The organism is Paenibacillus nicotianae (assembly GCF_042681745.1).
Classification (GTDB): Bacteria; Bacillota; Bacilli; order Paenibacillales; family Paenibacillaceae; genus Saccharibacillus; species Saccharibacillus nicotianae.
This window is the reverse complement of sequence record NZ_JBHUGF010000010.1, coordinates 3,066,565-3,181,907: the sequence shown is the minus strand read 5'-3', so window position 1 is coordinate 3,181,907 and position 115,343 is coordinate 3,066,565. Positions and strand designations below refer to the sequence as shown.

At 38.9% G+C, this 115,343-nt stretch carries 103 protein-coding genes and 1 pseudogene (2 of these 104 only partly in view); 82 read left to right on the top strand and 22 right to left on the bottom strand.

The genetic code is table 11. The features are described from left to right. A protein-coding gene (locus ACFSGI_RS18110; protein ID WP_204825572.1) for a leucine-rich repeat domain-containing protein crosses the window boundary here: on the bottom strand, positions 1 to 1,121 show its 5' portion. The gene continues 40 nt to the left of window position 1, outside the view; the window shows 1,121 of its 1,161 coding nt (coding positions 1-1,121); it begins with the start codon at positions 1,119 to 1,121; its stop codon lies beyond the left edge, outside the window. 338 nt (positions 1,122 to 1,459) lie between these two features. On the opposite strand from ACFSGI_RS18110, the gene ACFSGI_RS18105 reads away from it, so the two are divergent. From ACFSGI_RS18105 to ACFSGI_RS18050, 12 genes and pseudogenes are all read left to right on the top strand, one after another. After that, on the top strand, positions 1,460 to 3,040 hold the full coding sequence (locus ACFSGI_RS18105) for a glycosyltransferase family 39 protein (protein ID WP_204825571.1): 1,581 nt from the start codon (positions 1,460 to 1,462) through the stop codon (positions 3,038 to 3,040). A 52-nt stretch (positions 3,041 to 3,092) separates the two neighbouring features. Next, on the top strand, positions 3,093 to 3,644 hold the full coding sequence (locus ACFSGI_RS18100; RefSeq protein WP_379283865.1) for a hypothetical protein: 552 nt from the start codon (positions 3,093 to 3,095) through the stop codon (positions 3,642 to 3,644). Positions 3,645 to 3,824: 180 nt separating this feature from the next. Next, a complete protein-coding gene (locus ACFSGI_RS18095) occupies positions 3,825 to 4,388 on the top strand; it encodes a hypothetical protein (protein ID WP_204825569.1) in 564 nt (187 codons plus the stop codon). A 201-nt stretch (positions 4,389 to 4,589) separates the two neighbouring features. Further along, positions 4,590 to 5,456: a phosphotransferase gene (locus ACFSGI_RS18090; RefSeq protein WP_204825568.1), complete on the top strand. Its 867-nt coding sequence runs from the start codon at positions 4,590 to 4,592 to the stop codon at positions 5,454 to 5,456. Positions 5,457 to 5,972: 516 nt separating this feature from the next. Further along, positions 5,973 to 6,719, top strand: coding sequence for a tRNA pseudouridine(38-40) synthase TruA (gene truA / locus ACFSGI_RS18085; protein WP_204825567.1), 747 nt, complete (start codon positions 5,973 to 5,975; stop codon positions 6,717 to 6,719). A 316-nt stretch (positions 6,720 to 7,035) separates the two neighbouring features. After that, complete coding sequence (locus ACFSGI_RS18080; RefSeq protein ID WP_204825566.1) at positions 7,036 to 8,406, top strand: amino acid permease; 1,371 nt, start codon at positions 7,036 to 7,038, stop codon at positions 8,404 to 8,406. A gap of 193 nt (positions 8,407 to 8,599) precedes the next feature. Further along, positions 8,600 to 9,496 carry an SDR family oxidoreductase gene (locus ACFSGI_RS18075; RefSeq protein ID WP_204825565.1) on the top strand — a complete coding sequence of 299 codons (897 nt, stop codon included), beginning with the start codon at positions 8,600 to 8,602 and terminating at the stop codon, positions 9,494 to 9,496. 176 nt (positions 9,497 to 9,672) lie between these two features. Beyond that, positions 9,673 to 10,332, top strand: a complete 660-nt coding sequence (locus ACFSGI_RS18070; protein WP_204825564.1) for a M48 family metallopeptidase — start codon at positions 9,673 to 9,675, stop codon at positions 10,330 to 10,332. 57 nt (positions 10,333 to 10,389) lie between these two features. Continuing rightward, positions 10,390 to 10,560: a hypothetical protein gene (locus ACFSGI_RS18065; protein ID WP_379283860.1), complete on the top strand. Its 171-nt coding sequence runs from the start codon at positions 10,390 to 10,392 to the stop codon at positions 10,558 to 10,560. 17 nt (positions 10,561 to 10,577) lie between these two features. Beyond that, positions 10,578 to 10,946: pseudogene (locus tag ACFSGI_RS18060) on the top strand (GNAT family N-acetyltransferase); the annotation flags it as partial. A 55-nt stretch (positions 10,947 to 11,001) separates the two neighbouring features. Then, a complete protein-coding gene (locus tag ACFSGI_RS18055) occupies positions 11,002 to 11,562 on the top strand; it encodes an SMI1/KNR4 family protein (protein WP_204825563.1) in 561 nt (186 codons plus the stop codon). 154 nt (positions 11,563 to 11,716) lie between these two features. Further along, a complete protein-coding gene (locus tag ACFSGI_RS18050; protein WP_204825562.1) occupies positions 11,717 to 12,082 on the top strand; it encodes a hypothetical protein in 366 nt (121 codons plus the stop codon). 86 nt (positions 12,083 to 12,168) lie between these two features. On the opposite strand, the gene ACFSGI_RS18045 is transcribed toward ACFSGI_RS18050, so the two are convergent. After that, positions 12,169 to 13,893, bottom strand: coding sequence for a cellulase family glycosylhydrolase (locus tag ACFSGI_RS18045; protein WP_204825561.1), 1,725 nt, complete (start codon positions 13,891 to 13,893; stop codon positions 12,169 to 12,171). A gap of 459 nt (positions 13,894 to 14,352) precedes the next feature. Between ACFSGI_RS18045 and ACFSGI_RS18040 the strand changes: the two genes are divergently transcribed. The 6 genes from ACFSGI_RS18040 to ACFSGI_RS18015 all read left to right on the top strand — a co-directional run bounded on the left by ACFSGI_RS18040 (position 14,353) and on the right by ACFSGI_RS18015 (position 20,153). Beyond that, on the top strand, positions 14,353 to 14,970 hold the full coding sequence (locus ACFSGI_RS18040) for a TetR/AcrR family transcriptional regulator (protein ID WP_204825560.1): 618 nt from the start codon (positions 14,353 to 14,355) through the stop codon (positions 14,968 to 14,970). Between the two features lie 159 nt (positions 14,971 to 15,129). After that, positions 15,130 to 15,783 carry an HlyD family secretion protein gene (locus ACFSGI_RS18035; RefSeq protein ID WP_204825559.1) on the top strand — a complete coding sequence of 218 codons (654 nt, stop codon included), beginning with the start codon at positions 15,130 to 15,132 and terminating at the stop codon, positions 15,781 to 15,783. 12 nt (positions 15,784 to 15,795) lie between these two features. Continuing rightward, a complete protein-coding gene (locus ACFSGI_RS18030; RefSeq protein ID WP_204825558.1) occupies positions 15,796 to 17,313 on the top strand; it encodes a DHA2 family efflux MFS transporter permease subunit in 1,518 nt (505 codons plus the stop codon). A gap of 69 nt (positions 17,314 to 17,382) precedes the next feature. After that, complete coding sequence (locus ACFSGI_RS18025) at positions 17,383 to 18,897, top strand: efflux RND transporter periplasmic adaptor subunit (protein ID WP_204825557.1); 1,515 nt, start codon at positions 17,383 to 17,385, stop codon at positions 18,895 to 18,897. A 172-nt stretch (positions 18,898 to 19,069) separates the two neighbouring features. Then, positions 19,070 to 19,594, top strand: coding sequence for a GrpB family protein (locus tag ACFSGI_RS18020; protein WP_204825556.1), 525 nt, complete (start codon positions 19,070 to 19,072; stop codon positions 19,592 to 19,594). A gap of 25 nt (positions 19,595 to 19,619) precedes the next feature. Further along, complete coding sequence (locus ACFSGI_RS18015) at positions 19,620 to 20,153, top strand: hypothetical protein (protein ID WP_204825555.1); 534 nt, start codon at positions 19,620 to 19,622, stop codon at positions 20,151 to 20,153. Positions 20,154 to 20,224: 71 nt separating this feature from the next. Here ACFSGI_RS18015 and ACFSGI_RS18010 read toward each other — a convergent pair whose 3' ends face one another. Then, entirely contained in the window at positions 20,225 to 21,415 is a 1,191-nt protein-coding gene (locus ACFSGI_RS18010; RefSeq protein WP_204825554.1) for an MFS transporter, read from the bottom strand. 157 nt (positions 21,416 to 21,572) lie between these two features. After that, on the bottom strand, positions 21,573 to 22,175 hold the full coding sequence (locus tag ACFSGI_RS18005; RefSeq protein WP_204825553.1) for a TetR/AcrR family transcriptional regulator: 603 nt from the start codon (positions 22,173 to 22,175) through the stop codon (positions 21,573 to 21,575). Between the two features lie 288 nt (positions 22,176 to 22,463). On the opposite strand from ACFSGI_RS18005, the gene ACFSGI_RS18000 reads away from it, so the two are divergent. Next, positions 22,464 to 25,451 carry an S-layer homology domain-containing protein gene (locus tag ACFSGI_RS18000; RefSeq protein ID WP_379283854.1) on the top strand — a complete coding sequence of 996 codons (2,988 nt, stop codon included), beginning with the start codon at positions 22,464 to 22,466 and terminating at the stop codon, positions 25,449 to 25,451. A gap of 82 nt (positions 25,452 to 25,533) precedes the next feature. Here ACFSGI_RS18000 and ACFSGI_RS17995 read toward each other — a convergent pair whose 3' ends face one another. After that, on the bottom strand, positions 25,534 to 25,989 hold the full coding sequence (locus ACFSGI_RS17995) for a MerR family transcriptional regulator (protein WP_204825551.1): 456 nt from the start codon (positions 25,987 to 25,989) through the stop codon (positions 25,534 to 25,536). 217 nt (positions 25,990 to 26,206) lie between these two features. Between ACFSGI_RS17995 and ACFSGI_RS17990 the strand changes: the two genes are divergently transcribed. Together ACFSGI_RS17990 and ACFSGI_RS17985 are read left to right on the top strand one after the other, a co-directional pair. Beyond that, positions 26,207 to 27,061: an SDR family NAD(P)-dependent oxidoreductase gene (locus ACFSGI_RS17990; RefSeq protein ID WP_204825550.1), complete on the top strand. Its 855-nt coding sequence runs from the start codon at positions 26,207 to 26,209 to the stop codon at positions 27,059 to 27,061. 104 nt (positions 27,062 to 27,165) lie between these two features. After that, entirely contained in the window at positions 27,166 to 28,053 is an 888-nt protein-coding gene (locus ACFSGI_RS17985; protein WP_204825549.1) for an aminoglycoside 6-adenylyltransferase, read from the top strand. A 160-nt stretch (positions 28,054 to 28,213) separates the two neighbouring features. Here ACFSGI_RS17985 and ACFSGI_RS17980 read toward each other — a convergent pair whose 3' ends face one another. From ACFSGI_RS17980 to ACFSGI_RS17965, 4 genes are all read right to left on the bottom strand, one after another. Then, the gene (locus ACFSGI_RS17980; protein WP_204825548.1) at positions 28,214 to 28,930 is read right to left on the bottom strand and encodes an HAD family hydrolase; all 717 of its coding nucleotides are present in this window, start codon (positions 28,928 to 28,930) and stop codon (positions 28,214 to 28,216) included. A 29-nt stretch (positions 28,931 to 28,959) separates the two neighbouring features. Beyond that, positions 28,960 to 29,997 (bottom strand): zinc-dependent alcohol dehydrogenase, encoded by a 1,038-nt coding sequence (locus ACFSGI_RS17975; protein ID WP_204825547.1) that lies wholly within the window; start codon positions 29,995 to 29,997, stop codon positions 28,960 to 28,962. 92 nt (positions 29,998 to 30,089) lie between these two features. After that, on the bottom strand, positions 30,090 to 31,328 hold the full coding sequence (locus tag ACFSGI_RS17970; RefSeq protein ID WP_204825546.1) for an aspartate aminotransferase family protein: 1,239 nt from the start codon (positions 31,326 to 31,328) through the stop codon (positions 30,090 to 30,092). Positions 31,329 to 31,446: 118 nt separating this feature from the next. Next, complete coding sequence (locus ACFSGI_RS17965) at positions 31,447 to 32,646, bottom strand: MFS transporter (protein WP_204825725.1); 1,200 nt, start codon at positions 32,644 to 32,646, stop codon at positions 31,447 to 31,449. Positions 32,647 to 32,773: 127 nt separating this feature from the next. Here ACFSGI_RS17965 and ACFSGI_RS17960 point away from each other — a divergent pair, with 127 nt between their 5' ends. The 3 genes from ACFSGI_RS17960 (at position 32,774) to ACFSGI_RS17950 (ending at position 35,490) form a co-directional block, all read left to right on the top strand. Beyond that, complete coding sequence (locus tag ACFSGI_RS17960; RefSeq protein ID WP_204825545.1) at positions 32,774 to 33,415, top strand: DUF1349 domain-containing protein; 642 nt, start codon at positions 32,774 to 32,776, stop codon at positions 33,413 to 33,415. A 593-nt stretch (positions 33,416 to 34,008) separates the two neighbouring features. Then, complete coding sequence (desA, locus tag ACFSGI_RS17955) at positions 34,009 to 35,052, top strand: Delta(5) desaturase DesA (RefSeq protein ID WP_204825544.1); 1,044 nt, start codon at positions 34,009 to 34,011, stop codon at positions 35,050 to 35,052. A gap of 57 nt (positions 35,053 to 35,109) precedes the next feature. Continuing rightward, positions 35,110 to 35,490 carry a response regulator gene (locus tag ACFSGI_RS17950; RefSeq protein ID WP_204825543.1) on the top strand — a complete coding sequence of 127 codons (381 nt, stop codon included), beginning with the start codon at positions 35,110 to 35,112 and terminating at the stop codon, positions 35,488 to 35,490. Between the two features lie 71 nt (positions 35,491 to 35,561). On the opposite strand, the gene ACFSGI_RS17945 is transcribed toward ACFSGI_RS17950, so the two are convergent. Continuing rightward, a complete protein-coding gene (locus ACFSGI_RS17945; RefSeq protein WP_204825542.1) occupies positions 35,562 to 36,602 on the bottom strand; it encodes a BtrH N-terminal domain-containing protein in 1,041 nt (346 codons plus the stop codon). 203 nt (positions 36,603 to 36,805) lie between these two features. Between ACFSGI_RS17945 and htpG the strand changes: the two genes are divergently transcribed. The 7 genes from htpG to ACFSGI_RS17910 all read left to right on the top strand — a co-directional run bounded on the left by htpG (position 36,806) and on the right by ACFSGI_RS17910 (position 43,677). Then, entirely contained in the window at positions 36,806 to 38,704 is a 1,899-nt protein-coding gene (htpG, locus tag ACFSGI_RS17940) for a molecular chaperone HtpG (RefSeq protein ID WP_204825541.1), read from the top strand. A 359-nt stretch (positions 38,705 to 39,063) separates the two neighbouring features. Then, positions 39,064 to 40,764: a methyl-accepting chemotaxis protein gene (locus ACFSGI_RS17935; RefSeq protein WP_204825540.1), complete on the top strand. Its 1,701-nt coding sequence runs from the start codon at positions 39,064 to 39,066 to the stop codon at positions 40,762 to 40,764. Positions 40,765 to 40,944: 180 nt separating this feature from the next. Beyond that, positions 40,945 to 41,565, top strand: coding sequence for a DUF6707 family protein (locus ACFSGI_RS17930; protein ID WP_204825539.1), 621 nt, complete (start codon positions 40,945 to 40,947; stop codon positions 41,563 to 41,565). Beyond that, positions 41,562 to 42,263 carry a hypothetical protein gene (locus tag ACFSGI_RS17925; RefSeq protein ID WP_204825538.1) on the top strand — a complete coding sequence of 234 codons (702 nt, stop codon included), beginning with the start codon at positions 41,562 to 41,564 and terminating at the stop codon, positions 42,261 to 42,263. The genes ACFSGI_RS17930 and ACFSGI_RS17925 overlap by 4 nt, the downstream gene beginning before the upstream one ends. Before the next feature lie 81 nt (positions 42,264 to 42,344). Further along, positions 42,345 to 42,863: a hypothetical protein gene (locus tag ACFSGI_RS17920; protein ID WP_204825537.1), complete on the top strand. Its 519-nt coding sequence runs from the start codon at positions 42,345 to 42,347 to the stop codon at positions 42,861 to 42,863. Positions 42,864 to 42,978: 115 nt separating this feature from the next. Then, entirely contained in the window at positions 42,979 to 43,269 is a 291-nt protein-coding gene (locus ACFSGI_RS17915; protein WP_204825536.1) for a hypothetical protein, read from the top strand. A gap of 120 nt (positions 43,270 to 43,389) precedes the next feature. Continuing rightward, positions 43,390 to 43,677, top strand: a complete 288-nt coding sequence (locus tag ACFSGI_RS17910; protein ID WP_204825535.1) for a hypothetical protein — start codon at positions 43,390 to 43,392, stop codon at positions 43,675 to 43,677. Positions 43,678 to 43,768: 91 nt separating this feature from the next. On the opposite strand, the gene ACFSGI_RS17905 is transcribed toward ACFSGI_RS17910, so the two are convergent. Beyond that, positions 43,769 to 46,015 carry a hypothetical protein gene (locus tag ACFSGI_RS17905; protein WP_204825534.1) on the bottom strand — a complete coding sequence of 749 codons (2,247 nt, stop codon included), beginning with the start codon at positions 46,013 to 46,015 and terminating at the stop codon, positions 43,769 to 43,771. 186 nt (positions 46,016 to 46,201) lie between these two features. Between ACFSGI_RS17905 and ACFSGI_RS17900 the strand changes: the two genes are divergently transcribed. From ACFSGI_RS17900 to ACFSGI_RS17885, 4 genes are all read left to right on the top strand, one after another. Beyond that, entirely contained in the window at positions 46,202 to 46,378 is a 177-nt protein-coding gene (locus ACFSGI_RS17900; protein WP_204825533.1) for a DUF3934 family protein, read from the top strand. A gap of 93 nt (positions 46,379 to 46,471) precedes the next feature. Further along, positions 46,472 to 46,927, top strand: coding sequence for a HEAT repeat domain-containing protein (locus ACFSGI_RS17895; protein WP_204825532.1), 456 nt, complete (start codon positions 46,472 to 46,474; stop codon positions 46,925 to 46,927). 59 nt (positions 46,928 to 46,986) lie between these two features. Next, positions 46,987 to 47,253: a NifU N-terminal domain-containing protein gene (locus ACFSGI_RS17890; RefSeq protein ID WP_069326812.1), complete on the top strand. Its 267-nt coding sequence runs from the start codon at positions 46,987 to 46,989 to the stop codon at positions 47,251 to 47,253. A 208-nt stretch (positions 47,254 to 47,461) separates the two neighbouring features. Further along, a complete protein-coding gene (locus ACFSGI_RS17885) occupies positions 47,462 to 48,298 on the top strand; it encodes a DUF4261 domain-containing protein (RefSeq protein ID WP_204825531.1) in 837 nt (278 codons plus the stop codon). A 218-nt stretch (positions 48,299 to 48,516) separates the two neighbouring features. Here ACFSGI_RS17885 and ACFSGI_RS17880 read toward each other — a convergent pair whose 3' ends face one another. After that, positions 48,517 to 49,434, bottom strand: a complete 918-nt coding sequence (locus ACFSGI_RS17880) for a helix-turn-helix domain-containing protein (protein ID WP_379283843.1) — start codon at positions 49,432 to 49,434, stop codon at positions 48,517 to 48,519. Between the two features lie 127 nt (positions 49,435 to 49,561). Here ACFSGI_RS17880 and ACFSGI_RS17875 point away from each other — a divergent pair, with 127 nt between their 5' ends. The 3 genes from ACFSGI_RS17875 to ACFSGI_RS17865 all read left to right on the top strand — a co-directional run bounded on the left by ACFSGI_RS17875 (position 49,562) and on the right by ACFSGI_RS17865 (position 52,816). Next, entirely contained in the window at positions 49,562 to 50,398 is an 837-nt protein-coding gene (locus tag ACFSGI_RS17875) for a sugar phosphate isomerase/epimerase family protein (RefSeq protein WP_204825530.1), read from the top strand. 15 nt (positions 50,399 to 50,413) lie between these two features. Further along, complete coding sequence (locus ACFSGI_RS17870; RefSeq protein ID WP_204825529.1) at positions 50,414 to 51,445, top strand: Gfo/Idh/MocA family protein; 1,032 nt, start codon at positions 50,414 to 50,416, stop codon at positions 51,443 to 51,445. 186 nt (positions 51,446 to 51,631) lie between these two features. Further along, positions 51,632 to 52,816, top strand: a complete 1,185-nt coding sequence (locus ACFSGI_RS17865; protein ID WP_379283840.1) for an MFS transporter — start codon at positions 51,632 to 51,634, stop codon at positions 52,814 to 52,816. Between the two features lie 84 nt (positions 52,817 to 52,900). Here the strand turns inward: ACFSGI_RS17865 and ACFSGI_RS17860 are convergent, their stop codons facing one another. Beyond that, positions 52,901 to 53,482, bottom strand: a complete 582-nt coding sequence (locus ACFSGI_RS17860; protein ID WP_204825527.1) for an LOG family protein — start codon at positions 53,480 to 53,482, stop codon at positions 52,901 to 52,903. A gap of 228 nt (positions 53,483 to 53,710) precedes the next feature. Then, on the bottom strand, positions 53,711 to 54,979 hold the full coding sequence (locus ACFSGI_RS17855) for a stalk domain-containing protein (RefSeq protein WP_379283838.1): 1,269 nt from the start codon (positions 54,977 to 54,979) through the stop codon (positions 53,711 to 53,713). Between the two features lie 303 nt (positions 54,980 to 55,282). On the opposite strand from ACFSGI_RS17855, the gene ACFSGI_RS17850 reads away from it, so the two are divergent. From ACFSGI_RS17850 to ACFSGI_RS17825, 6 genes are all read left to right on the top strand, one after another. Beyond that, positions 55,283 to 56,053 (top strand): SDR family NAD(P)-dependent oxidoreductase, encoded by a 771-nt coding sequence (locus ACFSGI_RS17850; RefSeq protein WP_204825526.1) that lies wholly within the window; start codon positions 55,283 to 55,285, stop codon positions 56,051 to 56,053. 514 nt (positions 56,054 to 56,567) lie between these two features. After that, on the top strand, positions 56,568 to 57,248 hold the full coding sequence (locus tag ACFSGI_RS17845) for a Na-translocating system protein MpsC family protein (RefSeq protein WP_204825525.1): 681 nt from the start codon (positions 56,568 to 56,570) through the stop codon (positions 57,246 to 57,248). 210 nt (positions 57,249 to 57,458) lie between these two features. Next, entirely contained in the window at positions 57,459 to 58,136 is a 678-nt protein-coding gene (locus ACFSGI_RS17840) for a Na-translocating system protein MpsC family protein (RefSeq protein ID WP_204825524.1), read from the top strand. Positions 58,137 to 58,260: 124 nt separating this feature from the next. Further along, complete coding sequence (locus ACFSGI_RS17835) at positions 58,261 to 58,653, top strand: response regulator (protein WP_204825523.1); 393 nt, start codon at positions 58,261 to 58,263, stop codon at positions 58,651 to 58,653. Between the two features lie 85 nt (positions 58,654 to 58,738). Beyond that, positions 58,739 to 59,380, top strand: coding sequence for a deoxynucleoside kinase (locus tag ACFSGI_RS17830; protein WP_204825522.1), 642 nt, complete (start codon positions 58,739 to 58,741; stop codon positions 59,378 to 59,380). Further along, on the top strand, positions 59,358 to 60,032 hold the full coding sequence (locus ACFSGI_RS17825; protein WP_204825521.1) for a deoxynucleoside kinase: 675 nt from the start codon (positions 59,358 to 59,360) through the stop codon (positions 60,030 to 60,032). Before ACFSGI_RS17830 ends, ACFSGI_RS17825 begins: the two co-directional genes overlap by 23 nt. A gap of 112 nt (positions 60,033 to 60,144) precedes the next feature. Here ACFSGI_RS17825 and ACFSGI_RS17820 read toward each other — a convergent pair whose 3' ends face one another. Next, positions 60,145 to 60,567 (bottom strand): VOC family protein, encoded by a 423-nt coding sequence (locus tag ACFSGI_RS17820; protein ID WP_204825520.1) that lies wholly within the window; start codon positions 60,565 to 60,567, stop codon positions 60,145 to 60,147. Positions 60,568 to 60,623: 56 nt separating this feature from the next. Continuing rightward, positions 60,624 to 61,166, bottom strand: a complete 543-nt coding sequence (locus tag ACFSGI_RS17815) for a recombinase family protein (RefSeq protein WP_204825519.1) — start codon at positions 61,164 to 61,166, stop codon at positions 60,624 to 60,626. Positions 61,167 to 61,338: 172 nt separating this feature from the next. On the opposite strand from ACFSGI_RS17815, the gene ACFSGI_RS17810 reads away from it, so the two are divergent. After that, a complete protein-coding gene (locus ACFSGI_RS17810; protein ID WP_204825518.1) occupies positions 61,339 to 62,799 on the top strand; it encodes a SulP family inorganic anion transporter in 1,461 nt (486 codons plus the stop codon). A 30-nt stretch (positions 62,800 to 62,829) separates the two neighbouring features. Beyond that, a complete protein-coding gene (locus tag ACFSGI_RS17805; protein WP_204825517.1) occupies positions 62,830 to 63,351 on the top strand; it encodes an NUDIX hydrolase in 522 nt (173 codons plus the stop codon). Between the two features lie 135 nt (positions 63,352 to 63,486). Here ACFSGI_RS17805 and ACFSGI_RS17800 read toward each other — a convergent pair whose 3' ends face one another. Next, positions 63,487 to 64,167, bottom strand: a complete 681-nt coding sequence (locus ACFSGI_RS17800) for a hypothetical protein (protein ID WP_204825516.1) — start codon at positions 64,165 to 64,167, stop codon at positions 63,487 to 63,489. Positions 64,168 to 64,445: 278 nt separating this feature from the next. Between ACFSGI_RS17800 and ACFSGI_RS17795 the strand changes: the two genes are divergently transcribed. From ACFSGI_RS17795 to ACFSGI_RS17780, 4 genes are all read left to right on the top strand, one after another. Then, the gene (locus ACFSGI_RS17795; protein ID WP_204825515.1) at positions 64,446 to 65,570 is read left to right on the top strand and encodes an FAD-dependent monooxygenase; all 1,125 of its coding nucleotides are present in this window, start codon (positions 64,446 to 64,448) and stop codon (positions 65,568 to 65,570) included. A gap of 309 nt (positions 65,571 to 65,879) precedes the next feature. Beyond that, positions 65,880 to 66,410, top strand: coding sequence for a type IV pilus modification PilV family protein (locus ACFSGI_RS17790; protein WP_204825514.1), 531 nt, complete (start codon positions 65,880 to 65,882; stop codon positions 66,408 to 66,410). Then, on the top strand, positions 66,394 to 66,975 hold the full coding sequence (locus tag ACFSGI_RS17785) for a PulJ/GspJ family protein (RefSeq protein ID WP_204825513.1): 582 nt from the start codon (positions 66,394 to 66,396) through the stop codon (positions 66,973 to 66,975). The genes ACFSGI_RS17790 and ACFSGI_RS17785 overlap by 17 nt, the downstream gene beginning before the upstream one ends. Before the next feature lie 49 nt (positions 66,976 to 67,024). Beyond that, positions 67,025 to 68,845 carry a hypothetical protein gene (locus tag ACFSGI_RS17780; RefSeq protein ID WP_204825512.1) on the top strand — a complete coding sequence of 607 codons (1,821 nt, stop codon included), beginning with the start codon at positions 67,025 to 67,027 and terminating at the stop codon, positions 68,843 to 68,845. Between the two features lie 91 nt (positions 68,846 to 68,936). On the opposite strand, the gene ACFSGI_RS17775 is transcribed toward ACFSGI_RS17780, so the two are convergent. Further along, positions 68,937 to 73,553 (bottom strand): DUF5057 domain-containing protein, encoded by a 4,617-nt coding sequence (locus ACFSGI_RS17775; protein WP_204825511.1) that lies wholly within the window; start codon positions 73,551 to 73,553, stop codon positions 68,937 to 68,939. Between the two features lie 212 nt (positions 73,554 to 73,765). Between ACFSGI_RS17775 and ACFSGI_RS17770 the strand changes: the two genes are divergently transcribed. The 8 genes from ACFSGI_RS17770 to ACFSGI_RS17735 all read left to right on the top strand — a co-directional run bounded on the left by ACFSGI_RS17770 (position 73,766) and on the right by ACFSGI_RS17735 (position 83,450). Then, positions 73,766 to 75,430 (top strand): GspE/PulE family protein, encoded by a 1,665-nt coding sequence (locus ACFSGI_RS17770; protein WP_204825510.1) that lies wholly within the window; start codon positions 73,766 to 73,768, stop codon positions 75,428 to 75,430. A 57-nt stretch (positions 75,431 to 75,487) separates the two neighbouring features. Next, the gene (locus ACFSGI_RS17765) at positions 75,488 to 76,537 is read left to right on the top strand and encodes a type IV pilus twitching motility protein PilT (RefSeq protein WP_204825509.1); all 1,050 of its coding nucleotides are present in this window, start codon (positions 75,488 to 75,490) and stop codon (positions 76,535 to 76,537) included. Then, positions 76,537 to 77,742 carry a type II secretion system F family protein gene (locus ACFSGI_RS17760; protein ID WP_204825508.1) on the top strand — a complete coding sequence of 402 codons (1,206 nt, stop codon included), beginning with the start codon at positions 76,537 to 76,539 and terminating at the stop codon, positions 77,740 to 77,742. The genes ACFSGI_RS17765 and ACFSGI_RS17760 overlap by 1 nt, the downstream gene beginning before the upstream one ends. Before the next feature lie 54 nt (positions 77,743 to 77,796). After that, complete coding sequence (locus ACFSGI_RS17755; RefSeq protein ID WP_204825722.1) at positions 77,797 to 78,252, top strand: prepilin-type N-terminal cleavage/methylation domain-containing protein; 456 nt, start codon at positions 77,797 to 77,799, stop codon at positions 78,250 to 78,252. A 95-nt stretch (positions 78,253 to 78,347) separates the two neighbouring features. Further along, positions 78,348 to 79,139 (top strand): prepilin peptidase, encoded by a 792-nt coding sequence (locus ACFSGI_RS17750; protein ID WP_379283829.1) that lies wholly within the window; start codon positions 78,348 to 78,350, stop codon positions 79,137 to 79,139. A 16-nt stretch (positions 79,140 to 79,155) separates the two neighbouring features. Then, a complete protein-coding gene (gene pilM / locus ACFSGI_RS17745) occupies positions 79,156 to 80,748 on the top strand; it encodes a pilus assembly protein PilM (protein ID WP_204825507.1) in 1,593 nt (530 codons plus the stop codon). Then, positions 80,732 to 81,301, top strand: a complete 570-nt coding sequence (locus ACFSGI_RS17740; RefSeq protein ID WP_204825506.1) for a type II secretion system protein GspM — start codon at positions 80,732 to 80,734, stop codon at positions 81,299 to 81,301. Before pilM ends, ACFSGI_RS17740 begins: the two co-directional genes overlap by 17 nt. Positions 81,302 to 81,836: 535 nt before the next feature. Further along, complete coding sequence (locus ACFSGI_RS17735; RefSeq protein WP_204825505.1) at positions 81,837 to 83,450, top strand: gamma-glutamyltransferase family protein; 1,614 nt, start codon at positions 81,837 to 81,839, stop codon at positions 83,448 to 83,450. Between the two features lie 148 nt (positions 83,451 to 83,598). Here ACFSGI_RS17735 and ACFSGI_RS17730 read toward each other — a convergent pair whose 3' ends face one another. Both ACFSGI_RS17730 and ACFSGI_RS17725 read right to left on the bottom strand, forming a co-directional pair. Next, the gene (locus tag ACFSGI_RS17730; protein WP_204825504.1) at positions 83,599 to 84,240 is read right to left on the bottom strand and encodes a TVP38/TMEM64 family protein; all 642 of its coding nucleotides are present in this window, start codon (positions 84,238 to 84,240) and stop codon (positions 83,599 to 83,601) included. A gap of 106 nt (positions 84,241 to 84,346) precedes the next feature. After that, a complete protein-coding gene (locus ACFSGI_RS17725; RefSeq protein ID WP_204825503.1) occupies positions 84,347 to 84,961 on the bottom strand; it encodes a TVP38/TMEM64 family protein in 615 nt (204 codons plus the stop codon). A 219-nt stretch (positions 84,962 to 85,180) separates the two neighbouring features. Between ACFSGI_RS17725 and ACFSGI_RS17720 the strand changes: the two genes are divergently transcribed. The 13 genes from ACFSGI_RS17720 (at position 85,181) to ACFSGI_RS17660 (ending at position 98,892) form a co-directional block, all read left to right on the top strand. After that, positions 85,181 to 86,200: a potassium channel family protein gene (locus ACFSGI_RS17720; protein ID WP_204825502.1), complete on the top strand. Its 1,020-nt coding sequence runs from the start codon at positions 85,181 to 85,183 to the stop codon at positions 86,198 to 86,200. A gap of 128 nt (positions 86,201 to 86,328) precedes the next feature. Continuing rightward, a complete protein-coding gene (gene aroD / locus ACFSGI_RS17715) occupies positions 86,329 to 87,108 on the top strand; it encodes a type I 3-dehydroquinate dehydratase (RefSeq protein ID WP_204825501.1) in 780 nt (259 codons plus the stop codon). Positions 87,109 to 87,331: 223 nt separating this feature from the next. Continuing rightward, positions 87,332 to 88,087: an SMI1/KNR4 family protein gene (locus ACFSGI_RS17710; protein WP_204825500.1), complete on the top strand. Its 756-nt coding sequence runs from the start codon at positions 87,332 to 87,334 to the stop codon at positions 88,085 to 88,087. 141 nt (positions 88,088 to 88,228) lie between these two features. Continuing rightward, positions 88,229 to 89,683, top strand: coding sequence for an SWIM zinc finger family protein (locus tag ACFSGI_RS17705; RefSeq protein WP_204825499.1), 1,455 nt, complete (start codon positions 88,229 to 88,231; stop codon positions 89,681 to 89,683). Positions 89,684 to 89,714: 31 nt separating this feature from the next. Next, complete coding sequence (locus ACFSGI_RS17700) at positions 89,715 to 89,891, top strand: hypothetical protein (RefSeq protein ID WP_204825498.1); 177 nt, start codon at positions 89,715 to 89,717, stop codon at positions 89,889 to 89,891. A 33-nt stretch (positions 89,892 to 89,924) separates the two neighbouring features. Further along, positions 89,925 to 91,829: a hypothetical protein gene (locus tag ACFSGI_RS17695; RefSeq protein ID WP_204825497.1), complete on the top strand. Its 1,905-nt coding sequence runs from the start codon at positions 89,925 to 89,927 to the stop codon at positions 91,827 to 91,829. Further along, entirely contained in the window at positions 91,829 to 92,929 is a 1,101-nt protein-coding gene (locus tag ACFSGI_RS17690; protein WP_204825496.1) for an AAA family ATPase, read from the top strand. The genes ACFSGI_RS17695 and ACFSGI_RS17690 overlap by 1 nt, the downstream gene beginning before the upstream one ends. After that, the gene (locus ACFSGI_RS17685; RefSeq protein WP_379283823.1) at positions 92,926 to 95,289 is read left to right on the top strand and encodes a DUF5682 family protein; all 2,364 of its coding nucleotides are present in this window, start codon (positions 92,926 to 92,928) and stop codon (positions 95,287 to 95,289) included. The genes ACFSGI_RS17690 and ACFSGI_RS17685 overlap by 4 nt, the downstream gene beginning before the upstream one ends. Positions 95,290 to 95,291: 2 nt before the next feature. Beyond that, positions 95,292 to 96,515: a VWA domain-containing protein gene (locus ACFSGI_RS17680; RefSeq protein WP_204825495.1), complete on the top strand. Its 1,224-nt coding sequence runs from the start codon at positions 95,292 to 95,294 to the stop codon at positions 96,513 to 96,515. A gap of 133 nt (positions 96,516 to 96,648) precedes the next feature. Then, entirely contained in the window at positions 96,649 to 97,137 is a 489-nt protein-coding gene (locus tag ACFSGI_RS17675) for a histidine phosphatase family protein (RefSeq protein ID WP_379283821.1), read from the top strand. Between the two features lie 85 nt (positions 97,138 to 97,222). Then, on the top strand, positions 97,223 to 97,438 hold the full coding sequence (locus ACFSGI_RS17670; protein WP_204825494.1) for a hypothetical protein: 216 nt from the start codon (positions 97,223 to 97,225) through the stop codon (positions 97,436 to 97,438). 320 nt (positions 97,439 to 97,758) lie between these two features. Next, entirely contained in the window at positions 97,759 to 98,391 is a 633-nt protein-coding gene (locus ACFSGI_RS17665) for an SLOG family protein (RefSeq protein WP_204825493.1), read from the top strand. A gap of 39 nt (positions 98,392 to 98,430) precedes the next feature. Beyond that, complete coding sequence (locus tag ACFSGI_RS17660; protein ID WP_204825492.1) at positions 98,431 to 98,892, top strand: 2-thiouracil desulfurase family protein; 462 nt, start codon at positions 98,431 to 98,433, stop codon at positions 98,890 to 98,892. Positions 98,893 to 99,233: 341 nt separating this feature from the next. On the opposite strand, the gene ACFSGI_RS17655 is transcribed toward ACFSGI_RS17660, so the two are convergent. Next, positions 99,234 to 100,268 (bottom strand): cupin domain-containing protein, encoded by a 1,035-nt coding sequence (locus ACFSGI_RS17655; RefSeq protein ID WP_204825491.1) that lies wholly within the window; start codon positions 100,266 to 100,268, stop codon positions 99,234 to 99,236. Between the two features lie 338 nt (positions 100,269 to 100,606). Between ACFSGI_RS17655 and nirB the strand changes: the two genes are divergently transcribed. From nirB to ACFSGI_RS17625, 6 genes are all read left to right on the top strand, one after another. After that, positions 100,607 to 103,027 (top strand): nitrite reductase large subunit NirB, encoded by a 2,421-nt coding sequence (nirB, locus tag ACFSGI_RS17650; RefSeq protein ID WP_204825490.1) that lies wholly within the window; start codon positions 100,607 to 100,609, stop codon positions 103,025 to 103,027. A 15-nt stretch (positions 103,028 to 103,042) separates the two neighbouring features. Further along, the gene (gene nirD / locus ACFSGI_RS17645) at positions 103,043 to 103,363 is read left to right on the top strand and encodes a nitrite reductase small subunit NirD (RefSeq protein WP_204825489.1); all 321 of its coding nucleotides are present in this window, start codon (positions 103,043 to 103,045) and stop codon (positions 103,361 to 103,363) included. Positions 103,364 to 103,589: 226 nt separating this feature from the next. Continuing rightward, a complete protein-coding gene (locus tag ACFSGI_RS17640) occupies positions 103,590 to 105,272 on the top strand; it encodes an alpha-keto acid decarboxylase family protein (protein ID WP_204825488.1) in 1,683 nt (560 codons plus the stop codon). 279 nt (positions 105,273 to 105,551) lie between these two features. After that, positions 105,552 to 106,307, top strand: a complete 756-nt coding sequence (locus tag ACFSGI_RS17635; protein WP_204825487.1) for a methionine ABC transporter ATP-binding protein — start codon at positions 105,552 to 105,554, stop codon at positions 106,305 to 106,307. Continuing rightward, complete coding sequence (locus tag ACFSGI_RS17630; RefSeq protein WP_379283816.1) at positions 106,307 to 106,987, top strand: methionine ABC transporter permease; 681 nt, start codon at positions 106,307 to 106,309, stop codon at positions 106,985 to 106,987. The genes ACFSGI_RS17635 and ACFSGI_RS17630 overlap by 1 nt, the downstream gene beginning before the upstream one ends. Positions 106,988 to 107,036: 49 nt before the next feature. Beyond that, positions 107,037 to 107,894 carry a MetQ/NlpA family ABC transporter substrate-binding protein gene (locus ACFSGI_RS17625; RefSeq protein WP_379283814.1) on the top strand — a complete coding sequence of 286 codons (858 nt, stop codon included), beginning with the start codon at positions 107,037 to 107,039 and terminating at the stop codon, positions 107,892 to 107,894. A 48-nt stretch (positions 107,895 to 107,942) separates the two neighbouring features. On the opposite strand, the gene ACFSGI_RS17620 is transcribed toward ACFSGI_RS17625, so the two are convergent. Then, positions 107,943 to 108,875 carry a DMT family transporter gene (locus tag ACFSGI_RS17620; RefSeq protein ID WP_204825486.1) on the bottom strand — a complete coding sequence of 311 codons (933 nt, stop codon included), beginning with the start codon at positions 108,873 to 108,875 and terminating at the stop codon, positions 107,943 to 107,945. A gap of 163 nt (positions 108,876 to 109,038) precedes the next feature. Here ACFSGI_RS17620 and ACFSGI_RS17615 point away from each other — a divergent pair, with 163 nt between their 5' ends. From ACFSGI_RS17615 to ACFSGI_RS17595, 5 genes are all read left to right on the top strand, one after another. Next, on the top strand, positions 109,039 to 109,917 hold the full coding sequence (locus ACFSGI_RS17615; protein WP_204825485.1) for a LysR family transcriptional regulator: 879 nt from the start codon (positions 109,039 to 109,041) through the stop codon (positions 109,915 to 109,917). A gap of 182 nt (positions 109,918 to 110,099) precedes the next feature. Next, positions 110,100 to 111,506 (top strand): NAD-dependent malic enzyme, encoded by a 1,407-nt coding sequence (locus ACFSGI_RS17610; protein WP_379283811.1) that lies wholly within the window; start codon positions 110,100 to 110,102, stop codon positions 111,504 to 111,506. A gap of 153 nt (positions 111,507 to 111,659) precedes the next feature. Continuing rightward, positions 111,660 to 112,556 carry an AraC family transcriptional regulator gene (locus ACFSGI_RS17605; protein ID WP_379284002.1) on the top strand — a complete coding sequence of 299 codons (897 nt, stop codon included), beginning with the start codon at positions 111,660 to 111,662 and terminating at the stop codon, positions 112,554 to 112,556. 246 nt (positions 112,557 to 112,802) lie between these two features. Further along, a complete protein-coding gene (gene melA, locus ACFSGI_RS17600; RefSeq protein ID WP_204825484.1) occupies positions 112,803 to 114,308 on the top strand; it encodes an alpha-glucosidase/alpha-galactosidase in 1,506 nt (501 codons plus the stop codon). 332 nt (positions 114,309 to 114,640) lie between these two features. Further along, on the top strand, positions 114,641 to 115,343 hold the 5' portion of the coding sequence (locus ACFSGI_RS17595; protein ID WP_204825483.1) for a Gfo/Idh/MocA family protein. Its footprint extends 296 nt past the window's final position; the window shows 703 of its 999 coding nt (coding positions 1-703); the start codon lies at positions 114,641 to 114,643; the stop codon falls past the right edge of the window.

Sequence of the window (115,343 nt, the reverse complement as noted above, 5' to 3'; positions counted from 1 at the left end):
AATGCGTGATATTCATCTGACTCTACATCCACATTACTATGAGCTAACCGCACTTTTTTTAAATTCGGAAGTTCCAGTAACAACTGAAGATCAGCAAAAGATGTTTTGTATACATCCAACACTTCTAAGCCGGTCAATGTCGCTAAAAAGTCCCACGATTTGGGCTTGAGCATGGTTACATCTAGATTTTGTAGAGTACTCATATCTGTTAAAGGAGTTAAATCTTTCACTTTGGTACCCCATATCCATAATTGTTGTAATTGCGGGAATTGGGTACGTATATTTGCGATAGATTGCAACTTCGATTTTTCTAAATATAATATTTTAAGCGCAGGACAACTCTTAATTGAATCTAGTTGCTCAACCAATGATCCTCGTAGTCGTAGTTCTTCTATCGCTGGATGTTGATCTAAAGCAGTCAGATCACTTACAGGGGCAAAGTTAATATCCAATACTTTAAGTCGTTGAAGCTTAGATACATAAGAAAGGTCTGTTAAGATTTTGGGAGCATTGATTTTGATTTCTTCCGCATTTGGAAAAATAGCAAAAGAATGAAGGGTATCCATCTGGCAACGATTCCCGTGTAATGATACCTTTTTTACACCAATTGCAGGAGGAATAGATGGTAACGTAGCTAGACCGTCTACAGTGATACTGATTTCTTCCAGAGTAGCAGGAAGAGAAGCCGAACTATTATAATTGTGCTTACATAAGCTAACCGATTGCAGAGCAGTCAGCGCAGATAGCAAATCTTCTGGCAACGCCTGTTGTACATTATATAATCCTAATGATTGCAAGTTGGAGAGCCGGGCGATGACTTCGATATTATGTTTGATTTTGGTTTTGCTGACAAAAGCCAGTCGTTCCAAATGACTCGCTTGATCTAAGCCGACCAGATCAGGGATCGTTAGCGTGCTATCGGTTGTGCCAAATTCTAGACTTTTAAGATGAGGAAACTCTTGCAAAGGGGCAAACGTCGTTATCCCTTTGATATCTAATAACTTCAGTGTTGCCAATTCATAGACAGAACCTGGATGTTGGAACCATGTATAGTGGCTGTGATTGGCGATATATAGATTAGCTTGTTTTACAATATGGTACTTAGATTGCTCGTAATCCATCCTAAAACCTCCTTAAAATAATGCAATACATACAGTAGTTATGAAGAATGACTGAAAAATTATCTGCAACTGCCTTTCATTTTCATCAATAATTCAGGTTGAGCCTTTATAATAAGATTTCAGAAGGAACTAAAGAGAGAATAAGTACGCTACAGATAGTATCTATCAACCGAAAAATAGTAGATCGACATTGCGGATATCACTATTTTTCAGTGGGAATCAGACTTGCTTGCGATGGGTGAACACGAATGGAACGGGAACAGTTTACATTCAATTTTTGAAATATCGCTGGCATTTTTAGTATGCCTACTACTATGTTACCGCAAAGGAGTTTTTCGATGTTAAAAGGTATCCAAAAAACGTTGTATGTGATTCTAATTTTCTTTGTCAGTTTGTTTATCGCATCTTCGTTTTTTATTCGAGCAGAGTACAATTATGTGGTATATGGAGACACACCGATGCTACAGCAACAGCATATAGGAACATTCTTATTGCTTATTATCGGACTACTGGTATTCAGTGTGATATTGTATCGTTTGTGCTTGAAGCTGAATGTCTATCGTCCTCAGATTGTGATTCCAATTATTCTGCTGTGTTCGTTAGCGATTCAGGTGGTCATTATTTTTCTGTTTACCCGTTTGCCGACAGATGATTCACAGACTGTAGTTTCACTGGCGATGAATATGTTGTATAAAGACGATTATTCTACATTTAATCAGACCGGATATCTGCATATGTTCCCGTTTAACTATTCGACAGTGTTGTATATTGAAGCGTTATTGGCGGTATTCCCTGATAATTATATAACGATTAAGTTAGCTAATATTGTTTTTGCTCTGATCACAACACTGATGATCTATCTAATCTACAAACAGCTTAATGCCAAGTCCAAAGACCATGATTACGGTGTACTGGTATTTGCCGCAACGTATATTCCATCTTTATTTATGAGTAACTTTATCTATAATGATGTTATTGCGACGACCTTGCTTACATCTGCGCTGTATTTTGGGATTCGTTTTATGAAAGAAAAATCGGTTAAATATCTAATTTTTGCAGCTATTTTAGTGACACTTGGTAACTATTTTAGAAGTATAGGTATTATCTTTTTGCTGGCGATCGTGATTTCGCTTCTTTTCTATATCAAGCAGATCGGTTGGAAAAAAGTTGTACTGTCTTTATGTCTGTTTGCTGTTTTGTTCAATATTCCAAGTTGGACACAAAATGCACTGTTACAGACAACAGGTAAAGTAAAGACTTCAACCACGACCAATGCAGCACCGATCTATATGTGGCTGAATATGGGAATTAACCTCAAAACATTTGGATTCTGGGATAACCGTGAAAGTTATAACATTTACCAGCGAGACGCGGACTACAACAAAGCAGTAAGTACCGAGTTATATAAAGACTCGATTGCTCAGAAATTATCATCAGCAAGCTTGGGCGATCTGGTAACGATGTATTATAAAAAAATCATCTGGACATGGACAGAAGGCACGTACCAGATCGAAAGATACGGTATAGGTAATGATGGTTCTTCTGGTGGTCAGCGTACCGGCTTTATTATGGGTGGGTATAGTTATCCGACCTTTGCTACTGATCTATTTGCAGGCAATTCACCTTATCGTAGTGGAATACTCTGGATCTTATATACGATGAATTTCTTAATGTACTGCTTTATTCTAATTCGTCTGATTGGCAGTCTACGTGCGAAGCGATTTGATGAAGTGTCGTTAGTACTGGTGATTTTAGGATTTGTCGGGTTCTACATTTTGTGGGAAATCAAGTCTAGATACATCTATCCTGTCTATCCGTTGCTGATTATTTTATCGTATATGGGCTTTAAAGATACGTATGAATGGTTGATCCGGAAGGACTTTTTACGATTACGATCTTCTGTTAGAAAGGAGTCTTAATATGCGTAAAAACAGATACTCAGTATCTCTCCTGATGCTACTACTATGTGGAATGATTCTATTGACATCTTGTAGTGCGATTACTGCGCAACAGATTACTGTGAACAATAGCGGTGGAATGGGTGGCGGAGGCAATCGCAATGCGATGCGCGGCATGATGAATGCTGATCTGATCGGTAAAGTAGTCTCTGTAAATGGGAGCAAAGTGACAATCGATGTGATGGAGCAAGCACAACGTCGTTCTCCGGCTCTGAATGATCATAGCGCTACAATGTCTAGTCCCACCGATGCAACTGCACCTCGCTCAAGCAGTATGCCTAATAACAGCACACCTAACACGAATACACCAAATACCAATTCTACTTCAACAGCAGATCGACGAGATGGTAATACATCCAATATCAGCAGTACAGGAGTAGAAAAAACAATCTCGGTGAGTGAAGGGGTAACTATCTCTCAAATTACAGCTATCATGCCACAAAGTAATAAAAATAGCACAGCAACTACACTCAAACTATCTGATCTCAAAGCAGGACAGATTCTAATGATCTGGTATAAAGATAATACGAATACTGTGGAAAAAATCAGTGTAATGGATTCCTAATCGATGACTGATATAGCTAGAAAAGGGGAGCAATAAGCTCCTCTTTTTTGTGTCTACATACAGACTTTAGTGATACAAGATCTTATCCAAAATAGAATAGTATCTCTAGAAATTCATAATTTTTCTAAATTATCCGATAATAATAAAGGTGTGTAAAATGAAAAAAGGGAGCAACAGACGATGCCTATTTGGAGCAAAAAAACAGTAATGATTGGACTAGCATGTTTATCTTTAAGTGTATTTGCAGGATGTGGAAATGAAAAAACAGATGAGGAAAAAATTGCTGATGCTATTCGTGAAGCAGCAGGTAACCAGATTGCGAGTAATAGTGATGCGACGACTCAAGCAGAACAACCTACTGTAGAATCAAAGCTGAGCGAAATTAGAAATTTTGTAACTTCAGACATTTGGAATGATGGATTTGTAAACATCAATTCGTATACTTACAATGGAACCAGTGCTACAGGGGATAAATTAGATATAGACTTTTTAATAGATCGTTTAGGTGCAGCAATGGATAAGAAAGCGGAATATAATACTTATATACAAGGATTGGACGATAGTAAATATGCTAATGTGAAAAAAGTATGGAGTAAGCTTTCTAGTGAAACCGATGTACTTTACAAACAATTACAAACTGATCCTCCTAAAGCGAACGATTCGGACTATAAGTTTGATACAGGATTGTTCCAACAGTATCAAGATGCTTTCGAAAAAGATGTAGACGATTTGAATGCGAACTAATGGATATACACTATAGTCTGAAAAATATAAAATGACTAAATTAAAACGAACATATGGAAGTGGAATAAGCATCATAGTGTGCGATTCCGCTTCTTTTTTAATAATTATTTGCTAGCTATTTTGAGATGTATCGTATCTGTAGAAATGATAAGATACATGTAAACTACAGGTATTACATATTGCCAGAAAAGAGGAACCTTGTTGCCTACTATCCTTCACAATATACAGTGGAATGAGCAAGATGATCTTTTACATACGTTATTACATCCTAAATACGATATAGTTCAGCATCCGTTAGAACAAGGATTTGAAGCAGAAGTCATCAAGTTGTCGTGTGCTCAAGGTGATTTTGTACTGAAAATATGGAATCAACAGGCGAAGCCAGATATAGGATCGCAATATCTGTTATTGCAGTTTCTTTTGGCTAAAGGGATTGCTGTATCTAAGCCGATAGGGTGGGGTATGCTTGATAATGAAGATCAGGTATTACTCACAACATTTGACGGAACAGCACTTACCAACATGAACAAAAAGAAAATTGTTCAGACTGCTACCTTATTGTCTGCTATTCATCATGTTAAGATCACAGAAAGTGAATATGCTTTACTGCCGAAATACGATTTTGTAGATTACTTTTTTCCTGATATCACAATGTACACAGATATTAGTGACATACTGTATCAGATTATGCCTATGATTACGCTAGAGCAGAATCGTGTGATTCATGGTGATTTTCATCTGGGAAATATTCTGACTGCTGAAAACCGTTATACCGTAATCGATTGGACGAATGGACAATTAGGCGACTCAAGGTATGATGCGGTCTGGTCGATGACATTGCAGAAAATTTATATTTCAGAGCGATATGCTGAAGTATTCCGTGATGCTTATCTAGCAGAGCACCCGATAGCTGAAGAAGAATTACACATATTTGAAGCACTTGCCTGTCTCCGGTGGATATTACTTGCTCGTCAGGGCGGGATTACAGTACAGCCACAAGCACAACAGAATATAAAGCAAGTCATAGCTAACAATCCACTTTTGGTAGAAAGGAATTGTGAAGTGTAAAATATTCAGCCACATATGTCGTAATACATAAATATAAGATATTTTGCTTTGCAAAAATCATTTTTTTATTACTTTAGATCGCATTACAGTACTAAGAGCTTATGGAGAGCTATTATAAAATGTTAGGGGAATGAAGTATGGCTTATGAAGGGGAACGTTGTCCAAGGTGCGATTCGGAAAAAGTTACTACAGGATCAGGATGGGGAATTGCTTGCGGATTTGTTTGGACTGGTGCAATGATTTGTTTTACTATATCTGTTTGTGTGTAGTATCAGTTAATGGAACATTCTATAGCGTTCGGAAGCATTATTTTAATCGGGCTATTAGCGTTACTCGGATGTATTAAAGTAATAAAGGGTGGTATTATTTCTAGTTGTGATACTTGTAAATGTGCATGGGAGCCTACAAAAATAGAAGACTAAAAATCAATTATTTAAAACCCAAACGAAATACACATAATATGATACAGTAGATATCTTCAAAGTAATTATTTTATCCAATACAAAGGGAGTACACATGAACAATTACAAATTAATCATCCAATACGATGGTGGGCGTTATAAAGGCTGGCAACGGCTTGGAGATAGTGATAATACGGTACAAGGTAAGATTGAAAAAGCGATCTCTGTACTGGTCGATCAACCGATTGAAATTATAGGTTCTAGCCGGACAGATGCAGGGGTACATGCGCTACATCAAGTCGCTAATTTTAAAATCAAAGAAGATTTGCCAGAGTCCAAAATTTTTAACTTTCTAAATCATTATTTACCAGCAGATATCAGTATTACAGAAGTATCGAAAGTCGACGATCGGTTCCATGCACGTTATCATGCGACCAACAAAACGTATATTTATAAAATATGGAATGAAGCATATAGCCATCCATTTATGCGGAAGTACAGTATGCATGTTCCCAAAAACCTAGATATCGCCAAGATGAAAGAAGCTTGTGCTCACTTTTTGGGAGAACATGACTTTGCTGTTTATTCCAATGCCAAGTCGAAGAAAAAAGATACATTACGTACTATTTACACATTAGATGTCGAGGTAGTGGACGGATTTGTACAATTCCGTGTATCTGGAAATGGATTCTTGTACAATATGGTACGCAAAATGGTTGGTACATTGATCGAAGTGGGATTAGGGGAAAAGCAAGCAGCAGATATTCCTACGATTTTGCTATCCAAAGAAAAGCTACAAACAGGCGGTATGGCAGATGCAGAAGGGCTTTATCTAGAGCAGATTCAATTTAAATCAGAATAACGATAGCGTTCTACTGAAAGTTCTTTGTTTATAAAAGGATATAGAAATTAGATCATATAACAATAAGGAAGCGGACTTGCAAAAGTTCGCTTTTTTTTGTGATTTAATAAATATTTTGCAGTGATAATAATAGTTGTATTTCTTGAAATATTCCCTTACAATTTGTTGAAGTAATTCTGTAATGCGTTAATGTATGTCACAGCGAACACATTAATAAGCATATTATAATCGTTGTACATAATGGGTTAGATTGTAGAAAATCATGTGCAGTATTGAAAAATGTAAAGATGAACACAGTTGAAAGGGAGCGTTTTTTTTGGAAACGAAACAATTAACTAGAGGTCTCAAAACACGTCATATTGAGCTGATTGCTCTTGGAGGGACAATCGGTGTCGGGCTATTTATGGGATCAGCAAGTACGATTCAATGGGCAGGGCCTTCTGTGCTATTGGCGTATTTGATCGCAGGTGTGATTATGTTATTTGTGATGCGAATGATGGGCGAAATGTTAATCGTTGAACCGGTCACAGGGTCGTTTGCTACATTTGCTCATAAATATATTAGCCCGTTAGCTGGATTTTTAACGGCATGGAGTTACTGGTTTTTGTGGGTAACGGTTGGGATGGCCGAGGTCACAGCGATAGGAATCTATGTAGGATACTGGTTCCCTGAGATTCCGCAGTGGATTCCAGCGTTAGCCGGTGTCGGTATTATTGCAGCAGCCAATCTAGCGGCTGTTAAGTTTTATGGAGAATTTGAATTCTGGTTTGCGATGATTAAAGTGATTGCGATTAGTGCGATGTTAGTGATTGGCACAGGAATGATCTTTTTTGGATTAGGTAATGGTGGCGTGCCGATTGGATTATCTAATCTGTACGTCCATGGCGGATTTTTTGCTGGCGGGTTAAAAGGATTCTTATTCGCTTTATGTATTGTCACAGCGGCTTATCAGGGAATTGAGATGATCGGGATTACCGCAGGTGAAGCAGAAAATCCTAAAGTGACGCTGAAAAAGTCGATCAAAAATATCGTCTGGCGGATATTAATTTTCTATGTAGGTGCAATCTTCGTTATTGTCACAATCTATCCTTGGAATGAAGTCGGTACAAGTGGAAGCCCGTTTGTTTTAACATTTGCCAAAGTAGGTATTGTAGCGGCAGCCGGTATTATTAACTTTGTGGTGCTTACCGCAGCGATGTCTGGTTGTAATAGTGGGATTTATAGTGCAGGTCGTATGCTGTATACACTGGCGCAAAACAAACAAGCGCCACCGTTTTTTGCTAAAATTTCGAAAAGCGGTGTACCGCGCAACAGTATTATGACGACAATCGCTTTACTATTGGTCGGCGTGCTGTTCAATTACTTATTTCCAGATTCTAAATTATTTTTGTATATTTACAGTGCAAGTATTTTGCCCGGTATGGTTCCGTGGTTAGCGATGGCATTTAGCCAATTTAAGTTTCGCAAAAAATGGAAAAATGATATTCATGAACATCCATTTAAATCGTTGTTTTTTCCAGTGAGTAATTATATCGTGATTATCTTTTTATTTCTGGTACTGATTGGTATGTGGTTTAACCCGGATACGCATAATTCCTTGATTATTGGCATCGTATTTATTGCGATTGTAGTTGCCAGTTATTATGTGTTTCGAATTGGAAAAAAATCCAGTCAACGCATAGATTAATCCAATATTACTTTTCATATAATAACGCCTATGAAGATACCATAATACGAAGCATATTCTTTTTTCTGACATGTTTAGAAAAAAAGGATATGCTTTTTGTTTGAAGATAAGCCATGACGGTTACATAGAAAAAGAGCTCATTAATTTCCAGAACGACGACTATAAACATCATCTACGAGGAGGAAATTCAATCATGGCTGACCAATATCAAAAGCAAGATCCAACAACTCAATATCCTAAGGCAAACGAAGACTGGCAACAAAAACAACCAGAACCAGGTTTGCAAAAAGAGATGACTCCACGTCCCGATTCAGGAGAAACCAGTTACCGTGGTACAGGTCGCTTAACAGGACGCAAAGCAGTAGTCACAGGAGCAGATAGTGGTATCGGACGCGCAGCAGCAATCGCTTTTGCTCGTGAAGGTGCAGATGTTGTGATTTCTTATCTACCTGATGAAGAAGCAGATGCTCAAGAAGTTGTGAAATTGATTGAAGAAGCAGGTCAAAAAGCATATGCTATGCCAGGTGATCTCAAAGATGAAAAGTACTGTGAACAATTGATCGAAGATTCTGTAGCTAAATTAGGTGGAATCGATATTCTAGCTAACGTAGCAGGTAAACAGCAGTTTGTAGAATCGATTGCTGATTTAACTACAGAACAATTTGATGCTACATTCAAAACAAACGTATACTCTCTATTCTGGTTATGCAAAGCAGCGATCAAGCATATGCAACCAGGTAGTTCGATTATTAATACATCATCGATCCAGGCTTACTCTCCTTCACCAGGGTTGCTCGATTATGCAACAACTAAAGGTTCTATCAACGTGTTCAGTAAAGCACTGGCACAACAAGTTGGCGAAAAAGGTATCCGTGTTAATGTAGTAGCACCAGGGCCAGTATGGACACCACTACAAGTAGCAGGTGGACAACCAACAGAAGCATTGAAAGAATTCGGTTCTAACACACCACTTGGACGTGCAGGACAGCCGGTAGAAATGGCTCCAGCTTATGTATTCTTAGCAAGCCAAGAGTCTAGCTATGTAAGTGGCGAGACGATCAATGCTAACGGTGGTATGGTTAGTCCATAACTTTATCGATAAATATAATCATAAGATCAATAAAAAGAGGGGCATATCGCCTCTCTTTTTTGTTTGTACATATAAAATGATATTATTAGTAAATAAAAGATAATAGAAGTGAACGTGTTAAAAAAATGATGCAATAGCATAAGCAAGTATCCTGTATAAAAGAAAAGAGAATGTCTATGAAAATACAATTGGATGAGCGCACCATTGAATGTAATGTGCAATATAGCAAGCGCACCAAAATCGCTATTCAGTTAGAGACGAATGGCTTAATTATCGTTAAAGCACCAAATGGAACACCTGAAGCCGATATTATACGTGTGATGGAACAGAATAAAAAATGGTTATTGGATAACACCAATAAGTTAGAACAAGCCAGAGCAAGTATGCTTCCAATGGCAAAAGAATATCAGGAACAAGGGCAGTTTTTGTATTTAGGCAAAAAGTATTTTTTGCATGAACTTATCGAAGTTGGAGATTCCAGTGAGGAAGAATTACGTCACCGCCTCAAAAAGTTTTACTTTACAAGCTGTAAAAAAATCGTTTTAGAACGGATCGAAGAGTACCAGAAGCAATTACGAGTAAAGCCAAAAAGTATCGAAATCGAAGAATCTACAACCAAGTGGGGCAGTTGCCATTCCAGCAAGAAAATTACGTTTAATTACCGTCTAGCTATGGCTCCTGTAGAAGTGATCGATTATGTAATCGTACATGAATTATGCCATCTTCTGCATATGAATCATGATCGTTCATTTTGGAGACGATTAGGTAGTATTATGCCTGATTACAAAGACAAAGAAGAGTATCTTGCACGACATGGACGTAATATGACATTATAATAATTAATCTTCAAATGATAGTGCAACAAGTACATTTCATATCAAAGGAGCTTATACATGACTATACAATCAGAACGATTAACGATAACACCACTCGCTAAAGAACATATTGAATCGTTACTTGCTTTAGAAGTCAAAAATAGAGATTTTTTTAAAGCTTTTGCGGGTACACGTAGGAGTCGTTCTATACATATGCAGGTCAAGCAGAACGAGTACAACGTTTTTTAGAATCTACCGAACAAGATACCAGTTATTGTTTTCTTATTTTGCTAAAAGATACAGATACGGTAATTGGGGAAGTGATTTTGTCTGAAGTGGTACGTGGCAATTTGCAAAGTGGTTGGATAGGATACTTTTTGGATCAGGACTATAATGGTCAAGGATATATGAGTGAAGCTGTTCAAGCAGTGGTGAAATATGCCTTTGGTACATTAGGATTACATCGTATTGAAGCAGGAGTCATGCCTCATAATATGGGTTCGATCAAAGTATTGTTAAAATCAGGATTCACTCAAGAAGGTACTGCTCGCAAAAACGTAAAAATCGATGGAGTATGGCAAGATCATATCACGCTGGCTATTATCGAAGAAGATTTGCAACATCATTCTAATTGATAAGTGATATTTTAAGCCTAATATCAGCATAAAAGAATGATAAAGGAGAACGCTAATGAATATGAATACACTTATTCAAAAGCTTCGAAATCAGGGTGTTACATTTACAAATGGTTTATCAGACTTGGAAGTAGTAGAGATTCAATCAAGATATGAGATTACTTTCCCACCTGATTTGAAAACTTTTTTACAAACAGCGTTACCAATCTCTTCTAGTTTTGTCGATTGGAGAAACTCAAATCCCAATCATGTAAAGAAGATTCAAAGTGTCTTAACAGCACCGTTAGAAGGTATAATATTTGATATAAAGCACAATGATTTTTGGCATGATGATTGGGGAACAAAGCCATTAGATCAACAACTTGCTATTGAAATATGTTCTCGTTATGTTCATCAAGCGCCAACACTAATCCCTATTTATTCGCATCGTTATATTCCATCGTCTCCAGATCAGCAAGGTAATCCTGTGTTCTCAGTATATCAGACAGACATTATTTATTATGGAGCGAATATCATTCAGTATTTATTAATAGAATTTGGATTGAAAAAGTATATAGAAGTCAACGATGAGCCTATAGAATATATTCCTTTTTGGAGCGATTTGGTTGGATATTAGTCAAATAAAAATGGTCAGTAACTTAAATTACACAGACCATATAACTAATATATTGTAAAAATAACTTTATCAATTTCAATTTAACATCTCAATTGGATAAAATTAGTATATAATGAACCATGGCTACTAATATGATGTTTAGGAGATGTTTAATTTGGATAAGCTGATGGAAACTTACTTTGATCAGGTTTCTAATCAATTTCAAGAGTGCATTTACAAAGTATTGAAACAACTACATCAATTGGTAGGGGTAGATATCGATATTTTGCAAGAACATAACTCTGAGGAATTATTAGCAGGTATGTATCACAGAGGATATCATATCGAAACAGTAACCGATCATTGGAAAGATGAACATCAGACCGTATATTATCATTTGAAATGGAAAGATGAGATTGTATTATCTGGTCGGATTATCTGGCAAACAGAAGGATATCACACTCATTTTTTTGCTGATTTTGGTAAAAAGATAGAAGGTATCTGGAAAGATATAACCGAATTACATCTCCGAACATTGTGATAAACAAAAAGACAAGCCAACGGATATATGCTCCGTAGCTTGTCTTTTTGATTTTGTATCTATCTTATCCTAAAACGGTAGGTAGATTAAGACGTTTTACCGACTACACTTGATCCGCTCTTCGTGATTTTGTAATTCAAAATATCGCCATTCCAGAAGTGAAATTTGAGCAATACTTCACCATCGTTGGTTTCTTTGAAAAAGTCTGGTGTTAATTTGATAACATTCGCACTATAATCCGGGCTAAATGCTGTAGCAAATTCTTTGTAAGGAGTCCAGTTTTGTGGCCCTGCATTGCCTCCATTGGTGTACGTAGCTTCCATTGTTGCTAATTGGTTGCCATTAAACGTAGTAGGAATCGCGAATGAACTGGTTGTACCTGTTACTGCACTTAATGTAGGCGTACTATACGAGATTACATTAAAATTCCAGTTCGCACCTTTGCTGAATTTAGCTGTTAGAGTAGCATTCACACCTAATTTACCAGAAGATAATAATTTCGTTAACAGACTGGATTTGATCACAAGGGTATCTCCACTGATTGTATAATCTGTTCCTTTGACCAGTGTTGTACTACCGTTAGAAAGAGAACTAAATGTGTTACCATTAAGGTTCAATTTCACTGTTTTGTCTTGGATCGTTGCTCCTTTTTTGAAGTACAATAGGTCAGTCTCTGCATTAGAAGAACGTCCTGTCCAGCCTGCTTTCATTACATTATATAATTCGGGATCAGACCACTTGTAGGTCGTGCGGCTAAAGTGCTGACCGTTATCCCATAACATAGTAGTCATATTTTTTTGACGTACATAATTAGAAAAGAATTCAAAAAATTTCAGTTTTTCACCTTGCTCAATCACACCTGTATTTTTATCAAAGCCCAGTAATCCAAATTCACCGATTACGACTGGAATCCCTTTAGCTACAAATGAATTATAGACGCGATCAAATGTATCTGTGATATCTTTTTGTGTATCTGCTTCAAATTTGGTGTATCCAGCAATATTTACACTGAACGGCCAGAAGCCATAATAGTGAACAGTAGCAATAATATTAGGATCATTTAATTTGGCAATCGTCTGGGATAGTGCATCCAGATCAGCCTGAGTAGAAGAAGTCGCTAGAGTAGGAAGCACGATTGCGCGTGTAGCATTGTTACCACCGGACGCTCTTACAATTTTGTGAAAAGAAGTATTCAATTCATCTAGCAATTTGTAAGCTGTTGCCGGATCAGTTGTGCCACCTTCTGTAAAGCGAGGTTCATTGATACTTTCAAACATCAGCTTGCTAGAAGCTCCTTTGAAGCGATCTGCAATCTGTGTCCATACTGCATTATAACGAGCCAGTACAGGATCATGATTTTGACCCATATAACTTGTCCATAACCATGAATCATGATGAATATTGATCATTACATATAGATTCGCATCCAGCGCCCAATTAACGACTTCTTGTACACGATTCATATAAGCGGCATCGATCGTATAGTTAGGCGCACTGCCTGTATGTTGATCCCAGGTCACAGGAATACGAATACTTTTGTATCCTTGATTAGCAATTTGTTGAATCAATTCTTTGGTCACGCGAGGATTACCCCATGAAGTCTCGTCTGCACCTGTAGCATCCAGTGAATTGCCTAAGTTCCAACCGGGTTGCATCGCACTAACATACGATTGAATCCCTGTTGTTGTTGCTGCGGTAGAAAGAGAACGTTCTTCATCTGAAGCCGCTGAAGCCAGCGAAGAGGAAAATAACGAGAGTAGCAAAGCCGCAATCACAGTCAACGAAAGATACGATTTGGATTTACGTTTCATTAATAAAGTCTCCTTTGTAAAAGTTATGGACAATCTGTAAACGTAATGAGCTGTACATCTTGAAAACAGCCTGTGTTTTCTTTGACAAACAGTCGTTGCAGTAACAGGTGACATATATATGAATATACTGTAAGCGTAACCACCTCCTGATAAATAAGTAATGAAAGCGTTTTCTAAAATGTAATATAGCATTGATTATCCAAAGTAAATACCATAAAAATTGGTAATAAATTCATACAAAAATTAGTGATTTTACCTATTTTAGAGATAAAAATTAAAGCGAAAAATACAAATATCAACCTCTAAATAATGTAAATATAAAGATAAGGAAAGAAATATGAAGATATGGAGCAGAACGCTATTGACATGTGACACAGTGTCACATTATAATTGTTTATGTAATTTTTTACACTTGAAATAACAGTATATGAAACAAAATGTTTAATTTGGAGTGAATCCATGCCTACTCAGACTTTTTTTAATTTGCCTAAAGAAAAACGCAAAGTATTAATCGATGCGGCTTTCAAAGAATTTTCGAGAGCAGCTTTGGCAGATGCTTCGATTTCGAACATCATCAAAGAAGCTTGTATCCCCAGAGGAAGTTTTTATCAGTATTTTGATGATAAAGCGGATATTTTCTTTTACATTTTGGAAGAGTATAACAAGCATAATCGGGATAAAGTGCTGTTACTTCTCAAAGAAAATGATGGTGATATTTTTATTGCGTTTAATACATTTTTCAAAATGATGTTAGAGCGATTTCAGCATCATGAATATCGCTATTTTGCTCAAAATATCTTTTTGAATATGAGTTACAAGGTAGAGCATCGCTTAGCACTAAATGTGAACAATCCAGAAGCAAAAGAACGTACGGATGAATTTATTCGCTCGATCAATCGTAATCGTCTTAATGTAGCGGATGAAAAAGAAGTGCTTCATTTGACTAAAATTATTGTAGCGATCACGATTCAGAATTTTATTCGTTTTTTTGCTAGAGAAGTTCCGATCGAGGATATTATTGAGCATTACGAGTTGGAATTGGATTTATTGAAGCGAGGATTAGGTAGAAATCTATAAGGAATTCAGATGAATTTTCTGGATAGAACTCATCGAATTCCTTATCTTTGTGTGTTTGAATACTGGGCACATGATTATAGCTAGATTGACGTTCATAACAGGTATGTTAAACAGTGCTTGTTGTAACAATAAAAAAGTTGAACTACAGGGGTGGAGTAAGTGAGAAGGAAGATCGTATTGTCAATTCTCATCGTGTTACTTGTTATTAGCGGTGGCACGTTAGGTTATTATTACTGGTATCAAGGTAGCCATTTTGTCAAAACAGAAGATGCCCGCATTTCGGCAACACAATATAAAGTGATGCCACAGATCACCGCAGAGCTTAATCATATTGATGTCGAAGAAGGCGATGTACTTAAACGCAATGAACCGATTGCAGAACAAGATGTATCCGGTCTAGATTCAAGTATGATTAGCAAATCTGTGCTACGTGCACCGATAGATGGAACAGTATTAAAAGTGTATTCCAAAGAACATGAGATTGGTACACCAAGTTCTCCTGTAGCGATTATGGCTGATATGAACGATCTATATGTATCTACCAATATTGAAGAAACAGATATCAATCGCGTCAAAGCAGGTCAAGTGGTCGATGTATCGTTAGATGCAGATGGAGATTACACGATTCAAGGTAAAATTCGCAAAATTGGTGAAGCATCTAACTCGGTGTTTGCTAACATTGCAGCTACCAACACAAGTGGTAACTTTAACAAAGTTACACAGCGTATTCCTGTTGAAATTGCTCTAAATGTACCTAAAGACCTCAAATTGATTCCTGGAACAAATGTGGTTGTGAAAATTCATACATCGTAAGGAGAGGTTTATGTGGCTGACACAGTCGTTGCCGCCGCTCCTCCCGCAGATTCGCCCAGAGAACGCTGGCTTGCTTTTATAGCGATTATATTAGGAGCATTTGTTGCTATTTTGAATAACAGTCTGATCAATGTAGCGATTCCGCAGTTGACTACCGATTTGGGATCGACAACATCGCGAATTCAATGGGTGATTACCGGCTATACTCTCGCATCAGGAATAATCGTTCCGATTACGGGATTTATGGAGCAGCGTATTGGTTATAAGAAATTTTTGATCGCTGCACTGAGTGTATTTACACTGGGAACAGCATTTTGTATTTTTGCATGGAGTGACTCGTCTTTGATCGCTGCTCGTATTTTGGCAGGATTAGGTGGCGGTGTAATTATGCCGCTTAGTATGACGATTGTATATAAAATTATGCCACGCGAACAGATCGGGATGGCTCTTGGCATCTGGGGTGTAGCAGCAATGGCTGCACCTGCGATCGGGCCAACACTGAGTGGATATTTGATCGAATGGTTTAACTGGCGTTTCCTATTTATCGTCTGTATTCCTGTCGCACTGTTCGCTATCTTGATGGTTATTGTTTTGATCAAAGAACCGCCTAAAGGCGCTATCGTCAAATTCGATTTAGCTGGCTTTTTATTAGCAGCTACCTGTGCAGGAACATTACTGTATGCACTATCAAGTGGTTCAAGCGATGGTTGGAGTTCTTTCAAAATTGTCGGATTATTTTTTGTTGCTTTCTGGTCACTGGTCTTTTTGATTTTTGTCGAAAGTGGCAAAGACAATCCGGTTATCGATATTTCTTTATTTAAAAATTATAAATTTACGATCAGTGTTATTACTTCAAGCTTTGTTATGATGGGGCTGTACGGAGGAACGTTCTTATCTCCATTATTTTTGCAAAATATTCAGTCGGTTTCTCCTGTACACACCGGTATTATCTTATTACCACAGGCGATTGCGATGGCGGTAATGATGCCGATTGCTGGTAAATTATTTGATAAAATCGGGATTGTACCGATCGCTTTATTCGGCTTAACATTAACGAGCTTTATGACGTATCATCTACACACACTGACTCCAGATACTTCACATCTATGGCTACAAGTTGTGTTAATGTTCCGCGGTATGGGAATCGGAATCTGTATGATGCCATTGTCTACAGTAGGGATGAACGCTGTAGCACCGGAAAAAGTCGGTAAAGCTTCTACAGCATCGAATCTAGTCCGTACGATAGCAGGGTCTATGGCGATTGCTATTCTAACGTTCTTAATGCAAAATCGCACAGCACTACATTCACAACAAATATCTGAATCGATCACACTGGATGGAGCACAATCGCTTCAAGCAACACTTGGAAGTTCATGGGCAAGTATTACTTCAGGGTTGATTACGCTTGATGCGTATTCCAGAGGAATCGCCGATACATTCTTAGTATCTTCTATTCCGCTATTCTGTTCGATTCCATTTATTTTCTTATTTATTAGTCGACGTAAAGGTATCAAAGTGATCAAAGAATAATCGTATATCGATATGCTTTCAGATACGAAAGCTTTTTATCCAATATAGAGAGAAAGAAAGGGAACACGAATGAAAAGAACAAAGTGGGAATTACCATTAGCGGCATTGTTGGTTGGAACGGTTGTATTGTCCGGCTGTTCTTCCAATAGTGCAGCGGCAACAACGCAGGCAATGAATGTAACTGTCAAAGTCAGTCAGGCTCAAAAAGGATTGATCGGCAAAGGTGAAATCTATACAGGTACAGTGACTCCTTCCGAAACGGTTAATATTATGCCGAAAATGGGCGGTAAAGTTGTATCGTTACCTGTAGATATCGGAACTGAAGTGAAAAAAGGGCAAGTCCTTCTCAAACTCGAAGATAACGATCTGCGCAACAATCTGGCAAAAGCACAAGCAGATGTAGCCGCGGCAGGAGCAGCAGTCAAAACGGCTCAAGATTCACAACAATCCGGTATGGTCTCTGCCAACTCTGGAGTGGTGAGTTCCAAAAATGGTATTATTTCATCCAAAAGCGCAATCGATCAAGCAACAGGTTCGATCAATCAGGCGAACGGATCGATTAACCAAGCGACTACAGCAGTAGAACAAGCCAAAACAGCAGTTTCCAGTGCAGCTAACAATATCAAGCAAACGACAGAAACGTTGTCTGCGGCGCAAAAAACATTAACACGTACACAATCCTTATTTCAAAATGGATTAGCGACACAAGCTCAATTGGAACAAGCGCAGACTGCTCAAGCAACAGCGCAAACAGCAAACGATAATGCCAAAAATGCACAGATTAATGCTCAAGAACAATTGAGTGCCGCGCAAAAAGCATTAACGATTGCAAATAAAAATTTGAGTACAGCGCAAAGTGCTTATCAAAATGCAACCAGCAGTTACGAGAATGCTAACAGTGGTTACAGCAATGCGCAAAAACAATTGGAAGTATCTCAAAGTACATCAGGAATTGAAGCCAGTCAGCAAAAGCAAAAACAAGCTGAACTGAATGTAAATATCGCTCAAGATGCTTTAGACGATGCAGTCGTGACTTCTCCAATTAACGGTATTATCGGTACTAAAAATGCAGAAGTAGGCGAGATGGCATCTCCCTCTTCACCTGCACTTGTTATTGCAAATCTAAGTACAGTGAATACACTGATCTATGTTCCCGCAGATCAAATCAACAATGTTAAAATCGGTGATCCTGTACAGGTACGTGTCACTTCATCCAATATTCTCAAAACAGGTAAAGTAAAAAATATTAGCCCGATGGATGAGAGTGGTAAAGGTTATCCGGTGAAAGTGGCTGTCTCGAATGCAGACAATAAGCTCAAATCAGGAATGTTAGCAGATATTAGCTTTGTTGATGCTAGTGCCAAAGAAGGGATTATTGTTCCTTCCAAAGCGATCCAAACGATCGACGGTAAATCTTACATCTATGTTGTACAAAAAAATGTAGCAATTCGCAAACAAGTTACGTTAGGCAAAGCAACAGGATCGCAAGTATTTATCAACAGTGGTATCAATGATGGAGATACGATCGTAACCAATAATCTTGCTTTATTAGAAGATAAGAGTCCAATTACAGTGTCTCAATAATGGTTGTTTAATAATCAAGTTCAGCTCATTATAGTGATAAAGTAAAGATCTAAAAGTAGTCCAATAGCGCTTTGAACAGGTATGATACTGTTTGAAGCGTTATTTTTTATAAGCAGTAAGGGTAATAAATAAAATCTGAATCATCACGTTATGATAAAGGAGGTACTACGCTATGATAGATATACAAACGTATAATCCACAGTGGGCAGAACAATTTGCACAGATTAAACGCATTTTGGCAAAGCAACTAACCGGACAATATATAAGTATTGAACATGTAGGAAGTACTTCGATTGTAGGGCAAATGGCTAAGCCAATTCTAGACATTGACATCATCATCCCTAGTAGACAGCAATTACCCAGTGTGATTACAGCATTGCATACACTTGGTTACCACCATCGAGGAGACTTGGATGTGGAAGGAAGAGAAGCTTTTGGACGAATCGATAATTATGTACCCTGGCATCCAGATCAACAAGTATGGATGAATCAGCATGTATATGTATGTGCTCAAGATAATCAAGAACTACATAGACACCTTACTTTCCGTAATTATCTTCGTCAACATCCTGAGGAAGTGATCGCTTACGGGCAATTGAAGCAACAGCTTATTAAGCAGACAGAAGATCGGGAAAAATACACACTACTCAAGACTGATTTTGTAGAAGGCATTTTATCCAAAGCGAATCGATTATGATTGTATATAGAAGGAGAGGAAGCTAATGTGGAAATGGAGAAAGAACAAACAACCCCTTCATAAACCTCTATCCGAGCAACAATTATGGGAACGTTACTTTTTTGAACGGCATTCCTTAGATACGTTGTTAGAATGGTCTAAGCGATTGAAGTATTTTCGATATTGTCGTGCGTATGGAGGACATGTAGGAGATGGAGATTGTCTTTTAATAGCGATTGGGATTCAGTCAGAACAAGAATTATACGAAGTATTTGAACAGTTAGAGCTACCGATCGTATTGATCTCAGCAGATTCATCTCCATCTGCTACAGCAAAGTGGAACTATCCACCAATAGAGCATCCCAAACATGTGATTATCGCAGGAGTAAAAGCTTTTATTTGGATGTATCCTGATCGTATGAAGCTTAGTATTACAAATCTGGAACATCCGGTAGAAGTAACAGCAACCAGTGTAGTTGCCGCAGAACAATTAGAACCTTATTTAGCACCATTGACTCATCTGATGATCGATCCTCCGCAAGATGATCGGTATTGTTTTATGCCGGAAGATTGGCAGTAAAAAAAGCCAAAAAGAGTATCTACAGCTAGATGCTGAATAGATACTCTTTTTGTGATAGTTAAATATATTATTTATACATCAAGTTTCTTGGTATTGCGCGATAAAATAAAGCATAAGAACAATACAATCGCTGCCGCTATATAAGGAAAACCGATATTGATATCGAATAATAATCCAGCGACAATCGGGCCTGCAATATTACCGAGACTGCTATAAGCAGAATTCAGACCAGCGACATAACCTTGCTGATTGTGAGCAATTTTGGATAATTGTGTACTGATTGCAGGGCGTAGAATATCGATCGATAAGAATACGATAAAAGTAACGACTAATATCATCCAGTACTGATTCACAAATAGAGTTAACAATACGAATACTGCCGCGAACACAAGACACCATGAGATTACTTTTTTCTCGCCAAATGTATTCACGATCCAGCCAAACGCACTGACCTGTACAACAGCACCTGCTATCGACCCGAAAGTGATAATAAAAGCAATATCTTTCGGTGTAAATCCGAACTTGTGATCGACAAACAATCCGAATACTGTCTCATAATTGGCTAGTCCGAAAGACATTACGAACACAATCACCAGACTAAGAAAATATGATTCACGATACGAATGAATCAATTGCAAAAACATATTCGGTTGCTTGGTGAGAGAGGTTTCCGCTATAGTTGCTTGACGCTTCTCGGCTGTTAATGATTCCGGTAGTACCAGTAAAGTAATCAAAGCTGCAATAGCAGCGGCGATTCCTGCTGCATAGAACGGCACACGTATACCGAATTCAGCAATATAACCACCGATTCCCGGCCCGATAATAAATCCAGTCGTAATCGCGGCATTGATATAACCCATCCCTTTACCACGTTCTTCATCCGAAGTGATATCAGCCGTATAAGCCATAACCGCTGGCATAATAAATGCTGCTCCAATACCGCCTAACATACGAGCAGCGAACAATAATGTAGGATCATTTGCTATTCCGAATAACCATTCAGATAATGCGAAAATAATCATCCCGGAGACGATCATTTTTTTACGTCCCCATGTATCCGATAATCGTCCGGCAATCGGAGAGCAGATCAATTGACTGAGCGAAAAGGCGGCAACCAGTAATCCAACCATACTACCGTTAATATGAAGTTCATTCATGTAGGTAGGCATAATAGGGATAACCAATCCTACACCTGTAAAAATAAGAAAAATATTGATCATCAGAAGCAATATAGCGCCTCTGTTACGAAGTAATAACGACATGAGTAAATCCTCCATCTATTCTTTTCATCATTTTCAAATACTGAACGTTCGGTCTGTAATATGACATTAATAGAATATGTTACTGCATATCATTTTAGTGATAGAGCAGGAGAACAGTATTCTATCTATAGTAATAGTAGTGCATTGTTGTCAAACGCTAAGAAGGTGCAGGGTGTGCAATCCCGTATAGCAGAACCTGTACAGCTAATTCATAGACACTCAATGCTTCCTCAATACTGGATTGACGAGACATTTGACTAAGTCCGATAATCAGGCTTTCCATAATAATCGCTAATTTGGCGGCATCATTGGCTTTGAATTCACCTTTGTCGATTCCTTGTTGGATCAATTGCTGATTAAAGCTCAAATGAGAAGCCATCATCGTAGAGACTCGTTCTTCCACATCGTTATCTTTTTCATCGCTATTAAAAAATTCATCGGCTGCTTTGGTAAGCGGATGACTTAGATCTTCACGTACTAGATGTTCAGCAAGCCCGTATAATTTTTCGACCGTTGTTGGAAAAAGATGTTCCTTTTCTAACCATTTTTCTTCCCAATCTCGATTCCATTCATCTAACAAATAAAGAAAAAGACCTTCTTTGCTTTTAAAATGGTAATAGATATTTCCTTTACTACTACCTGTCGCTGCTACGATATCTTCAATCGACGTCGCTTTAAACCCTTTTTGCACAAATAGGGCGCGAGCCGCATCCACCATTCTTTTTTTCGTTTGTTCGGTTTGCAATTGCTTTTTATTCACGAGTTTTCACTCCGATTCCTGAGGTGTTCTGAATCATACAGTATATAGTACTTTATAATAGAAGAAATAATACTGAACGTTTGTTCAGTATGTTAACAGAGAAAGATTCATTTGGCAAGTCAGGTACGGTATTTTGCTAGTTATCCATACAATTCCATTATAGGAAAAATCAATTCCCAAAACAAAAAATATGTAGTAATATGAAATAATATGTCTATATACCTACGTCTAAAGGTACAAGAAATGAATAAGACTTACATTTTATTGGGGGAATTAATGTTGGGGAACATGAAAAAGAAAAACCGCCAGTGGATGATGCTACTACTGAGCGTAGCCATTGCTTTGCCTGCATGGGGGTTAACAGCGACAAAATCAGCTCAAGCCAGCGATATTCAGAATCACTGGGCGAAAGATGTATTAACACAATGGCAAAATAAAGGTTATATCAGCGGATTTCAAGATGGAAGTCTACAACCAGATCAAAGTGTGACTAGATCGCAACTAGCCGCTATGATCAACAAATCATTTGGATTTACACAAGCAGGTTCAATTGCTTACCAGGATGTAAAGCCTTCGGATTGGTTCTATCACGATATAGCAATTGCCAAGTCACAGGGATATATGGAAGGGTACAAAAATAATACTTTCCATCCTAATCAAAAAGTAACACGTCAAGAATTAGCTGTTATTTTGACTTCATTGAAAAAGTTAAAATCATCGAGTTCAGCCGTACGCATGAAAGATACTGCCAATAGTCCTTCTTGGAGTAAAGGTTCTATTGGAGCCGTTATCGACAATGGTCTGATGAACGGTGATGAAAAAGGATTTCGTCCCAAAGATACAACAACACGCGCGGAAGCTGTGACGGTATTAGAACGTTCTTTAGAGTCATCGAATAGTACGAATACGTCCAAATCGAATTCGCCTACGACTACATACAACACAGCAGGTGTCTATGGACCAGCATCCGGTCAACAACAGATCACAGGTGATATGCAATTGAATAGTGCTGGCAGTACGCTTCGCAATATGGTGATCGAAGGTGATCTTTTATTAGGTGCAGGGATTGGGGAAGGGGATGCTCTTCTCGATCATGTAACTGTCAAAGGAACGACCACGATCAATGGTGGCGGTATCAACAGCATTCATCTGCAAGATTCTACACTTCATACAACAGTAATCAATAAAAAAGACGGCAATGTACGTGTAGTTACTACAGGTACAACAACGGTTCAACAGATGATTCTTCAATCTGGAGGTTTACTTGAAGAACAAGGTCTAACCACAGGTTCAGGATTTACGAACGTAATCTTATCCAATCAGATTCCAGCAGGATCAACAGTCTCCCTAAAAGGGCGTATTGATAGTATGGATATTTCATCATCGTCTGTGCTAACTCAGTTGCTTACAGGTTCTGTAGATAATCTAGCGGTAGCTTCGGGAACAACAGATAATAAGATTAGCACAACAACATCCTCTTCGATCCAATCACTAACGTTGAACGGTGTAGCTAAAGTAAGTGGTAATGGTACGATTGAGAAAGCTTATATTAATGTAGCCGGAACGACGATTACACCACGAGTCAACCAGACAACAACCAGTGCAGGCGTAACAGCCCGAATTGAAGGTGGTATCGTCGGGGGTGAGCAAGCAGTTACCAATATTCGCAAAGATGATAACAAACACCCAGAATCGTCAACACCAGTAGTTGTGCAACAACCTGTACAAAGTTTGGATGTCAAAAACGGTCAAGCGATCCTGCATCTAAACCAACCAACTAATGAATTATTGCTTAGCGATATGGAAGTAACCGCTACATTAAATGGTAAGCCTTATACGCTAACAAATGTTATTTATGATAGTGTGACTGGCGTAATCCAATTCAATCCGCTTAATTTAAAAGCTAAGTATAATAAAATATTAGAAATTACAGTTAAACCATCGTCTTCTTCAAGTCGTCTTTTAAGTATTAGCAAAGGTGATCTACGTTTTAATGGATTTACAGGTTTTATAGGAGAAGAACAGGGGGAACCTGTGGTAGGAATGACTATTCATTTTCGGCGGGGATTGAATGTAACAGATGGACCAATCGTAGCAACTGTTACAACCAATGAAAATGGGAGTTATAATGTTACACTCCCACCAGGAGTATACACAGGTGAATTAAAAAAAGATGGTTTTATCCCTTCTTATTTAATGGCTACGTCTTTAGCAGAAGAATACAATTATGATCAAAGTGCTATTGTTTCCAGAATGCCAACAGAAGGTAAAATTAGTATTGTGTTAACATGGGATGAATTACCTTACGATGAGGATGCTCATTTGTTAGGACCTACACCCGATGGTTATGGATTCCATACTTCTACCGACAATAGACAGTACAATTATCAGAATCAGAATTATGTATCTTTAGATACAGATAATATGAGTTCTTATGGACCAGAAGTGATCACTATTAATAAACGTGTAGATGGCATATACACGTTTTATGTACAAAATTATAGTGCGACTGCTAATAATGGAGAAGCATCAACATTGCGAAAATCATCAGCTACTGTAAAAGTATATAATGGCGCATACAGACTTCCGATGAAAACTTATCATATTCCTGTAGGCGATGGAGAAGAACCTTACTGGCATGTGTTTGATATGAATGTAGATCGTGATCAAATCAGCTTTTTCGATCAAAATATGTTAGTTAATAAGCCACCTATCTCTATTTATCATCAAACTCCTGATCAAGGAGATTTGGATATGCTTGACTTAGAACGTGAAATGGAACTTATCTCATCATATAGCGAATTGTCTTATGATACCAAAGTAGATGAGGATATATCATTGCGCTTATCCAATTCAATTAATAGTAATATCAATACGTTTGTTTCTGATATTGAATTATTACCTCATATCATGGATGGTCATCCAGTAGGTGTAACAGATGATACGTATTTAACCACTTCCGATACAGAAGATACGATTCGTTTAGCTCAATATAATGGAAGTGCTTATGCGGCAGATTATAATGTGACATTACATTTATCTCTAGGTGAGGCAGATTTGGAAATGACTGTTTTAGTTAAAGTTCCTACTATAGATACGTGGATCGAGCAAGCGTCTGTAGAAGCTCAATCCAAGATCAATACTGCTACGGCTGGACAAGATATCACTGCATTACAAAACGCTTTGGATCGTAAAAATGCATTAACAAGCAGTTCCACCATAGAAGAAAAAATTGCTGTTTTAGAAAAACTAAATCAGGCTTTAAACACTTTTTGAAAAGTATATAAATAGGCTGTAAATCAAAAAAGAACAAGTCTAGGCGTAATGCCTTTGACTTGTTCTTTTTGGTTAAGGATAATCAAGAGACAGAACTTTTCAAAAGGTTATGTCTGTTCAAAGGAACACGGTGATCTTGAGAATCTTCTGTACAAGATGTTGCAGGAGGACGTAAAGAGGGTGTGCGTTCTAACACGATATCAATAAAATGAGATATCTGTTGTAGCGATTGGATATGTTGCTGAATCGTCTGTTGATGCTGTTGGAGCATATCATAAAGCTCAGGATAATCAGTCAGATCACTATCGAACGATAGATTTAGATAGGGTCTCATTTCTTCTAAAGATAAACCTGTCTTTTTCAAACAGACTACTAATTTCATTTTTTCAATATCCATTGTATGGTATACACGATGACGATTAGATTTGCGCTGAGCATAAGGAAGTAATTTAATTTTTTCATAGTAACGAATTGTATCTTCAGATAAGCCACTTTGGCTGGCTGCTTCTTTGATTGAAAACTCTTTAGATGAATGCATATCCTATCACTCCTTTAAGACTGTAACGTTATTTTATAACTTGGAGTCGACTCCAAGTCAATCTACATACTTATCTTTAATCTCTATATAGCGATTACTTTATAGAATAGCTGAATTATGTTTACCGTTGACTTCGATTCGACTCTAAGTTGTAGAGTGAACTCAACCCTTTATTACTGGGTTTCCAATTGTTCACTTGTAGATAGGAGGAAATAGAATGAATACTACATCATTGGCACGTATTGCATGTATTACTGGAGCTAATCACGGAATCGGTCTTGCTTTGACTCAACGATTACTAGAGCAACAATGGCAGGTGATAGCAATTATTCGCTCTTCATTTGCTACTGATGATATACAAATTCAGCAAGCTATACAAGATCAGCGCTTACGTATTTATGTGGCTGATATATCTGATTTTGAGCAGTTACGAACAGCACTCACACAGATTCAAGCCCAAGAAACCCATATTGATATATTATATAATAATGCAGGTGGAAGTTATCCTGAATTAAGCTTTTCCCCGCAAGGGCGTGAGCTTCACTTTGATACGCAGACGGTAGCTCCATATATTATTCTGAAAGAACTGGAGCAATTAATTCAGCAGGGAACTCTACGCACAGTGATCAATACATCCAGTGCTGTATTTGCTACATTGTTAACATTCGATCCGGATCAGTTAGAGCATCCGACCAAATTTAAACCGTTATTTGGAGCCTATGCAACCGCTAAGTTAGCTTTATCGCTTTGGACTTTTGAACGTGCTTCTGAATTTGAACATCACAAAGGCATTAAGTTGTTAAGTGTTGATCCTGGAGGCAATAATACGCTACGGTCGGGGAAACGATCAGGGATTCCATTTTTTATCCAAATTCTGACTACATTATTTTTTCCAGCACCGACTCGTGGAGCATCTTTATTATACGAAGCCGCTTTAGGAGAGAATCGTTCGGTATTTGTAGCAGGTGATTATATTGTTAAGGGCAAGTCAGCTCGATTGAAGTTTAAACAGATTGCACCTGTAATTAGTGAGCATGTGCATAGAATCTATGAGCAAGAGTATAAAAGATAAATAGACCAATATGATTTGGATATCCCATCACAAGTAGCTTGTACTCCAAAAATTTCTTATAGGGGCGAAGACATTTTACTTTTCTAAAGAAAGGATGATGTTCGATGCGTAATCAGCAACAGATGATGGATTTGATTTTGAACTTTGCCGAGCAGGATGAACGGGTGCGAGTAGTAGCCATGAATGGGTCGCGTGTGAATCGTAAAGTACCGACTGATATTTTTCAAGATTACGATATTGTGTATCTGGTGACGGATGTACCATCTTTTGTAGAAGATTGTGGTTGGACAGATTATTTCGGTGAGAAGATTATTATGCAAATGCCAGATGCTAAGGGATATTCACTTGAGAATAACGAGGGACGATATGCTTATTTGATGTTGCTTGCTGATGGCAATCGAATCGATCTCAGATTATTTCCATTATCGCTTCAAGCGACTTATATTAATGAAGATAAGCTTATCCAAGTACTACTGGATAAAGATCAGCGTATGCCTGAACTGTTACCGCCAACAGATGAAGATTACCATATTCAATGCCCGACAGCGCAGCAGTATGCAGATTGCTGTAATGAATTATGGTGGGTATCTACTTATATTGCAAAAGGATTGTGGAGAAAAGAAATACTATACGCGATCGATCATCTTCATTTATATGTTCGTCTATATGTTCGTCCTATGTTATTACAGATGATTACATGGCAAGTTGGTATCGCTACAGGATTTCAAGTAAGTGTCGGCAAAAATCATAAGTATTTACAACAATATGTAGATCCAGAAGTATGGACACAATTGGTAGCAACGTATCCTCAAGCAGATGATGAACAGATCTGGCAAGCTCTACAACAAACAGGTGATTTGTTCCGGCAAGTCGCTTTAGATGTAGCAACACAACTACATTTTGAATATGATAGAGTGCAAGACCAGCAGGTGAGTGCCTACTTAGAACATATTCGTACACTCCGTCCTCAAGCGCAGGATTTTTATTTGTAGTGTATAAAGTAGTCCATACAGAAGTGATTATAGAAGCGCATACAGAAGTTCATTTACTACATGGTATATCTATTTTTGCAAAGCAAAAGCCTTACTCCATATACAGGAATAAGGCTTTTGCTTTATTTAGATTGTAGATCAATTAGATTGTAGATTGATTTTATGAACGAACACCGATATGCAGAGAATCACGTAATTTCAATAACTCCGCATAACTATCAATAATAATATCTGCTTTACTTAAATCTTGATTGCCTGAACCCGGGTTCTGATGACCGATACAGCGCATACCTGCGTCTTTGGCAGCTTGCACACCATTACGAGAATCTTCGATCACAACACAGTGTTGCGGATCTACTTGTAATAAGGATGCTGCATGCAAAAAGATATCCGGTGCAGGCTTACCATGCTCTACTTCTTCACCACTAACCATCACTGTGAAAAAGCGGCGTAATCCTGTACGTTCTAGAATCAATTCGATTAAGGAACGTGGAGAAGAGGAAGCGACTGCAAGCTTGATTCCTGAATCAGATAACCATTGAATCCATTGCTCTACATGGTCAAAGGCTTGCAATTGCTTGTGATCTTGCATCACTTTCATCACATTGTCTTTATGAAAAGCCAGAACGTCTTCCATCACATGATCAAGCTTATGCTTATCCATCACTTGCTGAAACATCGATTCTAACGTCACACCGACATACGTATGATGTTCTGTTTCTTCAACCATCGCACCAAGATGCTGAAAAGAACTTTTTTCAATATCAAAATAAATCGGTTCACTATCGATCAACACACCATCCATATCAAAAATAAACGCTTGAATCGGTGGGTCTTGCCATAAAGAGGAAGCATGATTAAGATGTTCTGATGTCATATCGTATTGACCTCCATTCTTCGGTTCTATTAAGTAGATTGTAAAACGACTTTAATAGCATTTGAAGAGGGTGTCAATGTTCCACTGCTGATATTACAACCGAGCGTCTGAAACGCTTCTTCATAATCTTGCAGAGCAAAAGTATGCGTAATTAACTTGCTCGCCGGGATTAGATTGCGTTCGATCATATAATGAGCTGTCGCAAATGTACCTAGAGAATCGATCGAACCGATAATTTTGAGACTACGATCTACGATTTCTTTAGGATTAAACGAACTTACTCCATCACGCAGACCCACAAGCATCAGATAACCACCATGAGCAAGATTCGATAATACGGTTGTACCGACTGCCCCTGTTGTATCTACAATCAGATCAACCTGACGATCAGATGGAGAAATGTGTCCCAAAGCACTTTCAAACGAGTTATGTGTATCCCAACGTTCCGGTGCGATCGCATCAGCAATATGCAAGCGATCTTCAGAAATATCAACAATACTACCGGATACCCCTTTGGAAGCTAGAGCATAGCTATATAGCATCCCGATTGGCCCTGCACCTAAAATAATCGTACGGAAATTAGGCAGTAGTTGAATTTGGTTAATACCTGTTAGCATACAGCTTAACGGTTCAGTTAGCGTTGCTTCTGCATAACTAACATGATCTGCTAATTTGTAAAGGAACCGATCTTCAGTCACGTAGTAATCGGTAAATGTACCATCACTACTTACTCCTGTCTCGGTTGTGCTTTTATGTAAACAATGGTTCTGCCTTCCTGTCCGGCACATATTACATTGACCGCAATAGTACGTAGGATCAATAACAACTCGATCACCTACTTGTAGCGTTGTTACCCGATCACCGACCTGTACGACTTCTCCCGCCGATTCATGTCCTAGAATAATAGAAGATTTGGCATGGTATTTACCGCTCACAATACCGAGGTCTGTTCCGCATACACCTGTTGCATGAATCCGTACCAACACTTGATTTTCCTGTGTGATTTGCGGTTGTGGTCTTTCTTCCAGTGCAACATCCCAAGCTGATTTGTAGACAAGTGATAACATAATCTTCCTCCTCATATTAAAGCTAAGCGTATTCTTTTTAATTCATATAACAACGTATATACATAATTTTATCGTATTTAAGTAAAAGCGCTTTAATCCAAAGACGACAAAACAAGATCCAAACGGCGGATAATCTCTACGATTTCTTCATCCGTTACAGTAAGAGAAGGGCGAACTTTCACAACATTACCGAATCCATAACGAGAACCACGTAGAATTAATTGTTGATCCGCAAAAGCAAAATTGATAATAGCATTCATTTTATTGGTATCTGGAGCATTGTATTCATCTACAATTTCTAGACCCCACATAAGACCAACACCACGAGCTTCACCGATACAATTATATTTCTCTTCCAAATTCAAAAGTAAATCGCCAAGCAATTTGCCTTTGCGTTGTACTTCTTCCATAAATCCAGGTTCAGAGACAACTTCCAATGTTGATTTAGCTGCGGTGACAGAGATCAGATTACTACCAGACGTAAACGAATGTTCATGCTTTTCAAGTACATTCAGGCGAGATTGCATTAATACCGCAGCAACAGGAACACCGATTCCACCAAGTCCTTTAGCTAGCGTAATAATATCAGGCTTGATATCGAATAATGTACTTGCAAACATATAACCGGTACGACCAATACCTGTCTGTACTTCGTCTGCGATTAAGATGATATTTTGCTCATCACATAACTGACGAATTCCTTTGAAATATTCAGGTGGAGGGATAATATTACCACCGTTCCCTAGAATCGGCTCGATGATCATACAAGCAGTAGAACCAGAACCACCATATTCTAGCTGATCGGCTAGCGCTTCTACGCATTTCATTCCACAGTTAGAAGGCTTCGCATCAAACGGGCAACGATAGCAGTAAGGTGCAGGGACATGCAGAGAATTGGGAACAGATGAATTGGGGAATCCTTTACGACGGAAAGCATTACCCGAAATACCTGTAGCAAATTGAGTCTGTCCATGATGAGAGTAGAAAAGGCTGACAATATCAGTATCACCGGTGTATTTTTGAGCAATTTTAGTTGCGCATTCGTTTGCAGTGGAACCCGTGATGTCACGCATCCAGCCTGCATCGATCCCATTAGGTGCATATTCTAACAAATGCGATAACACTTCATCTACATAAGGTTCTGTAAACGTAGACGACATATGCGTTAGGTTACCAACTTGCTCCTGTACTTTTTCGACTACATAAGGGTGATTGTATCCTAGAGAAAGGTTGAATGTACCGGATACACCGTCTATATATTCTGTACCTGTATCGTCAATTAATTTAATACCTCTACCATAACGAAACCGATTCTCAGTTAAAGTTTGCATGTTTTGCCTCCTGATTTTAAGTTCAAATAGACTTGATCTGCCAAAATTAGACTGTCAGCATTGCAACTACAATCGATTACTGGATCGCTGTTCCTCACCTCCTTTACAGAGTAATGTTCTATGATTGCACTCTTGATGTTAATTTGGCTTGAGAAGAACTCCATTGCGAAGTAAACGCAATACTTATTAACAACACCAATGCAAATCCAGCAAATACCCATAATGTAGGGCCGACAGACCAATTCGCCATGCTCCAACCGATTACATATTGCAATACCGATCCACCGATTCCGCCAGCAGCAATCAAAATACTGGTTGTACGTTCAGTCATACCTGGAATCAAAGCATTCGCAAAAACAAGAGCAATCGAGAATAGACCTGACATAAATAATCCGATTCCAAAAATCAGAATATACATAGCGACAGGATGAGAAACCAAAGCAAGTCCAATAATCATAAGCATCATTCCAAGTGAACTACCAATTAGAAAAGGAACATAACGAATCGATTCTGCGATACGACCGACAAATAATCGACCTATCGTCATCGCTGCCCAGAAAAAAGTAACACTGAGTGAAGCAGCAGAATCACTGATAGAGATACTTTCGATCAAAATAGAAGGTAGGAAATTCATTACGCCTAATTCAAGACCCATATAGACAAAGAAGAATAAAATAAAAATACTGAGAAATTGTAACTGCTTGCCACTGTATTTCTTTTTGACTACAGCTCCAGTATGATCGGCATCATGTTCTTGAATACGCCGAAGCTGTGCAGAACTATCTGCTGGCATCGTCATCCAGAATATCAACAGCAATAATGTAGCTAATGCAACGGTATAGAAAGACAACTGCCATACATTTAAGAAAATATACAGACTAGCGAGAGCAGGAATCAACAATGAACCTACGCCAAAATACACATCTAACTTGGTCATGGCGACTGCTTTTTGCGCTTCAGCAAATTCGATAGTAAATGCTCCGATCGAAGATTCGATAATCCCTGAACCAAAGCCTACAAAAATCGTCATCGCGACCATCCAACCCCATACAGGCAATGTTCCCATTAACGCATAAGCAATCGTAATCGCACCAAGTGCAATCAATAACATATACTTACGTCCTACTCCTGCGGATAAAGATGGTGATACAATAACCCCTACAAGAAAACCCATAAACTGTAGAAATAACAATGTGCCTCCATCGCTGTAATCTTTACCGTAATGCGGCAATATGACTGGCAACAAAGCTCCTAACAAAACACTGGTAATTCCGATTAGAAAATAAAAGCCACAACTTAATCCAAAAATCCTTTTCAACATCATCACCCTTCCATAAATAATCAAATACACTTGAAATTTCCATCTATGATCAACATAATGAATGAAGGCAGACGTTGTACAGTGACTGCCATCTATGTATTTAGCCTATAAGGAGTGATAGTGAATGAGTCAGTTATTAGAAAATTTTCAAGGTAAAGCAATGGATGAACGATTACAATGGCACTGCCCACCGGAAGAATGGGAAGTATCTTCTGATAAACAGGTGCTTACATTTAAGCCACTTGCCAAAACAGATTTCTGGCAAAAAACACATTATGGATTTCGAGTAGATAATGGACATTTTCTATTTGCTGAGATGACAGGTGACATGATTATGACAACGAAAGTGCGTACATATCCAGTTCACCAATATGATCAAGCTGGATTGATGATTCGCTTTTCAGAGCATTGCTGGCTCAAAACGTCGGTTGAATTTGAAACTGATGGTCATGCCAAGTTAGGTGCGGTTGTTACCAACAACGGGTACTCGGATTGGTCTACTCAAAATTTTGCAGCCGGAGAGACCGAATTGTTATTCCGTATTCGTCGTGAAGCTGGTGATTATACGATCGAGTATGCAGAGCAAGAAAAAGATGATGCTTCAGAGCTGAAATGGAATCAAATACGTATCGCTCATTTGTTTGAAGATCAAAATGATCAAACACCTTTTCAATGTGGTGTGTACGCATGTAGCCCTCAAGGAGATGGCTGTCATGTTGAATTCGAATACTTGCATATTGAGCCTTTGTCAACAGAAAACAAGTAACTAAAATAGTGCTGAAAGTAAATGTAAAAATTATGTATTTAATTACAATAAATAACTATAGAGTCTTAAATTTGAATAGTCAAGTCAATAATATGTAAGGTTGCACATTTGAGATTGAATAAGAAAAGCGAAGATATATATCGTATTTTGGAGAATGAAAAATGTAAATTAGTATCTATTTTGAATGACTATAAAGAATAAAACCTGATAAAATCAGGTTTTATTCTTTTGTTCTATTTAGATTAAAGTGAAAATAAACCAAATTATTTCTCGGGCAATATCTATTGAAATTGCAAAAAAGGAAGAAATAAAAAAATAATATGTAAATATTTTTTGTTATGTATATATGTGAATATGGAAAAGTTTGGTTTTTAGACATATCGTATGGATATCTTGTGAAAAGAGCTAGCTTGGTTTACAAGCACCTACATAACGTAATACAATAGAGTATATAGGCAGGTACTAATTGTTAAAAAAGTATTCAAAAAGCCCTATGTGATAACTTAATCTTTCTCGGGGATTCCATGAGTGACTACTGTGGAATCATTGTGAAGTAGGTTACGAATCGATCCCAAGAGAGGAATTACCTAAATATGTCCACTACGCGTGTGACGAAAGACCAAGATAATTGGCGTAAAAGTCTAGCTCCTTATGAGAAATCAAATACGAAGTACAGTGTATGGCAACTGATTAATACACTTGTCCCCTTTTTCGGCCTCTGGTATCTTGCATATCTTAGTTTGTCCGTATCTTACTGGTTAACCATTCCCATTATGGTACTTGCTGGTGGATTTCTAGTCCGCACTTTTATTATTTTCCATGATTGTTGTCACCGTTCTTTTTTCAAAAATCGTAAAGCAAATACTATTGTAGGTAATATTACAGGTATTATGACTTTATGTTCTTATGATCAATGGCGTTATAGCCACTCTATGCATCACGCAACAAATGGTAATCTGGATAAGCGTGGAACAGGCGATATTTGGACACTGACTGTTAATGAATATTTAGCATTATCTCCATTACGTCGTTGGGTGTATCGTATGTACCGTAATCCAATGATTATGTTTACGATTGGCCCAATCTATACCTTTTTGTTAATTTATCGTTTTAACCGTAAAGGCGCTCCGAAAAAAGAGCGTATGAATACGTATATGGTTAATGTAGCGCTTGTTGCTATTATTGGTTTACTTTGCTGGGCTATCGGCTGGCAAGCATTTCTTATGATTCAAGGTCCTATCTTCTTTATATCTGGTGTAGGCGGTATCTGGTTATTTTATGTACAGCATCAGTTTGAAGAAAGTTATTTTGAAGAAGAAGAGAACTGGAACTATGTCAAAGCAGCTATGCATGGTAGTTCTTTCTACAAACTTCCTAAAGTATTACACTGGATTACCGGCAATATCGGTTTTCACCATATTCATCATTTAAGTTCTCGTGTACCCAATTATTTCTTGGAGTCCGCGCACAATACAAGTCCTGTATTGCAAGACGTACAGACGATTACATTGTTAACTAGCTTACAATCGTTACGTTTCCGTATTTGGAACGAAGATACGAAGAAATTTATCGGATTCAAAGATATTGATACTTCACTTAAAGTGAAAAATAAAAAGCAACATCAAAAAGCAGGCTAACGACCGGATAGAAGCATCACCAGGTTTGCGAGAGAGGTGGTATTTTCTTCCGAATATATGAAAACAAAAAACCTTGAGATTTTGATTGCTGATGACAATGACATTAACCGATATGTGTTAATGGAAATGTTGAGAAAACTCGGGCATAAAGTCAAAGGTGCAAAGCATGGTAAAGAAGCTGTACAACTAGCTGCTCAATATTCATACGATATGATATTTATGGATTTGCGTATGCCAGAATTGGGTGGGATCGAAGCAGTACAACAAATTCGTTCCGCTATTTCAGAACATGAGAAACAGCCTTATATTATTGCTTGTTCTACAGACCTTCTGAATATCGATTTACTTTCAGAATCTAAAATGAACGCCTATATCAGTAAACCTTTGCGAAAAAGAGTGATTGAAGAAGCGCTCAAGGATTGGGAAGATTTACGATAAAGATAATATGTCCACAACCAAAAGAACAGCCCTTTGAGGGGCTGTTCTTTTTTTGATTACTCTCATAATAGTTACCGACTAGAAGAGGCATGACGATGAGTAGGAGATAACTGATCGTTTAAGATACGCATCTGTTCAATATGCAAAATCGTATAAGCAATATCTTCTTCCAGGGCAGCGACTGCTTTGATTTTTTCAGGTAACGTACTAAAAATCCGCTCTTTATTCGCTTTGGGCTCATACAATTTGAGATACATCATTCGAATAATAGACCAGCTTTTGATCGATTGTTCAAATGCAGCACGAATACATTGAATATTAGTATGCGTCAGATCTGCTCGATATTCTAAAAATTTCAAAAATTGCATTCGAGATTGAATAATATATAACAATTCAAGATGCAATTTATTTGCAGCACCTAGATCGAATTGGTTCATCTCCATAACAGCTAATTGATACCATTGCTCAAATTGATCTGCAAATACACGCATAGCTTCAAAAATCGAATAGGTTTGCGGTTTGAGCCCTAGATTTGTTTGGGCGATATCCAGTAATACAAGATCAATATCGGTATTTTTTTGATCCAAAGTGGAAGCACGAGGTGAAAATGTCATGATCTCATTCATAAACCCCTGACTAAAATCAGCTACACTTTGTGTATAGTTATGAGTCATATAAGAAACATCTGTACAAGTAAAAAGATTGGTTTGTGGATCATAATGCACAATAATAAAAAAGTGAGTGTTATGAGAAGCATGATAATTATCAGGGAACCAAGGGCAAGAGAACGAATCGCATTTGACTACTACAGGTCTGTCCGCTTGCAGTTCCTTATAGATATTGTCGAGTGCATCAGGTAAAGAAATCTCGCGATGCAACGTATAATTCGCATTAGCATATTTCAAAATATCTTCATACGTATAAGATTCGTGACCAAGCATATCATATGACATTGGATCTGTTCCCATTGGAGAAAAAGTCCAGGAATGAGCAAAAGCTTGTAAATAATTATCACCAAAATAAGACACAGCAGTGGCGATATTGCCGTTAAAACAAGACCAGTCAAATCCAGATAACGGTTTCAAATCAAGCAAGTTGGAAAAGGAAGACATATATCGTTCGCTCCTTATCTTCATATCGGTAGAGTTCAAATGACTTATGTATGTTGTCTATCATACTACTGTCAGATATCATACACAAATTAACCAATAAGAATTGACATTCAAAATCAGTATATGGTATATAAAAGGTAGCGATTAGCACTCGTATTGTTCGAGTGCTAAAAAAAGCAGAATCGAAGGGAGACTTACTTTTCATGACTACCAAGCAATTTAAAGCGGAATCCAAACGATTATTAGAAATGATGATTAACTCAATCTATACGCAAAAGGAAATCTTTTTGCGCGAATTAATCTCCAATGCAAGTGATGCGATTGATAAAATTTATTATAAAGCATTAACGGATGATTCGTTAACTTTCCACAAAGAAGATTATTATATCAAAGTCTCTGCGGACAAAGCAGCAAGAACGTTGACGATTGCAGATACAGGAATCGGGATGACCGAAGAAGACCTTGAAAACAATCTAGGGATTATTGCTAAAAGTGGCTCGCTTGCTTTCAAAAAAGAAAATGAAGCGAAAGATGGTCACAATATTATCGGTCAGTTCGGTGTAGGCTTCTATGCTGCATTTATGGTGGCAGATGAAGTAACAGTAACCAGCAAGGCGTTAGGAAGCGATCAAGCGTTCCAATGGCATTCTGAAGGTACAGAGGGCTATTCTATCACTCCAACAGAAAAAGATACAGTTGGTACAGTGATTACGCTGAAAATTAAAGAAAATACAGAAGACGATCAATACGATGAGTATTTGGAAGAATATCGTTTGAAAGCGATCATTAAAAAATATTCTGACTTTATCCGTTATCCGATCAAAATGGATATCAGTGGCAGTCGTCCTGTAGAAACAGAAAACGCAGACGAAAATGCAGAGCCAGAATATGTAGAATATACTGAAGAGCAGACTGTAAATAGTATGATTCCAATCTGGCGCAAAAATAAAAGCGAGTTAACCGATGCAGATTACGAGAATTTTTATAATGAAAAACGTTATGGCTTCGATAAACCGCTAAAACATGTGCATATTAGCGCAGATGGTGCAGTTGTCTATAATGCGATTCTATTTATTCCAGAAAATACACCTTTTGATTATTACACTAAAGAATATGAAAAAGGTCTAGAATTGTACTCCAATGGCGTATTGATTATGGATAAATGTAGCGATCTATTGCCAGATTACTTTAGCTTTGTGAAAGGGATGGTCGATTCTGAAGACCTGTCTCTTAATATTTCACGCGAAATGCTACAACATGATCGTCAATTGAAATTAATCGCTAAAAATATCAAAAACAAAATTAAAGGTCAATTGCAATCGATGCTTAAAGACGAGCGTGAGAACTATGAGAAGTTCTACCAATCGTTTGGCAGACAATTGAAATTCGGCGTGTATAACGAATATGGTATGCACAAAGAAGACTTGCAAGATATTCTATTGTTCGCTTCTTCGCATGAGAAGAAATTAGTCACACTGGATGAGTATGTATCCAGAATGCCAGAAGATCAGAAATTTATCTACTATGCAGCAGGTGAATCAATCGAACGTATAGAAAAATTACCGCAAACGGAAATGGTATCTGATAAAGGATATGAGATTCTGTACTTTACCGACGATATTGATGAATTTGCAATTAAAATGATCAATACGTACAAAGACAAAGCATTCAAATCAGTTTCTAGTGGTGATCTAGGTATTGAACCGGATGAAAAAGATCAAACGACAGAAGCAGAAGAAAATGAAAATAAAGATTTGTTTGAAGCGATGAAAGCCACATTGGCAGGTAAAGTATCCAATGTAAAAGCATCCAAACGTCTAAGATCACATCCTGTTTGCTTATCTACAGAAGGTGAACTATCGATTGAAATGGAAAAAATCCTTCAAGCGATGCCAGATGGCGGCGGTGTAAAAGCAGATAAAGTATTGGAAATCAACGTTAATCATGATGTATTCCAATCGCTTAAAAATGCACTTGAAAATGATAAAGACAAGCTAAACTTGTATACAAACTTGCTATACAATCAAGCATTGTTAATCGAAGGTCTACCGGTGCAAGATCCAGTAGAATTTACAAATGATATCTGTAAAGTAATGGTCTAAATGAAATAACTAATCAACATAAATAAACACAAAAAAACTCCTTATTCATAAGGAGTTTTTTTGTGTTTTATTCGTCAAAAAACGACAAAATAATATTTTTGACAACAAATAACAATTCGCTATACATATTTAAATTAGTACTACCGACATATAAGTATAGTTAAATTTGACACTAATGTATTGCTAAAGTCTTAATTGCTAAAAATTTAAGTTGGTGAATCATTAGTTTGAATGAACGGTATATCTCACAATCTTAATGTTATATGAACAACATGTATAGAAGTTGGTGATCGGAAGTAGTACACAAGCAGGCATAACTAACAAGCAAACGAAAAACACTTTTAAAGGAGTTATTCAATATGAAAAATCTAAGCGTTCGTACCAAAATTGTGATTTTAATTATTATTAATCTACTGTTATTACTGACTTTGAGTTTTAATGGTAGTAGCTCAACAAAGCAAATGTCTGAAATTGCTGGAGATATGTACGATAAAAACATGAAACCTGTTATGGCTATGGATCAAATCATTATTAACTACAGCAATAATGCTAAACGTTTGCTACTTCTTATCAGTACAACAGACAAAGCCAAACAAACAACATTAATGAATGAAATCACGACAACAGCTACCAATACAACCAAACAATATGAAGTGCTCAAACAAACTACTCTTAGCGCCAATAATCAGAAAAATTTAGCAAATCTTACAGTGACCGCTAAAGAGTTTTCTAGTATACGGCAGAGTATTCTAGATGCTGTCAGTGCAGGTGATCTAACGACGGCAGAGACTAACTATACTAATTTAGAAAATACACGTACTACTCTCAATAAATATTTAGATGATATGCGGAACAATATGGTGAATGAAGCGAATCAGAGTAAAGTGAATGCAGACGATGCTTACAGTCGCTCTACTATCATCATGATCATTTTAATTATTATAGGATTGATTGTGTCTTTGCTGGTCGGCTCTTGGATTGCAATCCTGATCTCTCGTCCATTACGCAAAGTACAACAATTAATGAATCAAGCTGCTGAAGGTGATCTAACAACAACAGCCGATTATCAGGCAAAAGATGAAATTGGTCAGGTTGCTGTTGCTTTTAATACGCTTGTAGCAAGTATGCGTAAAATTATTAAAAGTGTAGATGAAAGTGCGATGACACTGTCTGCGTCGTCTGAAGAGTTAACCGCTAGTGCAGAACAAACAGCACAAGCTTCTTCTCATATCGCTACTTCTTCTGGCGAATTAGCAACAGGTTTTACCTCACAGACCAAAACAGTTATTGAAGTGACTGATTCAGTGAATGGAATGGCACGTCAGATGAGTCAAATCTCTCGTACCAGTCAACAAGTAGGTGAAATGACCGAGAAGATGCAACAAACAGCCGAAAAAGGAATAGATGAAGTACGAGATATTACAACACGTATTGAACAATTATCAAGCGATATTCATTCTACCTTAAATGTGCTTACGAATCTAAATTCGAAATCAGAGCAGATCGGATTTGCTTCCTCCGCTATTCAGCAGATCGCTCAACAGACCAATCTATTAGCACTAAATGCTTCTATTGAAGCGGCGCGTGCAGGGGATGCTGGACGAGGATTTGCAGTAGTTGCTGATGAAATTCGTAAACTGGCTGAAAGTGCAGCTAGCTCTTCCACTACGATCACTAGCCTGGTCAAAGATGTACAATATGAAAGTCAAAGTGCTGTCGAAAAAGCAAAAGGATCTGTAAACAGTGTGCAAGCTAGCATTGATGGAGGACAACGGGTAACAGTAGCATTTGAAGCGATTCAGCAATCGGTGAACACGACGGTAGAGCAGACCAATTCAACAAATCTACTCATCAATAATGCCAATCAAGAGACTCAAAAAGTTGCCGAAGCAATGGAACATTTAAGTGCTCTATCACAGCAAGGTTCTGCTGGCATCGATGAAATGAATGCTGCTAGTGAAGAACAGTTATCTACGATGGAAGATGTAGCTTCTTCTGCCCGTCATCTATCACAGTTAGCAGAAGAATTACAACAATTGATCGCTTTCTGCAAAGTATAATTTCGACTAGAGCAAGTAAATCTGTTTATAGCGTACAATCTTCAGTATCAAATATAACAAACTAATAAAGCCACAGCCTTCTCAAATTGTTTCAAGAAAAGGTTGTGGCTTTATGTTAAGATCATGAAGAAGTGGAAGCAACTAGAATATCATAAAGCTATATTTTATATGGAGGAGATTATGATGCAATTAAAAGAAGTGTTTACCCGTATCGAAAAGCACACAGAACTACATTCATACATAGAGCAGATTCCGGCGAAATATAAAAAGACCCAAAAAGCATATCTAGCGGCACTGGTGAAATTAAGCTATCTCTTATATATCACTCAGAATAATCAGAAGCCACAGGTTAAAAAGATACTGGATGAGTTATCACAGATTCCGTTTGAAGAGAATTACGATTACTGGACATGGGTAGAGCATGCCGTTGTTCTTCAAGCTCGTATCGCTCGTGAAGAAGAACAGCAAGCGGTATATAAGCAATTCATGCAATTAATAGAAGACGCGCTCAATACTGGTGAAGAAGCAGTAGTGAAAATTAAGCATAACGTCCAAGACCGATTCGTTAAAGGAGAAACGCTAAGTACTCAAACGATAGATGCAGCTATCAAGAAAAATGATCTATTGATGGAATGTGAGCAGCGGATATTATATGTGATGAAGCTTTTCAAAATCAAAGAATTAGGTGCTCAACCTCCTTATACAGATGAGAAGTTAGAACAAGAGATGGAACAATATATGAAGCGGATCAACGAGATTGTAGAGCAAGTCGGTATTGAAAAGGTGGAACCTTTTAAATGAAGATACGCTATTTATTTCAGGATAATGAGCGAGATCATCAATCGAATGAGGTAGGTATCAACGATTGGATTCAACGGATTGTGATCATAGCGATATTAAGTAATATTGCCTCATATATTTGGTTGGTGCTAAGCGCAACAGCTAATTTTCAAAGAGGTCTGGATTTGATAGGAACGATAGACGTCGTAATGTATGCCACTATTTCGGTAATGACATTATTTTTTACGATCAGTTTTTTAGTACATAATACGTTTTCCAAAGGTCTGGTGAGTAATACGGTATTTATTTCGTGTACAGTGGTTTTATTAGCTTTGACGGTAAGTCAATTTAGAGCGATAGAACCTACCGGTTGGCTAACTGAACGAATACAAACACATGAACTGGTCACCACATCGGATAAGCAGTATCAGTACCGATTAGAACTGGTCAATACGTTTCAAAGTAATGAAAAAGTAAGATTGTATCTCAAAGATATACATACAGGTAAAGAATCGAAAATTAATCTTGCTATTGATCTGGGCGCTGCTTATGCTATTGGATCGAGTGATGAAGGATGGGTTCATATGGAACCAACCAATCAACCTCATCAATATATGATGACAATAAATGACGTGTTAAGTATTCCCAAAGATACTTTTCTAATAGATACAGTTCAAGCCGCTTCGATTATAATCGCACAAGAGAAAGATTATGAGTGAAGAAGCTGTTAGAGTCATAATAAATTGACCTAAAATGCGTACAACTATATGCAATTATTATTATGTTGGATGAATAGGGTGATGAGATTGGAGATAAATCTTAAACGAGATTATGGTGTGATTAAACATAATATGTCAGCACAGAACATTGCAGATATATTAAGCTTGCTGAATATAAATGATTCACTAATACTATTTTCTTTTTATGAAAGAAATATGAATCTAGTGGATGCAAGTACTCAAAAATTTATTTTAGATAGAAGTACTTTTGTAAATTCTGAATGGGTATTGCCATGGAAAGAATCTTTACCACATTGGGATGAAGTAACCCAAGCACCACCTAAAATAATATGGTTTTATGTAGAAAAGAAAGAAGATATTGTAAAAGCAATTGAAATAGATCATTTGTTTAGATGTATTTTTCTACAGAAGGATATGAGTTTTAAGCAATATTCTAATGTAGTATTTCATCAAGAATACTACTCTTCTGTTGAGGAAGAAGAGTATGAATATTATTTAGGTTTTACAAATAAGGAAGCATTTCTGACTCATTCTTTGGATAAAATAAAGAGCCAATTCGAGATGACGTTAATAGAATAAGAAACTTGAGCAATCTATAGTTTAATCCTTTGAGATCAGGTTGTTTGAATGTTATTAAAGAATACTATTTAAGTTCTAGGGAATTAAAAATCTTGTTATACATGAGGTATACACTATGATGATATTGTGGTTTAAGTGGTTATGGGGAGCAGTAGCGCTATTTCATGTAGCATCTGTTGTATTTATGTTTATTCAAGTTAGTCATTATTTTGCACACGGATTTCCTCTGACTGGCATTCTATTAGCATTGATCATCGCAAGTCCTGGGATACTTTTGTTAGGAACAACAGTAGGCGGATTGTTTTTGAAAAAAGAAGGAGCTAAAGGAACATCAGGGTATATCATAGGTAGTCTAGTGATGGTGGCTATGTTGTTTTTATCTAAAGCTTATTTTGGATGGTCTTGATAAAATACACTCCCATTTGCTAGATATCAAACATGAGACAAATGCTAAAATAAGCAACACGTTTAAAGTAGAATCGTAAATCGATGATATCTATTTCAATGAATAGAGGACTAAAATAGGATGAAATGGTTTAAAGGAATATGGGCAGTCGTTGCTATTATAAATATAGTATGTTTTGTGGCTATGATTACCAGACACACAGATCATTTTCAAAGTCGACTGTATTTCGATGGAGTTATTTTGGCTATTTTTGTAGGGATTCCTTCACTTGGGTTGTTGATAATGAGTATAGGTGGAATATTTCTCAGAAAAGAAGGTGCTTCTGGGCTATCCGGGTATATTGCAGGCAGTATTATAATGTTCTTATTACTACTTTTGTCTAGAGCTTATTTTGCTACGTTTAGTTGAAATCATATAAAAAAATAAAAAAACCTTCCGACTCTGCCAGTGCAGATAAGAAGGTTTTTCTATTTATATTATCAATGTATCTAAATTCTATCTACATCGAAGCATACTTCACAATCATCGCTTCTCGTGTCTGTTCATCATAAGCAATCCATAATTCATCGCCTACTTCTACACCGTATACCGGCTCAATTGATTGTTCTAATGTATACTCTGCATTGCCACGCTCAACAGTAATACGTGCAAGTGGACGTTCTCCGGTTGTGCCGTTAAATTCGACAGCGATCACTTTAGCGCTACCTTGCTTGCCTTGCATCAGGCGGAGATCACGCTGGAATTCATGTTGTTTTACAGTGACAGGAAGCTGATTACCGACAGACAAAGATAATTGTGACGGTACAAATTGACTGCTCACTTTCTGAATCCGTTGATTGTTTTGAGATACCAGTACTTCCATCAGCATCAATTGACGCTGTTGAATTCGTACAGGAAAAGGTTGAATAGATATAATTTCGCCTTGTAAAGTGAGTTCATCTTTTTTATTCAGATCGGTCAATACGCCGTAACTGAGTAGGCGTGTCATTCCTGCAATTTGGATAAGATTGGCTTTGTCCCATAGACGATATTGGAATCCATTTGGTTGTACAACAGGAATAGAGTAAGTCTGACCATCCAATTCAAAATGAAGCAATAAGGCTTGCCCGCGATTGACTTGCTCATACGTATCGATTTTTTGAAGGACTGCATTATACAATATTTGAGATGGCGGTTGCGTCGGAACATCTTCCGTTGTTAAAAAAATAGCAGTCTGCTTACGGCGATCATAGCTGATCATAGCGGAATCACCTATAGAAGGCATCTGTAAATAAGAAACAACTTTTTTGATATTTACTTTGCGTAATACCCCTTCATCTTCAAATTGTACTGTAAACTGCACTTGGGGTTGTTCGTTAATATACGTTCCCGTTTCAGCACGAGCTATAATAGTGGCTTGAGTAACGATTCCTTTTTGAAGCTGATTGGCTTTGCGTCTGCGTAATATGAATTGAATCACAAACGGAATAATCAACAAAAGAAAAGGAATAATCAACCATATGATTAAATTGAATACAATCGGGCCACCTTCTAGAAGATAATCTAGAAATCCTCGCCACGACTTTTGATTAGCAGGGTCATTGGCTTGCCATTGCTCTACTTCAGCATTAGTGATCTGAGAGACAGAACCGTCTTGTGGATTGAACCAACCGGCAGAAGTATCCTTATCTGAATAGTAGAGTGGTGTAGTTATATTTTCTTTATAAAAGGTGAAATTATCATTCGTTACCTGATCGTATGTTTTGTTTGTAAGAAGGGGTGCGACATCTGTAAATTGTTTTGTTTTTTCATTATAAATATAACCTAGCAATTTACCGTCTGCTTCATCTTTGGTTGTTGAGCCTGTGATGAGTGCTTCTTGATCATTCAGCAAAACAATCTGAGCTTGATACACAGGTTGAGGAGTAGGTAATAGTGCGCCTACTTGATCTGTCGATTGATTGTAAAAATGAACTTGCTTGGGATAATCGTTTTCTACTTGTAGCAGACGGGTGGGATCTGTTTGAAAATGTTGTACAAATTGTTGCTGAGCTTGTTCTTCTTCTTCATAGCTTGTTGAATCACTTTTAGGAAGGTATACAGAAGGACGATATTGTTTATCCAAAATGCCACTGATATAAGCAGAAGTGCCATCTTTAAGCGTAGCCACCAACATTGGAATCGCTACATCACTTTCAAAGCTATCCGAAGTAGTGTCTACATTTGTAGGTCGAGCAGGTAATACAGAACCGTCACTTAGATCAATCGAGTGCAGTTGTCCATTTTGTATTTCTGTGAGTCCTGCTTTGCTCTGTTTCGTCCACCCATCATTGACCAATACTATCCGGTTACGCCACATATATGTACTGTTTTTCAAATAATCGTTTATTATAATAGAACGATTGGCGAGTTCTTTACTGTTGCCTGTTGAATCGATTGCATGCACAGATAATCGATCATTATTATCTTTTGTTGCAACAATCAATTGCTTATTTTGGTAAGCGACAGCGATGTCTTTGAATATATTCGACACAAGCGGAATGGTATTCTCCAGTTGATGATTGCTGGTAGTATAGATCATCCCTTGCAGACCTTGTTCACCGTCAGCAATACTGAATAGTTTGCGACCTTCATCCAAATAAAAGATATTATGTACAGCAGCCGGATTGTTTTGCGCTTCTTCTATTTCATCAGCATAATCATTCCACGCAATCATACTTATCACGACTAAAGGAACTAAATAAATCAATAAGCCTATTTTTCGCATTACGTTATATCTCCTATCCGTAGTCTCTAATATCGACCTCAACATATCAATATCCAATTTAACATAAGTAACTATTGTTTTTCCAGTTGGTGATATGTGGCTGGGTTTGTTACAATAGACTAAAGAAGCATAGGGATGTCTGTACGTTCAGACAAATTTATGTATTACATCTAACGGAGTGATATTTTGGCTAATGCAAAAAGCAAAGGTGGAACAGGTCGCGGGACGGGGAAAAAAGGTTGGAATCGCTGGCAAGCTAGCGCTAAAAAAACCAAAAGTGCACCTAAACCTTATGCAACCAGAGCGGACAAAGACAAAAACGGTGGTTCTAAATCTGCCCCAACCAACAAAAGTAAAGATTAACTGTTATTTTCAGCGAAATGTCTTTCATTCGATATAGAAGCTGAATTATAATAAAGAGTAACGGGATTTGAAAATAGAAGGGAATTGAATGTTTTGACAGAAGAATCACAGTTTGAAAGTACGTCATTTGAATTACCAGAAAATTATGAAGAATTAAAAAAAGCGGCTCACCGCAAATCCAATTGGCAGGAGCGTCTAAACGCTGTCAATGAATTGGGACAATACAACCATCAGCCGATTATTGATCTGCTTACGCATATGATGAATAATGATCCAGTCTACGCAGTGCAAGATGCAGCGTATAAGCAATTACGAGGTCTGGGACAAGATGTGCAACAACCATCCAAAACCAAGCCTGAATTGTTCAAAGGATTAACCAAAACATTAATCCGTATCAAAAAGAGTCTGCCTAAAGACCATAGCTTTGAAGATTTCAAAGTGAAATTGCATAAAATGCGTGCTGATATCTACAACACGTATGAAGGCGAAAAAGGCGAAGAGTTCGACAACTGGTTAAAAGCAAAATGGGAATCTTACGATATCAAGTAAGATCATCTAATCATCACTAACATCTACTCCCTAATCCAACTATCAGGAGGAATTACCCTATGGCTATCGAAATGAGTATCCAGAACACACCTAACCCGAACGCGGTCAAAATCAATGCCAATCAACATATTTTTGAAGGTCCAGCTAGTACTTCGCTCAAAGCAGGAGACAGCACAGACCATCCACTAGCAAGCGCATTGATCAGTATCGACGGTGTTGATAATATTTTTGGAATGCGTGATTTTGTAACGATAAGTAAATTACCTGATGCAAGCTGGGATGATATTATTCCACAAGTAGAAGCAGCTTTTGAGAACGCTGAATAATTGTAGATTAGTACGTGGATTGAAGTTGTATCTGAAAAGAAGAGCAGAGTGCTCTTCTTTTTTTGCATTTCAGCAAGCTTCTCTATATCAAATTCGGGAATACAAGTGAATATTGATCATATTCCTGCTACAATATGCACAGGTTTATTTTTACAAATTATGATAACGATTGATCACAACGATACTATAGGTGAAGGAGAATAATATTATGGGGATTTTTGATAAATTTCGTAAACCTAAAGAAGAATCTACTTCAACATCAGCATATGACAATATTGTTCCGATGCCAACAGCCGTACCTGATCCAAAAGAAACACAAGATACACCAATGATACTTGGTTTTGCTTTACTCAGCAGTGAGACCTGTGATTGGTCATCATTTATTGATAATTTACATAAAGATGCTGAAATTACGATTGAAACTCAACCAAGTGATGAAAATATCGTATTTGAAGTGGAAGGTATGCGTGTTATTGTGGCTCATATGCCAGCACCTATTCCGAATCGCGAAGTGGAAGAATGCTGTAAATATAATTTGTTATGGCCAGAAGCAGAGCAAGTTGTAGCTACTCATCGTTCTCATGTGATTGTAAGTGTATCCGGTGCACCCAATCCGATTGCAGGGCATTTGTTATTTACACAAGTAGTTAGTAGCATGATGCAGGTTAAAGAAGCATTAGCTTTTTATATGGCGCCGATGGTCGTGTCTGCTGAAAGCTATGTCGAAAGTGCGCAAATGCTCAAAGAGGAAGAATTACCTGTACAATTATGGGTATTTATCGGATTGTACCAAGATGAACAAGGTCGTTGTTCGTACACAAGAGGTCTACAACATTTCGGCAAATATGAAATTGAAATTATTCATTCCGAACATTCGTTAAGTGATGTATTTGAATTTACGATGATGATTGTCGACTATGTGATTAGTTATGATGTGACTTTACAGCACGGGGAGACAATTGGATTTTCAGAAGAACAACGTTTATCGCTTACATTATCGCCAGGTGTCGCTGTGGAGAATGAAAGTATCAAGATTGGTTATTGATAAAAAGGATTTCTGATATAACGTAGACATGTGTATATAACAGCAGTCTACTATCTCTGCATATATTTAGGCACATATATCTCAGTATATAAGTAACGACTATCTTTAATAGATAGTCGTTTTTTTGTGTATAACTTGGTAAATAGCGGGCAAGATAGAGCGAACTCATCATATCGATAGCTACCGTTGTTCTACAATAGTAATAAAAAGATAGAACATTATAAGATCCTTGATAAATTACGATAAGCACGCGGTGGAATCCCTTCACTTTTACGAAAAATACGACTGAAGTAATGAATATCGGTATAGCCCACTTGTCGTCCTATCTCTTCTATAGAATCGTCTGTTTCTCGAAGTAATCGTCTTGCTTCACGATGACGTAGCATTTGTACATATTCTCCAGGAGGCATGCCTGCTATTTTTTTAAATACTTTGATCATATGATCTTCATTCATATTGAGTTCAGTAGCAAGTTTTCTATTATTCCAATGTTTTGCAGGATAGAGTTCGATATGATCCATTATTTCTAAGATACGATCACTTTGTATAGGCGGGTTCATATGATTGTACGATTTCTGAGAGCGAAGAAGTAGACCTAGAATTTGTAATAATAAAGCTTTGCAGGTCAGTAGATAAGCCGGGGGGCGCATTGTAAATTCTTGAACCAATTGTTCGATCAATTGTACGCATGTAGGAGAAGGGATATAAAGACGTTGAGCAGAAAACGGTTCAAATCCTTCAGCGATTGCTTCAGTAGCAAATTTGGAATCCATAATCTTATGTTCATTGACGATTAAATCTTCATCTCGCAAAATCTGAAGTTCATGAAAAAAGTCAAAATGAATCCCGATAAAATGGGCATTCGGAGTAGATCGAACTTCATTGCAATGAGATACACCTGCTGGGATAAATAATAAGTGCCCTGCTGGAATCACAATACTATCGTTTTGAAAATGAGTGATCGCTTCTCCTTTACGTACATACAGTAGTTCAAAATCATAAATCATTCGCTGATCTAGTCTGCCTGTAGGTAACTTCTGATGTTGAGCATAATGAATATTCGGCGACCATTGTTCAATCGGAGCAAGGCGTTGTTTACGATAAGTCATAGCATACGAAAAACCGGAATTGTCCAAAAAAACCTCTCCTTTTCCTAAATCTATTTCATCTTATTATTGATAGAATAACGTTAATTATCCGGTATATCAATGAATTTGCAGTCTATATCTCAATAAGTGAAGGCTATAAACAGGAGGCGGTATTGTGAAAAAAGGGATTAATATCTGGTCATTTTCAGATCAATTGAGTATTGCAGAATGTGCTCATATTGCAAAGGATGCAGGTTTTGCAGGGATCGAATTATCGCTTAATGCAGAAGGAGAATTAGGGCTAGATGTGACTGACTCTCAATTGACCACTATTCGTGAGACTGTGACAAATGAAGGCTTAGAAATTAGCGGATTAGCAACAGGGCTATATTGGGAATATGCGATGACTAGCGACGATTCAGCGACCCGTCAGCAAGCGATAGATATTTGTCGCAAGCAATTAGAAGTAGCTGCTGCGCTAGAAGTGGATACTATTCTGGTGATACCTGGAGGTGTAGGAGTAGATTTTATCCCTGATTATCCTATCGTTGCTTATGATGTTGCCTACGAACGAGCACTTGAAGCAATTAGTACACTATCCAAAGAAGCACAAGCTATCGGTGTGCAGATTGGCATTGAAAATGTATGGAACAAATTTTTGCTTTCACCGCTGGAAATGAAAACATTTCTAGATGAAATTCATTCTGATTATGTTGGTTCTTATTTCGATGTGGGCAATGTTGTGTATTCTGGGTATCCTGAACACTGGATTGCGATTCTGGGTGAACGGATCAAAAAGGTACATTTCAAAGACTATCGCCGCGAAGTAGGCGGACTTGCAGGGTTTGTTGATTTGTTAGCCGGTGATGTTGATTATCCTGCTGTCATAGAAGCGCTACGGAAGATTGATTATACCAACTATGTGACTGCTGAAATGATTCCGCCTTACAAACATCATTCGAATCAAATTATTTATAATACGTCGTATTCGATGGATGCGATATTAGCATAAAAAGGAGGAATACAAATGGTTAAAGTAGGATTAGTTGGATTTGGAATCATGGGTCATATGCATTTCGAAAATTATGTTCGGCTCGCGGCAGAAGGTGTAGATGTTCAGCTTGTAGCAATCTGCGATATACGCATTGAACAATTAAAGCATGAGAAAGTGATCGGCAATATCGCAACAGATACGGATACCGCAGTTATTGATCTATCTGCATACCATTTATATGATGATCTGGAAAAGATGCTGGCTAATGAACAATTAGATGTTCTGGATCTCACCTTACCTACAGACCTACACGCACCGATCGCTTGTGATCTTCTTGCTCGTGGATACCATGTATTCTGTGAAAAACCGATGGCAATCAATACGTCTGCTGGTCAACAAATGCTTGATGCTGCTCATGCTCATCAAAAGCAATTGATGATCGGACAATGTCTGCGCTTCTGGCCGGCTTACGAATATTTACAAGAAGTCGTCACCCGACAAACTTTTGGTGAAGTGATTAGTGCTACCTTTTTCCGCGGTGGAGCGACACCAGAAGGTTGGTTTGTCGATAAAGAACGTAGTGGTGGAGCGATGTTAGACATGCATATTCATGATGTTGATATGATTCAGTGGGTATTTGGCTTACCTGATCATGTCTCTTCACTGGCACGAAATGTTGTTCCGGGTAGCGGATATGATGTGGTCTCGACCAATTATATCTATCCAGATGGCAAAGTCGTTAACGCTCAAGTGGATTGGACACTACAAGGCGATTATGGTTTTTCGATGACCTATCGGGTGAATTTTGAACAGGGGAATCTTGTGTTTGAAAATGATATTGTACAAGTCAATCCGAATAATGGTGCAGGTTATACTGCTGAATTATCATCAGATCGAGGGTATTATCGTCAACTTCGGTATTTTATAGAATGTCTAATACAGAATCAACCGATGTCACAAGCAACACCTGAAAGTACACTTCGATCATTACAATTGGTTGAAGCAGAAATGTTATCAGCAGATCGTGCAGGAGAGAAAGTAAGCGTAGCTCAGATTTTAGTCTAACTCTCGACGATTCTCATATTCAAAATGTCAGGACTATTCAAACTATATTCAGACAGCTTGCTAGAAAAAGCTGTCTGAATATAGTTTTTTTGTTTTCAACAGCTAAGGATATACCAAATTTTGAATATCATTATTTGAATTGTAGTGTATAATCATAAAGCCCAAATGAATATAAAGGAGTCGTATATGAATACAGAACAGTCCCAACCATTTGTTCTACGTCAAAGTCTATTATGGATCATGGCGATTGCTTCAGGATTGGCGGTCGCTAACTTATATTATAATCAGCCATTGCTTGCAGATATGGCGACTTCTTTCGGAATTAGTCGAGATCAAGCAGGATATATCTCTACATTTACGCAGATTGGTTATGCGTTAGGCATGTTGTTATTTGTACCTTTAGGGGATATTAGAGAACGACGTAAGCTGATCTCGACACTGTTGATTTTAGTTACAATTTCGCTGTTAGGTGCGGCGGCGTCTACTCATATTGTGTGGATGTATATTGCTAGCTTTGCGATCGGGCTAACCACAGTAGTACCGCAGATTCTAGTTCCTTTTTCAGCACAACTGGCTACACCGGAACAACGGGGTAAAGTGATCGGCACAGTGATGAGTGGATTATTATTCGGCATTTTGTTAGCTCGTACGATCTCGGGATTAATTGGAGGAACATGGGGCTGGCGCTGGATGTATGGTATCGCGGCGATCATGATGTTTGTACTTTTTCTAGTGTTACGACGGAAATTACCACATGTAGAACCGTTAATGAAATCAACATATTCCGAATTGTTAGTATCTATTGGTGGATTGATCCGGCAGTATGCAGTGTTGCGTGAAGGTGCTCTTATTGGGGCGCTGAATTTTGCTTCATTTAGCGTATTTTGGACATCGCTTAGCTTCTATCTTGAAGGCGAACCTTATCATTATAGTAGTCAGATTGCCGGGCTGTTCGGATTGGTTGGCGTAGTGGGTGCATTAGGAGCTCCTATTGTGGGACGGATCGCAGATCGGATACAACCAAAATGGATTATCGGTGCAATGATTGTTGTGACATTGATTTCATTTGCTTTTTTCGGCTGGCTTGGTGGTACATTAATCGGTCTCATGATCGGAATCGTGTTACTTGATCTAGGGGTGCAAGGAGCACAAGTGTCCAATCAGGCTCGTATTTACGCTTTAAATGATAGTGCTCGTAGCCGTCTGAACACAGTGCTGATGGTCAGTACATTTGTAGGTGGAGCGATCGGGTCGTCGGTAAGTAGTTATATGTGGAAAATCGGCGGTTGGAGTGCTGTCAGTCTATCGGGCGGAGTCTTTATGCTGTTGTCACTGCTGGTCTGGAGTATCGCAAGATGTAGAAAACAGTAGAGGTATCCAACTATAAATAAACAAAGAAGAAGATCATTCCAGATAGGGATAATCTGCTTCTTTGTTTGATAGAAAAATAATCATTTATGTACGATCTTCAGTTAAATACGTTTTGACCGATGGATGCTGATAATGAGCAAATTGGTCTAGTATTCCTGTAGGAGTAGTATCAACAATCACCATTTCTCGATACTTTTGTTGCATGAATCGTTGACTTGCCATCTGATCGAAAAGGGCAACTAATGGGTCATAATAATGTTCTATATTCATTAGACCGCAAGGTTTCTCATGCAATCCCAATTGTGCCCAAGTAAAAATTTCAAAGTATTCTTCCATCGTCCCAGGCCCACCAGGTAATACGATAAACCCATCCGACATTTCTGCCATTTTAGCTTTGCGTTCATGCATAGAATCGACAACGATCAATTCTGTTAGATGTTTATGAGCAATTTCACGAGACTGAAGAAAATGAGGCAATATCCCGATTACTTTACCGCCTTTTTCTAAAACAGCATCAGCTACTGCCCCCATCAATCCTACACTAGCACCGCCATAAATTAGTGTAATACTACGATTAGCCAGCTCATGCCCTAAAGCGATAGCATGTTCTCGATAAGCTGGTAATGCTCCATCATTTGATCCGCAAAATATAGCTATACTTTTCATCTGATCATCTCCTTTTATTTCATTTGCAAATAAGTAGGGTATCAATATAGCATATAACATCAAGAGAATGAATAGGCGTATTATACTCATTCAATCAAAGATAAAGCATATGCAACCGAGTGATCACAAAAGATTGCCAACTATTAATAATGTATTTCTAATCTAAATCAAAAAGCTCTCTCCTACATAAATAGGAAAGAGCTTTTTGCATCATACTGATTTTCTAGCTTATTTGAACTCGATAGACTCGTGCATACTATTCCATGCGGCTTGACCTACAATGCCTAATCGCCAGATCGAGACTCCTTTGAGATCATAACGCTTGGCTAGACCGATTTTGGAGTTTACTGAATCTGCATTTTCGCTACCTAAAGAGATACCTAAAATCAGTTTGTTTTTATTAATCTGTTTTAACGCTAAAGTGATTGCTTCATCGACTTTGGCAAGCGGTTCAGGGCTTTTTTCATTATCATACGCATACGCCATAATAATAATATCATCTGCTAACGTCCCTAAAGTGCGATAATCGTAGCCTTGATAAGAGCTATTGAGTGGGTGGAGCACAAGTGTTAATTTAAGATTTTTTTGATGAGCTTGAGTGGCTATGTTTTGGATAAATGCATTATAGTCTTTCTGCGCTTGAAGCTTATCTCCGGTTAACCCTAATCCTTCGAAATCGAGTACGATTCCTTTAAATCTTTTTTGTGTAGCGGTATCGATAATGCCTTTGATCGTTTGTTGCTGTAAAGTGAGGTCTTCCAGATTTTTGGTTAATTCGCCATGTCCATCAACAGCATAGACCATGAGATAAGGCGAAGTGCCTTGTGTCGCTGTGTTCTGAATAATCGACTCTGGTGTATCGACACCTGCCGATTGAGGCCAGCGATATTCTTTGCCCGTATCAGCAATCGTGAATTTGCCATTGAGGTCGATTCGACTCCAACCAAAAGCCATACTATCAAAATCAGGAATCATCGCACGCTCATCATACGAAGATAAAGCATAAAAGCCCATCGTATACAAATCTTCCTGTGGTGAAGTGATCGAGACGGTCTTCGTAGCTTGATTCCATTGAACACCTGCTCCGAATTGTTGACTGAAAAAGCTAAGTGGAATCATTGTATTATTACTAATTGTCTGTGGTGCTAAAGCTAAAGAAACAGTTTTACCATCGACCATAGCTTGGGTACTGCCCATCGTCAAAACAACTTTTTTGGTGGTAGAAGCTTCTTTTTTAATAGCTGTAATCGTTTTGGAAGCTTGATTCCATTGAACATCGATACCAAGCGCTTCAGAGATAGCTCGGAACGGCACCATCGTTGTTCCTTTAATAGCTACAGGTTGAACAGGAAAAGGCAACGCATACCCATCTAGCATAATGCTCACACCACCACTGGTAGCTGCTTGAGCGACTGAAGATGTACAAGCTAAAGTAGATGTAACTACACTCCCCATCAATAAAGTACTACATAAAGTTAATTTAACAATCGTCCTCAACGATACTCCTCCTATGTAGCGTTTATAAAAGATAAACGCGATCAGTAAAATCGAAAGTGATTTTTGCAGAGCAAAATATCTTTCTCTAGCGTTTATAAAGGATAAACGCAACAACTCGAATAGATAACCTTTACCATTTTACCAAATAAAGTAATTAGATACTATATCTTTTGCTATACATACATTCTATTTGGACTTGCTAACGGTTTTATACTATACTTTTGTCAAATCTATATCAGTATTCAATTAGTCTAAACCTATTTCATCTCTACAGATACACACAACAATAGATGGAGGCATCGTATGATTGCTATCGATTTGAGTGGTAAAACCGCATTAGTGACAGGAGCTACAGGTCAGTTAGGCAGAGTCATGGCACGTACACTGGCTAAAAGCGGCGCTGATGTGATTCTTCATTATTTTCGTAATCAGGAACAAGCGCTTGTATTGCAACAAGAACTAGAGCAATTAGGGCGTTCTGCTTTTATTATTCAGGCAGATATAGGACAAATAGCAGACGTAATTGAAATGCGTGAGACATTATCGACAAATTTCAAGATGCCTGATATCGTTGTAGGTAATGCTGTTTCTCAATATGAATGGACATCGATATTGGAGCAGGATATGCAGGATTATGTAGATCAATTTCAGACGACTGTTTTGCAAGCGGTTCATCTATCCAAAGTATTTGTTCCTCATATGATCCAGCAACAATATGGAAGAATGATAGGCATTAATACCGAATGTGCGATGCAAAATGAACCTACGCAATCGGCTTATGTCGCTGGAAAACGTGGCATGGATGGAATCTATCGTATTCTTGCGAAAGAAATAGGAGAACACCAGATCACAGTGAATCAAGTGGCACCAGGTTGGACATTAAGTGAACGTGATCTAGCAACAGACCCTTCTGCTAGACAAGATAGTGCTTATATTCAGCAAGTCCCTTTACAACGAAGAGGAACAGATCAAGAGATTGCGAATGTAGTCGCTTTTTTGGCTTCTGATCTCGCTAGTTATATAACAGGTGCATATATTCCAGTAACCGGCGGAAATGTAATGCCTGCTATTTAAATACGATGCTGAATAGTTATGAAGGATACATCCTATATCCAATCATTTGATTTTTGGCAAGGGTATAACCGTAGTGCTTGAAAAAAATAGTGATGTATGATAAAAATAATAAACAACAAGTATATGACATGATAAACAACTGACTGAGAACATACGCATCCAGATCAATGATTCAATAAACAAGTTATAGAGATGAATGTCGATTAAAATGTTGATGTTGATTATCGTTTACTTATATGTACTGGGTATGAATAAATATAAATCAGAATGATCGGTAATGATTCAGACATGATAATGCGCTGTAATTAGGCCGAAGAATGGGTAGAGATACCTTTTCTTCGGTCTATTTTTATTTAGATAGCTTGTATGTACAAACAAATGTTGTACAGCAAAAATGATATCTTTTATATGAAAGATCGATGGTGTGTTATAGGCTTTGACAAACGATATAAAACGAAGCATCAATGTACCGAATCTAGTGATAGATTGGGATATTATACTGGGAGTGTAGTCATTGAATCGTAAAAACATAATTAATCAAGCAACGAGTTATACTACAAAATTATTAAGAAATCGTTTTGGAAAGGGACCTGAAGCGGTGTCGATTTATGTATGTGAACAGTGTATTGTTCTACATCTCAAAAACTTTTTGAGTCCAGTCGAAGAATTTTTACTCAGTCAAGAAAAAGAACAAGCTTTTCGTTATACACGCGAATTGATTATGAAATCGATGTTGCCTGAACTGAGACAGTTTCTGACACAACAATTAGAGTTGAATGTAGTAGACCTTTATTATGATTGGGGCATGTATAATGCTTCAGGTGTGATCGTAGGATTACTGGATAATGCGCTTTATAGCGAATCAGAAGATTATCAAGGAAAAGAGCAATTGCATAAAGACATTATTAAAGCTACTACCGAATTGCAAAAACCACCGACATGGATAGATTCTTGGTGGATTAATTCCAAAACGTTATTTATTCTTCGCAAAGGAACAACGATTCTGCTGGAAAAAGAACTGATCAGTCTAGGATATGAACATATGCTACGAATGACCAAAGGAAAGATCGAAAAAGCATTATTAGAACAAGAAACGAATCTGGAACCTCTTTTTCATAAAAAGATTGCTGATCTTTATGTTGATTGGAGTTTTGAGAACGATCATAGTATGATTATGTACACTTTCGAAGAATAACGAAATAAGGTAGTTGTTCATAACGTAAAATGATATAATACGTTAGCGAGGTAACTGAGTATCTTTTTTATGTGTTTTGGAATCATTCTGATCGATATACATTAACTTAATTATAATTATTGCATATGCACATTTGAGTTTATTGTATTGTAATCTTTACGCTCCATGTGAATAAGGCAAAATGGAGTATATTTGTATGGAGGCATAGATATGCAATACAATGAATTAGTTAGTCAAGCAACCAGCTTTGTTAGTAAAATGCTAAGAAAGCGCTTTGGTAAAGGCCCCGAATCGGTACATATTGTTTTATCCGATCGGTGCATTTTGATTCATTTGCGGAATTTTTTGAGTCCGGTTGAAGAGTTTTTATTAAGTCAAGAAGAAGAACAAGCTTTTCGGTATACACGCGAATTGATTATGAAGTCGATGTTACCTGAACTGAAAGTGTTTTTAAATGAACATTTGGATTTAGAAGTTACTGATATGTACTATGATTGGGGTCTACACAATTCTTCCGGCGTTATTGCTGGCTTATTCGGTTCTAGCTGGATGGAGACAGAAGATTATCAAGGAAAAAATGAGATTCATAATCAAGTGATGAAAGTAACTGCTGAAGTGCAAAAAACACCTGCTTTTATTGACTCCTGGTGGGTTCATCCGAGATTGTTAATCATCTTTCGAAAGGGTATAACCATACTTCTTGAAAAAGAATTAATAGATTTGGGTTATGAAAATATATTAAAATCAACAAAACGTAAATTAGAAAAACGGTTGTTGGAACAGCACGTGGATCTAGAGGAAATTCTTCAAAAAAAATTAGTGGATTTGTATGCTGATTGGAATTTTGAACGTGATCAGAGTATGGTTGTGTATGTGTTTGAAGAATAACCACTCTCCACTATATAAGTATACGGTCATAATACAGACATTATATATGCGCTGAGATTAAGCCGAAAAAAAGGTAGTCATACCTTTTTTTCGGCTTTTTCTTTTTTCGGAAAGGAAGGATCCTATGGAACACAAGAACATCAAAATTCTGTATATTGAAGATGATGGAGTAAATATGTTACTGATGCGTCACTTGTTTAAAAAGAAGTTACCAGCAGTAGAATTATTAGAAGCTTCTACTATTCAAGAAGGAATTGGTATGGCGATCAAGGTACAACCTTTTTTGATATTGTCTGATATTCATTTTTTGGGAATGAACGGATTTGAAGGAATTAGTCAGTTGAAAGCAGACCCCCGCACATCGATGATCCCTGTATGGGCAATCAGCGCTTTTGTATTAGAAGAAGATATTCGAAAAGGCAAAAATGCTGGATTTGAACAGTATATTACGAAGCCGATTCATATCGGACGGTTCTCCAAATTGCTAGAAGCTTATATTGAACAAAAAACTTCGTAATCTACGCATCTATAATCGTTCTTCTTGTGATACAATACATAAGTCTATTTTAAGATTATTGTGAACAGGAAGGACATCCACATCTATGAAACAAACCCCGTTTATTGCTGTAGAGGGTGCTATTGGTGCTGGTAAAACAACACTTGCTACGATGCTAGCACAAGAAATGAATATCCCGCTGATCAAAGAAATTGTAGAAGAAAATCCGTTTCTCGGTAAGTTTTATGAAAATATCGATGAATGGAGTTTTCAGTTGGAGATGTTTTTTCTTTGCAATCGTTATAAGCAATTGGAAGACACCGGACTTCAGTACATTGCCAATCACAAACCTGTGATTTCGGATTATCATATTTATAAAAATCTGATTTTTTCGGAACGTACACTAAAAGGTGTACAACGGGATAAATACCGTCAAATCTATCATTTACTAACAGACGATTTGCCGAAGCCTGATATTATTCTGTATATCCGCGCGGATCTCGAAACGTTGTTATACCGTATCAAAAAGCGGGAGCGTTCATTTGAACAATCTATGGATACTGCTTATTTGGAACAATTGATTCTGGATTATGAAGAAGCGATGGCATCGATTGCGATCAACGAACCATCGACACAGATTATAACGATCGATGGCAATTTGATTGATTTTGTAGAAAATAAGGAGCATTTCGTACAGATTGCTTCTGATCTAAAGGAGCTTATACATGAACGAATACAACATACCTGATAACGCACTGATTACAGTTGCTGGTACAGTAGGAGTCGGCAAATCGACATTAACCTCTGTGTTAGCAGAACGCTTGAATTTCAAAACGTCGCTAGAAAAAGTAGATCATAACCCATACCTGGAAAAGTTTTATCATGATTTTGAACGGTGGAGCTTTCATCTGCAAATCTACTTTTTAGCAGAGCGATTTAAAGAGCAAAAAGCGATTTTTGAAGCAGGTGGCGGTTATGTTCAAGATCGTTCGATCTATGAAGATACCGGTATTTTTGCTAAAATGCACGCAGATAAAGGCACGATGTCTGTTACCGATTATGAGACATATACCAGTCTTTTCGAAGCTATGGTGATGACTCCTTATTTCCCGCATCCTGATGTATTGGTCTATCTAGAAGGAAGTCTGCCTTCGATTCTAAACCGGATTGAACTGCGCGGTCGTCAAATGGAGATCGAGACAGAACGTTCGTACTGGGAGCAGATGCATGGACGGTATTCGACTTGGATTAACGAATTTACAGGATGCCCGGTATTGCGTCTGAATATTGATCAATATGATGTTCATGATCCAGCTTCTGTTGATTTTATTTTGCATGAAGTGGGTAAAGCGATCCAATTGTCTCGCAGTAAGAACTTGAGTCAAGTGGAACAAGCTTAAACGACTGTTATCAATGATATAGTGATCACTTATACAGCAAAGACTCTCCGCGGAGAGTCTTTTTTTATGGACAAGATATGCTGATCTCCAATCGATGTGTCACAATAAACAATTAAGATATGCGCTTCGCAATCGGATGATCTGGATTCATTTGCAACAAATCCCATAGGTTACCGTACAAGTCTTTGAAAACAGCCACGATCCCGTAGTCTTGCTCTTTGGGTTCTCTCACAAATTCGATTCCTTTAGCTACCATGTCATGATAGTCTCGCCAAAAATCATCGGTATTGAGAAACAGAAAAACACGATTCCCTGTCTGATTGCCAACAAAAGGTTCTTGCTCAGGCTTGGACGCTCTAGCCAACAGGATAGTCGTTCCAACAGACCCTGGCGGAGAAATTACTACCCAACGTTTATCCTGTTCAGGCTGATAAATATCTTCGATAACATGGAAATGAAGCTTGCGTGTATAGAATTCTATAGCCTCATCGTAATCTTTGACCACTAATGCAATATGAACGATAGATTGAATCATAATATATATTCCTCCTCGATCTCTACAGTGACTCATACTAAAATGCAGATAGATTTTTAATTTTCTAGATAGCGATATAATGTCGATTTGCTAATGCCTGTTTTTTCTCGAATCTGAGCTAACGTGTATTGCTGACTTTCGTACATTTGGATCGCTTGTTTGACGTTGTCGTCTAATTTACGAGGTCGTCCGACTTTTATCCCCTTTTCTTTAGCTTCATACATTCCTCTTTTTGTATGTTCACTCACTATATCACTCTGGAAATGAAGTAAAGCATGGACATTGTTGTAAAATGCTTTGCCTTCTACAGTACGAGTATCGATCTTTTCTTCAATAGAAACCAAATAAGCCTGCTGTATAGTGATCTGATCTAACAGTTCAGCAAGATGTCTTGTCGAATCAGCTAAAGCAAATAGCTTGGATACCACAAGAGTATCTTCTGGCTGAAGTGTCTGAATTGCCTGTTCAAGAACTATTCTTTTTTTAGCAGAACCATGTTCTTCGGTGACATATTGTTCGCAAGCATATTGCTGTAATTGCTCCAATTGGTGATGACAATGAAGATCGTCCTGATAAGGTCGCATATAGCCGGTTAACATTACATAAACTCCTTACTCTGATCAGACTTTCTCAAATTATAACATAGTAAAAGAACCAAAAAGGTTCCATTTTGGTTCTGGATATGCTACTATCGATTTGTATCGCAACGGCCCCTGACTTTTATGAGAGTTAAAAGTCATTATAAATAGAGAAGGAGTGAACTGTACTGTTATGAATTTGATCAAAGAACAATGGTTGTCTAATGTGAAAGGAGATGTACTGGCAGGTATCGTGGTGGCGCTCGCTCTGATTCCAGAAGCGATTGCATTTTCGATTATTGCAGGTGTTGATCCGATGGTTGGCTTGTATGCTTCTTTTTGTATGGCTGTGATTATTGCTTTTATCGGTGGACGTCTCGGGATGATCTCAGCGGCTACAGGAGCGATGGCTTTACTGATTGTTCCGCTTGTACGTGAGTATGGCGTACAATATTTGCTTGCTGCTACTATATTGACTGGTGTTATTCAAATTTTGTTTGGTATATGTAAAGTAGCTAAGCTAATGAAATTTATTCCTAGAGCAGTGATGATTGGTTTTGTGAATGCGTTGGCTATTCTGATTTTTATGGCTCAAATCCCGCACTTTTGGGGTATTTCTACAACAACGTATTTGTTTGTTGGTATTACGTTATTGATTGTGTATGTATTACCACGCTTTTTCCAAGCTATTCCTGCACCACTTATAGCGATTGTGCTTTTGACAGCGATAGCGATCTGGGGGGATATTCATATTGGAACGGTAGGTGATTTGGGGACGATTACTCAATCTTTACCTTCTTTTCTGTTTCCTAACGTGCCTTTGAATCTAGAAAAATTACTGATTATTTTACCGTATTCTATTTCTTTAGCAGTGGTCGGTCTGGTAGAGTCGCTTTTAACAGCATCGATAGTAGACGATATGACAGGTACAGGTAGTAACAAAAACAAAGAAGCACGCGGACAAGGTATAGCTAATATTTTTACTGGGTTTTTCGGTGGTATGGCAGGTTGCGCAATGATTGGTCAATCGATTATTAATATCAATTCGGGAGGACGTAGCCGATTATCTACATTGATTGCAGGTGTGTTCCTGATGTTTTTGATTTTGGTTCTAGGTGGAGTAGTCATTCAGATTCCGATGCCTGTCTTAGCAGGAATTATGATTATGGTTGCGATTGGAACATTTGATTGGACTTCATTTAACTATTTGCGTAAAGCACCAAAAAGTGACGCGCTCGTGATGCTAGTGACTGTAATTGTAGTAGTTGCTACTCATAATCTAGCTCTTGGTGTAATGGCTGGTATTTTGTTAAGTGCTATTTTATTTGTCGCCAAAATTTCTACGATTAAAGTAGTTTCTCAGCATATCGAACATACGCTAGTATATTGTATAGAAGGACAGTTATTTTTTGCTTCTGTGGAGAGCTTTGTAGATTCTTTTGATTATACGATCAGCGATACTACGATTATGCTCGATTTTGCAAACGCTCATGTATGGGACGATTCGGGTGTAGGCGCTGTAGATAAAGTCGTTATTCGATTGCGTGCTCTTGGCAATGATGTAGTAGTCAAAGGATTAAATACTTCTAGTGAAAAGATTATTCATAAAATCGGTGTCTATCACGATAAAGATGCCAAATTAAAAGCACACTAATACAAGGGTAGTAGAAAGGAATATCATCTTATGGAGTTGATTCACAAGCTAGTTCATCAAGATCTCACTTCGCTTGAAGGACGCTGTTTTGAGCGTAAAGCTGCTCGGGCTATTATTATGCGAGGAGATGATATTTTACTGTTATATACTCAAAGATATAACGATTATAGCTTTCCAGGTGGCGGTGTGGAATGGCACGAAGATTTGTATACAGGATTATGTAGAGAACTTGCAGAAGAAACAGGGGCTACCAATGTTCAAATTATACGGGAATTGGGTTATATTGAAGAGTTCCGCCCTTATCATAAACCAGACTATGATCTGATTCGTATGTTATCTTACTATTATATCTGTTCGATCGATGAACAATTGGGAGAGACCCAACTAGAAGAATATGAGATTACAAATGGAATGTCTGCTGTATGGATCAATTTGAATAAAGCTATTCTTCATAATCGACAAGTGATGATGAATCAAGAGCCTTCGATGGGCTTTTCGATTGAACGAGAAACTTTGATTTTGGAATTAATAGCATCTGAGCAAAGATCTTAATGTATAAAAAACAGTATAATAAACGACATCAAAAACCATCGGTTCCTAAATAGGGATCGATGGTTTTTTGATGTTATTTATTTCTACGCTAGTAGACATTTTTTACGAACAAGTTAATAAAATGTGTGGAACTTATTAACGATCTGTTTTAGACATAATACTTGCTAACGATGTAAGGGCTGGTGTTAAAAAAGTATCGGCTTCTTTTCCTTCTGGTGAGTATACGCGGAAAATATAAGCATCTTTGCTCTGCTCATCTTCCCAGACAATATATTCATGCAATCCTTTTTCATCAGACACTTGTAACAGTAGACTTGCTTTTACCATTGGGCCTTCATATAACTGATCGCCTTTATATTCTTTTGCTTCGCCATACGTTGCCAATTCTTTTATTCCTTTAGTACGCAACTCATCTAATTTGAAATCAGAAGATAATTTTTCGATTTCGGCATAGTATTTAGGATTATCCGTCAATTGAAGGCGATTGGTTGCAGTATCTAGTGTGTATCCGTCAAACACATATAATGAGTAGTCATTACTCTCTTTAAGAGTAGCTGTTCGTTTATCGCCCATCCCCATATCGAAAGACTGCGTAGATTCACGTTGTTCTACTGAAGTTGTGGCTTGGTTATCCGAAGATTCTGCACTGTCTGTTACCGTCTTATCATCTACCTGTTGATTCTCTAGGGTTGTAGATACTGCTGGCGTTGGTTGTGAATCGGCAACTGGAGCAGTTGTTTGCTTTTGACAGGCTGTTATGGTGAGGGTAAGTAGCAGTACAGAAGCTATTGTTACACCTCGATTGGTTTGATTCATTAGTAACACCTCCTCTAGTTAGACGAACTCAATCCGATATACGTTACCTTTTTTGCAAAATTTATTTCTTTTTACTATCATTTTTGACCATCCATTTATATTCAAAATATTTAATATTTTGCTTCTTTGTCCATACTTTTGCAAAAATAACAATCTTACATATTATAAATTTTACATGTAAAATATTTTATAGAGCTTATTTTTAACTATTCTTCCAGATGCAGTTGAAAATGCTGCTCAATCATCAAGTCGTTTTATAACACAAAAGGAGCTGCATTATGTCGAACACTATAGAAAATGTAATCATTATTGGAGCGGGTATCGGAGGATTATCTGCTGCTATTTCTTTGCAGAAAATTGGACTTCAGGTCACATTATGCGAAGGCAGTGCTCATGATGCACCTGCGGGTACAGGCATCACACAACCTCAAAATACGTTTAAAGTGTTAAAAGATTTGGGAGTGTATGAAGAGTGTCTGGAGCAAGGGGTACAACTGGATAGTATGCAGATTTTGAACAAAGAAGGACGCGTATTGTTAGAAGTAAATCAGAAGTTTTTGAATGAAGATTTACCTGGACGTAACTCGATCTGGCGTTCTACATTAAATCAGATTTTATTATCCAAAGCGCTAGCACTTGGAGTTAACATGAAATGGGATAAACATTTTAAAACATATGAAGAACATGAGCATGGAGTAACAGTTTATTTTGAAGATGATACTATTTTAGAAGCTGATCTGCTTGTAGGATTCGATGGGATTCGCTCGAAAGTGCGTAATATTATGCTTCAGCGTGAGGTTCAATCGTCTTACCTAGGAATGGGTTCATGGCGTGTGCCGATTGAGTTTCCTGCGGGTACATTGACGACCACCAGCTATATGTTACTAAATGAGGACAATAAAGTAGGTATTTTTCCACTAACAGCTACAAGTGGGTATATGTTTATTCTAAAGCCTGTTCAAGAAGATTATCGTGATCCCAAAGAACAGCGTTATCATACAGTGCGCCATATGTTAGAACCTTTTCAATGGAAAAAAGATTTCCTGAATACTTGTTTTCAACCGGATAGCCCGATCTTATTCAATATGATTCGGCAGGTAGTGTTGAAAGAAAAATGGTACAGCCAACGTGTCGTGATCGGCGGGGATGCTGCTCATGCAAGTGCTCCAAATCTAGCACAAGGGGCAGCGATGGCGATAGAAGATGCGATTGTATTAGCAGAGGAAATCGCTCAACACAGTTCACTACCAGAATCATTATCTGCTTACTATGATCGAAGATATCCAAGAGCACGAGAAGTGCAACGACTTTCAGAAGAGTTGCTGATTAATGAAATGTCCGGCAAATCATCTCAACAAGAGATTATCCAACAGTGTGACGATTTATTAGAAAAAGCATATTAAATCTTTACACAACTGCCTACTATAAAGAGTTATCTATCAAAAGCAAAGAGTTATGTATCAGAAGCGCCTGCAAAGGCGCTTTTTTTATTTGTCTTTGGGTTCGCAATTTATTTCTACTATTAGCCCAATCGATCAGAAGAAACAAAGTATCTAATCCCATTTTTTGTGACGTTTATAAAGTGGATGTATGAAATTGGAAAAGGATGTATAAAGTTCAGAGCGTAATTAGTCGAAGAAGTAGATAAGGGCATATCTACCAGGAACGGATGCTACATATCTAAAAATAGCTAAAGAAAAAGGAGCCTACCGATGAGAAAGTATAGCAAACATGAAGAAGGCTTTACCTTGATTGAAGTAATGGCGGCAATTGTTATTTTATCGGTTGTGTCGCTGGTATTAATGTCTTACTTTGGCGATTCATTATCTTATGCTAAAAGCAATGCTAATAAAACAGTGATGGTGAATCTGGCTCGTAATGCACTGGTGTATGCGGAGAAGCAAAATTTTGATACATGGAAAACGTATTTTCAATCCAATCCTAGTATCGATAGCCAAAAGTGTGAATCGATCACCAATTGCAGTGTCTACGCTTCACTTGTAGAACAACCTCAAGTATTGGCGGCGGTATTGAATCCTATCGTGAATGGAGTGCAATACCGGGTAGCGATTCAGTATCAGAAAGATTTGCTACAAGCATCTACTGGAACAGCAGGAACGATTAAAGGGCAAGAATCTGCCTATCTGCTTCCAATCCAGATTACGGTACATGGAATAGAAGAAAAGTCAGGTCAGGTTGGAACGATTGTGGAGGGGTATATCACCGATGAGAAAATTCGTTGATCGATTGCGTCGTCAAGAAGGATTTACATTAGTCGAAATGCTTCCTACATTGCTTTTGTTAGCTATGGTGATGAGTATGATCTATGGAGTAGCACATTTTGGAATGCGTAGTTATAACCAGATTAAAGTTGAAAACTCGTTACGGGATGAAGGTGATATATTGATGTCTTCGATTATTACCGAACTATATACATTTGCACCGGATCGTGTTCGTCAATTAACGGTCAATGGCAAAAATATAGGAATTCGCTTAGAACGTGATCCAGCGATAGCAAGTGGCACAACAGGTACGATCGAAGTCTTAAATATCTATATGCAGGCAGGGTCATTATATATCGGTAGCTTGCAGAGTGTTAGTAGTTCATCAACCGTTACTTCAATAGTGCAACCGAAAGATCAGGTAAGAGCAATACAGTCTCAATTAGGAGATAATTCATCGATTCAAATTCAATCTGATGGACGAACAGTCTATACGAGCGGCATTATTCAGATTAAGTTAGCTCTTTCTCAAACGGTACAGGGTCAATCTAAAAGTCTAGTGCTTGAAAGTAATTTTGGATTTTGATGATAGATATTCAGATATTTTATTTGGATATTGGAAAAGGAGGTTATCCATGTCTATATTGCAAAAATGGAAGCGGCGTGTTCAGTTGCTGTTAACCGATACCGATCTCAACGGAGTGCAACATCGTGATAAACAAGAACAAGGATCAGCACTGGTGATGGTGATGTTTGTAGTGCTGATATTGACGGTATTAGGTCTCGCTGTTCTGAGTGCAACAGTAGGAGGAGCCAAACGTACTGAAACGCGTGAAAATGATGTACAAAGCCTGCATCTGGCGCAGAAGTCACTGGATGAGACCGTTGCTTATATTACTGCTCAATTAGATCAAAAACGCAATATCGATCCGGTCAGTCTGGATACAGATATTTTGAATATTACGCAACAGATTCAGAACCAGATTAATACCAATATCAAAACAAGCACAGATCTGCAAGCATCAGGAGCAGGCCCATCGCAAGCCAGATTGACATCTATTGTATACAAAGGCCCGGAGAAAGGAGCCACTTCACAGCTTACTCGCTATGCGCTGACATTAACTGCGCAAGCGAATGTTAATGGAGTTATCCGCACACTGGTACAAGAAGTGAATATCGATACTTTCCCAGAATTTCTAAGTTATGCACTAGGGTCAGAACATAATCTAATTCTGAATGGTGCACCGAATATTATTGGTAATATCTATGCAGGAAATAGCTTACTTACCAGTCGTACGGCTCGCTATACGTACAAAGCAACCAGTCATACGCAATCTACTCAATACCCTCATCTCAATGGTGATGCTTATGTGCAATCGTTAGATGCTATTCAGGAAGAAAAAGTTAGTAATCAATATACACCTATTAATATGGATGCTACACTTGCCAATGATAGTCTAGGAAGGGTATTAGGTATTTCGCTGGAACAAGTCAATATCAAAAACAAAAAGAAATTTGTACAGGTGAATATCGATCAGACCTTTATAGATAAAATAGCTGAAGCGGTCTCGGTGAATCGTAATGATATTCAGACGATGTACAATAGTTCCGGTCAGAATCCAGCGCAACTGATGACAGATGTAGCCAAACGTTATGGTATCAAGCAATTGACGTTGCCTACCAAGCCAGCGACTCCTGTTCGTCCCGCAGTGGGTGCTCCATCTACCGAGTGGGATCAATATAATGCTGCTGTTGCCGCCATGCAATCTTATGAAGATCAGATGGCGAAGCTCAAAGTTACACTGGCTACTCTTGATCAATCGGTTGTATTCAACGGTGACTTGGAACTGGATGGAGTGACATTCAATCAATTGAATTACGCCCAAAAAGCAGGTAAATGGTTTTTGCTTAATGGAAGTTTGACGATTGATAATTACCAGCAAAGTTCGATCAATATACGTGCTAATATGCTTATCGCAGGTAATGTTACCATTCAAGGAGAAGCTGATTTGGATGCAACGATCTATGTGATGAAAGCACCAAGTAATGCTACAGATTATACAACCGTATTACAGGATGCAACGATCAAAGGTCTAAATGGGAAAGAAGTCGTTTTATTATCTAAAGGTGGTATTTTGCTTAACCGTATCGAAGCGTTCAGCAGTACGCCGACCACGATTAAAGGATTCTTTTACACAGAAGCAGCCGCTGATTTGTATGGTGTAGGCTCGGTATTCTGGTTAGATGGTGGCTTTTTTGCTAAAGGCGATCTGACCGTCAATGCAGTCGTCGGGGATGCAGTAGGAGGAGCTAGTGATATTGAAGTGAATCCTTCGTCTAATGTAGGTAGTCGATTCCGGGTGACCTATAATGAAGGTGTATATGCCGATCAACAAGCAGGCTTACCGCGAATTCAGCAGGTCAATGTACGTGTAGGTAAATTAGAACTTCAATAATTATGTACTAAAAGAAAAGGCACTTATGATCTGTGATCAGATCGTAAGTGCCTTTTTGTGATAACGATTGGAAAATCAGATCATCATTGATTTAGTAACGGTCACCATTTGTGTTTTTGGCGAGTACTTTGATCGTAACGGTTGCTCGAATGGATGCTTGATCTGTATAGATTACAGTCGCTTCCGCAGTTCCTTTACGAATACCTTTGACAATCCCATCTTTGGTAACAGTGATATTACCTGTATTGGTTGTACTCCATTGGAGCGCATTTTGCAGAGCTGTTGTTAAGTCTACATTAGCAGGGGTAAAGAACAAGACCGAGTTCAGATTCATCGAATCGCCTTCCCAAATCTGAATTTCACTTGGCAATCGTAAGCCCGTAAGTACAGGCACAACCTGAACATCCAGTTGAGCTTGCTTACCGCCTCCGCTTACTACGACAGTCACAGTTCCTTTTTGTACTCCTGTCACTACTGCTGTACTACCTGTTCCTACAATCGTCGCATAATTGCTTTGAGCAGGATCAGCGAATGACCATTTGAAATCAGGGATATCAGCATCTGCCGGTGTTAATATCGCTTGTAATTTAATACTTTCACTGATATTGACTTTGTTTGCGCCGATAATCGATAGTCCTTGCACAGGTTGTACGACCTGAATTTGTTTTTTTACTTCGATCCCGCCAGCATTTACGACAACCGTCACTGTTCCTTTTTGCTTACCTGTAATCACAGCAGTATCGCCTGTACCTGATGTGATACCAGCTAAAGTAGAACTGGTTGGACTTTCAAATGACCAGCTATACTTCGGTGTATCTGCATTTGCTGGAGAAATAATCGCTTGTAAATTGATGGTCGAACCGACAGCTACAGTATCAGGGCCTTGAATATTTACTTTCTCAACCGGTCGGGTAACTACAATCGGATGTTCGCTAGTATAGGTGCGACTTGGTGCACCATTCGTCGTCACTGTAGCGACAAGAGTGACTGTACCTGAATCATATCCACGAACTACCACTTTCCAGGGATCAAGAGTGGTTGGTGTCAATGTTGCTTTGTCTTTATCGGCTGCATTTTTGAATGACCATGTCACAGTAGCTTTCGGATTAGCAGGCACAAGGATCGCTTGCAATGTAGTGCTATCACCTACTTTGATCTGATCTGCTCCGACAATCGATACGCCTGGATTGGTAACGACTACTGTCGCTGTTGTTGACACATTACTACCATCTGTTGCTGTGATGGTAATATGTGCAGTTCCCGGTGCAACAGCAGTGATTGTTCCATTTTCACCTGTAGGTGTTACCGTTAGAACAGCAGGGTTGTCTGATTTCCATTGCAATACTTTATTATTAGCATCCGCAGGTAACACAATAGGAATTAATGTTTTCTGATCGCCTACCCATAACGTATCGTTAGGCAATTGCAGATTAGTAATACGTGCTACCGAAGAGAAAATAATATCTGGGAACACAATAGTTACTCGTTCTGTCGGTGGAGGTGTAGGGACTTGAATCTCGCCTACAAATGGGTACAGTGAAGCACTACTCCCTGAACCTGTTAATGATCCTCCGATTAATGTTCCTCGAATATCTCCACCGAATGTGACTGCTGCTCGTGGAGCAAGTACGGTACCTGGAATATTAATATTGCTTAGATTAAGAGCGGTCGCCCCACTAAAATTCAATAATACTTGCTTAGGATTCACTCCACTGCTCAATGTTAATCCACTATTCATACTTACAGTTGTTCCATCGATATTGACCAGAACTGTTGAACCTGCGGGTACATTGATATTAAATGAACTGGTTTTGCTTACAGCCACACCCGATACATTGAACACGTTAGTAGTAGGGTCTGTACCTGTTAACGTAATCGTACCCGACGAATCTACTTTGGTTGTACCATTCGCAGTGACAGTTGCTAACCGATCTGTTTTTTTGAGCAACTGCGCAGCAGTGGCGTCAAAGTCAATCGGAGTCCCTTTGACGGTTTTGATATAAAAAGGACTGGATACAGTTCCTCCATACACCGCATTACCATAATTGATCGTTCCACCTGCTACACTCAAATTCAAATTTTTACCTGCTACCAATACGCCTGTTCCAGTAGCCGTAGAAGTAAGCTTGGTTCCAATATTAAAGCCACCGGAGAGTGTAACTGTACCGGCTCCAGCAACACGACCTTCTGTTGACAATCCAGAAGTATTCATATTGATATCGCCAAGCATAAAGATATTGTAGTCTCCAGCCGTTCCCAGATCACCGATATTTTCAAAAGCATTATGAATATCTGCATAATCCAGCTTCGCATTCACCAGATTATACGTCCCCTGACTTACCGGAGTCAGTGCCACCGAGAATGTAAGCGGATTTGGATTATCCGGTGTATAGGATTGAACATTATTTTTGGTCGTCAAACTGTAAGGAATATCTGTTAATGTTTTTTTTAAAGTATAGCCTGTAGCCAGTGTTCCATCTTTGGTGATTCCTTCCGGTAGATTACCGACAATCTCCAAGTTGGGTGGAAGTTTCTCAGTATACTGAATATTAGAAATAAGAAGCTTACTGAATCCTTGCTCTTGTGCATTAACTGTTTTGAAATCAATCGGTTGTGGAGTAACCGAATACTGTAACGTCAGCGGAGTGTTGCGCTGAATTTCTCCATTTTGTACACCGGACACAATTTTGCGATCGGTTAATAGATTGGCACGCGCTTGTTGAATATTCAAAGTGGTCGTTTGTGTAGACACAGCACCTTGTTTATCTCGAACTGTAATTTCAATCTGTAGCGTACCGCCTTGTGGCAAAGGATTGCTAAATGTTTCGGTTACACTTTGACCGGATAAGACTGTTTTTTCTGAAATTTCAAGATCAGGTAAATATACGCCACCTGATTTGAATTTGACACTAGCATATAGATTACGGTCTTTCAGATCCAGATCGTTGGGAATATAACTGAGTACAAGGTCTTTTAGATACGAAGGCTTAGTACTCTGATCGGTTGGAGCATTAACGGTAATATAAGGAGCATGGTTAGAACCGATAAATGCTCGATATAACGTATTTACAAATAATTTCTGCTCCCATTGAGGGAATTTGCTATTCGTATGACCTGTACCTGAATACGTTACATTTCCTTTGGAATACGTATAGTAATGGTTCCAGCTATCCGCGGTATCACGACTACTACCTATAATGTTGTACCAGGAGACCACATCTTGATCTTCCAAATTCAGCGTATAGTACTGATCATGCGTAAGATTGATTTGCCCTACATATCCACCGGTATTTGTTGGAGCTTGACTCAGATCAAACGGAAATTGAGTCAGCAAGCCATCATTCACCACCGCTGTACTGGAAGAAGCAGAGACAGCATTCAGACCAATATTAGTTTTGGGAGCAATCTGACCGGAACTAGGCTGGAAATAGCTTAACCATCGATTAGAATTGGTATTACTTTTATCATAAATCGTATCATGGGTGAACATTACACCTTGACCGGAAGCGATAAATTTCTGGACTGCTGTAGCAGATGCATCGGTTAATGGAGCGAATTGATTATATTCATCGCGAAAACCAAATACCAGCATATCGTAAGTTCCGTTTAGTGTGCTATATACAGCCGGAGTATTAAAATCGCTGAACGATTTGACCGTAATATTGAGATTGTAATCTGTTCCTGACAGATAACTTGGCGTCATGTTTGCAGTATTTAACAAACTGCTTGCATTGCCATCAGAAGGCAGTACTTGCAATACGCGCACAACTGTTTTTTCATCCTGATAGCGAATAATACCTGTTGTATAATTTTTCAGTTGTCCGCTACTTTGACGGTCTACAATTTCGAGCTTCCAGTACAGTAGACCTGAATACGCTTTGGGTAACTTGTATTGCAATGTTCCATTGGATTGAGTAAGTGAAGTAGTAGCTACCAGTTGATCTCTTCCCATCGTAATCACTTTATCGATCCCTAGATAAAGATTCGCTTCAACCCCACCACTACTAAAATCAGATATACGATCTACATTAAATGCAAAATTAATCGTATCCCCTTGTTTGTATACATTGGTCTTATTCACCGAATAATCAATCGGAGCACTCGTCACCGTAAATTGAGGGCGTTGCATCAGTAAGCTACTAATCGTAGAACTTGAATTTTTCATCTGTGTGACCAGTGAAGTTAAGCCATTATCATCAACAAAAAATACATTGCTTACTTTGGAAGCCGCTTGATTGTATTTGGCAAAAGTATCATACAAAATCCGTTGATCGGCTGTAGCTTTGGACGTGTTAGCAGTCTGATTCAAAATAGACGTATGCAAAATAACAGGTAGTCCTTTATTGATATAACTATTGACAATATCGTCCGCTTTGAGATGTGTAATATCGTTCATCACTGCGGTGGTGTTGTGATTGTTGCCTTGAACGCCTGTAGTGCTATACGTTCCTTTGCCAATATAGATCGCATCATATCTGCCATCTAATTCTTCACGTTGCGCTACGAATTCTTTCATCCGAATAGAACGTACAGTGAAATTAGAGACGTTAGCCAGTTGGCTTTTTAATGTTGATGTACCATCATCACTGATTTCTAAAATGCGTACAGGATATGCAGCGGCCGCACCGACAATCATATGGGTAATCGGTATAATCATCAGGCACAAAAGTACGATAACTAAAGGAATCCAGCGCTTTTTCTTATTCATGTATGACTTCTCCTTAATATTTTTGATTCACTATATAACAAATTTTGTAAAAGCGTCCGATAAAAGTGAAGTAACTGATATTTATATCGGTTGATGATGTTAATTCGCAAAGTCATTTCACTCAATTTATTGTTCCTAATCGCATCTATTTTACAAACAGGTCTATAGAGACTCATCAGTATGTCATCATCATGGCTATGGAGTTGAAATGAATGAAAATGTTGAAAAAAAAATTAGGCGATCTTTTATTTGAAAGTGGTCTAATTTCGCAAGAACAATTGCAACAAGCTTTGACCGAACAAAATAAATCCAAACGCAAGCTTGGGGATGTACTAATAGCGCAAGGATTTATCACAGAGCAACAATTGATTGAAGTGTTAGAACTTCAATTAGGTATTCCTCATGTGAGTCTTTTTAAATATCAGATCGATCCAGCAATCACGCAGATTATTCCAGAAAGTATGGCCAAGCGATATCAAGTGCTTCCTTTTATGAAAGATGGCAGTAAATTAACAGTAGCGATGGTCGATCCACTGGATTACTTTGCGATCGAAGATTTGCGGATGACGACTGGATTTCGGATCGAGCCTGCTATTTCGAGCCGGGATGAATTACAGCGCGCGATTGCTCATTATTATGGGTTGCGTGATTCGATGAGTCTGATGATGGGCGAGTTGCCCAGTCAAGATGAGATCGAAGAAACCGAAATTACCGATGAAGCTTCACCTATTGTGCGTCTGGTCAATCAGATGATTCAGCAAGCTGTTCATTTGAAAGCTTCCGATATTCATGTAGACCCTGGTGAAAGTGATGTAGTGATTCGTTATCGTATCGATGGTGTGTTGCGTACAGAGCGTCATTTACCAAAGCAGATGCAAGGATTTATTACGGCGCGTCTGAAGATTATGGCGAAATTAAATATTGCTGAACGTCGTCTGCCACAAGATGGACGCATCAAGCTACAGTTTGATCTGAAGATGGTCGATATTAGGGTATCTTCGTTACCAACAATGCATGGAGAGAAAATTGTTCTTCGTCTATTGGATTTAAGTACAGGGGTAAAACCTGTAGAACAATTGGGATTTGATCGCAAAAACGCTGTCTGGTTCCGCGAAATGATTGAACAGCCTTACGGTATTTTGTTAATCACAGGGCCTACAGGTAGCGGTAAAACGACAACTCTTTATTCGGCGCTTAATCTATTGAATACCGAAAGTGCAAATGTGATTACGATCGAAGATCCGGTGGAATATCAATTACAAGGCGTCAATCAAGTGCAGGTCAATCCCGGAATCGGCTTAACCTTTGCATCAGGATTACGTTCGATTTTGAGACAAGATCCTAATATCGTCATGGTCGGAGAAATACGTGATGATGAGACGGCTGAAATTGCTGTACGTGCTTCCTTAACAGGTCATCTAGTGTTATCAACGATTCATACGAATGATGCAGTAAGCACAGTGATGCGTCTACGTGATATGGGGATTGAACCGTATCTGATCGCTTCGTCACTAATAGGAATTGTCGCCCAGCGCTTAGTGCGCCGAATCTGTTCGGATTGCAAAGAATCATATACACCGACAGATCAAGAAAAGATTGTGCTAGAAAGTCATGGATTAGATGTGCAGGTGCTACATCGTGGCAAAGGTTGTGGTAACTGCAATCATACCGGTTATCGCGGACGTGTAGCAATTCAAGAAGTTCTCAAAATTGATCAAACGTTGCGCCGCATTATTACAGAAGGAGCAGCGATTGAAGAAATTAGAAACGCGGCTAAAGAGCAAGAGATGGTAACCCTTATGACAGATGGATTGCACAAAGTTGTAGAAGGTATAACAACTGTGCAAGAAGTGATGCGTGAAACGGTTGCTTATTAATTAGCCTATCCCAATAGATCACAACATCATATTCCAGTCAGAGGGGGGAAGAAATGAATGGCTCATATCGGTCTGGGTATCAAGGAGTTACTTGGTAACATGCGAGAAGCAGAAGCTTCTGATCTGCATGTATCGACCGGATCAGCGCCTATTATGCGGGTTCACGGTATGCTCCATACAGGCAAAGGAGCACTTCTTACCGCTAGTGATACTGAAGAAATGGCTCGAATACTATTACGAGAAGATCAATGGGCTATTTTTCAACAAGCAGGTGAGTTGGATTTTGCTTATATGCTTGAAAATGGATCACGTTATCGGATCAATGTATTTCGCCAAAAAGGTCATATCAGTATTGCAGCAAGATCGATCTCTGATCGTATTCCTACATTAGAATCGTTGGGATTACCTGCGATGCTCAAAGGATTAACCGAAAAGCCTCAAGGATTAGTCTTAGTCACAGGGCCTACAGGTAGTGGCAAATCTTCTACACTGGCAGCGATGATTGGATATATTAATACGCATCAGCGCAAGCATATTGTGACGTTAGAAGATCCGATTGAATATGTGCATGAACATGGATATTCACTGGTAAATCAACGGGAAGTCGGTCATGATACAGCCAGTTTTGCCAATGGAATACGGGCAGCTTTACGACAAGATCCTGATGTATTACTGGTAGGGGAAATGCGAGATTTGGATACAATCTCTGCCGCTGTAACCGCAGCGGAAACGGGGCATCTTGTATTCGCAACTTTGCATACCAGCGATGCACCACAGACTGTTGATCGGATTATTGATGTTTTTCCTGCTCACCAGCAAGGACAGATACGAATCCAGTTAGCGTCTGTGTTAACAGCGATCATTTCACAACGATTATTACCGTTAGCCGATGGGCAAGGCCGAGTATGCGCGACTGAGATTCTAATCCAGACACCTGCGATAGCCAATCTGATTCGCACCGAAAAAACACATCAGATCAAAAGTCTGATGCAGACAGGGCGAATGGTAGGCATGCATACACTGGATATGAATATTCGGGAACTGTTGCAACGCGGACAAATTTTGCCAGCGATCGGTAAGCCATATCTTTCCGAGGTGAATGCCTAATGGCTCAATTTGAATATCAGGTACGAACGAATAGCGGTAAACAGCTCAAAGGCACTTTAAATGCTACTGACAAAACAGCAGCGATGGAAGAATTACGTAAGCGTGGGTTAACCGTATTCTCGCTTAACGAACAGCGAATGACTTTATTTTCTAAAGAAATCTATATAGGTAGTCCGGTCAAAACGATTCATTTTATTATTTTCTGCCGGCAGTTCTCTACATTGATTCGTGCAGGGGTAACGATTCTGGATGCCACTCGAATACTAGCCGAGCAGACCGAAAGTAAAGTGTTACGCAAAACATTGCAAGATGTATATGCAAGCCTGATGCGCGGAATCGCATTATCGCAAGCGATGCAAGAACATCGGAAAGTATTCCCTGCACTATTTATCAGCATGTTACGTGCGGGTGAAGAATCGGGTGATCTGGAAGGGACGTTAGATCGCTTAGCTGTTTATTTTGAAAAGCGTCATGGTACACGCGAAAAGATCAAATCGGCATTAACATATCCAGTAACTGTAGGGTTGCTTGCTGTAGCGGTAACGGTGTATCTACTAGCTGCTATTATTCCACAGTTTGTCAATATGTTTGCATCGATGAACGCGCAGTTGCCAGCGATTACGGTAATTGTATTGTCGCTTAGTAACAGCTTGCAAAAGCAGTGGTATATCTGGGTATTGGTGCTTCTGCTGATCATCATTTCATATGTTATTCTTCAGCGTTCAGAACGGGGAGCGTATTGGATCGATTATGCCAAGCTCAAAGTGCCTATTTTTGGAAAGCTGAATCAAAAAGGGTCGATTGCACAATTTGCCCGTACATTTTCTTCATTATATGCAAGTTCAGTCCCTATTCTACAAGCTCTTTCGATTGTAGAAGAAGTTGCTGGTAACAAAGTAATCGAAGGATATTTGCGTCAGGCAGGGGAATCATTACGCAAAGGTAATCCATTATCGGAACCGCTCAAAAAAGCATGGGTATTTCCACCAATGGTCACGCAAATGATTGCAATCGGAGAAGAAACAGGTGCTCTGGATCAAATGCTTGGCAAAGTCGCAGATTTCTACGAAATGGATGTCGATAATACGGTAGATCGGCTAAAGTCATTACTTGAGCCGTTATTGATTACATTTTTGTCCACGATTGTTGGTATTATTGTCGCTGCAATTATGTTGCCGATGTTTAGTCTATATAACAACTTGTAACGATTTGCATCAAAGAACAACACTACATTTAATTAACTGGAGGAATTCAAAATGATGAGCAAAGTGATGAAACGTATGGGTAAAGAGGAAAAAGGTTTTACATTAATCGAGTTACTAGCCGTTATCGTTATTATGGCGATTATCGCTGTTATTGCTATTCCAATGATCGGTAATGTTATTAATAAGTCCAAAGCAAATGGTGATCTAGCTACTGCTTCACAAGTATACAATTCAGCTCGTCTGTATGTGATTGGCGAAAAAAATGGAGACTTCACTACTGTTGCGAACAGAACAGTAACATTGGCTAACATGACAAGTACTGGATATTTGAATGCTGATACAGCTTTACCAAGTACCAAACAAACGTTAACAGCAGCAACTGTAGTATTTAAAGCAAATGGAGAACTAGATAGTGTTACGCTTGCACCTGTAGGACAAGGATCAACGAATGGAACCTATACAGCCGCTCAAGTTCTTAGTGCGACTCCCGCAACTCCAGCCGCTAACTAAATAAAATTTAGCTATTAATCAAATCAATCATTAAATCATAAACGTATCAACAACCTACAAAAGATCGGAACCATGTTTCCGGTCTTTTTGAAATCATGAACAAGAAAGTAGATCAAATCACGATGGACATCATGTTATGGATCAATATCTATATTGTTGTACTGGGGATGGTATTAGGTTCTTTTTTCCATGTGGTCGCCTGGCGTGTACCTGAAGGGCAGTCGATTGTTCATCCTCCGTCCAGTTGCTCGCATTGTCAGCATCGTTTATCTGCGCTGGATATGATTCCTGTGCTCAGTTATATCGGTACTAAAGGGCGCTGTCGATATTGCCGAACCAAAATATCGATTCAATATCCGATAGGTGAAGCGATAACCGGTCTATTATTTTTATGGATATTTCTACATTTTGGCTGGACAAGTGATACACTGGTCGGTTGGTTATTGGTCAGCTTGTCGGTCATTATTACCTTATCTGATCTACAAGTGATGAAGATTCCGAATAAAGTATTACTGTTTTTTGCCCCTATCTTCCTTATCCTTATTGCTTTTGCATCTGGCACAATCAGTATGATTTCACATCTGGGTGGAGCGATAGCAGGCGGAGGTCTATTGTTGCTAATTGCTATTATCAGTCGCGGTGGTATGGGGATGGGCGATGTAAAGTTGTTTGCTTTGTATGGATGGGTTATCGGATTTGCCAATGTATGGCTTGCTCTGTTTGTAGCCTGTTTGCTAGGTACACTGATCGGGGTTGGATTGAGACTACTTGGTAGAGTACACAAGCAACAGCCGATTCCATTCGGGCCTTTTTTAGCCGCTGGAACCTTGATTTCTTTTGTATACGGATCACAGATCATTGATGCATATCTTTCGCTTATAGGTTAGGAGGAGAGTAGTGCCTATGTTTCAACGAAATTTACCTCATGTCGGCTTATCGCTGGAACAGACAGAGATTCGCTATGTATCATTAAAAAAGAAAAAGCAGTGGGAATTGGAACAGAAAAAGTTTTTGCCGATTCCTTCCGGTATTATTGTTGAAAATCAAATCGTAGATACTGAAAGTATGAATCATTTATTACGCAAATGGGTGGCAGAAGAAGGGTTAAAAGGACAATCGGTAACATTATCGATTCCACCTTCTCGTATTTTGGTGCGCGCGATGAGTATTCCAAGTACTCAGGCAAAGCAAGTCAGTCAATTGGTAGAACTTGAAGTCGAGACCGGATTACATTTACCTTTTGAAAATCCAGTCTACGATTATATTGTGACATCGACAGATGAAGAAAATACACATTTGCTTGTATTTGCAGCACCAAGTCAGTTGATCAAAGACTATATCAGTCTGTTGGGTGATGCCGGGATCAAAGTAGCTGCGGTAGAGTTATCTGCAACAGCATTAGCCAGAACGATTGTAACCGAGCATGGGCGATCTTTTTCTAACACGATGTTGATTCATCTTACAGATCATCTGCTGGATATTTATATGTTCCGTAGTGGACAACCAGTCTTTATGCGCAGTATCGAATCGAATCGAGGACTAGAGGATATCTCTGTTCTGGATGATCTGAATACGTCATTATCCCGTCAACAGATTGATGATATTATTCCTGAAATTTCGCGTATGTTGAACTTTTATCAGTATAGCCTTCATGATGGTTCTGTGAAGATCGAAGAGATTTTTGTAACTGGATTACCGCAAGAACGAGAACTATTGGCACATGAACTGAGTCAATCGTTATCTGATATTCAGGTCGAAGCGGTTGAGCTGGAAACGACTACTCTTGCTTTTCAAACTGATCCTGATTTGAATAGTTACCGGGTAGCTGTAGGTGCTGCTCTTCGTAAAGAAGATACCAAACCTATCAATTTATTACCGCAAGAAAAAAGAGAAAAACAGCAATTTTCATATTCGACTATAGGATTAATAGCCCTATGGGTACTTGCTATGTGCGGCTCTATTTTTTATATGATTTATCAAAATGGTACGATTACCGAGCAACAACGTGCGATACAACAATGGAGTGATCGCAACACACTGGCACAGTTGGAATTGTCCAAATGGAATGGCAATGGATCATCAGGTGCAGCCAATCAATCTGTTGTCGATGCTGTCATGAATTATCGGATAGATGTAGTCAGTATATTGGATTCATTAACCAAGCAATTACCAAAAAGCGGAATGATCCGCGATATTTCATATAATCGTAGTTCTAATCTATTAGTAACAGCCAGTATGCGTAATTTTAGCGATGCTGCTAATTATCTGGTGCAGTTGCGAAGTATGCCTTTTGTACAAAATGCTACTGTTAACAAAGCGACAAAAGATAGCTCGGTCGCTTCAGCAGTACAACCCACGAAAGGACAAGCTTCATTGTATCTAGTGATCTATACTATTGATCTCAAACAACCGAGTGTCACAGGCGATACGTATGCGCCATCATCTACTGTTATATCATCACAGGAAGGAGGAGTATCCAATGGAACAGCTCAATAAGTATCGGAATGTTATTTTATTAGGGATTATCTTATTGTTTGTGATTTTATTAGCTTTTTACATGTGGGTGCTCTATCCTTTATCCCAGAAATCCGAACAGTATGATGTGCAGTTGAATCAAATGCAACAAGAATACAATCTGATCCAGACCAAAATTGCTCAATTAAAAGGCAGTCAGCCTACCGATGCACAACAAGCGATCCAAGCGGCTATTCCTGCAACAGTAGCGAGTGAGAAGCTATTACTTCAACTACAGCAAGTCGATCAGACCAGTTATGCTCGCATTACAGACATTGAATTTGTAAATGCAGATAGCAATAATAGCAGTGAAATAGCGGCTGAAAATCTAGGTGTAAATGTAGGACAGATTCGCATGAATGCAGAACTTGAAGGCGGATATACAGAGATTCGGGAATGGATGAATCAACTGCAAAAGCTTCCTCGTTTGATTACGGTCGATTCATTTAGCTTCCAACAACCGTATACTCCCGGCAAATCAGGTACGATTTTGACCGCCAATGTGTCATTTACAGCGTATTATACATCGCCTTGATTCGATTTTGGAAAAGAATAATTAGGTTCAATTATTATAATAAAGAACTCTGAGTAGATTGTAGACTTGGAGTTTTTTTCTGTGTATTAGAGAATATAATGATCTAATTAAAGGTAAACAGTTTGTATTTTCGGATATCATTATCTAAAATGGACTATAAATTGGAAGAAAGGAATGTGTAATAGATTGAATATTAAGGTATCTACGATCAAGATATTAAAATGGTTATTTGCTTTATCTACTATACTATGTTCAATTATTGGTTTTATATTTCCTGAACGATCAGTCATATTAGGGTTGGTATCGCTCTCTTTGTCGCTTCATTTATTTTGTATGTATATCGATATACGCGTGAATCCTAATGCCAAACAATCGTATTCTTCTGCCCCTATTCTTATGATAGTAGGAATCATTAATTTTATTGTCAGTATAATCATTCTATCTACTTATTAAGTGATGATCTGATGTAATTATCACTCCAAATAGACTATAGTAATACATAACTATTTTGACTATTCATTCTATGGAGGTACTTATGATCCCTTTTGATCCGTTATCTCATCCTTATACTTCAGAACGACAACCTGTCTATGCAAATAATGGCATGGTCGCTACTTCGCAACCTTTAGCAGCGCAAGCAGGATTGGATATTTTGAAAAAAGGTGGCAATGCGATTGATGCGGCAATTGCGACAGCCGCTTGCTTGACTGTTGTGGAGCCGACGTCTAATGGCATTGGAGGGGATGCTTTTGCAATCATCTGGACACAAGGCAAGCTACATGGGCTAAATGCTAATGGGCCTGCACCGCAAAGTATCTCAATCGAAGCGGTTCAGCAAGCAGGGCATGACAAAATACCGACCCACGGCTGGATTCCAGTGACCGTACCAGGAGCACCGTCGGCATGGCAAGCACTCTCACAGAAATTTGGCAAATTACCATTAACTGAAGTGCTTCAACCGGCAATCGATTATGCGGAAAAAGGATTTCCGGTATCGCCAACGTTAGGATACTACTGGAATCTAGCTTATGAACGTTTCGCTAAAATATTAACGGCAGAGCAGTATCAACACTGGTTCAGTACATTTGCTCCAGAAGGAAGAGCACCACGCATTGGTGAAATATGGCGTTCGCCAGATCATGCGAAGACGTTACGTAGTATCGCAGAGACAGGAGCCGAATCGTTTTATCGAGGTGAATTAGCAGACCAGATCGATGCCTATTCGCGTCAGTATGGTGGATTTTTGCGTAAAGAAGACCTCTCGGCATATTATCCTGAATGGATTGATCCGATTGGAGTCCAGTATAAAGGGTATGAAGTCTGGGAGATTCCGCCATCCGGTCAAGGATTGATTGCATTGATCGCTCTTAATCTGCTCAAAGGATATGAATTGGCAGGTCGAGATACAGTAGATACCCATCATAAGCAGATGGAAGCGATGAAGTTAGCATTTAGCGATGGACTCAAATATATTACACAACATGATAAAATGACGACCAAATTAGAAGATTTGTTGTCTGATCATTATGCTGATGAGCGACGTGCGTTGATCGGTGAACAGGCGTTACAACCAGAAGCAGGAAAACCAACAACAAGCGGAACGGTATATCTAGCAACTGCCGATAACGAAGGCAATATGGTCTCCTATATTCAAAGTAACTATATGGGCTTTGGCTCAGGGATTGTGATTCCCGGTACAGGAATTGGACTGCAAAATCGGGGACATTCATTCTCACTTGACCCTACGCATGATAACCGCTTAGAGCCGGGGAAAAAGACGTATCATACGATTATTCCGGGCTTTTTGACTAAAGACGGTCAGCCACTTGGGCCTTTTGGTGTAATGGGTGGATTTATGCAACCTCAAGGTCATGTGCAAGTAGTGATGAATATGATCGATTTTCATCTTCATCCACAAGCGGCACTGGATGCACCACGCTGGCAATGGGTAGAAGGAAAAACGATAGAGATTGAACCGAATTTTCCTGAGCATCTCGCTCAAAGTCTGATCCGCAAAGGGCATCATATTGTACGTGCTAACAGTGTCGGTGGATTTGGGCGGGGACAGATTATTTTACGAGATCCTGATAGTGGAGTACTGATCGGTGGGACAGAGTGGCGTACCGATGGTACAATCGCGGCCTGGTAATATTATAGTCATCAAAAGCAACTATGTTATACACAAGTCTATATACACAAAAGCTCAATAATATCTAAAACCTATCTGTTATATCTATAAATATTAAAAAAGCGCGTGATCTCACCTAGTTGCTGTGGATTACGCGCTTTTTTCAATATTATTTACATACTTGAGGTTCAGGCTCCATATCTAGCGTTTCTACTTCTTCTCGTTTGCCGAACCAAGCTTCGACTTTGCGGATAAAAATAAATCCGATAATAACGAATAATGCTACAAATAGTAATTTCCACGGTTGTTGGAAATAGCTTGCCCAATCGGCTCCGATAAACGAAACGATAAAAATCATCATCGCTCTACCCAAGCCTGCGGCGATAACAAAAGAACGGAATTTGATTCCACTCAGTCCAGCAGCTACATGAAGCAACGTAAAAGGCCCAAATGGTAACAAACTAAACATAAAAATATACATAAATCCGTTATTTTTCATCCAGCGCATACTTTTTTGGACAGCTTTATTATGCGCAAAACGATCGATATATTTGTAATGAGAAAGTTTACGTACCAACCAGAACATAAGAATAGCACCACTCATTACACCAATCCATGAGTATAGTACACCAGACCATAATCCAAAAGCAGCCGCATTTAGTCCGATGACAACAATCGTAGGTAGCGGAGGGATAAAAGATAGTAGAAAAGCAAGCAATATACTAAGCCACGGACCGATAGCACGATATTGATCCATCAGATGATCGATATCACCTTCTTGGAGATAAGACATAAATTGTGCAATATCCATAGCCACGTTCCTTTCGTTCAAATCATTCTATATCTTTATTTACCCAATCATGTCGCTAAATTCTCTATTATTATGATGTTTATGTTACTTTTTACATTGAAAAACATTATTGTTGTTCTGCAAGCTGATCCCGGCGACTGAACCAAGCTTCAATACTACGACTACAGACAAAACAGATAATGACAAACAACAACACCAATAACAAGTTCCACGGATTCTCACGATAACGAGACAGGTCTGCACCGATAAATGATACTGCAAATACCATAATGCCTCTTCCAAAAATAATCGCTATTAAAAACGAACGAAATCGAATCCCGCTCAATCCAGCAGCAACATTTAATAACGTAAACGGGCCGACTGGAAAAAGACTTAATAAAAAAATATAGTTAAACCCATTATTTCGAATCCACCTTCTTGTAGTCACAACTTTGGGATTATGTACAAGCCGAGACAAATAGCGATGCTCTGATAACTTACGTACCAACCAGAACGCTGTTAGTGATCCTGCTGTGATGCCGATCCACGAATAGAGAAAACCGACCCATAACCCATACACAGCCGCATTCACACCTAAAATCACAATCGTAGGCAAAGGAGGGATAAAAGATTTGAGAAAAGGCAACAACATACTAGCAAGCGGCCCAAGCGCACGATACTCATTCATCCATTTCATCAGATTTTCTTCTGTTATATAAGACAACCACTGCGAAATATCCATAACCACTCTAAATCCTTTCTGTTAAGCGCTTGGCACCATAAGCGCGACCTAGTCCAATCAAACATGATTTTTGCGTAAGCAAAATATCTTTCTGTTCATTTTATTATAACGGAAAGATCAGCAAAAAAGGCAAATGACAAAGGGTTGTCGAATTATTTAACATTCAAGTTATTTTTAACCAGTAGACATAAATTGAGCAAAGGAGTACACCTGAGCATTATGCATATCATTCTTCGTCTTTCTCGCAAAATGGTAAGAATGCGCAAATCGGTATTAGCGGCTACAACATTATTATTTGTGTTATTGTCGGCTACGATCGCGTATATGATCGAGCCGGATACATTCACTCACTGGTTTAACGCGTTGTACTGGGTATTGACCACGATGGCGACTGTAGGTTACGGCGATTATTTTATGAAAAGTATAGCTGGCAAAATATTTACTGTATTTTTGTATATTTTCGGAATTGGTCTACTGAGCTTAATTATTAGTAAGATTGTAGATTCAATGGGAGAATATAACCGAAGAAGAGGAGCAGGTAAATTGAAATACGTAGGGCAAGATCATATTATGATTATTAATTGGAGCAAAAAAGCACATTATGCTATCGATGAACTATTTGCCAGTAATTCAGAAATAGATATAGTGATTATCGACCAATTGGAAAAGCATCCGTATGATCATCCACAAGTCCATTATGTCAATGGCGATCCAACCAAAGACGAGACATTAATACAAGCAGAGATCAGTACTGCACGCGCGGCGATTATTTTTGCAGATTCCCGAATAGATGATGCTTCTCTGGTTGATGGTAAATCTTTATTGGTCGCTTCCAGTATTGAACGATTAGCTTCCCATGTACATACTACTGTTGAAATTATGTTAGAAAATCATATCAAAAACTTTCACCATGTTCATGTAAATGAATTTGTGCTATCTCATGATGCGATTTCACGATTGGCTGTTCGCTCTGCACTCAATGAAGGCAACAACGATGTGCTGGCTCAATTGCTTAATCGTCAGTATGGAGAAGATATTTATCATATACCGACAGATACAAGCTGGCATACATATGGCGAAGCGTTTCAAGCATTATTATCTCAAGGAGCTACATTGATTAGTGATCGCAATGATATGACTATTAATCGCAAATTAATTGAACCCATTCCAGCAGAAGCCAAATTATTTGTGATTTGTGATCCTGATACACATACTCGTATAATCAATAAATTCTCATAAAATGCTTCTACATTATACTAGCCTGCGGTGTCAGCATACTGTAAATTGGGCTATACTATAGTAGATATTATGATGCGGTATCGCAAGACATCTTTATTTATTTTGTATTGCAAAGGAGTTCAAATCAAATGTCTAATGCCCATACATTCAAACCAGTACGAGTTAAACACCTTACAATCGGTGAAGGAAAACCTAAAATCTGTGTGTCTTTAACAGGAAATACTACTGAACAATTGGTAGAAGAAGCACATGCACTCAAATTAGCAGATATTGATATGGTCGAATGGCGTGTTGATTTTTTTGAGCAAGTACAACAACTGGATATGGTTACTCATACACTGGAACGTATCCGCGATATTCTTCCATCGACTCCGCTTATTTTTACATTTCGTAGTGCCAAAGAAGGCGGGCAATGTGAATTAAGCAGTAGTGATTATGTAGCATTGAACAAGACTGTTGCTAGTACAGGAGAAGTTGATCTTATAGATGTAGAGCTTTTTAATGAAGCAACTGATATTGAACAATTGATCACTACAGCTCATCAACATGATACGTTTGTGATTATTTCCAATCATGATTTTCACCAGACACCAGCCAAAGAAGAGATTATCGCTCGCTTATCACGCGCTCAACAATTAGGTGCAGATATCACCAAAATCGCTGTGATGCCTCAAAGTAGTAGCGATGTGATCACATTACTAGATGCGACCAATACGATGAAAGAACATCATGCTGATCGTCCGATGATTACGATGTCGATGGCAGGGCAAGGTATGATTAGTCGCTTAACAGGAGAATTATTCGGATCAGCCGTCACATTCGGTGCTATCCAAAAATCGTCCGCTCCCGGGCAAGTACCTGTGTCTGAATTGCGCAGTATTTTGAATGTGTTGCATGCTAATTTGTAAGTGAATATTGCGAAGTCTCTCTGAATGATTAGAGAGACTTTTTTGCTATATTTTAAAAAGAATATTGAAAAAAGATCATTCGCTATATCTATCCAATCTTTCTTCCCGTTGCGTGTTCAGAATGATTAGATATTCTTCGCTCCAAGTTAGCTGTCAATGTTTATTCCTATGGTATTTATCTGTACAATAAAATCAGAATAACTTCAGAAAGCAGGTGATTGGTATGTATGTGGTGAACGAACATATACAACCTGTCGATCGCGCAACATTACTTCGTTTTCAGCAAGATCATCATATAGCATTGCCAGAAGCCTATTGCGAATTTGTACAGCAATATGGAGTAGGCACATATTGTGGAGTGTTGAATATCGAGCATCCAGACGATCAGCAGTTAAAAGAATTTGTAGAATACGAATTTTGGGAACATGATGAATATAGCCCGATTACCAATGAACAGTTGGCGGAATGTGTAGTGATTGGAACAACGATTGATGGTGATTTTTTGGCACTTCATCCTCAAGTCAGTGACCTGTTGTGGTTACCAAGACATTCTACTGAGATCGAAGTGCGCAAGTATGATCCTTATGCTTCATGGGTCGAAATGATGGATCAATGGTTGACGATGACTTACGGTGATTCTTTTCAAATGATGAAGGAAAATCGTTATTATGAGTCATGGACTTCATCACAACAACATCGTTCACTGACATTTCATCCGTCTGAAGAAGGAAACAATTTACTTTCGATCAGTTCAAGTGCAGAGCAGTTAACACAGGTTGCTTATCAGATAAATATACAGATGCCAGCAGATTTGAAGATTGAATCTCCATATAGTTGTTTGTTATTCTGGCGTTCTATTCAAGGGTATGCTCGCTTTAATTATGCTTACGGTTATGAAGTAGCCCTTAGTTATGATGACACAGAGGAAGAAGCAAGTGAACGATTGCTAGATCTTCTGTTACAGCATCAGATTTATTGATTTTACGTTGTACAATTATTCCTCTTTAAAAATAAGAACAAATGTTCTATAATGAAGTATACAATTCTGCTAACAGGATATACTGAATATACTATAGAGACGTATATATCTTATGTTTTTTACTATTGAAGGAGGATTTATATGGCTATCGAACTGACAGAAGGATATGTAGACGGACTTGCACCTAATGCGGCAGCAATCAAAAATGCTAAAGGATTAATTCAAAAAAATAAATTAGTACAACTTCATCAAACAGAGGACGGTACGTTATTGTTTGGAGAGTGTGCAGGCAGTGGCAAAAGCAATTACGCGTGTTCTGTAGATTTTATACAGCCAGACAAAGAGCCAACATCCAGATGTAGTTGCCCGAGTCGCCAATTTCCATGCAAACATGCGTTAGCTCTAATGTACGCTTATGTGTCAGGGCAGACATTTACAACAGCTACCATCCCAGAAGATATCGCAGATAAACGCGCCAAAATCGAAAAACGGGAAGAAAAAGCTGCTGCTATAGAAAGCGATCCTACACAGAAAAAAGCACCGAAAAAGAAAACAGTCAACAAAAATGCGTTGAAAAAGAAAGTCCAAACTCAATTAGAGGGATTGGATATTTTGGAAAAGTTCACCCTGTCGTTGATCCGCAATGGTCTAAGTACAGTAGATGCTACTGTCGTCAAACGTATTCAGGAACATGTCAAACAAATGGGCAACTATTACCTCACCGGTGCGCAAATAGAATTGCGTCGTCTGGCAGGATTATTATCTCCGAAAAATAATCCTGAAGCGAACTATACATATGCAGTAGAGCAATTAACGCTAATTCATGCGTTGATTCGTAAAGGCAGGGCTTATTTACAGGCTAAGCTTGAAGATCCAGAGCTGGCTTTGGATGCGGAATCTACGATTGAAGAATGGTTAGGACACGCATGGCAATTAAGCGAATTGGAACAATATCAGCGGATGACAGAGAACGCAGAATTAATTCAATTAGCATTTACGAGCTATGATGATCCGGGAAGAATGGAATTTGTTGATCTGGGATATTGGTTGGAATTAGGCAGTCAACAGATTCGCCGAACGTTGCAATATCGCCCGTACAAAGCAGCCAAACATATTCGGGAAGAAGATACATTTACCGAAATTGCTTGTCCGAAGCCACTTTACGTGTATCCAGGTGATCTCAATCCGCGTGTACGTTGGGAAAGTCTAACGACTCGGGCAGTTACCGAGCAAGATGTGCAGTCTATTCATGCTCAAGCTTATACTTCTTTTGCAGAAGGAATTAAAGTGATCAAAAATCAACTGAAAAATCCGCTAGCTGATCCGTATCCAGCACTTTTGCTTCAAGTTAGTCAATTTTATCAAAGTGAAGATCAGCGAGTAGTGATTCAAGATGCTGAAGGGCAAACGATAGGACTTACCGATATTTCGCTACCAATTGGTACAAGCACAGGATTACTTCCTTATTTACCACAAGAAACGTTGCAAAATGTAACGGTGTTGTTGGTATTTGAACATCAGATGGATACAGGTCAATTAGTTGCTCAACCACTTTCGATTATTAATGGAAATGGAATTATGCGCTTGTTGTATTGATGTACCAGTAGATTGTTAGGAGGAGGTTATATTGAGTACATTGCTACTAGAAGAATGGTATCGAGAAGTCAAATATCTCTATATAGCAGGCAACACACTAGCAACTACTGGCAAAATGATCTCTAACTATGGCAAACAAGCAGTGAAGCAACTGGAATACATGATTCAACAACTGCAAAATTCATTATCCCATGTAGCAAAAGTATAGCAGTAACCTATAGATTGTTAGGAGGGTATATGTATGAGTACAGCTTTATTACAAGAATTGTATCAAGAAACGAGACGACTCTATATAGCAGGTAGTGAATTAGCTATAGAAGATATACGCTTACGCAAATTATTACCTCGATTTCAACAGTTAGGTGAGAAAGCTCCTATTTTTAAGCGTCTTGGAGATCAGATTGAAAGTATAATGGATCAGAATAATGAAGTGAGTAGTTCTGAACGTTTGCAGAATCTGACGTTGTTGCTATCGTCTGTGCTTCATACTCAAGGAAGTGTAGCAGTTGAAGGTGAGATAAAGCCTTTAGGAGTCGATCATCAACAAGATTATATTCTAACTTCATCTACATCCTATTCGTATCGCAAGTTAGCTCCGGTTATGCAAGCTTTGTCTACTACAGGTGGAGGACGGCTTGAAGTGATTGAGCATGCATTCAGAGAAGGTATTTTTCAAGATATCCGATTGATGCCACTGGCTATTGAAGGATTATACGATGCGTATTCAGAAATTGCAGAACTGATGACGCAAAAAATTGTACCTTCTTATGGATTAGCGATTCTTCCATATTTACGAGATATATTTAATCCTCAAGGAGATAAAAAAGAAGTACGTAAGCTGGTCGCTATTCAAAAAATTGCAGAAGAACATCAATTGGATCTACTGGATTGGTATAGCGAACTATCTCGATCTGCATCGGATGATATACGAGCAACAGCGATTCGCTTTTTATCAGGTCATGAACAGTATGTATCTGAATGTATCGTTTGGACGAAAGAGAAAAAGAAAAGTGTGCGTGAATCTGCTTATTATGCACTTGCCGGCAGTTCATCCAGCGAAGCAATAGCCTGTCTTTTGACAGCTTCGGCAGGTAAAGATTTGGAATACGTTGTAGATGCTGTTCGTTATCAAGAAGTATCAGTAGATTTGGAAGAGCAGTTAGCTGCTGCTTTTGCGAGAGATGTAGAGCAAGTCATACAATCGCAACATCAAGAATCTATAGATTACAAAGCGCTCGAAAAATTAGCAGAACGCTTATTATTATTCGGTAAAATGTGGACGCATAGCCAGAATGAAATAGTTCATCAAAGTTATCAGGATATGCTCAAACATTATACGTATCTGTATAACCTTAGTGCTTCTCGTCAGATTACAGATTGGCGTAATTTATTATGGGATGCCGCTCGTTATATTGAACATAAAGGAAGTCTCAAAGACTTGGAATTATTATATGAAGTGTCTGAAAAAGATGCCGATTTTGTTCCCTCTGCTTTCCGTTTATCGATACAGCTTTTGTCTCCTGAACAAGTTTACGATCAATATGTTGGTGGCATCGTGTCTCAAATGAAAGCCAAAATCAATAAAGAAGCAAAAAAACGGCTTGGTAAAGTAATTGCGACAATGCGACCGATGTTACTCGAAAATGGATATGAACATTTCTCATTTGGTCATCAAGAACAACATATTTATACACAAAAGATTTTGCCGTTAGCTGAAGTAGAGCAACAGTGGGATAGACGTTGGTTAGAATTTGCGATGAAACAAGATGATGTAGAACTGGTAGCAGGTTTGGCTCGTCCGGGTGTTAAAGGAGTAGAAGATTTTTTACGCAAAAAATTGCAGGACAATCCAGAGTTTCGCAATCGTACTGCTACATTGATTTTACGTGCTCTTGAAGAACGTCTCGGTATATCCAAAGAAGATAAACGTCAATTAATGTGGCAAGCTATAGATGATCGCCGCAATTCCAATTCATATATGTTTGAACCGTATATTGTTCATTCGTTGTTAGAATTTCCGGTTGAAGATATCGAACGATTAGAAGCGTTATTACCTGAAAATCGAGAAGCAACTATTCCCAAATTTAGAGGGTATGCAGCAGAACAATTGGAGTTTGTAGTCTACAAGTTGAAAGGGATGAAATAATGAGCACACCTGAATCTTTACAAGATACGATGAGACAGTCGGCAGAATTATTGTATGCACACGAGTTAGAAGCTTTGCGTCAACATGATACTGGCAAAGTTCCGGCAGGCTGGCAAATGTCACCGCAATCTGTACTGACATTTATTACAGGTGGAAAAGCAGGCAAAGTAACAATCACACCTAAATATATTGGTAATCGGCGCTTGGTCGAAATGGCGATTGCTACACTGGTAACTGATCGCGCGCTCTTATTAATCGGTGAACCAGGAACAGCCAAGTCCTGGTTATCTGAAAATTTGGCCGCAGCTATCTATGGTCATTCTAATCTGGTAGTACAGGGAACAGCCGGAACGAGTGAAGAACATGTACGTTATTCATGGAACTATGCGATGTTGCTTGCTAATGGCCCTACACCAGAAGCATTGGTGCAAAGTCCGATTATGCGTGCGATGGAACTTGGCGGTATCGCTCGGTTTGAAGAAATATCGCGTTGTGCGTCGGAAGTGCAAGATGCGTTGATTTCGATTTTGTCCGAAAAAACGATTTCTGTACCGGAATTAGGTAAAGAAATGAACGCTCGCAAAGGATTTTCGATTATCGCTACGGCTAATACACGAGATCGTGGAGTCAATGAAATGTCAGCGGCACTCAAGCGACGTTTTAATATTATTGTGTTGCCAGCTCCATCTAGTCTGGAGACCGAGATCGATATCGTACGTAAACGTGTAGGTGAAATCGCTTCTGCTTATGATCTTCAAGCCGCTGTACCGGCAGATGAAGCGTTGCTCAAAGTCGTGACGATATTCCGCGAATTACGTAGTGGAATGACATTGGATCGCAAAGATAAATTAAAATCGCCAGCAGGTGTTATTTCTACTGCAGAAGCGATCTCTTTATTAACAAATAGTATGGCGCTAGCGGCAAGCTTTGGTAGTGGAGAATTGACCGATGAAGATCTAGCCGCAGGATTGCAAGGTGCTATTGTTAAAGACGATGATAAAGATCGGATTGTCTGGAAAGAGTATCTGGATAATGTAATGAAAAAGCGGGGAGAGCAGTGGCGTGGTCTGTATCAAGCTTGTAAGGAGATGAACGAGTGAGTAGCCAGCTTGAGCTTGGTATTGGTGTGCATATTTTCGGAGTGCGTCACCTTTCCCCGGGCGGCTCCAAGCATCTATTGGATGATCTGAATCGGATTAAGCCCAAAATCGTTTTGATTGAAGGGCCTTCTGATGCAACATCAGAGATTCAACATATTACACAGCGCAAAACCAAGCCACCGATTGCGATTCTTGCTTTTACCGAAGAATTGCCTGTACGAACAGCGTTATGGCCGTTAGCTTCCTATTCTCCTGAATATCAGGCGATGAAATGGGCAGCAGACCACAAAGCACAATCGATATTTATCGATTTACCTTCGTCAGTGATGATTGCACTACAAGATATACGGCGACTTGAGCGACAGCAACAAGTAGAATCTCCACCTATACCTGATCCAGAACAGAATACTATTCCCCAAGCAGAAGTATTGCCTGAGTCAGTACACGAATCGTTATATAATCGGATAGCGCAATTAGCAGGCGAAGATGATTACGATATGTATTGGGAACGGAATTATGAACATAATCTAACTGAACATGCGTATCGGCAAACGATTTTACAGTTTTCAGAACAGATGCGCCAATTAACAGAAGCAGAAGAAAGAAATTCTTTTACCAATGAATATGCTTATAATGCTATTCGTGAATCGTATATGCGCAAACAGATCAAACAAACGCTGGATAGCGGGTATCAACCTCACGAAATTGTAGTTGTCTGTGGTGCCTATCATGCAGCCGCATTAAGTGATCTATCCGACACAATGACAGATCAAGAATTGCAAAGTCTTCCGGTATCTTCAACCAAGCTTACTTTGATGCCTTATTCTTATTATAAGTTGTCGTCTATGTCTGGATATGGGGCTGGAAACCATGCTCCTCATTATTATGAAATGATGTGGCAACAGATGAACCGAGGAGCATTGGATGAATTACCTCATCTGTATTTAGCGTCTGTTGCTCGCTTATTGCGTCAATCCGGTACTCATCGTTCGACTGCCGAAGTGATTGAAGCGGTACGAATGGCGCAATCTCTTTCTGCTCTGCATGGTGGTCATATTCCAGTTTTGCGTGATCTACAAGATGCAGCGCAGACATTACTCGGACATGGTGATTTAACAGTCATTGCTGAGTCGTTAGCACAGATCAATGTAGGGACAGCGATCGGACAATTAGCGGAAGGAGTCAGTCAGACTCCGATTCAAGATGATCTTAATCGTTTATTGCATCAATTGAAATTAACAAAATACAAAACGACTATAGCACAAGATCTGATGCTTGATTTGCGTGAAAATCGACGTGTTCAATCCAAAGAATCCGCTTTTCTTGATTTGCATCGTTCTTTTTTATTTCATCGCTTACGTTTGTTAAATATTCAGTTTGTCCATCAGCAACAGACCGGGCAAGATCAAGCCACATGGGCAGAACGTTGGATTATACAATGGTCACCTGAAGTAGAGATTCAAGTTGTAGAATCGACTCTGCTTGGAGAAACAGTAGAAATTGCAGCCGCTTATGTACTACAGCAAAAGTTAGATCGGTGTTCAACGATTGCCGAAGCATCCGACTTGATTTTAATCGCTTGTGAAAGTGGAATGGTATCACAGTTAGAAAATGGTCGTCAGACTTTACAACGGTTGGCTGTTGATAATCAAGATGTGATACAGATTACGTTAGCAGCGAGAAGCTTATCCAAAATTATTCAGTACGGTGATATTCGTCGTGTAGATACAACGCCTTTGATTCCGTTACTAGAACAGTTATTCACGCGTGCTTCTTTATTTCTAGTGAGTAGCTGTCAATGCAATGATGAAGTCGCTCATGAAATGATGAAATCAATCAGTGAACTGCATACGATTGGACTTGATCATATCGAGCAAGTGGATTACGAGTTGTGGTTACAACAACTAACCGAAGTAATGGAACGAGACGATCTAAATGCTAAACTATCTGGATTTGCTTGCTCATTGTTAATTGAGCGCAATCAGGTATCTGCTATCCAATTAGCTGCTGAAGTCTCCCGGCGATTATCGCCTGGTGTCCCTGCTGATCTGGGAGCAGGTTGGTTTGAAGGATTATCCAGTCGTAACCGTTATATGTTATTATCGCGTGCAAGCTTATGGGAGCAGTTACACCAATATATCGAATCGTTAGAAGAAGATGATTTTGTACGCGCACTGGTCTTTTTAAGACGCGCGTTTAGCACTTTTTCGCCATCAGAAAAAAATATGATTGCTGAATTATTAGGAGAATTATGGGGTGTGAATACGGAACAAGCTGCTGAAATCTTGACCGAAGAACTGAAGGAGGAAGAAGCCAAAATGATTGATGACCTGAATGATTTTGATTTCGAGGACTTTTGACGATGAATCCTACTCATGATGAACAGAAAAGATTGTCACGTTGGCGGTTGATTCTAGGAGCTGAAGCAGAGCAACAGTTAGAACGTCAGACTTCTAGCACTATCGAAGGTATCACACTTACAGAAGAAGAACAGATTATGGATCAAGCATTAGCAGCGATTTATGATGATACTTCGGGTCATGAAGCAGAGTCAGGTCATAGTCGAAATGGTGGAAAAGGAGCAGGTAAAGGCCCTTCTTCACCGACATTAACACGTTGGCTGGGAGATGTACGTACTTTTTTTCCAGAAGATGTAGTATCGATTATCCAAAATGATGCGATGGAACGTAAAGGATGGAAACAGTTATTATTTGAACCGGAAGTGTTAGCTCAGGTCAAACCTGATATTACACTTGTCGGTACGCTTATGGCACTCAAAGGTAAAATTCCAGAGAAAACCAAAGAAACGGCACGTTTGCTTATTCAATCGGTAGTAGACGATTTGGTGAAACGATTAGAACAAGATATGCGCCGAGCAGTAACAGGTGCGCTTAATCGCCGGCAACATTCTCCGTTGCCTTCATTAAGTGGAATCGATTGGAAGCGAACGATTCAGCGTAATCTCAAGCATTATAATCAAGAGCGTCGTCAGATTATTCCTGAAAAGTTTTATTATTTTGATCGAGCACGTCGTAGTCATGAATGGAAAGTGATTATCGATATCGATCAGAGTGGATCTATGGCAGATTCGATTATTTGGGCTTCGGTCACTGCTTCTATTTTTGCCAGTATGCCTGCTCTTGATACCAGAGTAGTCGCTTTTGACACCAGTGTTGTTGATCTAACCGAACAATGCAACAATGATCCGGTCGATATGTTGTTCGGGATACAGCTAGGCGGAGGAACCAATATTGATAAGTCTGTTGCGTATTGCGAACAATTTATCGAAGAACCCAAAAAGACATTGTTTATTTTGATCTCTGATCTATATGAAGGTGGTAGTCAAGCTCGTCTAATTCGTCGTATGCGTGAGCTGAAAGAAGCAGGAGTCAAAACATTATGTTTACTGGCTTTATCAGATGAAGGTAAACCTTTTTATGATAAGCAATTAGCGCAAAAATTTACCCGCGATGGCACACCTAGCTTTGCTTGTACACCGGCACTACTACCTGCACTGGTGGAAGGCGCACTGAAAGGTCAAGATTTGAGCGATCTGGTCAAACGTCTGGGGATTGCTATCGATTAATAGATCACTCTGGAAACAGACTAAGTTATCTATAGATATATCTACAAAAGACTACAGATCAGAGGAGTTATGATCTATGAAGCGTATTTTTCTCATTCGTCATTGTCAGGCAGAAGGGTAAGCTCCTGATGCGATGTTAACCGGTGAAGGTAAAAAGCAAGCGTTGCTGTTAGCGGATGTTTTGGATTCTTTTCCGATTGATCGTATAATCTCTAGCCCTTATACACGAGCCTACGATACGATAACACCGCTGGCGAATAGAATAGCGGTGCCTGTAGAGATGCATCATGACTTGCAAGAACGAGTACTTTCTCAAGACAATCTGCCTGATTGGTTAGATAAGCTCAAATTAACATTTGATGATCTGGATCTATCTTATAAAGGTGGAGAATCGAGTCTTGAAGCGATAAAGCGCGGAATTGCTGTTGTTCATGAAGCACTAGACAGTCATGCCAAGCATATAGTGTTGGTATCACATGGTAATTTAATCGCTTTGTTACTCAAATATTATGACGAACAGATCCAATTTGAACACTGGCAAGCTTTGACTAATCCAGACGTATACGAATTAGTATTTGACGATAATTGCCAGTTGATCCGTATAGAACGAATCTGGCAATAAATTAAAGAGATTGATAGCATCAGAAGATAAAGTATTCGTGGAGTTGAACCATCCCTTATGCTATGATGAGACTGAGGTGAACACAATGAGTACAGAACAAGAACACAATGAAGTGACAGAAGAATCCAAGCAAGCACAAAAAATCAGCCAGGCTGAAGCAGCAAAACGTTTGTTAGCGATGAAAAAGCAAGCAAACCAACCAGGTAAAGGCTCTAATAATGGATTTGACGGCGGCGGTAAAAAGATGAAAAGCCAGATGACCAAAAAAGTAAATAACCAACGTAAGAAAATGGGAACCTAAGCACAGATTCATACCAGTGCTACCCGATTCAATCACCAAAAACAAGTATAACAAAAACAATTTGATCTCATGGAATAAACCTATTCAGTCTATACTGGGTAGGTTTATTTTTTATATCTTATTTTTATATTTATAACGCAATTATTGATATTATTTGGAATAGTGTGATTTTAATAGAAGTGGTTTTATAGCTATTTAATGGTTGTAGTGATCGCTATAAAACCACTCCTTCTTCTATTGAAATGTGATCGATTTTTGCTTTATTTCGCTTCATGTTATGATGGAACAAGAGCATGAACAGAAGCGGAGGACAGCAAGGCATGAAGAATTTACTGGTAACCGGTTACCGCGCACATGAGTTGAATATTTTTGGACAAAAGCATGAAGGTATTCCTTTTATTCAGCAAGCATTGCGTAGCAAATTAATTCCGCTGATCGAAGAAGGATTGGAATGGGTGATTACGCCAGGGCAGTATGGTGTAGATTTGTGGGCATGTGAAGTGGTTATTGCACTCAAAGAACAATATCCGCAGTTACGGTTATCGATCATTTCGGCATTTGCCAATCCAGAAGAAAAGTGGAGTGAAGATAAAAAGACGTATTATGAAGAGATTTGTAAAGGCGTAGACTATTATGGTCTGGTGAGCAAACAGCCTTATCAAGGGATCTGGCAATTTACAGCGCGGGATGATTTGTTATTTCGTAAAACAGACGGTATTTTGTTAGTCTATGATGAAGATGGAGGCGAAGGAAGCCCTCGATTTTTCAAAGAAAAAGCGTTGACAAAGCAGCAATCCGATGGGTATGTATATATCAGTATCAGTTCGGAAGATATTCAAAGTATCGCTGATGAACAACAACTAGATCAGCAATTGGAAGAATCATTTACAGAATCGCCGACCGATATGAGCGATGGCGCCAATCCTAATAGTGATCCTTTTGAAGAGATTTGACCGATCCGAAAAAAAGTAGGTAAAAAGGAGGAGTGAAGCATGATTGGCATCAGTGCTTGTCTGACAGGTATCGCCTGTAGATATGATGGAAGAACCAACTTGGTACAACCGTTAGATCAACTGATTCAGCAAGGTAAAGCAATCGCTTTTTGCCCTGAAGTGTTAGGCGGTCTGACGACACCACGCGAACCGGCAGAGATTGTAGGTGGAACAGCCGAAGATGTATGGTTGGGCAAAGCGAAAGTGATGACCGTATCGGGCGAAGATGTAACTGAATCGTTCAAAGCAGGAGCAAGGATAGCGCTGGAGCAAGCAGAACAAGCTCATATTACAGTTGCAGTGCTCAAAGCCAATAGTCCTTCTTGCGGAAGTCAGATGGTATACGATGGTACATTTAGCGGAAATAAAATTATTGGTTCCGGTCTAACCGCAGCTCTTTTTCGGCGAAACGGTATTCAAGTGGTCGATGAGCATACTTGCGATTTTTTGATAGAAAAATAAAGATTATAATAATCCAGTGTTATCCTAAGCAAAAAACAATAGACATCATAAATATCTATATAGTATCTAATATAAAATACCAAAAGATCATGTCATACCCCTACTATACATATCGATTACAGGGGACAGATATGATCTTTTGGTATAAAAAAACGTATCAATTCAATCGTTAATACATCAACTCAAGTACTATTGCTAAAATTCATATCACTAACATAACGATTTAGTATTAGCATCATTTGGAACTGGAACTGGAACTGGAACTGGAACTGGAACTGGAACTGGAACTGGAACTGGAACTGGAACTGGAACTGGAACTGGAACTGGAACTGATAAATTGATTATTGTACAGGAGCAGGAGCGATAAACCAGTGGCGTTGAGGCAATTGGCTTACTTGTTCACGATTGATGTCTAGATTGGTTGCCAGCACATCATCAGGTGTACTGGATATCCATTTGGTCAGATCTATCGTCTCATGCTGTCCATTGTTGAATCCGACCAAGATTCGGCAGACTTCTGTTCCGTTATTGTAAATATAATGCCCTGCACCTTCAGGGACATAACCCACATCACCTGCTTCAAATTGATCTTCGATCAACTCTCCTTTTCCTAGAAAAACAGCCATACGTGCTGTACCACTTATATAATATTGCCATTCATCAGTATTCGGATGCCAGTGCATTTCTCGTAGAGCTCCAGGTTGAATCTCTATAATAGCGCCTGTCATATTCGTAGAAATAGGGAACAGACGCGCAGAAGCGACCCGTTCTGTGCCACCGCCAGGAACACGCTTGGGATCTTGAGCCATCAGCGGATAGCGATGCATACTCGTAAGCCCTGTTGTACTACGTGCTGTAGCATCTAGCGTCGAATCATCCGGTATAGGCCCAGATGCAAAATAAGATTCTTTGGTCGGTAACTGCTGTGCGTCTGCTATTGAAATGCCCAAATTTTGAGCCACCAGCTCGATAGGAGTCTGAGCTATAAAATCTGTAATACTAAAGGTATGTTTTTCAGTAAATGTACCATTGTTCATGATCTGAATAATATGACATTCGTCTGAGCCGATGCCTTGAATCGAATGCCCATACCCTTTGGGAAAATACCATACATCTCCACTATTAAAGTTATCTATGTACGTTGTGCCATCTGGATGCAATACTGTTGTGCGACAACTTCCACTGACGACATATCCCCATTCCGAAGCATTAGTATGCCAGTGTAATTCTCTCAATGTACCTGGCGCTAAGCGTAATGATACACCTGCTATAGCTGTAGATACAGGAAATTCGGCTACCGAGACTTCACGCATTTGACCTCCATGATGCTCATAAGCTGTTTGTTGTTCAAGCCTGTATTTGAATGTTGTTGTCATAATAACCCTCCATTACTTGTATGATTCATCTTCTTAGCTAATTTGTATTTTGTCATAGTCATTTGATTTGTACATGGCACTATAAGCCCATCCAGTAAATAAAATAAGTGTATTTTCTCACTAAAACTAGCTATTCTAAGCACCAATTTGATAAAAAGTGTGTATTTTAGCTTATTAATATTCAAAAAGAATGTGATTATAATCACTACCTGTATCATACAAGATCGATATACTGAATATAAACCAATAAATTTTAGATATTAAAGATTGTTTTATATATAACATACTGATGGCATCAATCACCTACAGACATATATTCAAAAAAGGGGGATTTTGATATGACAGCAACACGAGAACGTCTGATTCTAATCGGTAACGGGATGGCTGGAGTGGCAACGTTAGAACAAATCATCAAATTAGGTGGACAATACGATATTACGGTATTCGGTAGTGAACCACATCCGAACTATAACCGGATTATGTTGTCTTATGTGTTAGAAGGAACGCAGACGATCGACGATATTATTTTGAATAGTCATGAATGGTATGAGCAAAATCAAATTACACTGCATACAGGTACAACAGTAACTCGTATCGATACTGAGCAACAACTGATCTATACCGATAATGGCATGAATGTTCCGTATGACAAAATGATTATTGCTACAGGATCGCAATCGTTTATTTTGCCTATACCGGGTCATGATAAGCAAGGTGTTGTCGGTTTTCGCGATATTGCCGATTGTTATCAAATGATCGATGCAGCGGCTCATTATCCGCAAGCCGTAGTCATTGGTGGAGGATTGCTAGGCTTAGAAGCAGCCAAAGGATTAGTTAGTCTAGGAATGGACGTCACTGTTGTTCACTTGATGGATGATCTGATGGAACGTCAGTTAGATTCTGTAGCGGCATCGATGTTACGTAAAGAATTAGAGCGTCAAGGAATCAAATTCCTTATGGGTACACAGACAGTCGAGTTGTTAGGCGGAGAGCGAGTAGAACAATTGGTATTCAAAGACGGCACCACATTGCCTGCTCAATTCGTCGTTATGGCAGCCGGAATCAAGCCTAATATTGCTGTAGCCAAAGAAAGCAATATTGAGACTGGTCGAGGCATTATTGTGAATGATTATTTGCAGACTTCGGTAGACAATATCTACGCTGTTGGTGAATGTGTACAACATAGAGAACATTGTTATGGATTAGTCGCTCCGCTGTTTGAACAAGGAATGATTTTGGCAAAACATATATGCGGTATCGATACACAGCCGTATGAAGGTTCAGTTGTCTCCACCAAGCTTAAAATTTCGGGTGTAGATGTCTTTTCCGCAGGTGTATTTATCGAAAATGAACATCAATCTGTCATTACAGCGCGGGATGATTGGAAACGCACGTACAAAAAAATTATTTTAGCAGATCAGACGATTGTCGGTGCGGTTCTTTTTGGCGATATTACAGATGCGGCTCCGTTACAAAAATTTATTCGTGATGGCGCACCAATGACTGATGAATTATATGCAGAATTGATGGGTACAGGCGGATGTGATCATAGTAAAAAGAAATCGTCTGTCGATACAATGGCAGATAGTGAAATTGTGTGTGGTTGTAACGGTGTCACCAAGCTCGATATTGTAAGTGCGATTCATGAAAAAGGATTAACTACTGTCGATGAGATCAAAGCTTGTACAGGAGCAAGTCGTTCATGTGGCGGTTGTAAGCCGGTAGTTGAACAGATTTTACATTACGTATTAGGAGATGGAGCAACGATTGGAGTCAGTCAAGGGATGTGTAGTTGTACATCGCTTAGTCGTGACGAAGTAGTAGCCGGGATCAAAGAAAAAGGGCTTACAACGATCAAAGAAGTGATGAACGTATTAGAGTGGAAACAACCAGAAGGATGTTCCAAATGCCGCCCAGCGATTAACTACTATCTAGGTATGCTTGATCCAGTGCAATATCAAGATGAGAAATCGTCCCGCTTTGTCAATGAACGGATGAACGCTAATATTCAAAAAGATGGTACGTATACTGTTGTTCCGCGGATGTATGGCGGAGTCACTACACCGGAAGAATTGAAACGAATCGCTGATGTCTCTGTCAAATACAATGTACAAGCAGTCAAAATGACAGGTGGACAACGGATCGATTTGATCGGTGTAGTGAAAGAAGATTTGCCAAAAGTCTGGGAAGAATTAGACATGCCTTCTGGTTATGCGTATGCCAAATCATTACGAACAGTCAAAACGTGTGTAGGCTCTCAATATTGCCGTTTTGGTACACAAGATTCAATGGGGATGGGTGCTGATCTAGAACGTCGTTTTGAACGCTTGGATTTCCCTGCCAAATTTAAAATGGCGGTTAATGGTTGTCCACGTAACTGTGCAGAATCTTGTACCAAAGATATCGGTATTGTCGGCAACGATGGTGGATGGGAAATCTTTATCGGTGGTAATGGAGGAATCAAAGCACGTCTGGCAGATTCGTTATGCAAAGTCAAAACCGATCAAGAATTGATTGATCTATGTGGAGCGATTATTCAGTACTACCGCGAAACAGGCAAATATTTAGAAAGAACATCGGAATGGGTAGAGCGCATCGGGTTACCAACTATTTACGAAGCGGTTGTAACGAATGTAGAGAATCGTCAGCAATTAATCGAACGTGTGAATCTTGCGCTGGCACAAGTCGAAGATCCTTGGCAACAAGTAATCAATGATACAGCTACTTGTGAAGCTCTTTTTCATAAAATGGAAGTCTAAAGGAGAAAAAGCATAATGAATCCTACTCAAACGTTTTATCCGATTGGATCAATAGATCAGCTTTTGCCACAGATCGGACGGGTTGTACAGTTGCAACATGTAGAGCTGGCTATTTTCCGTACATCCAATGAAGAAGTATTTGCACTTGAAAATAAAAGTCCTCATCCCAAAGGCGGGCCTCTAGCAGAAGGAATCGTATCAGGACATATCCTGTATGATCCATTGTACGATTGGCAGATTGATCTACGGACAGGAAGTGTACAAGCACCGGATGAAGGACAAGTAATCGTATTTCCCACCAAAGTAGAATCGGGACAAGTATGGGTAGCACTCTAACTATATATGGCAAAAAGTCATCTAACAAAAAGCGGTTTCTATATAATAGAATACCGCTTTTTTGCGTTATTAATGACTAACAAATGATCATTACATAAAGAAAATATCAAAAAAATGGCAATACTCTGCTTCAAATAGGGTAATGTCTTTAGAGCAGTATAAGGAATATGGAACTTTTACAGCGAAAAAAAGCTCAACTACTAGCAATACACAGGAGGAAAATATAATGTCAGCAACAAATATTACGCTGGGTCAATATATGTTAGATTGTCTCAAGCGCGAAGGATTAACCGAAGTGTTCGGAATACCTGGCGACTACAACTTTACGTTATTAGATACATTAGAAGAATATGAAGGGCTTGAATTTATCACTGGACGTAATGAGTTAAATGCTGGATATGCCGCAGATAGTTACGCTCGAATTAAAGGTCTGTCTGCACTTATTACCACATTTGGCGTAGGAGAAATGAGTGCTTGTAATGCTATTGCTGGTGCTTATAGTGAAAGTGTACCGATTATTCATATTGTAGGTGCTCCCAAGTCTCAAGCACAGCAAGATCATCAATTGATGCATCATAGCTTATTAGATGGCAATTATGATGTATTCCGTCAAGCGTATGAGCCGATTACTGCTTATAATGCTGTAGTCACTCCAGAAAATGCAATGATCGAGATACCACAAGCGATTCATATTGCCAAAACTACCAAAAAACCTGTTTATCTGGTTGTTGCTTTGGATCATGTATTAGAACCGATCACAACGCATATCGAACTATCTTTTCAGATATCAACCCATTCCAATTCACTTCAAGCAGCAATCAAGCATGCAGAACAATTAGTACAATCCTCTAACAACGGTGTACTGTTATCAGATAGCCCTGTACTTCGTTATCAATTGCAAATGCCTGTACAACAAGTGGTCGAGAACTTGAATATACCGGCGGCCTCAATGATGATGGGGAAAAGTGGATTTGATGAACGGCATCCGAATTATATCGGTATGTATGGAGGTACATTTGGTAGCGAAGAAGTGCGTAGTACGATAGAAAATGCAGATTTTGTGATTGCCGCAGGCTTAATCTGGTCAGACCTCAATACAGCGAACTTTACGGCTGAATTGGATTTCCAAAAAGTGATCAATATTCAACCCGATCATGTCAAAATCGGTGAATCGGTGTATCCTAATATTCTTGCAAAAGATATGCTTGAAGCGCTTGCTCGATTGGATTGGAGAAGTGAAGCAGAGATTAGTGTTACCGAATTTCCGTATGATACAGAACAACTATTAGCGGCGGACAAAGATCAACCGCTACAAGCAGGCAATTACTATCCTCGTTTTCAACAGTTATTAGCGGCAAATGATATCGTAATTGCAGAGACAGGTACATTTACGTACGGGATTTCTCAGCTTCAATTGCCAGAAGGAGCGACCTATATCGGACAAGCAGGCTGGCAAAGTATCGGTTATGCTACTCCAGCAGCTTTTGGCGCATGTATAGCGGCTCCTAAGCGTAGAGTATTACTATTTACAGGTGATGGCTCTTTGCAATTAACGGTTCAAGAAATCAGTTCGATGTTGGAACAAGGATGCAAACCGATTATTTTCGTACTCAATAACAAAGGTTATACGATTGAAAAGTATCTGAATGTCAAAGTGGATATCGATAAGCAAGTATATAACGATATTCCTAGATGGCACTATACCAAATTAATCGAAGCATTTGGCGGTGATGCATATACGATGCAAGTGCATACCAATCAACAATTAGACCAAGCGATTCAAGAAGCAGAACAACAACAGTCACAAAAATTATGCTTGATCGAAATGATGATTGAAGATCCGATGGATGCACCGAAATATCTACGCAAAACGCGTGAATTTTTACAAAAACAAGAACAGCAACAATAATATCCAGCATCATCCACATGTATTTAATGACAAAATCGTTTTAATAGCTAGATACCAACATCTTCTCTACCTGTAGAGAGGATGTTTTTTTGTCTAAATAAAGCAGAACAGGATATCAAATGAATATTTAATGATCTTATTTAGAAAAATAGTGACACAGCATAGAACATTCCTTATAATATAGCAGAAGTATGGAGTATAACAGCATCTCTATATTTGTATTACACTTTGAGTACAAAGTTCTCATCGGACCGGCTATGAGATGAGGAGGGGACGACGATGATTTCGCTGGAAAGCGTGAGCAAATATTTTGGCAAGATGGGGAACGGTAATGTAGCAGTGCAAGATGTGAGTCTGCATATTGAACGTGGAACGATTCATGGCATTATTGGAAGCAGTGGAGCAGGCAAATCTACATTACTGCGTATGATGAATGTATTGGAACGTCCTGATGTAGGTGTAGTTACTATTGACGGTAAGCGTTTAACGACTATGACAGATGATCAATTGCGCTTAGCCAGACAACAGATCGGGATGGTTTTTCAGCAATTCAATCTGGTTCACAATCGAACCGTTAGCAAAAATATCGAAATTCCGCTTGAACTTGCTGGTGTACCCAAATCGCAAAGGCAACAACGTGTGCTGGAATGTCTGGAATTAGTCGGGTTATCTGATAAAGGTAATGATTATCCTGCACAGCTCAGTGGTGGTCAGAAACAGCGTGTCGGGATAGCGAGAGCAATTGCTAATCATCCTCACGTGTTACTATGTGATGAACCTACATCTGCACTTGATCCCAAAACTACTTCCGGTATTTTGGAGGTGCTCAGGCAGATCAATCAACAATTGGGCGTAACGATTGTGATTGTCACCCATGAGATGGATGTGGTACGCAGTCTATGTGACACAGTATCTGTTATGGAAAATGGGATGATCACCGAGAGCTTTTCGCGTGCACAAGATGGATTTACAACATCTCCTGCATACACCTTATCGTATCGTGAGCAATTGCTCGGATATAAGGAGGAGAACTGATGGATCAGGAACGTACATTTAGCGAAATGCTTGATCTATACCAATCACAGATTTGGTCAGCGATTGGTGAAACGTTTTCTATGGTAGGCATTTCATTATTGGCCGCTATCCTATTTGGATTGCCTTTAGGAACGATGTTGTATTTATGCAAAAAAGGTCAATTATACGAAAATACGTATGTAGCAGCAGTACTCAATACACTGGTTAATGTGATTCGATCATTTCCATTTTTGTTACTGGTTGTGTTTTTGATTCCATTTACACGTCTGGTGGTTGGTACAGCGATTGGAACAGAAGCGGCTTCTGTACCGTTATCGATAATAGCTATCGCCTATTATTCACGTTTAGTTGAACAATCTTTATTGGATGTGCCACGAGGAGTGGTTGAATCTGCACAATCGATGGGAGCATCCAGATGGCAGATCATTTTCAAGTTTTTATATGTAGAAGCACGATCAGGTCTGGTACTTGGACTAACGACTTCAACAATAAGCTTTATTTCTTATTCTACGGTGGTCGGTATTGTCGGCGGTGGCGGGATAGGAGATTTTGCAATTCGTTACGGGTATCAGCGATTTGAGACAGATGTGATGGTCTATATGATCATTTTGATGATTATTTTGGTACAAGCTGTACAGTTTATAGGAAGTACGATTGCTAGAGTTCTGGATAAACGATAATGTTTTGCCTGTTTTTGATATTTTACTTTAATGGAGGTTCATTTTAACTATGAATAACGTGTTAACCACTCGTAAAACGATGATGATCTTATTGTTCGCCATGATGCTTGTATTAGCGGCATGTGGTCAGAAGCAAGCAGAGACAACAACGACTGATTCTGCGACGACAGCAGAAAATACATCTACAGCAACAACACTCAAAATTGCTACCTTGATTCCACCAATGACTGAAATTTTGGATATAGTCAAACCGTTGCTCAAAGAAGATGGCATTAACCTTGATGTGATCGTATTATCTGATAATATTCAGCCTAATGATGCGTTAGCCAATAAAGAAGTAGACGCTAACTTTTTCCAACATGCTCCTTATATGAAGCAATACAATGAGAGTAAAGGTGCTAATCTAGTCGCTATCCAACCTATTTATAATGCGATCTATGGCGCATATTCCAAAAACTACAAAGATATTAACGCTTTGCCTGAAGGAGCAACGATAGCGATTGCGAATGACCCTTCAAATATCGGTCGTTCTTTACAGATGTTTGCTCAAGCGGGTATGATCACGCTTAAAGACGGTGTCGGGATGAACGCGATTCAAGCTGATATCACATCGAATCCAAAAAACTTCAAATTCAAAGAAGTGGATCTATTGATGTTAGCACGTATGTATGATGAAGCCGATCTAGTTGCTATGACTCCTGCTTATGCGAAGCCACTTAATCTGACTCCTGTCAAAGACGCATTGGTTACAGAAAAAGAAGATTCTACATTTGCGATTAATCTAGTCGCTCGTGAAGATAACAAAGATTCTGAAGCGATTCAGAAATTAAAAGCACGTATGGCAGGGCCTGAAGTGAAGAAATTTTTGCAAGAGAAATATGCAGATATCGCTGTACCTGCTTTTTAAATCAATCCAATTCAATAATACGATATAAAAAGAACCTGCTCCATCCATTTACGGGATGTGTGCAGGTTCTTTTGTTGGAATGTCTACATGGTGCAGGTCATTTTTGTGTTTACGGGTTATTTTCCAGCGTGGTCTCCATGTCCATTCCGAGACGACCACACCTAGCAGAACAACACCTGCACCAATATATCCTTGAATCGATAATACTTCATGTTCAAATAAAAACGCGAATAACGCGGCAAAAACAGGTTCCATGCAAAAAATCAGTCCGGTACGTGTCGGTGTAGTATACTTTTGCGCTACCGGTTGAATAATAAATCCAAAAGCACTACATACAATACTTAATGCCAGCACAGCGACCCATCCTTTGAAATCATAAGGAAGATGGGGCGATTCGAATATAAACGAAAAGATCAATCCATATAAGCCGGCAAATCCAAGCTGACAGATTCCTAAATTCAATGTACTACGAACGATTTTGGCCGCGGCACTGGTTAGCAAAATATATACTGCATAACAGATCGATGCCAGAATACACAAAAGATCACCGGAATGAATACCGAGCGGGCCACTTAATGTTAGTAGTCCTATCCCTACAATTGCAAGCAATACGCCTAATGTCTGAGTCATACGTAGTTTCTTTTTAAATACAATAAAATGAATAAGAGGTACAAAAATAACAGTAAGACTCACTAGAAATCCAGCATTGGACGTGGTTGTTGTTTTGAGTCCAAACATAATAAATACAAAAACAGCAAATAAAGCAAGTCCGATAAGTGCACTATATCCAAGTGTTGTCCAATCGATCCGGCGTAAATGATTAAAAAATAAAATACCTGTCAAAATAAAAGCTAATCCAAAACGAAGAGCAATTAGATTGTATTCAGATAAAGAACCTAGCCCCATTTTCATAAATAAATACGATGATCCCCAGCATAACGTCACCAGTAAAATCAACAAGTCTGCTCTGGACTGCTTCACAATGTCCCACCTTCAAAATAACGTATTATCAAAATGATCCAAATTCAGTATAGTAAGATTATATCCGCAAGTACACTGAATGTTTGTCATGGATTACATGAGTAAAACTAATGGCTGTTAGAGACGATAACAAGAGCGGACAATACGGGAAGAAGGCGCACGAATGAGTATTCACAAATTTGAAGTGTTACTAAAAGTCGTTGAGCTAGGCAGTCTGACGAGAGCGGCAGAAGTGCTAGGATTTACCCAATCCGGTGTGAGCCATATTATACATAGTTTAGAAACAGAATTTGGCTTTCCATTATTGCTACGGGATCGTTCAGGTGTACGATTAACTGTTAATGGAGAGCAGGTGTTACAACCGATTACCGAAATTATGAATTGGAATGAACAGTTGAAGCAGACGGTAACGTCGATTCATGGATTGGAATCTGGAACGATTCGGATGGGTACATTTACCAGCGTATCGGTGCACTGGCTTCCAGGAATGATTAAATATTTTCAGCAAGAGTATCCCAATATTCAATTCAAATTAGTAGAAGGGGATTATCAGGAGATCGAAGACTGGATTTCTCATGGACAGATCGATTGCGGATTTATTACGATTCCTAGTCAGGCTTCTTTTGAAGTGATTCCTTTAAAACAAGATCAGATGTTAGCGATTGTTCCGCTGGATCATCCACTAAGTCATCTGGATACATTTCCGTTAGAACGAATCGCAAATGAACCTTTTATTATGCCGCGTGAAGGATCAGATTACGATGTGAGACGGTTATTGTCACGCTTTGCGATTACACCGGATATCAAATTCTCAGTCGGAGATGATTATGCGATTATTGCTATGGTCGAAAATAGTCTGGGAATCAGCATTTTGCCAGAGCTTGTGTTGCAAGGACGGGATCATAAAGTAAAAATGTTAGAACTGGAATATCCTAGCTATCGTTCACTTGGATTAGCTGTCCATTCACTAAAACAAGCTTCACCAGCGACCAAGCGATTTTTGGACTATATCAAAGAGTGGGTCAAGCGTGAAGAAAGCTAAAGCAACGTAATAGATACATTATTATCCCTACCTAATCATAGGTGAATAATAAGCGATAGAAACTGGAAGTTTTTTACCTGTAAACTATGCTATAATAAGTCCGAACTTTATAATGTAAGCGTTATCTAAAAAAGAATGAATAGTGCAAAATCATCTTACCCACATTATTAGGAGGTATCCTTATGGCGCTCGGAACAAGTATGATCATTCGTCTGGAAATGGATAAAAAACAAGTTACATTTGGTGAAGTGGCTGCTGCAATTAGTGATGCCGGTGGAGACGTTGTAGCGATTGACGTTATTCATGCTAGCCCTGAAAGTACAACCCGCGACTTGACAGTCAATTTACCTGAAACGGTAAGAGAAATGATTCTCAAATCGGTTGGAGAGTTAAGCGGTGTGAAAGTAGTCAACGTATCTGACCGTACTTTTCTTGCGCATCTAGGCGGTAAAATCGAAGTTCAACCTAAATTCCCTGTAAAAAACCGTGAAGATTTATCTCATGTCTATACACCGGGTGTTGCTAAGGTATGTATGGCAATACACGAAGATAAACAAAAAGCATTTTCATTAACGATCAAACGTAATATGATTGCTGTCGTATCTGATGGTACTGCTGTATTAGGTCTTGGCGATATTGGCCCTGAAGCTGCAATGCCTGTTATGGAAGGTAAAGCGATGTTATTTAAACAGCTGGGCGGCGTAGATGCTTTTCCAATCTGTCTGGATACCAAAGACACCGAAGAAATTATTAATGCGATTAAATGGATGGCTCCTTCGTTCGGAGGAATCAATCTGGAAGATATTGCTTCACCTCGTTGTTTTGAAATTGAACGTCGTTTAACAGAGGAACTGGATATTCCTGTTTTCCACGATGATCAGCATGGAACAGCAGTGGTTGTTCTTGCCGGTCTGCTCAATGCTTTACGAATCGTTGGTAAACCACTGGAAAGTGCCAAAATTGTTTTACTAGGCGTAGGCGCGGCAGGATCAGCTTGTATCAAAATGTTATTGTCAGCAGGCGCTCATAATGTGATCGCTGTTGATCAATGTGGCGCTTTGGTCAAAGGTGAAGAATATCCGCATGACATGTGGAGCTGGATAGCAGAACATACCAATCCTCATCAAGAACGTGGAGGACTGACTGAAGTGATTCAGGGAGCAGATGTATTTATCGGTGTATCTCGCCCCGGCTTGCTGACAGTTGAACATATTCAATCGATGGCAGAAGACCGGATCGTTTTTGCTATGGCCAATCCAAATCCTGAGATCGAGCCTGAATTGGCTGAACCTCATGTACGTGTATTAGCGACAGGACGAAGCGATTATCCGAATCAGATTAATAATGTATTGTGCTTCCCTGGTATTTTTCGTGGTGCGCTAGATTGCCGGGCAAGTGTCATTAATGAAGAAATGAAAGTAGCAGCAGCAAAAGCGATTGCTTCTGTTGTTAAAGAAGATGAATTGAATGAACTCTATATTATTCCTGGTGTATTTAATGAAAAAGTAGTCGAGTATGTTCGTCGTGGCGTTGTCGAAGCGGCTATACGTACAGGAGTAGCACGCCGTACACCACCAGAATTCCGTTAAGATATCTGCTCAAGTAAGGAGGGAAGACTAACAATGTCACCGATGGAGCACAAGTCAGAGCGACCTTTTGCTAATCCGTTCACTCAGCCAATTCAGTCTTATCGTGATGCAGATTCGTATACACAGGGGACAGGAAGTCTATTCGGTCAACAGATGATCGAAGCACCGTATCGTCCTGAATTTTATGCGTATTATTATAAGCAATGGCATAACTACAGTATGGCGTATCATCAACATCCATCGACTGAAATTATGTATATGATTGCTGGACATTGCTTGATTGAATTACAGGTTCAGTCAGATAGTAGCTCATTAGAAGTATCTGCTACTACGGTTCAAGTGCAATTGAAAAAAGGGCAGTTTATTGTGATCGATGCGAATGTTCCTCATCGCTTGATTGTTGAAGGAGAATCGCCTTGTCGGATGCTTAATGTCGAATTTGGCTTTGCTTCATCAACATTGCCTCTTCCTTCTCTATTTCAGATGGCTGGCGAAGAAGTGGCACTTGCTGAACTGTTATCTCAACCTCAGCATTATTTTGTGTTATCGGATCCAGAAGAAGTCTATCATGTACTCAAGTCATTAGTATTGGAGCTGGATCAACAGCACAGATCAGGTACAATGGCAGATTTACTATTTATTCAGTTATTGGTTCGTATCGCTCGTCTATGGCAAGAAACGCAGATCAATAGCACATCGCAGACAGAATGGTATGTGAAGCGCAGTATTCAATATATTCATCAAAATTATGATCGTCCGATTCGTGTCGAACATATCGCATCAGCAGTGAATGTTCATCCCGGTTATCTTCATCGGATTTTCAAAAAGCATATGAATACGACACCTACCGATTATTTAACCCGCTTACGAATGGAAAAGGCAGGCATGCTTCTAGGGCAGACCGATATTCCGATTCAAGAAATCGCTGATTATATCGGTGTGAGTAGTCGGCAATATTTTCATTTGCTTTTCAAAAAGCATACCGGACAGACACCTGCGGAATACCGCGGAAATGTAGTTCGTTATGATCGTCAATATATTGAAGAGTAAGATCGCGCTTAAATTGCCAAGCGCTTGAAGCGTAAGATATTTTGCTGTGCAAAAATCACTTTTGTATTGAAATATGATCGTGCTTGAATTGCCAAGCACTTGGGTTAGGATATTAGACAACAAATCATCAAAGTAGTCATGATCTTGGTAACGCTTCCTTCTATAACCACGCTACAATAAAAGCATAATAAATCCTTTTGATAGGTAGACGCCAGTAGAGCGTATTTTAGAATGGAGGATCTGTATATGTCTTTTAAAGTAGCGTTTGTAGGAGCAGGAAGTATTGGATTTACACGCGGGTTGTTACGTGATTTATTGACAGTACCCGAGTTCCATAATATCGAGATAGCGTTTACCGATATCAGTCAGCACAATCTGGATATGGTGACTCAGTTATGTCAGCGCGATATCGCAGAAAATGGATTATCTATTCAGATTCAAGCAACAACCGATCGACGTATTGCATTGCAAGATGCTAAGTATGTATTATGTACAATTCGTGTAGGCGGACTGGAAGCTTTTGCAACTGATGTCGATATTCCTTTGAAATACGGAGTCGATCAATGTGTAGGTGATACATTATGTGCAGGCGGAATTATGTACGGACAACGTGGTATAGCTGAAATGTTGAATATTTGCCAGGATATTCGCGAAGTCTCCAAGCCAGATGTACTGCTACTTAATTATTCTAATCCGATGGCGATGATGACATGGGCGTGCAATGTCTATGGTGGTGTGAATACTGTCGGTCTATGTCATGGTGTACAGCATGGGCATCATCAGATTGCTGAAGTCTATGGTCTGGAAAAGAAAGATGTCGATATCGTCTGTGCAGGCATCAATCATCAGACATGGTATATTCAAGCGTCTCATCAAGGCAAAGACTTAACAGCAGGGCTTTTAGAAGCTTTTGAAAATCATGAAGAATATAGCCGTACCGAAAAAGTACGAATCGATATGATGCGTCGCTTCGGCTATTACAGTACAGAGTCGAACGGGCATTTAAGTGAATATGTGCCGTGGTATCGCAAGCGTCCGCAAGAAATCGGTGAATGGATCGATCTCAACAACTGGATCAATGGCGAGACCGGTGGGTATCTGCGCGTATGTACCGAAGGACGCAATTGGTTTGAAACGGATTTCCCGAACTGGATGAAAGACGAACCGATGAAGTTCATCCCGGAAAAACGTGGAGAAGAACATGGTTCGTATATCATCGAAGGATTGGAGACAGGACGTGTCTATCGCGGGCACTTTAACGTTGTAAATAACGGTGTAATCTCTAATTTACCAGACGATGCGATTATCGAAGCTCCGGGGTATGTGGATCGGAATGGTATTTCAATGCCACATGTAGGCGATCTACCGCTCGGGCCTGCGGCTGTCTGTAATGTAAGTATTTCAGTACAACGTCTGGCGGTAGAAGCAGCAATTAAAGGAGACGACTTCTTGCTTCGTCAAGCGTTTATGATGGACCCGTTAGTAGGCGCTGTCTGTAATCCGAAAGAAATCTGGCAAATGGTCGATGAAATGCTGGTTGCTGGCGAAGCATGGTTACCTCAATATACAGAGGCTATTGTTGCTGCCAAAAAACGTCTTGCTTCAGACAACCTGATTCCGACGCAGGAGTATGCAGGCGCTGCTCGTCTAAAAGTGAAAAGTGTGGCTGAGATGCAAGAAGATCGAGATGCCGCTAACAAAAATGCAGGCGAATCGGACAAAGGTAAAGACCGGGAAAAAGTTCAACAGTAACCGACCACAAAGTAGAACAAATCTCATATCTGTGTAAGAATCGTTTTTTGATCTCAATCGATTAATTAATAGAATATCTATACTTTACAGGTGAAAAAGCAGGCTATTTCTGCCTTTTCACCTTTTATTTTTTTATCATTTATCAGCTTATAGTTCTATTATCTTCTAAAGCAAACATTCCATGTTACAACAAATATCTGTTATAAAAGATCAGAATACTGCTATACTTCGCAAATCTGAACTTGTACGCTTAATATAACCTATTATTGGGGAAGTATTAGAATAACGAACAACTGCATCATGCAACATCAACTGATAGGAGGAATTGGTATATGTCTACATCGAACGAAGGTAAGTTGAAATGGGGAATTATCGGTACAGGAATGATCTCTAACAAATTTGTCGCTGATCTGGGACACACATCGAATGGTATCGCTTATGCTGTAGGTTCACGTAATCAGGAAAGCGCTGACGAATTTGCAGGTAAATATAATATTCCCAAAGCGTATGATAGCTACGATAAATTGTTGCAAGATCCTGACGTAGATGTGATCTATGTAGGTACTCCGCATCCTTTACATAAGATTAATGTTATTGATGCTTTGAATGCAGGCAAACATGTATTATGCGAAAAGCCATTTACGATGAATGCGGCTGAATTGGAAGAGATGATTGCTGTCGCTCGTGAGAAAAAATTGTTTTTGATGGAAGCGATGTGGACACGCTTTTTACCACCGATTCGTCGGGTACGTGAATGGATCAGAGATGGCAAGATCGGTGAAGTACGTCTGGTCAAAGCGGAATTTGGTTTCCGTATGGGCTGGGACCCGGAACACCGTCTGTTAAATCCAGAATTAGGCGGAGGCGCATTACTAGACGCAGGAATCTATCCAGTATCATTCGCTTCGATGATCTTTGGAGCAAAGCCTGAAAATGTATACAGTACAGCAAGTATCGGAGAAACAGGGGTCGACGAACAGTTCTCGATCTTGCTTGCTTATGAAGGTGGACGCTCGGCTACATTGAATGGTGCGA

What these genes read in the sequence shown, in the direction of transcription:
- ACFSGI_RS18105 (WP_204825571.1), top strand. Translation starts at nt 1,460, where the DNA reads ATGTTAAAAGGTATCCAAAAAACGTTGTATGTGATTCTAATTTTCTTT.
- ACFSGI_RS18100 (WP_379283865.1), top strand. Translation starts at nt 3,093, where the DNA reads ATGATTCTATTGACATCTTGTAGTGCGATTACTGCGCAACAGATTACT.
- ACFSGI_RS18095 (WP_204825569.1), top strand. Translation starts at nt 3,825, where the DNA reads ATGCCTATTTGGAGCAAAAAAACAGTAATGATTGGACTAGCATGTTTA.
- truA (WP_204825567.1), top strand. Translation starts at nt 5,973, where the DNA reads ATGAACAATTACAAATTAATCATCCAATACGATGGTGGGCGTTATAAA.
- ACFSGI_RS18075 (WP_204825565.1), top strand. Translation starts at nt 8,600, where the DNA reads ATGGCTGACCAATATCAAAAGCAAGATCCAACAACTCAATATCCTAAG.
- ACFSGI_RS18070 (WP_204825564.1), top strand. Translation starts at nt 9,673, where the DNA reads ATGAAAATACAATTGGATGAGCGCACCATTGAATGTAATGTGCAATAT.
- ACFSGI_RS18065 (WP_379283860.1), top strand. Translation starts at nt 10,390, where the DNA reads ATGACTATACAATCAGAACGATTAACGATAACACCACTCGCTAAAGAA.
- ACFSGI_RS18055 (WP_204825563.1), top strand. Translation starts at nt 11,002, where the DNA reads ATGAATATGAATACACTTATTCAAAAGCTTCGAAATCAGGGTGTTACA.
- ACFSGI_RS18045 (WP_204825561.1), bottom strand. Translation starts at nt 13,893, where the DNA reads ATGAAACGTAAATCCAAATCGTATCTTTCGTTGACTGTGATTGCGGCT.
- ACFSGI_RS18040 (WP_204825560.1), top strand. Translation starts at nt 14,353, where the DNA reads ATGCCTACTCAGACTTTTTTTAATTTGCCTAAAGAAAAACGCAAAGTA.
- ACFSGI_RS18025 (WP_204825557.1), top strand. Translation starts at nt 17,383, where the DNA reads ATGAAAAGAACAAAGTGGGAATTACCATTAGCGGCATTGTTGGTTGGA.
- ACFSGI_RS18020 (WP_204825556.1), top strand. Translation starts at nt 19,070, where the DNA reads ATGATAGATATACAAACGTATAATCCACAGTGGGCAGAACAATTTGCA.
- ACFSGI_RS18015 (WP_204825555.1), top strand. Translation starts at nt 19,620, where the DNA reads ATGTGGAAATGGAGAAAGAACAAACAACCCCTTCATAAACCTCTATCC.
- ACFSGI_RS18010 (WP_204825554.1), bottom strand. Translation starts at nt 21,415, where the DNA reads ATGTCGTTATTACTTCGTAACAGAGGCGCTATATTGCTTCTGATGATC.
- ACFSGI_RS18000 (WP_379283854.1), top strand. Translation starts at nt 22,464, where the DNA reads ATGAAAAAGAAAAACCGCCAGTGGATGATGCTACTACTGAGCGTAGCC.
- ACFSGI_RS17995 (WP_204825551.1), bottom strand. Translation starts at nt 25,989, where the DNA reads ATGCATTCATCTAAAGAGTTTTCAATCAAAGAAGCAGCCAGCCAAAGT.
- ACFSGI_RS17990 (WP_204825550.1), top strand. Translation starts at nt 26,207, where the DNA reads ATGAATACTACATCATTGGCACGTATTGCATGTATTACTGGAGCTAAT.
- ACFSGI_RS17985 (WP_204825549.1), top strand. Translation starts at nt 27,166, where the DNA reads ATGCGTAATCAGCAACAGATGATGGATTTGATTTTGAACTTTGCCGAG.
- ACFSGI_RS17980 (WP_204825548.1), bottom strand. Translation starts at nt 28,930, where the DNA reads ATGACATCAGAACATCTTAATCATGCTTCCTCTTTATGGCAAGACCCA.
- ACFSGI_RS17975 (WP_204825547.1), bottom strand. Translation starts at nt 29,997, where the DNA reads ATGTTATCACTTGTCTACAAATCAGCTTGGGATGTTGCACTGGAAGAA.
- ACFSGI_RS17970 (WP_204825546.1), bottom strand. Translation starts at nt 31,328, where the DNA reads ATGCAAACTTTAACTGAGAATCGGTTTCGTTATGGTAGAGGTATTAAA.
- ACFSGI_RS17960 (WP_204825545.1), top strand. Translation starts at nt 32,774, where the DNA reads ATGAGTCAGTTATTAGAAAATTTTCAAGGTAAAGCAATGGATGAACGA.
- desA (WP_204825544.1), top strand. Translation starts at nt 34,009, where the DNA reads ATGTCCACTACGCGTGTGACGAAAGACCAAGATAATTGGCGTAAAAGT.
- ACFSGI_RS17950 (WP_204825543.1), top strand. Translation starts at nt 35,110, where the DNA reads ATGAAAACAAAAAACCTTGAGATTTTGATTGCTGATGACAATGACATT.
- ACFSGI_RS17945 (WP_204825542.1), bottom strand. Translation starts at nt 36,602, where the DNA reads ATGTCTTCCTTTTCCAACTTGCTTGATTTGAAACCGTTATCTGGATTT.
- htpG (WP_204825541.1), top strand. Translation starts at nt 36,806, where the DNA reads ATGACTACCAAGCAATTTAAAGCGGAATCCAAACGATTATTAGAAATG.
- ACFSGI_RS17935 (WP_204825540.1), top strand. Translation starts at nt 39,064, where the DNA reads ATGAAAAATCTAAGCGTTCGTACCAAAATTGTGATTTTAATTATTATT.
- ACFSGI_RS17930 (WP_204825539.1), top strand. Translation starts at nt 40,945, where the DNA reads ATGATGCAATTAAAAGAAGTGTTTACCCGTATCGAAAAGCACACAGAA.
- ACFSGI_RS17925 (WP_204825538.1), top strand. Translation starts at nt 41,562, where the DNA reads ATGAAGATACGCTATTTATTTCAGGATAATGAGCGAGATCATCAATCG.
- ACFSGI_RS17920 (WP_204825537.1), top strand. Translation starts at nt 42,345, where the DNA reads ATGAGATTGGAGATAAATCTTAAACGAGATTATGGTGTGATTAAACAT.
- ACFSGI_RS17915 (WP_204825536.1), top strand. Translation starts at nt 42,979, where the DNA reads ATGATGATATTGTGGTTTAAGTGGTTATGGGGAGCAGTAGCGCTATTT.
- ACFSGI_RS17910 (WP_204825535.1), top strand. Translation starts at nt 43,390, where the DNA reads ATGAAATGGTTTAAAGGAATATGGGCAGTCGTTGCTATTATAAATATA.
- ACFSGI_RS17905 (WP_204825534.1), bottom strand. Translation starts at nt 46,015, where the DNA reads ATGCGAAAAATAGGCTTATTGATTTATTTAGTTCCTTTAGTCGTGATA.
- ACFSGI_RS17890 (WP_069326812.1), top strand. Translation starts at nt 46,987, where the DNA reads ATGGCTATCGAAATGAGTATCCAGAACACACCTAACCCGAACGCGGTC.
- ACFSGI_RS17885 (WP_204825531.1), top strand. Translation starts at nt 47,462, where the DNA reads ATGGGGATTTTTGATAAATTTCGTAAACCTAAAGAAGAATCTACTTCA.
- ACFSGI_RS17870 (WP_204825529.1), top strand. Translation starts at nt 50,414, where the DNA reads ATGGTTAAAGTAGGATTAGTTGGATTTGGAATCATGGGTCATATGCAT.
- ACFSGI_RS17865 (WP_379283840.1), top strand. Translation starts at nt 51,632, where the DNA reads ATGAATACAGAACAGTCCCAACCATTTGTTCTACGTCAAAGTCTATTA.
- ACFSGI_RS17860 (WP_204825527.1), bottom strand. Translation starts at nt 53,482, where the DNA reads ATGAAAAGTATAGCTATATTTTGCGGATCAAATGATGGAGCATTACCA.
- ACFSGI_RS17850 (WP_204825526.1), top strand. Translation starts at nt 55,283, where the DNA reads ATGATTGCTATCGATTTGAGTGGTAAAACCGCATTAGTGACAGGAGCT.
- ACFSGI_RS17840 (WP_204825524.1), top strand. Translation starts at nt 57,459, where the DNA reads ATGCAATACAATGAATTAGTTAGTCAAGCAACCAGCTTTGTTAGTAAA.
- ACFSGI_RS17835 (WP_204825523.1), top strand. Translation starts at nt 58,261, where the DNA reads ATGGAACACAAGAACATCAAAATTCTGTATATTGAAGATGATGGAGTA.
- ACFSGI_RS17830 (WP_204825522.1), top strand. Translation starts at nt 58,739, where the DNA reads ATGAAACAAACCCCGTTTATTGCTGTAGAGGGTGCTATTGGTGCTGGT.
- ACFSGI_RS17825 (WP_204825521.1), top strand. Translation starts at nt 59,358, where the DNA reads ATGAACGAATACAACATACCTGATAACGCACTGATTACAGTTGCTGGT.
- ACFSGI_RS17820 (WP_204825520.1), bottom strand. Translation starts at nt 60,567, where the DNA reads ATGATTCAATCTATCGTTCATATTGCATTAGTGGTCAAAGATTACGAT.
- ACFSGI_RS17815 (WP_204825519.1), bottom strand. Translation starts at nt 61,166, where the DNA reads ATGTTAACCGGCTATATGCGACCTTATCAGGACGATCTTCATTGTCAT.
- ACFSGI_RS17810 (WP_204825518.1), top strand. Translation starts at nt 61,339, where the DNA reads ATGAATTTGATCAAAGAACAATGGTTGTCTAATGTGAAAGGAGATGTA.
- ACFSGI_RS17805 (WP_204825517.1), top strand. Translation starts at nt 62,830, where the DNA reads ATGGAGTTGATTCACAAGCTAGTTCATCAAGATCTCACTTCGCTTGAA.
- ACFSGI_RS17800 (WP_204825516.1), bottom strand. Translation starts at nt 64,167, where the DNA reads ATGAATCAAACCAATCGAGGTGTAACAATAGCTTCTGTACTGCTACTT.
- ACFSGI_RS17795 (WP_204825515.1), top strand. Translation starts at nt 64,446, where the DNA reads ATGTCGAACACTATAGAAAATGTAATCATTATTGGAGCGGGTATCGGA.
- ACFSGI_RS17790 (WP_204825514.1), top strand. Translation starts at nt 65,880, where the DNA reads ATGAGAAAGTATAGCAAACATGAAGAAGGCTTTACCTTGATTGAAGTA.
- ACFSGI_RS17785 (WP_204825513.1), top strand. Translation starts at nt 66,394, where the DNA reads ATGAGAAAATTCGTTGATCGATTGCGTCGTCAAGAAGGATTTACATTA.
- ACFSGI_RS17780 (WP_204825512.1), top strand. Translation starts at nt 67,025, where the DNA reads ATGTCTATATTGCAAAAATGGAAGCGGCGTGTTCAGTTGCTGTTAACC.
- ACFSGI_RS17775 (WP_204825511.1), bottom strand. Translation starts at nt 73,553, where the DNA reads ATGAATAAGAAAAAGCGCTGGATTCCTTTAGTTATCGTACTTTTGTGC.
- ACFSGI_RS17770 (WP_204825510.1), top strand. Translation starts at nt 73,766, where the DNA reads ATGAAAATGTTGAAAAAAAAATTAGGCGATCTTTTATTTGAAAGTGGT.
- ACFSGI_RS17765 (WP_204825509.1), top strand. Translation starts at nt 75,488, where the DNA reads ATGGCTCATATCGGTCTGGGTATCAAGGAGTTACTTGGTAACATGCGA.
- ACFSGI_RS17760 (WP_204825508.1), top strand. Translation starts at nt 76,537, where the DNA reads ATGGCTCAATTTGAATATCAGGTACGAACGAATAGCGGTAAACAGCTC.
- ACFSGI_RS17755 (WP_204825722.1), top strand. Translation starts at nt 77,797, where the DNA reads ATGAGCAAAGTGATGAAACGTATGGGTAAAGAGGAAAAAGGTTTTACA.
- ACFSGI_RS17750 (WP_379283829.1), top strand. Translation starts at nt 78,348, where the DNA reads ATGAACAAGAAAGTAGATCAAATCACGATGGACATCATGTTATGGATC.
- pilM (WP_204825507.1), top strand. Translation starts at nt 79,156, where the DNA reads ATGTTTCAACGAAATTTACCTCATGTCGGCTTATCGCTGGAACAGACA.
- ACFSGI_RS17740 (WP_204825506.1), top strand. Translation starts at nt 80,732, where the DNA reads ATGGAACAGCTCAATAAGTATCGGAATGTTATTTTATTAGGGATTATC.
- ACFSGI_RS17735 (WP_204825505.1), top strand. Translation starts at nt 81,837, where the DNA reads ATGATCCCTTTTGATCCGTTATCTCATCCTTATACTTCAGAACGACAA.
- ACFSGI_RS17730 (WP_204825504.1), bottom strand. Translation starts at nt 84,240, where the DNA reads ATGGATATTGCACAATTTATGTCTTATCTCCAAGAAGGTGATATCGAT.
- ACFSGI_RS17725 (WP_204825503.1), bottom strand. Translation starts at nt 84,961, where the DNA reads ATGGATATTTCGCAGTGGTTGTCTTATATAACAGAAGAAAATCTGATG.
- ACFSGI_RS17720 (WP_204825502.1), top strand. Translation starts at nt 85,181, where the DNA reads ATGCATATCATTCTTCGTCTTTCTCGCAAAATGGTAAGAATGCGCAAA.
- aroD (WP_204825501.1), top strand. Translation starts at nt 86,329, where the DNA reads ATGTCTAATGCCCATACATTCAAACCAGTACGAGTTAAACACCTTACA.
- ACFSGI_RS17710 (WP_204825500.1), top strand. Translation starts at nt 87,332, where the DNA reads ATGTATGTGGTGAACGAACATATACAACCTGTCGATCGCGCAACATTA.
- ACFSGI_RS17705 (WP_204825499.1), top strand. Translation starts at nt 88,229, where the DNA reads ATGGCTATCGAACTGACAGAAGGATATGTAGACGGACTTGCACCTAAT.
- ACFSGI_RS17695 (WP_204825497.1), top strand. Translation starts at nt 89,925, where the DNA reads ATGAGTACAGCTTTATTACAAGAATTGTATCAAGAAACGAGACGACTC.
- ACFSGI_RS17690 (WP_204825496.1), top strand. Translation starts at nt 91,829, where the DNA reads ATGAGCACACCTGAATCTTTACAAGATACGATGAGACAGTCGGCAGAA.
- ACFSGI_RS17680 (WP_204825495.1), top strand. Translation starts at nt 95,292, where the DNA reads ATGAATCCTACTCATGATGAACAGAAAAGATTGTCACGTTGGCGGTTG.
- ACFSGI_RS17675 (WP_379283821.1), top strand. Translation starts at nt 96,649, where the DNA reads ATGTTAACCGGTGAAGGTAAAAAGCAAGCGTTGCTGTTAGCGGATGTT.
- ACFSGI_RS17670 (WP_204825494.1), top strand. Translation starts at nt 97,223, where the DNA reads ATGAGTACAGAACAAGAACACAATGAAGTGACAGAAGAATCCAAGCAA.
- ACFSGI_RS17665 (WP_204825493.1), top strand. Translation starts at nt 97,759, where the DNA reads ATGAAGAATTTACTGGTAACCGGTTACCGCGCACATGAGTTGAATATT.
- ACFSGI_RS17660 (WP_204825492.1), top strand. Translation starts at nt 98,431, where the DNA reads ATGATTGGCATCAGTGCTTGTCTGACAGGTATCGCCTGTAGATATGAT.
- ACFSGI_RS17655 (WP_204825491.1), bottom strand. Translation starts at nt 100,268, where the DNA reads ATGACAACAACATTCAAATACAGGCTTGAACAACAAACAGCTTATGAG.
- nirB (WP_204825490.1), top strand. Translation starts at nt 100,607, where the DNA reads ATGACAGCAACACGAGAACGTCTGATTCTAATCGGTAACGGGATGGCT.
- nirD (WP_204825489.1), top strand. Translation starts at nt 103,043, where the DNA reads ATGAATCCTACTCAAACGTTTTATCCGATTGGATCAATAGATCAGCTT.
- ACFSGI_RS17640 (WP_204825488.1), top strand. Translation starts at nt 103,590, where the DNA reads ATGTCAGCAACAAATATTACGCTGGGTCAATATATGTTAGATTGTCTC.
- ACFSGI_RS17635 (WP_204825487.1), top strand. Translation starts at nt 105,552, where the DNA reads ATGATTTCGCTGGAAAGCGTGAGCAAATATTTTGGCAAGATGGGGAAC.
- ACFSGI_RS17630 (WP_379283816.1), top strand. Translation starts at nt 106,307, where the DNA reads ATGGATCAGGAACGTACATTTAGCGAAATGCTTGATCTATACCAATCA.
- ACFSGI_RS17625 (WP_379283814.1), top strand. Translation starts at nt 107,037, where the DNA reads ATGAATAACGTGTTAACCACTCGTAAAACGATGATGATCTTATTGTTC.
- ACFSGI_RS17615 (WP_204825485.1), top strand. Translation starts at nt 109,039, where the DNA reads ATGAGTATTCACAAATTTGAAGTGTTACTAAAAGTCGTTGAGCTAGGC.
- ACFSGI_RS17610 (WP_379283811.1), top strand. Translation starts at nt 110,100, where the DNA reads ATGGCGCTCGGAACAAGTATGATCATTCGTCTGGAAATGGATAAAAAA.
- ACFSGI_RS17605 (WP_379284002.1), top strand. Translation starts at nt 111,660, where the DNA reads ATGATCGAAGCACCGTATCGTCCTGAATTTTATGCGTATTATTATAAG.
- melA (WP_204825484.1), top strand. Translation starts at nt 112,803, where the DNA reads ATGTCTTTTAAAGTAGCGTTTGTAGGAGCAGGAAGTATTGGATTTACA.